The following is a 113787-nucleotide window of genomic DNA, read 5'->3' as shown; positions in this document are numbered from 1 at the left end:
TCGGAACGGACAGCGGCGATGAAATCGCAGGGCACCAGACGACCGCCCTGATGAAGCAGCTGGAAGAAGGCGTGCTGGCCATTGTTGCCGAGTTCTCCCCAGACAATGGGGTTCGAGGCACAGGCGAGCGGCTGTCCGTCGATGCCGACCGACTTGCCGTTGCTTTCCATTTCGAGCTGTTGCAGGAACGCCGGAAAATATTTCAGCGACTCGTTGTAGGGCAGCACCGCGTTGCTCGTCGCACCCAGGAAATTGGTATTCCAGATACCGACCAGGGCCATCACCAGTGGCAGATTGCGCTCGTAGGGCGCGCTGCGGAAGTGTTCGTCCATCCGTTCAGCACCGGCCAGGAGATCGGCGAAAGCGTGTGGACCGATGGCAATCATCAGCGCCAATCCAACCGCCGACCACAGCGAGAAACGTCCACCCACCCAGTCCCAGAGCGGAAAGATGGCATCGTCCCGAATGCCGAACGTCCGCGCGCGCTCGGGCTTGGCGGTCAAGGCGGCGAAATGCCTGGAAACCGCCGCGGCGTCACCCAGATTGGCGACCAGCCAGGCACGGGCGGTCTGCGCATTGAGCATGGTTTCCTGCGTGGTAAAGGTCTTGCTGGCGACGAGGAACAGGGTCGTGCGCGGGTCAAGGGTCTGCAGAAGTGGCGCAAGCTGCGCCCCATCGAGATTGGACACGTAGTGCACGGCCAGCGCCGGGTGTGAGATGGAACGCAAGGCGCAGCCCAACATCTTGGGTCCGAGGTCGGAGCCACCGATGCCGATGTTGACCACGCTGCGGATCGGCAGGCCGGTGAAGCCAAGCATCTGCCCGGAGCGAATGGCGTCGGCAAAGGCCTCCATTCTCCGGCGCGTGGACAGCACCTCCGGCATGACATCGAGATGTTCGCCGGGGAAGGGGCCAGTCGATCGGCGCAGGGCCACATGCAGCACCGATCGATCCTCGCTGGCATTGATCCTCTCACCGCCGAACATCCGGGCGGTCCACTCGTCAAGCCGGGCCTCGCGGGCGAGTGCGACCAGCAGGTCAAGCGTCGTCGAGTTCATGCGCTGCTTGGAGAAGTCGAAAAGGATACCTTCGAAGCTTAGCGAGAGAGAAGCTACGCGACCCGGATCGCGAGCAAAAAAATCTCTGAGATGCACAGGCGAAAGCGACTGCCGATGCGCTTCAATAGCCTTCCAGGCGGCTGAGGCGGTAATGGTCATGGTCGGAAAAAACTCATTGAAGGGTGATCAGGCCATCCGTAGACGGCCCTGGGAGAGAGGGGCGAGATGAAATATGACAAGATATGCTGTTCCGGTTATCAGCTTGCCAGAATGCTCGGAAGAACGCAAAAAAGAATGAGCGGCCGCCCTTTCGGTAATCCTGGGGGGAATTTCCCTGGGTCAGGGCCTTTACCTCGATCACGGCTGCAGCGCATTCGTAGCCACGGCTGTCAGACGTTCGAAGCGAGCGGGAGGACCTGGCCGGAGAAAGTTCAGAGGCGTACCGCGGAAAATTCGCTGGCTGCGGATTGCGATCTGGCAGAAGCCGTCAGCCTGCGCTCAAGCACCCTGACGGCAAAAGGCTTGTCTTCCTCGGCGATGTGGCGCTCGAACCAATACTCGGCATACCGCAGGTAGGAATGAACATCACGCGCACCGTCGCGCACCTCGTCGAACGCCCTTTGCAGCGCCTGCAGATTTTCCCGGTGAACCGCGGCATGATCTGCGAAGTCCGCACCATTCTCGGTGGCAACGCGTTCTTCGGTGGCGAAATGGCACTTGAGATAAGCGAGAAGCTGGTCGAAGTCTTCGAAAGGAAGCGGTCCGCTGCCGAAGCATACCGCCTTGAGCATCTCGATACGCCGGAAGATTTCTTCGTGCTGCGCATCAATTTCTGGCAGATCGATCAGCAAGGCCTCCGGCAACATACCGGCACGATTGATCTCCATCACCAGGCTCCGCAGGAAAAGGTCAGACTTTCTGATGGACACAGTATAAAAAAAGGGCCCGCCGAATTCCAGTAAAAGAGCAGGGGTTCAGGCAAATAAACCTTGCGGGAGGGTATCCCGCCGCCGCATATCGGGCAATCAAGGGAATGCAGAAATATCGTCGATGAAGACCTGCCGCAGCACGGAGCGCACTCACATCGCCTCGCCGCCGCGGATCAGACCGACGGCAATGCCTTCGATAGCCAGGGCCCGGGATCCCGTATCGACGATGATCGGTGCAAAATCCGGATTCTCGGCGATCAGTTCGACAATTTGACCCTGCTGGCGGAAGCGCTTGACCGTCACCTCGTCATCGAGCCTGGCGACGACAATCTGGCCGTTACGTGCTTCGCTGCTGCGGTGTACGGCAAGCAGGTCCCCGTCCAGAATGCCGGCATTGATCATCGACAGGCCACGCACCCGCACCAGGAAGTCGGCACGTGGTTTGAACAGGCTGGCGTCGAGCATGTAACGGCGCTGGACATTTTCCACCGCCAGTATCGGGCTGCCGGCAGCCACGCTGCCGACCAGCGGCAGGCCGAGCTGCTCGACCAGCCGGATGCCGCGCGCCGACCCCGGTTCGAGAACGATGATGCCTTTCCTGGCGAGTGCCTTGAGGTGTTCTTCCGCAGCATTGTGCGAGGCAAAGCCGAAAGCATGGGCAATTTCGGCCCGCGTCGGCGGTGCGCCAAACTTCTCCAGCGTGTCGCGAATGAAGTCGAGGATTTCCCGTTGCCGGGGCGTAAGTGAAGCAGGCTTGCTCATGATCGTGGCCTTTCGTCCTGATACTGTATTTTTTTACAGTTTACCGCAAAAGGCAAGCCCAACCTGCCGTTGGTGGGGAGCCCGGTACGAATCCAGGGCCGGCTGCGAAGGCAACGCTTCCCGTCAGGCCCGGAAACTCCCCGACACCGCCTGGGAGCATCGCCATGCCGATCGATACCGACACTCGCCATTCCGGCAGCAGAGAGGCGAGCACACGATTAGTGAGAACGAAATGAATCGCTACGGAGGCAAAGACCAGAGTCTCCAGGGCAGCAGCAACGAAAATCGCGATGCGCGCTGAGCGGTTGGGAGCGAACAGGCCAGAGATCAAGAATGCCGCTGCAAGCAGCGGCGCGATGAGCACTCGGATTGGCCAGAGGGTTACCACGAGATAAAGCACCGAATCCGCAATTGCCGATGGCCTCGCGAAGCAGGCATACAGCGCGACGAGGCCAGTGCTGGCGATTGAAAGCGCAACGAAGGAAAGTGCAGACCAGTAGCGTTGCACCTGGCGGAGAAAGCATAGCGCCGCACAGGAAGCTGGAATGGAGGCAAATCCAAACACCGCAAGGAACAGCAGGCCATCCGCAAAGGAATACATTCCGGAAGATGCTTGCCGATCCGGCCCGTCTGTCGCCACGTAATGGATCGACACGACCAAGAAAGCCGCCAGAATCGCAAGCAGATATCCGGCAACCACCAGGACAGCCTTGTTGAGGGGTCTCAATGCACTGAGGCCTTGTGCAAGCATTGATGAGCCATCCAACGTTCAAATTCAGCGGTGAGCGAAACGAGTCCGCGGCAATGCCGGGTTGGCTGGCGGATCAGGCGGCTCCGCCGAGCATGGATGCCTGGAGATTTTCCCTTGCGCTTCAAAATGGCCGGGCCGGCCCGATCTGCGGTGCACGCACCGGCTTGGCCATGCCGAAGAAGATCACCACGCCCTGCCCGCCGCAGCGCGTGGACAGCGCCTCCGTCGCGCCGGGATAGCAGCTGTCGATGTCCTGCCAGTTGTTCATGGCCCAGACGTCACCGGCCGGGCCGATGGCGATGTCCGTCTGCAACTGCAAGCCCCCACCCACGTAACCGCCCGGCGGCGCGATCTGATCACCGGTCTTGAACCCTGGCGGGCAATGCTCGGTACGCACGCCGCACAGTTGCACGATCGGGCTGGCCGGCATGGCGAAATTGCTGACCCACAGGTTGTCGTTGCCGTCCACCACCACCGCCCACGGCCCCGGCAGGCCGCCACCCTTGAAGGGCGAGCCGCGCAGCGGCGTGCCATCGGGCCGCAGCACGGTGATGCTGCCGCTGCCGCCCTTCTGCTCGGACATGGTCTTGGTCAGGTAGTCGGAGGCCGACAGCACCCCGCCGGTCTTCAGGTGCACCGCCATGTCGACCATGTGCGCCATGCCAAGCAGGCCGGAGCCGAAGCGGTTGGTGACCCAGACGTTGCCCTGGCTGTCGATATTCAGGCCGCTGTTGTTGGAGTGCACGTCGAGCTTCAGCGCCTGGCCCGGGTCGGCCGCCGGGAAGCGAATCACGTGTAGCGAACTGTCCGACACCCAGATGCGGTTCTGCTGGTCGATGGCCAGATGGAACGGCGCGGTGAAGGACTTGCAGGGTTCGGCGCTGTCGCCTTCGCAGACGATGCGGCCGTTGTTCCAGTCGCCCTTCGGGAAGTGCAGCAGCTGCCGCCTGGACACGCCCAGCGCCCACACATCGCCGTCAGGCGCGGTGATGATGCCCTGCATCAGGCCGAGGCGCCCGCCGAAGTTGATGCCGTCGGGTGGCGTCAGCGGCTTGCCGTCCTTGTCGAACACGGTGATGGACTTGCTGCCGTAGCTGGCCAGCCAGACGTTGCCCTTCAGGTCGATGGCTGCGCCGAAGGTGCCGCCCTGCATGCCGCCGCCGGTGAAGCCGGTGGTGATCGGTGACAGCGGCTTGCCGTTGGGGTCGAACTTGGTGGCGTTGCCCTGCCACAGCGCGTCGTTGGCCTGCCAGCCGACGGTGAAGTTGTTGCCGACCCAGAGGTTGCCTTCGGCATCGAACATCGCCTTGCCGCCGGCCCGGTAGCCACCGCCGTCGAACTTCAGCGGCAGAACCCAGGCACTGGGCGCGACCTGCAGATAAGGCATATAGGGCACCGCGCGCATCGTCTTGCCCTGCGGCACCGGATACAAGGCTTCGAGCGCCTTGAACACGCGCTCTGGCTGATACCACGGCGCCTGTGCGATGGCGTGGGCCGCCCGCAGCGTGTCGGTGGGCACGCCACCTCGAGGGCCCTGTGCGGCCAGGAAGACGGTCTCGCAGGCCTCGGGCCGCACGCGCGTGACGCAACCGCCCAGCACGCTGGCCAGCGTGGCGAAATTGGCCATCGTCGGCGTCTGGCCGCTGTTCAGCGGATCCTGGATCGTGCCGCCCCAGCCGCCGGTTTGCAGGTCGACGAAGCTGGGCACGTTGCCGGCGGCAATCTTCAGCTGCAGCGGCTGGCCCTTGATGGCCTCGCCATCGATGAACTGGTTGTGCGTCCACACCGAGGCGATGGTGGTCATCTCGTTGATCGTCACCTTGGCCGGCGCCTTGGCACCCAGCACCGTCAGCAGCGAAATCGCCGGGTTGTCGCCGCCGCCCTTGCCGGCTGCGGGCGTGCCGCCGCGGGCCACCAGGTACAGCGAACCTTCGGCCAGCGGCGCACCGGGCGCGGCCACCGCAAAGCGGCCATCGGCGCCGCTGCGCGCTTGCGCCAGTGGCCGCGGCGTGCCGCTGCCAGCCTGCCATAGCGTCACGGATGCGTTGGCGATTGGCGCGCCGCCGCCGAGCACCTGGCCGTCGAGATTGGCCGCAGCGGCTGGCAGCGCCAGCCCGAAACCTGCCGTGGCCAGCGTGCCAATGAGCACCGCGGCGAGGAGGTCTTGTTTACGTGTGACTTCCATCGGAGTTTCCTTTCTGGCTTCTTGGGGTAAGGCATGTTTCCTGGCCCGCCAACGCCCCGGTTCAGAGGCGGCGCGTCAGCGCCGTCCGCTGGAAACGGTGCTGGGCGGCTTGCTGAGCGCTGCGACACATGCACACCGCTGGGGAGTTACGGCTGAAGCTCGATCTCCCCCGGTCGCCAGGTCTTGTCGAACCACGGTTCCAGCGGCCCGTAGAGGCGCAGGATCATGAACCATCCTTTGCCGGGAATCGTCTGCACCCAGTTGTTCTCAAGCCCTTTCGGCGCGCGCGGGCCGAAATAGACATCCACTGACCCGTCTGCGTTCGTCTTCAGCGCTTGGTTCTGACTGCTCACGCTCGGAGACTTCTGATCCGTCTGGACCATTGAGCGCGTCTGATTGTCATACACGATGACCGACCAGAAATCCTTCACCGGCACGTTGGGCGGCAAGCGCATCCTGTAGGTCTTTCCGCCGTCGAACGGGTTGCCCTTCGAGTCCTGAACCGCCCATGGATATTGCGACCCCCTGCCGACCATCTTCATCTCCATGGCGGGGGTAACGCCGGTGGCAAAGTAGTAGTAAAAGATGTAGCCGTCCATGTTCGTCACGCCGGGCGCGCTCTCGAACTTGTAGCCGCCAAAGAACGGTAGACGCCACGCGCTGTTCGGGAAAAAGTACGCGTCTTTCGACCGCACCTTGAAGGCGATGGTACGCGCCGTGACGGCGCCGATATTGGCCGCGTCGGTGAGGATCTTCTTCATCCGATCGTCGGGCGAGAAAGTTTGCCCTTTGACAATGCCGATGGAGGCAAACAGGCCAAGCGTCGTCGGATCGCTGCCTTCCGAGGGCTCTTCCTGGATAACCTTGTTCAAGAGTTCCCAGAACCCGTAGTCGCCGGGAGCGACGAAAGTCGAGGGAACGCCCGAGGCATTGATGAACTTGACCGATGGAGGATTCGCGGCCTCCGAAAGCTGATAGATCTTCAGGTGCTTCTTGACCGACTCGACGCCGGGCTTCGTGGAGCCATCGACGAGGAAAGCGCGAAAGAAAAGCCAGTTGCCGAACGTGCTGGGATGCAGGACCACATAACCCGCTGGTACCTCACCCTTGTAGCCGGGCGGTAGAACGAGGTACTTGCCGCCTTTACCACGATCCTCGCCGGTAATGCCCACGTCGGCGACCCAGCGATACCAGAAATCGTTTACGCCGCCCAGGACCTCGGGCGGAATCTCCACAACCAGCGGACCTTTCTTCGTGTCGAGCCAGATGAAGTTGTAGATGGTGTTGTCGTTCGCCGTGAGTTCCACCGTACGAGCATCGACGAGGTCTTCCCAGATGACATCGGTCTGGTTGTCCGGCCCGAACTTGCGCAGCGAGTCGCGCATGCCCGCCTGATTCACGATCGGGATCGCCATGAGGTAAGCCTGCAGGGCACGCGAACGATCAAGATTGTCGTAGATCTTCTCGACGGTGTCTGCCTTCGGATAGCCGTATCTCAGATTCAGGGTGCCGATGGAGCTTTCGATCTTGTCAGGCACGGCGATGCCCGGGCCCATGGGCGTCGAGAACTTGAACCGGGAATCCGCTGGCGCTCCAACAGGCTCCACCGCGAAGGTCTGACCTGACGCAGACAGAACCATTCCAGCCAGCACTGCGCATAGGCTAATCCGATTAACTGACTCCACTGCTTTTCTCCTTATTAAGTGTGAATCCGAGTTTAACTACTGTGCGGCCGAGTGCCGGCCCGGGAGGCTCAACGTCAAAGCACAGGGACGCGCCGATTACGGAGCGTCCCTTGAAAAAGGAGTAAAATAAAGGACAGACCACGGTTATCTTGTTTCTTCTGCTCTGAAAACCAGGAAATCGAGGTCTGTCCTCCATTTACCCTTATAGCGCAGCGCCCCCTGCACCGAAGGGTTACGCCTCGCTGGGCAGGATGCCATTTGGCAGTTAGTCATAGGTTGAATGCGTGAATGGCTTGTGGAAGAGCGAAGGCGTTTTATCGTGCTTTAGATAGAACTTCGGAAACTGATCTTCATCAATCCATGCCCAGCTATTGAGCTTGTTCTTAATTGCTCCGAGTTGCGCTGGGATTGTGAGTTCCTCCATCACGCTTCGGACGAGGGCCCTGTAGCGGCGCCCAACGAAGTACTGCTTGTAGAGCAGGGAAGGTATCCGCATTCCCAGTGACGAATCGTCTCCTTCGAGCTTTATTCCGGTGATGCTTGTCGGCGGTGACAGTTTGATGATCCGGTCTTCAAGGCCTCTTTGCCGCAAGATGTTGACTCCGACAAGCTCTATGTCACGCACCAGCTTCGCCAGTGGTGTGAAATTGCCATGATCAGCAGAGTTCTGCGCAGCATTAAGCATCTCCCGAAGTTCGATCACTTTTTGATCACCGCGAAGCTGCCCGAGAACGGTTAAGAAATCATCCTTTGAAGTACATTCGCGGACAACTACCGGAAGAAGACCCGGCAAGTTGAGGGTTATTGATGTTCTCTGTGCCCCAAGCCGGGCTAAGCTGTCGCTCACCTTGCCTTGGAATTTTGCTAGGCCATCGGTGAACGCCTTAGCGAACGATGCAGAAGAGGTGGCACCCAAATGGACGCGCTCAAGAAAGTCGTAGGCGAAAAAATCGCGCAACGGGTGCGGCATATAGGCAAGGTCATGTTGAGCCGCGAAGACCTGATGCCATATGTATTGATGACCAAGCCACCCCATGACGGACATCATTCTTTGAACATGGCCGGAGAGCTTTTCCCATGGAACAGGAGCACCATCGATTCCAACGATCTGGAGTTCCTTTCCCATCGAGTCATCGGTTTGGGTAGCTAGTACTGCCTCAATTAGTGGACTCTCTTTGTCGATGCCGTTCGCTCGAAATACCAGATAGAAGGCCGAACCAGAATGTTCCCAGATGAACTTGGCGAATGCGTCTACTTGCGTGAAGTACAGATCGAATAGGGCTCGTTGGTTGCCCGCGTTGTAGGCATCTTTCCAGGTTAGAGCAAGGCCGCGAGCTATCTCGCCCAGGGAAACCTCTTCTGGCTCAGGAACGTTCATGAACGTTACGCCACTTGCCTTGAGAAGTGCTTTTCGGGCCGGTGTGAATTGAGCTTTGTAGTTATCGGGGACGCTTACAGAATCAGCCAATAGCAATGCTTCACAGAATCTACTGAGAGTGACGTGTTCAACGTCAAGGAGTGACGGCTCTCGAATAGCAGCTTTGCCGAGGGCACGCTGAACGCCGGAGACAGTTGCGTTATCTATAAGTACGTGTGTCATGGGCGATTAGAGGAATAACGAATAGCGTTTATCTGCCGCCCAGAATGCGTGCGGACCAAGCGCAGGCGGCGCGCGGCAGATAAACCTTGTTGGACGGAACCGCCACCAAGGCGGTGCTTATGGGGTAAAATAGGGGACAGACCACGGTTATCTTGTTTCTTCTGCTCTAAAAACTAGGTAACCGTGGTCTGTCCCCTATTTCCAATTTCCGCACTTTGGCATAGATATTAATTACACCTAGATGGTTAGGGCTCACGCGTGTCTACCTAGCGGCTTACTTTATCTCGAATGAAACTCCATCTTTCATCAGTCCAGCCAAAGTCGCTGAGATAGAACATTATCGCGTTCATATGATCAAGTTTATTCCGTGCTTCAGATGTGAAATCGTGAGCGACTGCGATGATCTGATTCATGCTTTCAATTTGTCCTAAGGCTTTCGTTATAGCAGTCGTGTCCACGATTGAGTTTGAATCGCCACGCCGTCCTGGAAAAGCGATTACAGTAAATGGGCCGCCGTGGCTTAAGCGGCATGGATCAATGCATTTGGCGAACTCGCGCGAGACTTTCGACGCGACCTTTGAGGCCGCGACGTTGGTGCTAATGCGAGCCTTCAGCGGCACAGTCTTGATGACACCTAACGTTGCGGTAACCGGCGCTGCGCGGCTTTATCGCGCAGCGTCCAGCGACCGAACGGAGCGAGGTTGACCGCGGGGTTGGGCATCACAGGCGGCGCAGAACGCTTTCGTAGAAGGAATCATTGAGTGGTCTGCGAAGCGCAACGGGACTGGATTCGAACAATACTCGTAAGGCTTCGACTATTTGGTCGTTCCTCGTCTTCTGCTCGGATATTGTCTCCATGGCCTGCCTCTCTACCAACGTAGCGTGGGTTGGGCTACAGAGAATGGCCCACGGAGAGTCGGCGAACCAAACAGCGGCAAATAGTGCTTGGCCTCTCTCTGGGTGATTTCGCGCGTTGTAGTTCGATTCGACCGCTTGAAGAAGCAATGTGAGCCGATGGCTGCTGGTAGAGAAAGCAGACTTCAAACCCAGGAATTTGCTCTGTGGCGTCTTGTGTCGCCGCCATGCTAGGTTCACGTGGCACGCACCGAATTCGAGCCGTTCAGTCGGACGATCGACTACTTGAAGCCAATTTAGTGTGGGCATTGAGTTCTCCTTTTGAGGCTGGCGTGGACTGTTTTCTGTGATGCCCAACGTTTGACTTAAGCGGCTGGCCGAAGGCCAGTCCGCTTGAAGGAATGGTTAGGCCTCACCGCTGGCACGCTACAGTTCATCTAGGTGACGGCCAACAAACTCGGCAGAACTTCCCCAAGCTTGCTTACCCGTACCCGTCTCGGGATCTCGATACCAAGCGGGGCCAAGCACCAGTGCCATGTTCCATTCCCACGAAACCTGCTTGCCTTTCTTGAAGTGAGTCTGCGAAGAAGGATAGATGCGGAACGACTTTGAAACTCCGCCAGGCGAGTGGGTTTCAAGGAGAACCCCGTGAACACCTGCGATGGGGTCCGTAAGCTTTTCATCGGAGAAGATTGCAACTGCGGGATCGTAGACAACGTTGACCTCTCTTGGCATGGCCTGCAATGCGCGAAGAATTGACAACCCTGAGTCAACAGCACGAAGGATATCTTCATTACTTCCTTCGCCGCGATGTATCAATCGATTGCGGACATCCCAAAAGTGTTGCAGGGAGCTTGGCACGTGCGCAGCGAGCCCAAATGTCTGGTGCAGTTCAGCGATCGCTTGCTGAATTGGGACAAAGCGACGCCCTTTTAGGTGTCCGGTTGTGGCCAGAACCTCTTGTGCCAGCCTCTCAAGCTCAGCAGCCAGGCTGATCAGCGCGGCCTTGGGTGACTGTGCTGCCTCACCAATGATTCTTTGCGCAACATCTTGTTCGCGAGCCTGCTCTGCATCCGACTTCGGTGACGGCGCTGGCTCCGGCAACGCGGCAACTTCGGTCTGCACGGACTCTGCCGCGAGCTGAAGCTTCTGAAGCGACTCGTTCAACTCAATCTCTTGGCCAAGGAGCTTTCCCTTCTTCAGTCGAGCGAGAAGATCAGCGATTTGGGATCGGAATGTGAAGAGTGCAGTAAACGCGAAGGCTGGCCAAAGGATGGCAGCAAAAGCTTGGACTAGCGATGCGAACTCTTGCATAGGTGACTTCGTGAGGCCTAACTTTGTTTTCGGGAGACAGGTTTGCGCCACAACTTCGGCGCCGGCTCCCTGATGCGGCGTCATGGATCGCGCTGAAGACATCACCACAGCATGCTTGGAGTCGTGTGTGTGCGTTGCCACACTGTACTAAAATTTCGCGTAAAGCGGCACTGCGACATGGCGTTTTTGAGCCCACCGAGAACGTTCTGACCCTTCGCGGTGACATCGCCACCACTCGGTGTGGGACCTGGTGTATCCGGACTCCCGGCAAGCCAGCCACCGCTGCCGACCGATCAACCCTCGATATCCCAGCGCGCGTCGACGGGAACCACCGCGCATGGCCGCAAACCCTTGCAGCTTGCGGCCAGAATGCATTTCGCCAGCGACGCGGCCTGCCGGCCGGGCCGGCGCGTGCGTTTCCGAGGCTTATGCTGCCGGCGCAGAGCCTTGGCATTGCCGTCCGAAACCCGGCAATTGAAGCGCCGCGACGGCAGCGCCGGAAGTTCTGCCCGGCGCCGGCGCGCGGCGACGGCGATCAGCCGCCTGAGGCAGCTTCCGATAGCGCTTTCGTGACGTCAGGGCCTTGACTCGCGGGGCTCGCCGCGCTGGTTGACGGTGACGGTCGCTCCGGGACGTGACTTCAACTGGACGCGGTGTTCCTCGCCCCGGAAGTCGTAGGTGACGTCCCAGTATGCGGGCGGTCCCTGGCTGGGCACCGTCGAGCAACGCTCCACATCCTGGGTGCGCACCTGCTGTCCGCCACTGCTGCGCCCGACGTTGGCGCCGACCGCGGCACCGGCGACGGCGCCACCGGCGGTGGCCAGGTCCTTGCCTCGGCCACCGCCGACCTGATGCCCAAGAATGCCGCCAATCAGGGCCCCGGCAATCGCGCCCGGAACGTTGGCGCCGCCATGATCGTCGTCAAGCACCTGTTCATGCTCGATCCAGCATCGGCGTTCGGGTGGTCCGAGCACCGCGTGCACCGAGGTGACACTGGCCTCGTACAGGCGCTCGTTGCCACGCCAGCGGTAGTCTTCGGCGACCACCGGCAGGGGCGCATAACGGCTGTCGTCGATCCGCGAGTTCCTGCCCAGCACCCGCGCCGACGATACGCGGTCGTTCAGGCCCATCGCCGCCAGCGACGGATAGCGGCCGGGACGCAAGACGACACAGCGACCGCTGAAGCGCGCGTCCTCGCAGACTTCCCAGGGGGCACGGAAGACCACCACCGAAGAGGCGCGATCATTGAAGCCGCGGTTCTCGAAGTTGCGGATCGGTTCCCGGGTGGTAAACGAGCGTCCTTCAAAACCTTCACGCTCGTAGAAGGTAAGCTGTGCGGCGGCCTGGGTGGCGAAGGCCACGCCCGCCAGCGCCAGGGCGTTTCTCAAGATTGCATTCATGGCTGCCTCGTGGAAAGCGTTGTGCGTTGCAGAACCAACTCTCCACCTCGGCGATGCATGGGCCGGGACGCAGCGAGTTGACGACGCGCAGGGAGTCGCAAGCGCCCGGCGCGATTGACGACGCGACCGGCGCTGGCGCAGCAATCCCTGGCGCCATCGCCATTGTTGCCCCTCGACTGTGGCGATTCTGTGCGCGTGCGTACATACGGCCCAGGAGGCTTCACCTAAGCTCGCGCTCATCTATGGACCTCCTGTTGGTGACGCCCGCCACAATCACGCAGTCGACGCCCGCCAAGCTGTCGCTTGCGGGCGCCTGGACGACGCGCGGGCTCGACGCGATCGGGCCGCAGATCGCTGCGCTGGGCCGCGCTCCGGGATCGGCAATGGTCGTCGACAGCGCGCGAATCGAAGCGCTCGATACCGCCGGCGCGTGGGTCCTGCAGAAGCTTCTGCAGCGCTTGCGCGGCGAAGGCGAAGCCGGCGTCGGCGTGCAACTGCTGGACCTGCGTCCCGAGTTCGCCAGGCTGCTCGAAGTCGTCGGGCAGGCGGCCGTGCTGCCCGCCGCGCCCGCCGCCCGCCGCTCCACATCGAAGCTGGAGGATCTCGGCCGCAGCACCGTCGCCGTCCTCGAACAGGCCCTGGCGCTGCTCGGCTTCGTCGGCGAGGTCGCGGTCGCGTTGGCCGGCTGCGTCGCACACCCGGCGCGCTGCAGGTGGCGCCCCCTGCTGTACAACCTGCGCAGCGCCGGCTTCGACGCCCTGCCGATCGTCGGGCTGCTGTCGTTCCTGCTGGGAATCGTCATTGCCTATCAGGGCGCCGGCCAGCTCCGGCAATACGGAGCCAACATCTTCGTCGCCGATCTGGTCGGCCTGTCGATGTTGCGCGAGTTCGCGCCGCTGATCACGGCGATCATCATCGCCGGGCGCTCGGGATCGGCCTATGCGGCGCAAATTGGCACCATGTCGGTGACCGAGGAGATCGACGCGCTGCGCACGCTCGGAATCTCGCCGCTGGAGCTGCTGGTGCTCCCGAAAATCTTCGCCCTGGCCGTCGCCCTGCCCCTGCTGACGGTATTCTCCGACGTCCTCGGCGTTTTTGGCGGCATGCTCATGGCGCGCGCGCAACTCGGCGTCAGCTTCGGCGAGTTCATCGACCGCTTCGTCAAGGCGGTGAGTGTGACCTCGTATCTGGTGGGCATCTGCAAGGCGCCGGTCTTCGCCATGATCATCGCCGTGATCGGCTGCTTCCAGGGTTTTCGCACCCGCGGCGGCGCCGACAGCGTCGGCCGCCAGACCACGCGCAGCGTCGTGCAGTCGACTTTTCTGGTGATCCTGGCCGACGCCCTGTTCTCGGTCGCCTTCAGCGCACTGGACCTCTGAGGTGCAGAGCGCAACGCCACCCGCCGAAGTGGTCATCGAACTGCGCAAGGTGTCGACGCGCTTCGGCGAGCATGTGGTGCATACGGAAGTCGACCTGCAGGTGCGCCGTGCCGAGGTCTTCGCGCTGATCGGCGGCAGCGGCTCGGGCAAGTCGACGCTGCTGCGCGAAATGATCCTGCTGCAGCGCCCGAACGCGGGCAGTATCCGGGTGCTCGGCGTGGACCTGCAGGACATCGCCGACGATCAGGCGCTGGCGCTGCGCCGGCGCTGGGGGGTGATGTTCCAGCACGGGGGCCTGTTCGGTTCGCTGACGGTGAAGGAAAACGTCGGCCTGCCGCTGCGCGAGCATACCCGGCTCGACGACTCGCTGATCGACGAGATCGCCGACTGGAAACTGGCCATCACCGGACTCAAGCCGGAGGTGGGGGCACAGTATCCCGCCGAACTCAGCGGCGGCATGATGAAACGAGCCTCGCTCGCGCGCGCGCTGGCACTCGACCCGGAACTGCTGTTTCTCGACGAACCGACCGCCGGCCTCGACCCGGCCAGCGCCGGCGGCGTCGACGAGCTGGTGCGCAAGCTGCGCGACACCTTCGGTCTGACCATCGTCATGATCACCCACGACCTCGACCTGCTCTGGCAGGTCGCCGACCGTGTCGCGGTTCTCGGCGCGGGCAAGGTGCAGGGCATCGGGTCGATGTCCGAGCTCTCGCAAATCGACCATCCCGCCATCAGCATGTTCTTCGCCGGGCCGCGCGGGCGGGCCGCGCAGGCGCAGGCAATACAACAGACCGCGCCGGCAGCCGGCAGAAAATCGTGAGGCCACCATCGAAACCAAAGTGAACTATCCACTCGTCGGCGCATTCGTTCTCGTCCTCGGCGCCGTGCTCGTCGCCGGGGCCCTCTGGCTCGCCTCGGGCGGCGCTTCCCGGAAGGCGCATGACCTGTACCTGGCGATCGTCGACGAGTCGGTGGCCGGTCTCAATCTCAATGCGCCGGTCAAGTACAACGGTGTCGACGTCGGCAAGGTCCGGCAAATTCAACTTGACCCGGGCAATCCGGAACAGGTGAACCTGCTTTTCGCCATCGAGCGCGGCACGCCGATCCGCGAGGACACCGTCGCGGTGCTGAAGACGCAGGGCCTGACCGGCATTGCCTACGTCGAACTCAGCGGCGGCACGCGCGCTGCGCCGCCGCTGCTCGCCCGCGCGGGCAGCGATTACCCGCTGATTCGCACCAAGCCGTCGCTCGGCGCACGCGTCGAGAACCTGCTGGGCACGGTGCTGAGCAAGCTCGACAGCCTGTCGAACAACGTCAACGCCATCCTCAGCGACGCCAACCGGACGGCATTCGCCGGCGCGCTCGCCGATTTCGCCACCGTGGCGCACACCATCGCCGCGCGCAAGGACGCGCTCGACGCGGGCATCACGCATGCCGCGCGGACTTTCGAAAACACCTCGCGGGCAACGGCGCAACTCGGGCCGGTGGTCGAGCGCGTCGGCCGCAGCGCCGACGCCGTCGCCAGGATGGGCAGCGAAGTCGCCCGCACGAGTGCCGGCGCCGCGAGGACTTTCGATGCGGTCGGCGCCGACGTGCAGCGCTTCGGCACCGAGACGCTACCGGAACTCGAAGGTCTGCTCGAAGAACTCACGGTCCTGTCGGCGTCGCTGCGGCGCCTGTCCGAGCAGACCGAACGCAATCCGGCAAGCCTTCTGTTCGGACGCCGACCGGTACCGGAAGGTCCCGGCGAATCCTCATCAACCGCAGCAGGACAGCCATGACCAGTCCCTCCCCCGCAGTACTCGCCCGCCTGTGCGCCTTCGGTCTGTCGTTGACCCTGCTCGGCGGCTGCAGCGCCCTGCGGTCGACGACCGCGGCACTGCCGTCGTTCTACGCGCTCGACAGCGCGCGCATCGAAGGTGACGCCACGGGGCGGCTCCCGGCCACAGCGCCGCCGACGGCACCGACGCTGATCGTCAGTCCACCGCATGCCGCGGCGGGTTTCGACAGCGCGCGCATCATCTACGTGCGTACGGCGCACAAGCTCGACTATTTCGCTCACGGCGAATGGGTCGACACGCCGGCACGCATGCTGGCACCGCTGATCGTCGATGCGCTCGGGAGCGGCGGAACCTTCCGTTCGGTGATCCTGGCGCCGACCGCGGTCGCCGGCGACCTGCGTCTGGATACTGAAATCCTGCGCCTGCAGCAGGATTTCGCCAGCCAACCCAGTCGCGTGCGTTTCACGCTACGCGCCTGGGTTGTGGACAACACGACGCGACGGGTGCTGGCGTGGCGCGTTTTCGACGAGTCCGTCACGGCCGCGAGTGACGATCCCTACGGCGGCGTCGTTGCCGCCAATCGCGCGGTGCAGAGCGTGCTGGGACAGCTTGCCGGATTCTGCGCCACGGCGACGGCACATTGGCAGCCAACCGCAGTAGCCGTCCCGCAACGCCAGCCGTAATCCGCGCCATGACGGTCAGCGGATGATCTGGCGAAGGTGACCGGGATCCCTGGCCGCGGCACTGACGCGGTGGTCAGGCCATCAGCAGCCCGGGCCGCTTCGGCAAGGCGGTCAGCGCCGAACCGGGAAAACCCGCGGGCGAGTGGTTCGCGAAGGACGCGCGCAGGTGATCGACGGCGGACTTCCAGTATTCGGGCGACTCGATCACCGCACTTTCGGCGGTCGCTGCACGCAGCGCTCTGATCCACAAGTCCTCGGCGACATCGCCAGACGTTCCGTGCTTTCCAGCCAGCCAGGACAGTATCTGCGGGTACCTCGGCTTCATTGCATTCTCCTGCTTGCGGCATGCTTGAGCACCTTGCCATCACCGCTTCACCGGCATGTCCCGAGGGACCCAGTCGTACGAGCTTGTGAATCGTGCGCTCCAACAGCCAACCTGGAGGATAGGCGTATCGACCGAAAGCTTCGGTGCGCCGGCACACATGGAAAACCGCATCGGAAACGCCTGCCGGGTTCAGTTGCCTGCGCGCTGCCGGGCTACTCCGGCCGGACGCCAACACCGGTCCGCCCGATGCGCCAGCCAGATGCACGCGGCAAAAAAATGCCCGGAACGGGGGTGACGTTCCGGGCCAAGTCCAGCGGGTATTCGTCAACCAAGGAGAATAAAATCCGAACACCTGTATGCAGGATACGGGAGTTCTCGTCTGCGCTCCGTCTGCTCCCGCACACAAGCTGAAATTCGCGCACGCGCTGCCCCCCCGATGGCTCTTGCCGACCGGACTGTTGCGGCGGCAGCGGGGTCGGGAGAACGTGCACCTTCGGATGCTCAGCGCGCGGGCGCCGGGGCGGCCGGAACGACGACCACCGTGCCCCCACCTGTCTTGCCACGGTCACCTGTCGCTCCGGTATCGCCGGTACTGCCGACGGCGCCGGTGGCACCAGTCGAACCCGTCGAGCCGGTTGAACCCGTCGAGCCGGTGGCACCCTGCGGACCCGCCGGGCCAGGCACTGCAATCACGGCCGCCGGTGTCACCACCGTCGGTCGATCACAGGCGCTCAAAGCCAGCGCCGCCAATACTGCCGAGAAAACGATCGCGTATTTCATGAGAATTCCTTGTAATGGTTTGATGAACAGGACTCGCCGGCAGCCCATGTCCCGCTGACGCGGGCGTTGTGCGCACGGCCAGCGGGTGCCGTCCGGACGAATGTCCTGGTTGCGGCGTACCGCTTGCAGCGCCTGACGCAGCGTTCGCCGCGCAGGCGCTACTTCTTGTCGCCCCTGGCTGCGTCCTGAATGCTGTTGCCGGCCTTTTCGACCTGTTGGCCGACCTTCTCGGTCGCTTTGTCGACTTCCTTGCCGGCCTTCTCCGCCGGACCTTCCTGCTTCTGACAGCCGGACAGTCCGATCAGCAAGGCACCGAAGAGCAGCGCTACGCTGCCGGCCTTTCCTGATTTCCACATGCTGTTGCCTCCTGTTTGTCACTCACCCGGCGGCGCGACCGCTTATGCCGCCGACGGTCGCCGAAGGTGAGGCCACACCGGCAGGGCGCTGGCCGCGAAGCGCAGGCGCCGCACCGGCATGACACCTACGGCCGGCTGACTTCGTGACCGATGATGCCGCCGACAGCCGCGCCGCCGACGGTGCCGACCGCGCTGCCGCCGGTCAGAACGGCGCCTCCGACGGCGCCGACGCCGGCACCGACAACGGTGTTCTTGTCCTGCGACGACATCCCTGCGCAACCTCCCAGGCCGAGCAGCATGGCTGCGACAACTGCACCGATGGTCAATCCTTGCTTCGTTTTCATGGTATTACCTCATTGTCAAACAGGCTTCCGGGACGTGCTGCGGGGTGTCTGGTCGGATGTCGCGGCCTACTTGCCGGCGTGCGCCTTGGCCTGGGCCAGGCAATCGTCCTTGGCGGTCCCGGCCTTGCTGTCGCACTTCTCCTTGGCCACCGCGTACTGCGCGTCAACCTTGTCTGCCGTCGCGTCCTTGCGGGCGTCGGTAGTCTGGCTGCTCGCCTTGCTGCGCGCATCGGCGGTCTTGGTGCTGGCCGTGGCGTTCGCCTCGGTGGTCTTCATCTGCGCCTTGGCGTCCGCCTTGGCAGTGGTCCTGGCCGCCTTGGCTTCCTTCACGCACACGTCCTTGGCATTTCCCGTCGAGTCATCGCATTTTTCATTGGCCACCCCGTAGTCGGCTTCAGCCTTGGCAACGCGTACTTCGTAGCGGTTTTCCACGGTTGGCTTGTAGCTGGCTTCGAGTTCGGCCTTGGCGACCTTCTCGGTACCCTTGGCTTCGGCTACGCAGATGTCTTTCGCGTTGGCGGCCAACGCGGCGCAGGCGGCCTTGGCCGCCTTGTACTCGGCGCTGATCTTGTCCTTGCCGGCGGTGTAATCGGTCTTGGTCATGCTTTGTGCCATCGCACCGGCACTGAAACCGAGGCTGAGCGCAATGGCCAGTACGTTCATGTTGAATCTGTTCATGGTTGTTCCTTCGTCTGATGAGCTTCTGAGAGGGGCATTGGCAAGCCGTGCCACGCATACTGTTTTCTTCGCCAGGAGCGCGCTTGCCGGTCTTGCGCATTCGCGGGGACGGTGGATCTACGTCACCGCTTGGCTTGGAGGCTTCACCTTAAGGAGGGACGCCGCCGCGGTCTGTCCGCTGCCGCACACAAGTGGCCCTGAAGATCGATCTGTGCGCTGTGGTACAGACCGCCGCAGGGGCGGCAGCGCAGCATGCGCTCGACCGCACGCTGCGCCATTCCACGCTGCGTCATTCCTCTCCACGCCCCGCCGAATCATGAATCCCGCATCCCTTGAGCCCCATACGACCATTGCCAGCGCCTTGCGCAGCCGCAGCGTCGCCGGCGCACTGATCCTGCTGCTGTGCGCCTGCACGTCGCTACCGCAGCAGGACGCTGACCAGGTGCCGTTCGTGATCCCCTCGACCTGGTCTGCCAGCGACGCCGCCGTTGCCAGCGACGCGTCGTCGCTGGCAACCTGGTGGCTGCGTTTCGACGATCCGCTGCTGAGCCGCCTGATCGTCGAGGCGCTGACGACGAACCACAGCGTCAGAGGCGCACAGGCGGCATTGCTGCAGGCGCGGGCGCTGCGCGATGTCACGGCGGCCGCCTTGTGGCCAAGGCTCGACAGCCTGGCCCTGGCACAGCGCAGCAAGTCCGGCGGCAACCCGGCGGTGAACAATTTCAGGGCCGGTTTCGATGCCGCCTGGGAACTCGACATCTTCGGTGCCAACCGCAGCGCACTCGACGCCGGCGATGCAACCGTCCGGGCAAGCAGCGCGAGTCTGGGCGACGTACAGGTTTCGATCGCCGCCGAGGTGGCGCTGGACTACATCACCCTGCGCGGTGCGCAGGCACAGTTGGCGATCGCTGCCGACAATCTGGCCAGCCAGCTGGCGACCCTGCAGATGGCGCAGTGGCGCCTGCAGGCTGGCTTGATCGACGGCCTGGAAAGCGAGCAGGCGCGGACCCTGGCGGAACAGACCCGCGCCCGCCTGCCGGCCCTGCAGAGCGGCGTCGAGCAAATCGCGCATGCGCTCGCGGTGCTGACCGGCCAGCCGCCGGCGGACCTGGCGAGCGTTCTCGCCACGCCGGCGCCGGTGCCGCAGGCGGCCGGCGACCTGCTCCTGGCCATCCCCGCCGAGACGCTGCGCCAGCGACCCGACGTGCGTGCCGCGGAATATCAGGTGAGCGCGGCGGCGGCGCGCGTGGGACAGGCCGAAGCCGCGCGCCTGCCGAACTTCCAGCTCGGCGGTTCGCTGGGGCTGAGCGCGCTGACGCTGGGCGCACTCGGCAACAGCGCCGCGGTCGCCAGTGCGCTGCTGGCCAGCGTGTCGCTACCGGTGTTCGACGGCGGCGCCCTGCGCGCGCAGGTACGCGCCCAGCAGGCCGCGCTCGATGCGGCGCGCGTCGCCTACCAGGCGACGGTGCTGACCGCGCTCAAGGACGTCGAAGACGCGCTGGTCGCGCTGCATGGCAACCGCGAACGCCTGTCGTACCTGCAACGCGCCGCGGTCGCTGCCGCCAGCGCGGCGCGTCTGGCGCGCCAGCGCTACGGCAGTGGCCTGATCGATTTTCAGACCGTGCTCGACACCCAGCGCAGCCAGCTTGCTGCCCAGGACAGCGTCGCCAGTGCCGGCGCCGAGCTTGCCGCCAATCATGTGCGCCTTTACAAGGCCCTGGGCGGCGGCTGGCGTTCAGACGGCGGCGAAGCGCTCCCCTCCCCCACTCCAGCGTCACCCTGAGCCTCCCGATCATGAACACGCCCGACCCTGACCCCACCGTCACGCCGCCCCCGGCCGCGAACAACGATCCGGATCTCGCCACCTTGCTCGCCGAGCCGGCTTCGCCCATCTGGTACCGCCGCCCAGCCCTCTGGGCCACTGCCCTGGCGCTGACGCTGGCGGCACTTGTCCTGTGGTGGTGGCTGGCACAGCGGACCGCCAACGCCGCGCCGAGCTACAGCACGCAGACGGTGGCGCGCGGCAACCTGACGCTGACCGTCACCGCCAACGGCACCTTGCAGCCGACGCGTTCGACCAGCATCGGCAGCGAACTCTCGGGAACGGTGCTGAAGGTCAACGTCGACGTCAATGATCGGATCCGCAAGGGGCAGGTGCTGGTCGAGCTCGACACCGCCAAGCTGCGCGACCAGATCCTGCGTTCGCGCGCCGTGCTGTCCGCCGCGACGGCGAAGGTCGCGCAGACCGTGGCGACGGTGAAGGAGGCCAGGGCCAACCTGGCACGCCTCGAAGAAGTGGCGCGCCTCTCGGCGGGCCAGTTGCCCGCCGGCACCGAGCTCGATGCCGGGCACGCCACAGTCGAGCGCGCCGTCGCCGACGCGGCCAGCGCCCGCGCCGGCGTGAACGACGCGCAGGCGGCACTGGCCCTCGACGAGATCAATCTGTCGAAAGCCTCGATCCGCGCGCCGTCGGACGGCGTCGTGCTGACGCGCAGCGTCGACCCCGGCAATGCGGTAGCCGCTTCGCTGCAGGCGGTGACCTTGTTTACCGTGGCCGAGGATCTGCTCAAGCTGCGTCTGTGGGTGTACGTCGACGAAGCCGATGTCGGCTCGGTGGCCAAGGGTCAGGACGCCCATTTCACGGTCAGCGCCTATCCCAGCCGCCAATACCCGGCACGCATCACCCGCGTCGGCTTCGGCTCGACCATCACCGACAATGTGGTCACCTATCTCACCTATCTCGACGTGGACAACAGCGACCTCAGTCTGCGTCCGGGCATGACGGCGACGGCGACCATCACCGCGACGCAGCGCAGCGATGTGCTGCTGGTGCCCAACAGCGCGCTGCGCTTCACGCCGACCACGGTCGGCGACGCCAGGGCGGCAGCCACCGGCGGCATCGTCGCCAGTCTGATCCCCGGCCGGCCGCGCACCAGCAACCGCAAGTCGGCCGCGGCCGGCGCCAGCACCGCGGCGGCGCGTCAGGTGTGGGTGCTGCGTGACGAGTTGCCGGTACCCCTGGCCGTTACACCCGGGATCAGCGACGGCCGCATGACCGAAATCAACGGCGGCGAACTGGAAATCGGCATGCAGGTGATCACCGACCAGAAAAAGGCGACCGACAAATGAACGCGCCGCTCTCGGGATCCCTGCTGGCCTCCGCGGCACCGCCGCTGGCCGTCGGCACGCCGCTGATCCGCCTGCGCGCAGTGGCCAAGGTCTATGGCAGCGGCGCAGCCGAGCTGATGGCCCTGAAGGGCATCGATCTCGACATCAGCGCCGGCGAATTCGTGGCCATCATGGGCCCTAGCGGGTCTGGCAAGTCGACCGCGATGAACATCCTCGGCTGCCTGGACACGCCCAGCAGCGGGCAGTACCTGTTCCACGGCGCGCATGTCGAAGCACTGTCGCGCGACCAGCGGGCGCGGCTGCGCCGCCGCTACCTGGGGTTCGTCTTCCAGGGCTTCAATCTGCTGGCGCGCACCTCGGCGCAGGAGAACGTCGAACTGCCGCTGCTCTACCGCGGCGAGACGGCGCTGGTGCGGCACGCCGCCGCGGCCCGCGCACTGCAATCGGTGGGCCTCGGCGGCTGGGAGCAGCACACCCCGGCGGAACTGTCCGGCGGGCAGCAGCAGCGGGTGGCCATCGCCCGCGCCATCGTCAGCGAGCCAGCCGTTCTGCTCGCCGACGAGCCCACCGGCAACCTCGACACCCAGCGCAGCCAGGAGATCATGGAATTGCTGCGCGGCCTGAACGCGCAGCACGGCATCACCGTGCTGATGGTCACCCACGAGCCCGACATGGCGGCCTACGCGCACCGCCTGGTGCGCTTCGTCGATGGCCATATCGCCAGCGATGCCGCCAACCCGCACCCGCTCGAAGCGGCCCCTGCTGCTGCGGAGAACCCCTGATGCTGTTGAACACCTTGTTCCTTGCCTTGCGTTCGATCCGCCGCAACCTGCTGCGCTCGTTCCTGACCATCCTCGGTATCGTCATCGGCGTCAGTGCGGTGATCACCATGGTGACCCTCGGCAACGGCGCGACGCAGGCGGTGCAGACACAGATCGCCAGCCTCGGCAGCAACCTGCTGATGGTGCGTGTCGGGCAACGCCAGGGGCCCGGCGGCGCGGCGGGCGCACCGCAGTTCAAGGAAGCCGACGCCGCGGCGATCCAGTCACAGATCGGCGGCGTCGCCGCCGCCGCGCCGGAAGGCCGCGCCGCGGTCACCGTCGTCGGCAACGGCCGCAACTGGGCCACCAACGTCACCGGCAGCAGCAATGCCTGGTTTGTCACCGGCAACTGGAAGCTCGCCTCCGGGCGCCTGTTCGAGGACGATGAACAGCGCGCCGGCGCCGCCGTATGCATCATCGGCGAAACGGTACGCCGCGAGATCTTCGGCGGCGCGCTCGGTCTGGGCGGCCTCGGCGAGTCCTTGCGCATCAAGCAGTTCTCGTGCACGGTGATCGGCGTGCTCGCCTCGAAAGGTCAGGCCGCGATGGGCAACGATCAGGACGACACGGTGCTGGTGCCGCTGCGCACGCTGCAGCGCCGCGTCACCGGCAGCCTGAAGGTGGGCACGCTGTTGATCTCGATGGAAGACGGCAGCGACAATACCCGGCTGAAGGCCAGCCTGCGGCAACTGCTGCGCGAGCGGCGCAAGCTCGCCGACGCCGACGACGACAACTTCAACATCCTCGATACCCAGCAACTCGCCGACACCCTGTCAGGAACGACGCAGGTGATGACCACCCTGCTCGGTGCCGTGGCCGCGGTCAGCCTGCTGGCGGCGGCATCGGCATCATGAACATCATGCTGGTCAGCGTCACCGAACGTACCCGCGAAATCGGCCTGCGCCTGGCCATCGGTGCGCTCGAGCGCGAGGTGCTGCTGCAATTCCTGATCGAGTCGGTGGTCCTGGCGGCGCTCGGCGGGGTGATCGGCATCGTCATCGCCACGGCCGCCTCCTACGCGCTCGCCGGGGTGATGGGGGTACCCTACCTGTTCGATCCGGCAATCAACCTGCTGTCGTTCGTCTTCTCGGCCGGCATCGGCGTGCTCTTCGGCTATTTCCCGGCCCGGCGTGCCGCGCAGATGGACCCGATCGAAGCGCTGCGACACGAATAGGTTCCCGGTTACGACCGTCGAGCACCTCGACCGCGGCCGGCCAGCCGTGTATCCAGCGGTGCCGCCGCACGGCGGGGCATCGTCTGGATCCTGCCTCGACGCACGCATGGCGCGGCGCTGGCGATGGCGACAAGCGGCCCCTTGTTCGCCCCGCTGCGCCGCGAGCGCCGATCAGGCAGTGTGCCGCTTCACCCAGCCCACGTAGTGCTCCATCCAGGTCTGCAGGAATTTCCTGCTGCCGGCACCGAAATTGTCGGCGTCATCGAACAGCCCGTCCTTGGCCTGGATGAACGTCTCCGGCTGACCCAGCGTCGGCACGTCAAGATAGGCCAGAATGTTGCGCAGGTGCTGTTGCGCCAGCGCCGTGCCGATGGCACCGACCGATACGCCGAGCACGCCGGCCGGCTTGCCGGCCCATGCACTTTCGCCATACGGCCGTGAAGCATGATCGATCGCGTTCTTGAGCACGCCGGGGATGGAGCGATTGTATTCGGGGGTGACGAAGAGCAGACCCTGCGCGGCGGCGATGTCGGCCTTCAACCTTTTGACCGAGTCGGCCTGCTGGGCATCGTCGTCCTGGTTGTACAGCGGCAGGTCGCCGATTTCCACCGCTTTGAAGGAAAAATCCGACGGCGCCAGGCGGGCGATGGCGGTGGCGAAGCGGCGGTTCAATGAATCGCGACGAAGGCTGCCGATGATGACTGCGATCTGGTATTCGGTCATGGGGATCTCCCGTTGGGGTGAAGGAAAGAGGTCAGTACCCCGACCTGATCACTCGGGTGGTGGTCGGGCGGGGGGGGGGGGCGCTGGCGAGGCGATCGAGTCTACGGAGAGATTCGAACCGCCAGGGTACGCGTTGTTCCCGCCACGTTCTGTGCGCTGGAGAACGTGGCATCACCGGCGCGTCCCGGCCTGGATGTTCGCTGGCGTACAGAACGCCCCGGCCAGCATCGGCTAGTCTGACCGGAGACCCATCGCGTGATGCCCGGCAAGGGAGTCGATTCCTGCTGGCGACATGCTGCGATCCATTGACCGAATCGAAGGAGCACGAATGCGTTATCGACTGTTGTTGCTGTGGATGCTGTTCTGCTCGGTGCCTCTGGCCACGGCGCAGGTGAGCATCGGCGTTGCGCTTCCCGGCGTCAGCATCGGGATCAACGTGCCGTTGTTCCCGGAACTCGTCCGGGTGCCCGGCTACCCGGTCTACTATGCGCCCCGCGAGGAATCGAACTTCTTCTTTTACGACGGCCGGTACTGGGTCTACCAGAGCGATGACTGGTACGCCAGTTCCTGGTACAACGGGCCCTGGCAACGCGTGGCGCCGACGGTGGTGCCGCTGTATCTCCTGCGAGTGCCGGTGCGCTACTACCGCAATCCGCCCGCGTACTTCCGCGGCTGGCAGCCGAATGCGCCACCGCGCTGGGGCCAGCACTGGGGTAATGAATGGGAGCAGCAGCGCAGTGGCTGGGACCGACGCAATCGCAGTGCTGCGCCGGCGCCCGCTCCGCTACCGGTTTACCAGCGCCGCTATGCGGGCGATCGCTACCCGCAGTCGGAAGAGCAGCAAGCACTGCACAACCGGAACTACCGCTACCAGCCGCGTGATGCCATGCTGCGAGAGCACGCACCGCAACAGCAACCACACCCGGCAGCGCCGCCCCGGAACGCGCAGCATCCGGCGCCACAGGTGAGAGAGCATGTGCAGCGGGACACCCCGCGCGTCAACCCAACGCCGCCGCCGCGCGCCAGCGCGCCGTTGCCGCCACCCGCACAACCACCGCAAAGAGGCGGCGAAGACGCTCAGCGGCGAGATTCACCACCAGCCCCTCCGCAGCAGCAGCGAAGGCCCGCCGATCAGCAACACCTTCAGCAGCCGCAGCAAAGCGCTGCCCCGCATGAACGGCAGGCGCCAAGGCCTGACCGGGACAACAACCCGCATGCCGGGCGCACAGCGCAGGAACCGGGGCGTGAGCAGGGACAGGACAACGGGCACGAGAAAGGGGACGACCGAGGGCAGGGCCACAAGAAATAGGTGACCCTGCGCGTGCATCCGCAACAGGGGTTGTGGATGATGACCAGCACCAGCCAACACTCAACAACAAGGAAGACCACCATGACCAGCTATCGCACTTTTGTTTCTTCCCTACTCCTGGTTTCGAGTCTGGGAGTACTTGCCGCTCCGGTCGTAGCCGCGCCGCCGGACTGCAGCCGCATGGGGATGCGCGGCGACGCCTGGGAGTATCGAGTCGAGCGCATGGCGCAGCATCACCAGCGGCTGCACGACGCTCTGAAACTGACTCCGGAACAGGACATCGCCTGGAAGAAGCTGATGGACCCGCAGCATCCGATGGCCCGAATGGAACCGGCCAAGGCCGACGACTGGGCGAAACTCTCCACCCCGGAACGGGCGGACAAGATGCTGGAGCGCATGCAGGAGCATCAGTCGCGCATGACCGCGCACGTGACTGCCCTCAAGGACTTCTATGCCCTGCTCACGCCTGAGCAGAAGAAGACCTTCGACGATTTCCATGCCGGTCCACGCGGCGGGATGCGCGGCAAACCGGGGCCTCGCCCGATGGACATGGCGCCGCCAAAACCGTGAGCTGGCTTTCCGGGAAAGCCGCGACCGGGTGCTCTCCGTACCGGCTTCTCCCGGAGCCGGAAGCGCTGGGGAGGAGTCGGAGATCCCCGCAAATGATGCCGGCCCTGGCTTTACCTGCGACCGCAGCGGTCGGCAGCATCGATGCCTACATCGTCGCGGCGAGACAGTTCTCGATGTTGACGCGGGACGAGGAATCGCGCCTGGCCAGTCGCTATCAGGACAAGAACGATCTCGACGCGGCGCGACAGTTGATCGTCTCGCACCTCCGTCTGGTGGTTTCGATCGCCCGTGGCTACCTGGGGTATGGCTTGCCGCACGCCGATCTGATCCAGGAGGGCAATATCGGGCTGATGAAGGCGGTGAAGCGCTTCGACCCGACGCGTGGTGTGCGCCTGGTTTCCTTCGCCATCTACCTGATCAAGGCCGAGATTCAGGAGTACGTCGTGAAGAACTGGCGGATGCTCAAGGTGGCAACCACCAAAGGGCAGCGCAAGCTGTTTTTCAACCTGCGCAGCATGAAAGACAACAGCAGCAGTCTCGGTTGCCAGCAGACGGCACGAATCGCCGCCATCCTGAACGTCCGGCCTGAAGAGGTCACCGAGATGGATACGCGCCTGTCCGGCCACGACCTGGCGCTGGATGGCGACAGTGAGGATGACGAGGCGTTTGCCCCCAGCGCCTATCTGTGCGACAACTCGCGCGAACCGGTGCATGTGCTCGAAGGCCGTGTCCGCGAACGACTGCAGACCGAAGGCCTGCAGAGGGCTCTGGCTCTCCTCGATCCACGCAGCCGCCGGATTATCGAAGCGCGCTGGTTGATGGACGAAAAACCGGCCACCCTGCACGATCTGGCAGCGGAATTCGGTGTCTCCGCCGAACGCATTCGCCAGGTTGAAGTGAAGGCCATGCGGAACATGCGCACCAGCCTGGAATCACTCCCGGCCTGAGTGTGAGCGCCACACCCCTGCCGGCGGCATGGGCCGGTACATGCATCGGATGACCATTTTCGACTCCTGGCCGCAAGCAAGACGCAGTGCGCCTTCGGAATTCGTCTCCGGGAGGACGGCCAGGAATTCCTCCCCACCGTAGCGGGCGAGGAAATCCGTAGCGGGCGGCGATTCTCCGGCCCGCCAGCCCTGCCAAACCCAGCCCAACGACGAGAAAAATCGCCAATACTGCTGCTAGGGCGCACGTCCCGCAGCCAGCAGGCATTGAGGCAGCCACTGTATACGCGTACAGTTGCAACAGAATAGGGTACAGACCACGGTTTCTAGCTTTCGGAGCAGAAAAAACAAGATAACCGTGGTCTGTCCGTTCGCAGCAACAGCAGTAAGTCTAGCGGGTTGAAGTCCCGTCTGGGGAGTTGTCCGTACGCCCCGGTAGCCTGAGGAAGCGGCGCTGTGGCGACACGGGGTCGTGAGTTTCCCAACAGCAAGAGAGCAGGCCGTAACGCAAGTGAACCTATGTGTAGCCTCGTAAACGAACTGGAGAAGCCGACCTTGTGGACAGAAGGGGAAGGCCGTTGGAAGGGTGCTGGAATAACGGAAGTGGCACTCATCGACTCCCGGGGTAGCAGGGATGGCATGTTCTGGAAGATTGACTGCCCAGTGCTGGAGACCCGTCTGTGGGGGTGGGGAGACCACCGCCCACTGCGTATAAGGCAACGAAATCGTAGTGGCCGCAGAGGGGAGTCGGAGGGGTTCATAGTACCGCTTGAGTTCAAGGGACATCATAACCCCGGACGAGGGAAGGAACCCTACTTTGTTCGTGCAACCGAAGAGCTGAGGATCGAGGGATTGCCATGTCGCTAACCACCCCGGATACGATCAGGACGCTACAGAGGAAGCTGTATGCCAAGACCAAGCAAGAACCGGCCTACCGCTTTTACGCGCTCTACGACAAGATCAGCCGGGAAGACATCCTCAGTCACGCCTGGCGGCTTGTCCGGTCGAACCGAGGCAGTCCCGGGATTGATGGGATCAGTTTCGAGGCCATAGAAAACGGCATTGGGGTAAAAACGTTTCTGCGGGACCTGGCCCGTGATCTGAAAGACAAGACCTACCGCGCCCAGCCGGTCAGGCGCGTCATGATTCCCAAAGCGGATGGCAGTCAGCGCCCGCTGGGGATACCGACGCTCCGCGATCGTGTCGCACAAATGGCGGTGAAACTCATCATTGAACCGATCTTTGAAGCCGATTTCTGCGAACACTCGTACGGATTCCGGCCGAAGAAATCGGCCCACGATGCCGTGGATGACATCGCCAATACGCTATGGGCCGGCTACACCCAAGTCATAGACGCCGATCTGTCGAAGTACTTTGACAGCATTCCGCATGCCAAGCTACTGGCCGTGGTGGCCGAGCGAATCGTCGATGGGGGGATTCTGCACCTCATCAAGCAATGGCTCAAAGCCCCGGTCATCGGCGAAGACGATCGCGGTGTGAAGAAGACCGTAGGTGGTGGAAAAGGCAATGGCAAAGGCACGCCGCAAGGCGGCGTGATTTCCCCGCTGCTGGCCAACTGCTACCTGCATATTCTCGACCGAATATGGCAACGGCGGCACCTGAAGGGCAAGCTGTCCGCACATCTCGTACGCTACGCGGATGACTTTGTCGTCATGTGTTAAGGCTTGTCCGACGCCTGCCCTCCGCTCTCAGGCATGCGACCGCCGTCTCACTTCAGGGCAGGCATCAGACAACCCTTAACAGGAGCGGACGGTGAGGTGATCGAGAACGTCATTGCTTGGGCGACTGCTGTTCGGCCGAAAGCGGACCTGTGGTCGCAGTGGCGTGTTGGTTGCCAGCACCTCGTGACGCCGGTGCGGTGGACCTTGGCCTGCACGTCATCGAGTGACTTCTGCTCGGGGGCACGGCTTTTGTGAAACGTCGCAGTTCCCGAGGCGTCAGCCTCGAAAACGCCCTCGATGACAATGCGGTGGAAGTGCTCATGCGGATTGAGCAGCGCGCCAAAGCGGTGAATGAAGGCCACCGCACCGATCGGGGAATCGAGACCCGCAGCCGGTCAGGCGCGGCGGAAGACTTGTTCCACGACGCTCAGAAAAATGGACAGCGGCAGCGCCAGCGTCTCTAATGCCCGATCCTCTTCGAGGTGATAACGCAGCCGCTTGGGAACCGACACCACCCGCTGACAGATCTGCAGTCGCGGAAAAACGTGGTCGGCCAGGTGGGCGGCAGTTTCGACCATCCGCCGGGTGTTGCAAGCGGGACAGACACCGTGGCCCTTGCACGAATGCACGCGTAGGCAATGAGAAAATCGTGACCGCACTCGGCGCATCGAGCGCGGGCAAAGCCATGCGCGAGAATGCCGCATTCGAGATACCGGCGGAACTCACGTTCGACATGGGCTGGGCCGGAAGCGCCCTGGCGGCTATCGCAGGAGAGTTCGAGCCAAGTGGCGAGGTGCGTCTGCACGGTGCGATAGAGCACGGTACGTTCGGGCCGGCGACGGCGATAGACGGCAGTGCGAGCAGGGGCACAGGCGGCAGACATGGGGATACGAGTCGGGCAATCGAGAGGCCACAACTGTACGCCCATACAGTTGTGGCCTCAATGCCTGCTGGCTGCGGGACGCGCGCCCTAGTCATGGGCGCAACCCTTTACCCCGAGCCTTCTGAAGGATAAAGGATAAGAACCAGGGCAGCCAGTACGCCAGTCACGTCTTTCAGGAGAAGCTCAGGGCCTACGGCATGACCTGCTCGATGAGCCGGAATGGCAATTGCTGGGAAAACGAGCGAAGCGACGTTTCGCGAGTCGATAGACGAGAGGGCGAAGCCCGGCGCAACGCGCCGACGGAGGGCTGGTTCAATAGCTTCAAGAACGAACGGGCGCATGGCGTCCGCTACGAAACCCACGCCGACATAAAGGCCGCTAGCTTAGAGTACATCGAGGACTTCTACAACCGGAAGCGGCGGCATTCCACCCTCGGCGACAAATCGCCAGTTCAGTTCCTGCCGACAAAACCAAGACCAGCCTGCGCCTAAAGCGCAAATGCGCCGCTTGGGACGACGACGTTCGGCTCAGGATTCTTGGTCTCAAACCACTATGACAACCGAGTGCGGAGGCCCTGCGCCTCCCTCCCACGTTCGTGGCGGACCAACGCCTCCGAAGGAATGTTGGAATGGTGAACCCGACCCTGCCGGTTCTGCCAGTTTGACCTCGGTCAGCGCTGGACGATCGATGGGGTCACGCCATCCTCACCTTTCGCGCTTTGGCGCAGAGTGACCGCTTCGATGCCGCCTGGACGCTTGTCGTTGCCGACTACCGAAAGGATGTTTCCTTTCCCGTGGTACATTTTCCTCCTCGCCAGACATCAGTGCGAGAGATACACCCTAGAGTCTTTCTGACTGGCTCGTGATATTGGAATATGCTGTAATACTGTAATCATGCCACTCGACGCCTTGGCCGCGTAGAACCCCGTCCAATTGTGCTGCAAGCGTGTCGGTTGCGCTTGACCCATCTGTGATCAGCCAGTATCCGAACATCACACCGCCTGTAGACTTTCTCTTTTCTAGCAAGCCATTTATGCGACCTTTGAAGCAGTCATAGGCTCTATCAAGATCTGACCGACTGGCGTAACATCTGCATTTTACTTCACTCATTTTCGTTTATCCTTGTTCTCGTAGGACTCGGTAGGTAGCACTCTCCAAAGAAATTTGGAAATCATATCCCCGACAAATGACAACTCCTGGCCTCACGACCCGAATAATATACTCCCATTTGTCAGGACCATGCCGCGTAGGCATCAAGACAAGATCGTTAGCGCGGACATCGTACTTGCTCACTCTCATTCCAGGAGGCAATTTCTGTTTGGCCACCTTGCGGACGTTGTCGTCTCTGCTCTCGATGACAATCTTCTCGAGTAAATCCTGGTCGGTAAGCTGCTCTACAGCCGCCTTGCGGACACTGGCGTCCTTGTAGTTGGTGGCAATCCTCGCGAGCAGGGTCTGATCGGTAAGCTTTTCAATGGCGGCAATTCGGACCTCTCTGTCTGTGTGCACGGTGACAATGTTGGCGAGCAAATCCTGGTCGGTAAGCTGCTCTAAGGCCGCCTTGCGGACACTGGCGTCCCTGTCCTTGGTGGCAATCCTCGCGAGCAGGGTCTGATCGGTAAGGTTTTCCGTGGCGATCTGGCGGACTTCGCTGTCTGTGTCCTCGGTGGCGATCTTGGCGAGGAGGGCCTGGTCGGTAAGCTTCCCCATGGCCGCCTTGGAGACACTGTGGTCGCTGTCCTTGGTGGCAATCGTCGCGAGAAGGGTCTGGTCGGTAAGCTTTTCCGTGGCGATCTGGCGGACTTCGCTGTCTGTGTCCTCGACGGCAATCTTGGCGAGGAGTGCCTGGTCGGTAAGCTTCCCCATGGCCGCCTTGGAGACACTGTGGTCGCTGTCCTTGGTGGCAATCGTCGCGAGAAGGGTCTGGTCGGTAAGCTTTTCCGTGGCGATCTGGCGGACTTCGCTGTCTGTGTCCTCGACGGCAATCTTGGCGAGGAGTGCCTGGTCGGTAAGCTTATTCGTGGCGGCTGTTCGGACATGGCCGTCTGTGTCCTCGGTGGCTATCTTGGCCAGGAGGGTCTGATCCGTAAGGCGATCCGTGGCGTATATTCGGGGATAGTCGTTTTTGGCTTCGATGGCGACCTTGGAGAGAAGGGTCGGGTCCGTAAGCTTCTCCACGGCAGCCTTGCTGACTTCGCTGTCTGTGTCCTCGACGGCAACCTTGGCGAGGAGTGCCTGGTCGGTAAGCTTCTTCGTGGCGGCTGTTCGGACATGGCCGTCTGTGTCCTTGATGGCAACCTTGGCGAGGAGTGCCTGGTCGGTAAGCTTCTTCGTGGCGACTGTTCGGACATGGCTGTCTGTGTCCTCGGTGGCGATCTTGGCGAGGAGGATCTGATCGGTGAGCTTATCCGCGGCAGCCTTGCGGACCTCGCTGTTATTGTCCTCGACGGCTAACTTGGCAAGTGTAAGATTAGTGAGTTTTTCAACGACGGGACTGCTGCGAAAACCAGGCGCTGCGCTGTGGGCGGCGAACACCTTGGCAAGCAAGATTTGACCGGTGAGCTTCTCCACGGCCGCCTTGCGGACATAGCTGTCTGTGTCCTCGATGGCGATCTTGGCGAGGAGTGCCTGGTCGGTAAGCTTGTTCGTGGCGGTTGTGCGGACATTGCTGTCTGTGTCCTCGGTGGCTATCTTGGCGAGGAGGGTCTGATCGGTAAGCCTCTTCGTGGCGGCTGTTCGGGGAAGGCTGTCTGTGTCCTCGGTGGCGATCTTGGCGAGGAGTGCCTGATCGGTAAGCTTCTCCGTGGCGGCTGTTCGGGGAAGGCTGTATGTGTCCTCGGTGGCGATCTTGGCGAGGAGTGCCTGATCGGTAAGCTTCTCCGTGGCGACTGTTCGGATATACCTGCCTGTGTCCTCGGTGGCGATCTTGGCGAGGAGGGCCTGGTCGGTAAGCTTCCCCATGGCCGCCTTGGAGACACTGTCGTTGCTGTCCTTGGTGGCAATCGTCGCGAGGAGGGTCTGATCGGTAAGCTTCTCCGTGGCGGCTGTTCTGACATAGCTGTCTGTGTCCTCGATGGCTATCTTGGCGAGGAGGGTCTGATCGGTAAGCTTCTCCGTGGCGGCTTTTCGGACAATGTCATCTGTGTCCTCGATGGCAATCTTGGCGAGGAGTGCCTGGTCGGTAAGCTTCTTCGTGGCGACTTTTCGGACATAGAAGTATGTGTCCTCGGTGGCGATCTTGGCGAGGAGTGCCTGATCGGTAAGCTTCTCCATGGCGGCTGTTCGGACACCGCTGTCTGCATCCTCGGTGGCGAGCTTGGCGAGGAGGGTCTGGTCGGTAAGCTTCTCCGTGGCGGCTGTTCGGACATACTTGCATGTGTGCTCGATGGCAATCTTGGCGAGGAGTGCCTGATCGGTAAGCTTCTTCGTGGCGGCTGTTCGGACATACTCGCATGTGTGCTCGATGGCAATCTTGGCGAGGAGTGCCTGGTCGGTAAGCTTTTCCGTGGCGATCTGGCGGACACCGCTGTCTGTGTCCTCGATGGCAATCTTGGCGAGCAGTGCGTGGTCGGTGAGCTTTTTCGTGGCGACCCTTCGGACATCGCCGGATCCGCCCGCGGTGGCGATCTTGGCGAGGAGGGTCTGATCGGTAAGCTTCTCCATGGCGGCTGTTCGGACACCGCTGTCTGCATCCTCGGTGGCGAGCTTGGCGAGGAGTGCCTGGTCGGTAAGCTTTTCCGTGGCGATCTGGCGGACACCGCTGTCTGTGTCCTCGATGGCAATCTTGGCGAGCAGTGCGTGGTCGGTGAGCTTTTTCGTGGCGACCCTTCGGACATCGCCGGATCCGCCCGCGGTGGCGATCTTGGCGAGGAGTGCCTGGTCGGTAAGCCTTTCCATAGCGCTGGTGCGAACCGACGCTGGTCTGCCATCGACGGCGATTTTGCCAAGAAGCTCTTGATTGGTAAGCTTCTCTACAGCAGCCTGGCGGACACAGACGTCATCGTCCTCGACGGCGAGTTTGTTGAGGAGCGCCTGATCGTTGAGCTTTCTCACCGCGCAGCTGCGAACTGATGGGCTGTTATCCTCGATGGCGACCTTGGCGAGGAGCGGCTGATCGTTGAGCTTTCTCACGGCACAGCTGCGAACTGATGGACTGTTATCCTCGACGGCGACCTTGGTTAAGAGCGTCTGGTCCGTAATCTTGTCCACAGCATTGCTGCGAACAGATGCCTTCTTGGCTTCGGCAACGACCTTGGCCAGGATGGTCGTATCGGTAAGCTTCTCTACGGCCGCTAAACATAGCGCTTCCTTTTCGACTTCAAGGACAAGCTTGGCCAATAGGGTTTGGTCCACAAGTATCGGAAGAGTCTCTTCCAAAAAAGCGTAATCCATGCTCTTGATTGCGCGCGAGATACGGAAGCTTGCAAAAAGAAACATACGCACTCCCCAACCAGGATAAAGGATAAGAAATCCAACGGCACAGACGAGAGTATATGAGCCTTCATCAAGCAGGGTCAATGTCGAATTGGGACCCGGAAGCCCCTGAAAAGCATACCTTTACACACAACTCATTGAGCATGTTTCGCCGATTTCGTGACTGTAGTGGAGCGATGATTGCGCAACCGTTTTCGATCTCGCGCGCAGCCATCTGTGCGGGATGCTGTATGGTGTGCGCCCTTTGAGTGGGGCGATGTGCATGGACAAGTGGGCTGCAGAAGAATTTGGCGGAGCAGAACTTGGAGACGGTCGTCTGACCAATCGACTGATCAAGATCGCGAGCGATTTTGCCGACAAACCCACGGCGAGTATCCCGGGCGCCTGTTCGGGCTGGGCCGAAACGCAGGCGGTCTACCGCTTTTTCGATCAGGCCAGCGAGAAGAAGCAGGATCTCGGATGGGAAGACATCCTGACACCGCACATGGACCGCACCATCGTCCGAATGCGCCAGCATCCTGTGGTCCTGTGTCTGCAGGACACCACCGAACTTGACTTCAATGGCCAGTCCATCGAGGGACTGGGGCCACTCAGTTACGAGGCTCAGCGCGGCTTGTATCTGCATCCCACCTATGTCGTGACCCCGGACCGGGAACCGCTGGGGGTCATTGACGCCTGGCTCTGGGCACGGGAATTCAAGGATGCAGACGGAAACCGTCCGGGAATTCTCGAGAGCACCCGCTGGATAGAAGGCTACGAACGGGTGACCGAAGCCGCCGTCACGATGCCCGGCACCCGTCTTGTCTACGTGGCCGACCGGGAAGCCGATATTCTTGGGCTGATGCAACGGGCGCAGGCTCTGGAAACGCCGGCCGATTGGCTGGTCCGTTCCCAACACAATCGCTGTCTTCCTGCGGGCGGCAAACTGTGGGCAAAAGTCCGCGCGGGCGAAGCGCTGGGCGAGATCGAATTCCTCCTGCCCGCGCGTGGCGGGCAAGCCGCCCGTCTCGTGCGCCAGAGGCTCTTTGCCTGTCGCGCCGAGTTGCCCAACGGCCAAGGCGGACTGCTCACCGTGACCTGCGTGATTGCTCAGGAAATCGGGGCACCCAAAGGCGTCAAGCCCATCGAATGGCGCTTGGCTACCAATCGCGAGGCCGACGGCTTCGAAGCTGTTGTGACGTTGATCGACTGGTATCGCGCGCGGTGGGAAATCGACATTTACCAGACATACAACCTCCATAAGAGTGAAGTTCATCATGACTTTGAACTCGCTCGCAGCGCGCCTAGCCTGGCCAGTTCTGCTTCGTCGGCCTGAATGAGCCAGAGGGGATGGTCGGCATGAATCACCTGCCGGCCTTGCAGTAGACCTCGGCGTAGCCAGCTATACAGCGTTGGCTGAGGGACATTCAGACGGCGGGCAAGTTCATTCAGCGTCAATTCTTCCTGCGCCTCTTCGATCATGCCCGCGTAAGCGGACTGGCGGCTGCGCAGACCCTGGCGCAAGAGCAACGTGAGCACCATGGGCGCGTTGAAGGTGTCGCAGCGCTTGGCCGGGCGCCAATCTTCGGCGTTCAGCCGACGGGCAATGGCGGCGGCATTTTCACCCTGGGCGTGCAACTCGGCCACGCGCGCCATCAACTGCGGGTAATAGCTCAGTTGGTCGAGACGGGCCACCGGCCGGGTGAGGGTCGCCTGCGTGTCGTGGCCGCCGATCCAATGCACCTGGACATCGACCTGTTCGCTCTCGCCCTGGACGGTGACCACTACCCGCGTCACGAGTTGCCGAATGATGGCCTGCCGATCGGCAGCCATCGTCGTGGGCGCGTGCCACAGGGCGGGAATGTCGCAGGCGAGTCGGCGGATGGCCTCACGTTCGGCCGCGCTGAGCGTGGCCGGTTGTTCGGCGGCAAAGCGCGCATACTCGGCCTGCAGTTCGCCTTCGACGGTCAGTGCGGCTTCCCACTGCTGCTCCAGGGTGCGGGCCACCAAACGGTTCTCGGGTTCGACTGCATTGAACTGCCGGTATGCCCGCTCGGCCTGGTAATGGGCACGTTCCAGGCGCTGCTGCCAGTGCCGGTGCAATTGTTGCCGCTCGCTCTCGAGATCTTCGAGCGCCTTCAGGCTGATCTCCAGCGCGGCCGGTTGCAGGGCTGCCAGGACCTGCTCAGTGATGAAGTCATCGAGCGCCTGGCCAGCCAGCGATTGGCAAAGGGCCTGGCCGTAGCTGGCCGCCATCGTATCGCAGGCGTAGCGCAGCCCGGTGCCACTGCTGTTATAGCGGGTCATCATGCGATGTCCGCATCGCCCGCACACGAGCAGCCCCGAGAGGAGCGAAGGGCCATGCCGGATGGCGCCCTGAGCTTTGATGCCATTGGCTTCCAGCTGACGCAGGTGGCGCTCGTATTGTTCCCAGCTGATGTAGGCCGGCAGGTGATCCTTGAGCAGGACGGCCCATTGCTCCCGTGGCGCCACCCGCCGGCCCGTCGCCGGCCGTCCGGGTTGCTTGCGCCGGATATCCGTTGGCCGACGACCATAGGCGTAGGCGCCGGCGTAGAGCGGGTTGTGCAGCAGATTCGAGAGCGTCACCCGGTTCGGCGCATGCCATTCCAGCTCGCCTCGATTCACCCCGGTACGCACGCGACAGGGAAGCTGGATCTGGTGGCGGACCAGATACTGGAGCATCCCGTTGAGAGTGCCGCAACGCTCGAATTGATCGAAGATCAGCCCGATCACCGTCTGCGCCTGCTCATCGGGATCCTTGATCACTTCACCCGACGGCCGGCGCACATAGCCGATCGGCACCTGCATTCCGAGTTCACCCCGGGTGGCCTTGGCGCGCTTGCCGGCCAGCAGGCGCTGCTTCAACACGTGCAACTCCGCTTCCGACATCGTCCCCTTCAAGCCCAGTAGCAGTCGGTCGTTGTAATCGCTCGGATCATAAATGCCATCCAGATCGCCGATCAAGGTCCCGAACAGTCCGCAGACTTCCAGCAGTTGATACCAGTCCCGGCATGAGCGCGCCAGGCGGGACATCTCGAGGCCCAGCACAATGCCGACATGGTTGAGGCTGACCTCGCTCACCAGTCGCTGAAAGCCTACCCGACCTTCCGCAGTGGCCCCCGATTTGCCCTGATCATCGTCAATCACTTCGACTCGCGAGCGCGGCCAGCCCAGTTCCACTGCCCGCTCTACCAGTCCGTACTGCAAGCGGGTCGACTCCTGATGTCGAACCAGTTGCTGCAAGGTGGACTGGCGAACGTACACCACCGCGAGACGGTCCCGATGATCGTTCCGGATCTTCTCGCTCAGCAACGGCCACATGGCGCTCTTGCTGTCCATCACTTTGGGCTTCCGTACCGTGGACTGAAGGCCACTGGCGTAGCACCAAGGAACTCAGCAGACGGATCATACGGCGCCGATCTGCAGGCATCATCAGTCCCTACAGCATTTCGAGTCGGGATTTCAGGGCGAGTTCGCCTCTCCAGCCACCGCACCAATCCCAATAGAGCGGCTCGACTTAATTTCGGCGCCGCACTCGTTCCATCCACATTTATAGCGGCATCCGTGATGGTATATAGAGATTTTCTTCCATGTCCTGAAGAATGGTTGTCGGGTGGAAGCCCTGCAACTGGGACATATCGACAAGATCGAGCTGGCCTTGGCGGTTTAAGCGCCTAGCAAAAAGTCATTCGATAATGAGAGCCGAAACCGTCCAGAATTTTGTCGACGTCAGCCTCAAGCCCGGCAGAGTTCCGTGCTTTGAAGGCCATCCACTCGTACTTCATTTTGTGCCAGAGCTTCTCGATGCGGTTCAGTTCCGGACTGTAGGGTGGCAGGAAGTAAAGCGTGAGGCCCTTCTCTTTCAGCAGGGCCAACAGGGGCTGGATTTCCTTCGCTTTGTGGATGGAAGCATTGTCCAGAATCACCGTCAGGGGTCTGCCGACGCTTTCCAGGAGGAGACCGAGGAAGCCGCCAAAAAGAGCTGCGGTCGTTGTCTCCCAGAACTTGGCCGTGAACAATTCACCCGTCGAGATCAACGCGGCCATCACATTCAGACGCTTTCCCCGCGCGGCCGTGATGAGGTGCACCTCTCCTGTCTCGGTCCAGGCGCTCCGATTGGGCTGGGTCTGCACAAAGCCGGCTTCATCCATATACGATAAAGTGAGTTCGCCAAGCTTTGTTTTTTCAAGCAATTCATCTATTTCTACCTGGGCTGCTCGAAATTTCGCCTCATCCCGTTTTTTTAGACTGTGCCGGGTCCTTTTCCAGACATAGTTCTTCTCTTTCAAGGCCGCCTGAACCACTCCCACCGACACCTGTACGCCATGTTCCTCTGACAGGCGGTCCCTCAACTGGGGGGCCGTACAGGCATCAGCCGTCGCCCAGGCGCAGAGTACCTGCTGATACGTTTCCGATAGTTTGCGAGGGGCACCACTGCGCGGCAGGTCGCGCAGCCCGATGAACCCCCTGGCCAGCCAGGCATCCCTGTGGTTGGCTACGGTTTCCTTGTGGAGCTTCTGCTGTTTCGCCACTCCGTCAAGGGACCCTCCTTCAGCCAGGAGAAGTACGGTCCGGGCTCGCCGGCGTTCGCGCCAGTCACTGCCTCGCTCCTCTACCTGCGTCAGTTGCTGGCGCTCTTGTGCTGTAAGGGTGAACTTTTTGGCTCTGCGGGACATGGCGAGGCATTCCGGAGGTTGGAGCGGACAGTATGCAGGCATACTGGCTTAACTCGAAAAATTTATCTGGAAGCGCTTACGCCGCTGATTCTCGGGTTCCTGGACAGCGTCTCAGCAACCGCGAACCGCATTGCGTCCGTCCGCCTTGGCTTGATAGAGTGCGGTGTCTGCCCGGCGTACCGCGACTTCTTCGTTCTTGTCCTGGTCCGTCGCCATGGCGACGCCGATGCTTACCGTCACCCGCTCTGCCACTGGGAAGGCATGCCTGGAAACCGTTTGTCTGACAGTCTCGGCAAGACGCAATGCGCCTTCGGCATTCGTCTCCGGGAGGACGGCGAGGAATTCCTCCCCACCGTAGCGGGCGACGAAATCACTCTCCCGCAAGGTGTCCTTGAGCACGGTCGCCACATGTCGCAGCACCTGATCTCCAGTGTCGTGGCCATAGGTATCATTGATCGCCTTGAAGTAATCGATATCCATGAACAGGACGACATAAAGATGGCCCGATCGCTTCAAGCGCAGAAATTCCTGGCGCAGTCGCTCATTGGCAGAGTTACGGTTCTGCAGGCCGGTGAGTGCGTCCACCCGGGCAAGTTGTTCGAGTTCCTGATTGGCGGCCACCAAAGAGGTGGTACGTGCTGCCAACAGTTCCCCGGCCTGGCGGAGTGCGACAGCGACCTCGGCCGATTCCTCGATGGATACCTCGGGAACCGGCACCGACAGCCCTTTCCCCAAGGCGATCGCCGGCTCGGTCAGGGCGCGCACCGATCCGGCTATTCTCCGGCCCGCCAGCCATGCCAAAGCCAGCCCAACGACGAGCAAAATCGCCAAGCCTGCAGCTAGCCAGGTCATGGTGCGGATCAAATCCTTTTCCAGAATTTCTCGCGGAATGCCGATGCCGACGCTCCAACCGGTGACCGATGAACGGCTCCAGACCGACTGGGTCGGAATTCCTTCGCGGGTGACGGTTTGCATCGAGCCTTCCAGTGACTCGCTGATACGCTGGATATACTCGACCGTTCCCTTCTGGCCGACGAACGCTTCGGGCGCGTGCGTGCTGGCGGCGATGGTGCCGGTGTTGTCGAATATTGCCGAGACCCAACCCGGCGGAAAGTGTTGCGCGGCGAGAATGGCGTTGAAGTCATCCAGCGACACCCCAACGCTCAGGACATACCTTACCCGGTCGTTGTCCATCACCGGCACGTCAATGCTTATCACGGGCTTGCGCAGCACCCCGCCAATGTAGATTTCCGAAATCTCCGGCAGTCCGGTGGCGAAGACACGCCGGGGAATCTCCGGATTGCCGTGACGCGGCAGGGGTTCACCAAACTCCCGCAACGTGTTCACCAGTTGCTGGCCACTCTCGTTGGTCAGCACGAAATTCATACCCACCCGGGTCGTTGCGATGACCTCGCGTGCCCGTCGATGGAATCCTTCCAGATCATTCCGGGAAAGCGCAGCGGATGTGGAGAGGACCTGGCCCGTGATCCTGGCCTTGAACAATTGCGTGTCGACGGACTGAACCATCGCACGCGCCGTGGCTATCATGTCCCTTTCGAGTTGGGCACGGCCGTTCAGGTACTCACGCGCGAACAACACCGCGACACCGAGTATTCCCGGCAGCAGACAGGCGAGAATCAGCAACAACAGCACCGTGCCGATTCGCCAGCGGGAAGGGAGACCGTAGGCCCGAACGCTTTTCCTGCGTTTCAAGAGCTTATCCCGATCATGGGAAAGAACCCGAATCCCGGCATCCATCTGCGCGGAATCCGCTGATTTGAAACCAGATGGAGCGGGCGAAGGGAATCGAACCCTCGGCTCTAGCTTGGGAAGCTAGGGTATTGCCATTATACGACGCCCGCGCAGCCGACATTTTACGACGGTTTTGGCGGTCTTCACAACGACACTGTGTATAGCCCTTTGGCAAACCACAGGCTCTCGGCCCCGTTACGCTCCGGCCTGCAAGCCGAAAACTTGGCCTGCTCTCAAGCCAGATCGACGACCATACGAAAAAGCCGATGGCCGGAAGCCAGGTACTTGCGCTCGAAGGGCGTCATCGCGGCATCCGGCGCATACGATTCGGCAACTGCCGGGCGCTGCGTCATTCGCCGCACTGCGAAACAGAACTCCGCCAGGTAGATCGCCCAGTTGCTGCGGCACTCCAGCACCCCGCCCAGGTCGAGCAGGGACGGAAAGACCGGGTGCCCGTGCCAGCGGCGACTCACCTGGCTGGCCTTCGGCCAGGGGTTCGGGTAAAGCAGATAATGTCGATCGAGCCGGATGCCCGCCTCGCGCAGCAGACGCCAGTAGTCGACCATATCGGCGCGCACCAGATCGAGATTCGGCGGCCACTGCGCAGCGCTACGCCTGCCGCGCGCCAGGCGCGATGCCGACTGATCGACGCCGATCACGTAGTGGTCGGGGAAGTTCCTGGCCAAATACAGGCTGCTCTCCCCCACGCCACAGCCCGAATCGAGAATGACCGGTGATCCGGCAGCCGTGCGCTGCCAACGTTCGAGGCTGCCCGCAAACGCCGCACGATTGTAGTCGGCATAGGGCTTGCGGAAAGGTGCGCCGGCATGCCGGTCGAGCAGGGTCGCCAGATGCGGGTGGATGTCGCCCTGCACGCTCTCGGGAACGCGCGAGTTGCCGAACATCGAGCGCGGCTTAGCCAGCCGCCGGCACGACGGGAACGCCATGCCTCCGGAGTACGCGCGAGACTTCTTCGACCCCGCGCAGCGCACGCACGGCGATGAACAGCGCTTCGGCTTCGACAAAGTTGCGCCGCAGCGATCCCAGCCACAATTTGAGGCGACCCGGCGCCTGTCGCGGCGAAACCTTGCCACAGACCTGTTGCCAGTAAGACGCCAGCAAGGGCTGCAACAGCAACCAATCCAGCGAGCGATCACTGTCGATCGCCTGACCCGCCGCCAGCGCGCGAATACGCCGTGCAAGAAACGGATCGGCGACCGCCCCGCGCCCGAGCATCACATCCGGAGTGCCACTGACCGCGCAGCAACGGGCATGGTCCGCCGTCGTCCAGACTTCACCGTTGGCAGTCACCGGTTGCTGCACGACATCCTTGATGCGCGCCACCCATTCCCAGTGAGCCGGCGGCCGGTAGCCTTCGTCCCGAGTACGCGCATGCACGACCAGCGACACGATTCCTCCGGCGGCCAGAGCCCGCGCACAGTCGAGGGTCCTCGCCGTGTCGCGCACGCCGAGTCGCATCTTGGCGGTGAATGGGATTACGGTGGGCACCACGCGCCGTACCGCAGCGACGATACGGAACAGTTGCTCCGGATCGGCGAGCAACGTCGCACCACCGCCGTGGCGATTCACCGTCGGCGCCGGGCACCCGAAGTTCAGGTCGATCCCGGCCGGAGAGAGTTCGACCAACTGCGCCGCATTGTCGGCCAGACAGGCCGGGTCACTGCCGAGAAGCTGGACGACCACCGGTGTGCCGGCGTCGGTGCGGCTGCCGCGGCCGAGTTCGGGGCAGATTCGGCGAAAGCTTCGTACCGGCAGCACGCTGCCCGAAACACGCAGAAACTCGCTCACCGCCAGATCGTAGGCGCCCAGACGCGTCAACACGTCGCGCAAGACGTCATCGACCAGCCCCTCCATCGGTGCCAACAGCAGTCTGCCCATGTTCAACCCGAATCTTTCGCCCTATTCTACCGGAGCAGGCCGGCTCAAATCCCGCGGCCTTGAGTCCTGCCGGGCGCCGGGCTGTAGATTTACCACACGGCACGCTCCCATGGCAGTACACTGATGTCGCCTCGACTGCAAGAATGGAGTCAGTGATGAGTCCGGCGCGGCCTTCTCCAACGTGAGGATAAACGTTTTCCTGACTCTCAATGCTGCTCCGATGATCGAAACCAGCAACCCCACCGACATTGCCCGCGAAGCGCTCAAGCAACTGACGCTTCGCAAACTGTCGCCCACTCCGGCAAACTACCAGGCCTGCTACAACGAAGTCGCCAAGCTGCCCAATGTGGCGGGCTTCCCGGAAGCACAGTTGCGTCAGATCGCAATGGCGCTGCGGGTCAATTACCCGGCTCTGACGCAGCATCTGGAGCGCTTTGAAACCGCCATCGGCAACCGCAGTTGGCTGGCTGTCCAGGAGACTTTGCTCGTTCTAGCCAGCACGGCCAACGGCACTTCTGCGGCGAAGGCTCAACCCGATAACAAGGCCAGCGAACTGACCACCGAGCTGCTGGCCAGGATCCGGCGCCTGATCGAGGATCTGCTGCCTGCGCTGGGCAGCGAAGACGAGTGGTTGTTCGGCCAGGCGCGTACGCTGCTGCAAACGTTGCAGGGCCCGGCAGTGGACATCCAGGCGCTGCTGGGCCTGCTCACCGGTTTCAGCCAAAGGGCCTCGCTGGCCGCCGAAGAGCAGGTGGAAATCAAGGAACTGCTGCTCAAGCTGCTGCATCTGATCATCGAAAACATCGGCGAACTGACCCTGGACCAGCAATGCATCCAGGGGCAGATCGACTCGCTGGTCCGGGCGGTGGCCCCGCCTCTGAGTTTGCGTCGACTGGACGACGCCGAGCGACGCCTGCAGGAGGTCATCGACAGGCAGCACGACGCGAAGACCCGCACCCTGGAAGCCCAGGAAGCAATGCGCCAAATGCTGTCAGCATTCATTGATCAACTGACAGCGATGAATCACTCCAGCACCGACTTCCAGAACAACCTCGAACAGAGCGCCAGCGAGATTTCCGAAGTGCACACGCTCGAAGACCTGACGCCACTGCTGCAACGGGTGATCGATGCCACCCGCGCAATGGCCCAGGACACCGCGTCCGCCCGTGATCAACTGGAAGAACTCCAGGAAAAGGTCCTCACCACTGACGCCGAACTCGCCAAGCTGCACGAGGAACTGCACCACGCGAGCGCTTCTGCCCGCCACGACCCCTTGACCGACGCGCTGAACCGCAGGGGGCTAGCCGAAGCGCTGGCGCGCGAAATCGCCAGCATGCAACGCAAGGATTCCCCCCTGTGCATTTCCCTGCTCGACGTCGACAATTTCAAGAAGATCAACGACCGGCTGGGCCACGCAACGGGCGACGAGGCGCTTGTCCACCTGGTCAATGTCGTCCGCCACTACATGCGTCCGATCGACACCCTGGCACGCTACGGTGGCGAGGAATTCGTCATACTGATGCCGGATACCCGCCAGCAAGAGGGCATCGAGACGATGAAGCGCCTGCAGCGAGAACTCACCAAGAACTTCTTCCTGACCGGCAATGAAAGGATCCTGATTACCTTCAGCGCCGGGGTCACCCAGTTGACGTCGGACGAGTCTGGCGAAGATGCCATCGGACGGGCGGATCAGGCCATGTACCTGGCCAAACGAACCGGAAAGAACCGCGTCCTGGGCGGCTAGGATTTGCCGATGCAGGTCTCACCGCCTGCGCCCCAGACCCCCGGTCAGCGATCGAGAACGATCTGGCGAGGCCCGCGGCCACCATCCCAGGCCCAAAGCTTGCCGTCGGCAGAGAGTGCCATCGTCGAGCCATTGCCCGCCGCTACGGTGACGACCTGTTCGGCGATCTTCGTCGGCTCGACGGCGAAACCGCTACCCCAGGCCCACAAGGTGCCGTCCTCGCGAATCGCCACCGAATGCGCGGCGCCGGTGGCAACCCCCTTGGCGCCGGTGAAGATGCGGCCCCAACTGGTCGCCTTGTCACCCAGTCCATGCCTTGACAGCGGGCCATTGACGTTGCCGCCGGTCCCGAACACTTCGCCGCTGCTCGCCAGGTACAGCGCGTGACCGGTATGCGCCCTGACGGCAACAACCTGCGACGCGGTCTTGACGAACTCGCCGGCCGCCAGCAGACGACCATCGCCATACTGACCCCGATTGGCCAGGCCGCGCACATAGAGTTCGCCAGCCTGTGTAATGTAGTAGTCGGTTCCGTCGCCGACCGCGGCGGCGATCACTCTTTCGGCAATCTTGCGCGGCGGCTCCCTGCCGCTGCCCTGCCATAGGCTGCGGGTCCGGTTGATCGCCAGCCAACCCGAATTGCCGGCGGCGAAGCTGAGCACGTCGCGCATCAGCAGGGTGGCGCTGGCCGGCGATGCCGTCCAGGTCAGCAGGCTGCCGTCCCGGCGCAGGGCATAGTAGGCGTCCTTGCTCACTCCCACCTGAAGCACGTCGGAAATCATCGGCGTCGGCCGATCGCTGCCGATCCAGCCATAGGCGATACCACCCCTGATCGCCATCTGCCGGTCGTAGTAGGCCGCCAGTTGATCGCCGGAACTGTCCGCCAGAACTGCCGAGCCTGGCAGGAAGGCCGCCAGGATCACGACCAGGATCGCCCGCCAGGACCTGGCCGTGCGAAGTACACCGCACCTCCTGGTCAAAGTAAGCTGCCTATCCTCTCCACCATCACTAGGCACCGCGTTCTCCTCACTTGCTACAGGCTTGCGCACAATTCCCTGGCGGCTTTTTCGTGCCGCGGCAAGGGCAATCGCTCCATCAGGTAGCACAGGCAGTCCTGGCGCACCACGCGCGCATCGAGAGTCAGCATCGCCGGCGTTGCCGCGCGCCGCAGGCGGATGGTACCCCCGCCGCAGGCAAAGAACTCGTGCGCTATGTCACACCCGCTTTCATCGCGGACGTCGATCGGCAGTTCCAGTTGCGTCCGTCCGAATACCGTGCCGGGATCGAGTTGCCGGAAGTTCATGTGGTCGAGCTGCGGATCGAAATCGACGTCTGCGCGCGCATCGCCAAAGCCGAACGAGACCGCGGTCGGTACGCGCACCGTCGCTACCGTATGGTAGAGGTCGATGTCGTCGCCACGCACAGCGTGTACGGGGAACGTTGCCAGATGCAGACAGGCCTCGATGAAACGCGCCGCGTGCTCCTCGTTGGTCGATTTTCCGGGCTTGCCGCATTCCACGGTCAGAGAAGGGCAAAACGGCGAAAACGCCGTCGTCTGCGTGCCCGCCAGGCCGCGAAACCAGACGACGGTGCGGGAAAACAGGAGCGCCAGGTGCAACACGGCCTGATCAAGACGATTCACCACGCAGTAATGCGGATTGATGCCGGTGTTGTTGTGCACGTCGATGCTGGCAAAGACACCGCGCGCCTGCATCATGCGATGCACCTCGCCCATCGCGGCACATTCCCGCGAACCGGCGTACGCCTCGCCACCCGGCCAGACCCGGTTGTAGTCGGGCTGATTGTCAAGACGGCGCAGCCCCTCTGCCGCCGCTGCTACATTGCCGACCAGGATCGACAGGGCTCGCGGCAGCGGGCGACCGGCGTATGTCCGCAACACGCTCTGCAGGGCCACCACGCCGCTGTCTTCGTTGCCGTGCAGCAGCACCGAGACGAACAGCGGCGGCTGGCGACGTCCAGGCAGGTGAATCAGCGTCGGACCGGGCAGCAGGCGATGGAGTTCGCGGGCAGGGGTATCGAGAAAGTGTGCCGGCAGGGTGTCGAGTACGGTCAGCATGAAGGGAAAACGCTCATAAGGTCCACTCATGCACGGGCACGAGACGGCGCTGATGCTCAAGATAGTCGGCGGTGAGCCGGAAGAAGTCGCGGTGTTTCGCGTAGTGCGCCAGTTGCCAGGCCGCCCCGTTCTGACGGCTACGCAAACGTCCGGCGATCACCTGCAGGTACCGCGCGACGTCGGCAGCGTCGAGTTCGAGCCGCATCAAGCCTTCGCGCGCCAGCGGCAACAACTGGCGTTCAAGCAGGTCGACGGCGCTTACCTCCCGACCGTCGAACCAGACCAGGCGCGCACCGAGACCCGCCCGCGCGGCGCGGTAGAAATTCTCGCGCGCGACCGCGAAGGGCAACTGCGACTCCGGCGCCACCTGCTGCCGGGCCAGCATGCACACCGCGCCGTAATAAAACGCCGCATTGGCGATCATGTCGACGATGCTGGGTCCGGCGGGCATCACCCGCTGCTCGACGCGCAAGTGCGGCTGATCCTTGTCGTCGAAGCCGATCAGCATGCGATTCCAGCGCCAGATGGTTCCGTTGTGCAGGCGCAGATGGGCGTAGGACTGTATCGGGCTGGGCACGGCAAAGGGCAGCAACACCGTATAGGACGACAGGTTCTCGGCAAAACAGGCGGTCGGGTCGGCATCCAGGTAACCCGACCCAAAAGTGACGCGCAGGTGCTCGGGATGCTCCGGATCACAGCAATCGACGGCCTGTTCGAAGAGCGGGATGCGCGTCTCGTGCCAGAGCGCCCGTTCGAACAGGAAAGGTGAATTGGCAGCCAGCGCGACCAGCGGGGCAGCCAGCAGCAGCGAGGCATTGTAGGTGCGCGCCGCCTCGCCGGCGGGGGTCTGCAAATGGACCTGAAAGGACGTTGTCGCCGCCTCCAGCATCACGTCGGCATGCGTCGTGCACAAGCTGTCGATACCGGAGATATCCAGAGTCAGGGGCCGACCGCCACGCAGCACCAGAATCTGCTCGTTGAGCATGGCGTAACGCTTCGACGGAGACATGCTGGCCAATGAGAGATCGGTCTCGCGGACTGTCGGCAGCGTGCCGATGGCGATCAACGCCGACTCTTCGTCACGCGCGACACGCAGGCACTGCTGCCAGGTCGCGGTCAGTTCGCTTTCGAGCCTCGACAGCGCCCGGTCCCGCAAGGGTTGCGGGGTGCCATTGAGTTCGACGTTGAAACGCGATAGTTCGGGCACCACCAGCGGACTGGCCAGGCGCTCCAGGAACGACACATTGCGCGGTACCGGCGACAACTGGTCGTCGATCAGCCAGGCCTCAAGCTCGAAGCCGGCGACCAGTCCGGCGTCGGCGAAGTCCCCGCGCGCGTAAGCCGCGTGGGCATGCCGCGTCTCGAGCGCCAGCCGCTGGTGGAAACGTGCGAAGTCGTCCGCCGTGAAGCCGCTGCTGCCAATCTCCCTTCCCATCGGCCATTTCCCTCTGTGTGCTGCATGGACACCGCTTCACCGGCACAGTGCCCTTGCGCGCGACCATTATCGCCCATTGCCGCGGATCAGGCTCCAACACGACAGCTTAGCAAAAGAACGGGCAACACTGGCACCGATGTCACCCGCAGGCTCAGGGTGCACTGTGGTTGGCCGCGACGCCGGCGGCCGCCAGTCTCACCCAGAACCGGACCGTGCCGGCCGCACAGGTCACGCCGGCCTCCCCGCCGTGACGCTCGGCAACGGTGCGTACGAAATACAGCCCAAGGCCGGTGCCCGATGGATTTTCGGCCATTTGGTCGCCCCGGCTGAAGCGCTGAAAGAGCCTGTCGACCTGCTCGCCCGATAGCGGCGGCCCGGCATTGGCCACCCAGAAGGTGACTTCGCCGGCTGCCGGCAAATCGATCCCGATACTGACCTGCGTTCCCGTCGGCGCATAGGTCAGCGCGTTGTGCAAGAGGTTGATGGCGCAGCGTTCGAGTGACTGGAAGTCGCCGGTGATCCACACCGGTGCCTCCGGCAGTTGCCGCACGAGTGACACCTGCCGCTGCCTGGCCAGCGCGTACAGCTCGTCTGCCGCCTGTTCAAGTACCGCCGTCAGTTCGAGTTCCTTCATCTGACGGCGTTCCAGGGCCTCGGCGCGCGCCAGCCACAGGAAAGCCTGCGCCATGCCCAACGCCCGGCGCAACGATGGCAGCAGGTTTTCCGGAGCGCACCCGTCGGGACTTTCGAGCTGGCTGACCGCGCTGGCCAGGGGCGTGCGCAGATCGTGGGAGATAAATGCCAGCGCCTCGTTGCGCTGCGCTTCGAGAGCCTGCATGCTGCGCTGCGCCGCCTGTACCCAGGCAATCCGCTGCTCGAAATCCAGTCGTCGGATTTCGGCCGGGAAGGCTTGCGTCGCCTGACTTTCGGGAAGAATGGCCCGCAACTGCCGCAGCTCCTGGTCCAGGTGGCGACGCGCCGCTTCGAGTCTTCGCCAACTCCACAGCGGAAAGGCGAACAGGGCGGCGAACAGGGCACCCGCTGGTGCAAACCAGAGTTGGGCAACGCCGGGCAGCAGGGCACAGGCAGCGCCCAGGACGAGAACCCAGGCCGAGCTCGCCAGCAATCCGGGAAGCGGCATCAGGCGCCGCAGCCAGAGCATGGGAACACCGGCCAGCAGCGCCGCCAGCAGCAACGTCGGCGCCATCGGCAAAATGCTGATCAGACGCCCGTCACGCATGGAAATGAGAATGTTGGCCAGCACTTCGACGCCGGGCATCGGCTGCCCGAGGGCCGACACCGGTGTCGGCAGGAAATCGCCCAGGCCGATGGCGGTGGCCCCGACGAGAACGATCTTGTCGGCGAACACCGCCGATGCGATTTGTCCTTCGAGCAGGTTGACGTACGAAAGGCGCGGCACCGTGCCGGGTGGACCGACGAACTCGATGCGTCTACTCTGGTCGCGCAGCAGCTCATGCCTCGCCACCAGCGGCGTGACCGGCGCCGCAATAGCGTTGGCTTGTGCCGGCAACTGGCGAGCGACGCGCAAGGCCTCCTCGGCCAGCAAAGGCCAGGTCGCTGCTCCGACGCCCTCGCGCAGATCAACGGCTCGGGCGATGCCATCCTCGTCGAGACGCACCGCGGTCCGCCCGATGCCGACGGCAACCGCGGCCAGTCGCGGAATGGGTGGCGACTCGAGCAACTGCCCGCCGACGCGAGTCGCTTCAATGACCAGCGGCAGCACCACATTGCCGCAATCCGCCAGGGCCTTGGCAAGCACGGCGTCGGCCAGGGGATCGCTACTCGGTTCGCTGAACGCAATGTCCACGGCAATCGCGGCCGGCCTGCTCGCGCAGAGCGCCTGCAGCAGGCGGGCGTGCTGGTCGCGCGGCCACGGCCAGCGGCCGATCCGGTCGAGACTGTCTTCGTCGATGGCGATGATCAGCACATCGCCGGGCACTGCACGCCGGTTCAGGCGCTGCCCGACATCGAAAATCAGATGATCGATCCTGACCAGCAGACCACTGCCGCTGATCGACACGGCGATCAACGCCAGCAACAAGGCAACGCGCAGCGCTTCGCTGCGCAGGTAGCGGGTGACGGCCAGCGAACCGAACACGCGCAGCAGCCGATGCCGGACGCAGCGGCTTACAAGGCGACCACAGGCAGCAGCAACAACAACAGCCACAAGCGGCTATACGGAACCTCAGTCTTCTGCACCGCGAGCGGCCCGGGCGTGTTGTCGCTGCGATCGAGCAGGCGGATCCCGAGGTAATAGCTGCCGGCGTCCGGGCGTGGCAGAAGTAGCGCCCCGTCACTCGCTTGCGCCTGCGCCACCACCTCGCGCAATTCCGGGTCGGGCGACAGCAGCGCCTCGTATACCAGCCCTTCCGGCGCCGGCGGCAGGTTGAGGCGGAGGACCTCGGATTGAAACTCGACTGCCGCCCGCCCGAGATCCACCGGACCCGGGCCCGGCTTGTAGGTAAATTCGGCAGCGAGGCTCCACGGCCCCTGCTGCCCTTGCTCGTCAACGCTGGCTGCCCGCCAGTAGAGTTTGCCGGGCGGTAAATCGGCGGGCACTTCCCAAGAGTTCAGGGTCGTGCTCGCAACGTGCAGGGGCATGGCAAAGTCGGGCGCAGCCGCAACCTGCAGGCGATAGCCGCCGACGCCCTGCTGGCTGGTCCAGGCAAACGGCGGACGGGCGCTGCGGACGGTCGCCGAATCGCCGGGGCTGTTCAGGCCGGGCGGAAAGGGGCGGGCGAAGACAACGAAGCGGTGCAGGGCGTCGATCCCTTGCAGGCCGTTCAAGTCGATGGCCCGCAAACGCAACACATGCTCGCCGTTGGGCAGATCGGGAAAAGTCAGTGCGTCGCCTCGCCCGCTCCTGCTGAGCACGATGCGAGTAAACGACGGGTCGGGTGCGACCTCAGCGATCCATGCTGCCGCCCCCGGCAGGCGCGGCATCGGAAAACGCAACGGCAGGTACTCGAAACGTGTCGGCAAGGCGGACACATCCGGCGCACCCAGCAAGGGCACGGGCTTGATCGGCGATTCGCCGACGCGAGCGATCGTCCCACGTCCCCGAGGCACACTCACGCCCCGACCCGCACCACTGACGCCGACCAGCCCGAACAGGGTTTCTTCCCGGGTCACGTTGCTCTCGACACCAACGCGGAAGTGCGTACCGCGCACCACCACCTGCGCTGCCGGGGTCTGGATTTGCAGGTGCTGGTTGGCACGCCGCGCCGGATTGGCGGTGATGTCGCCCTGCCCTCGCTGCAGACGCAGGCGCGTGTCGACCATCAGTCCGCCGGCAAAAGCACCGAGGGCATCGAAGACGATCTGCGAATTGGCCGACAGCAGCAACCTGCTGCCATCCGCCAGGCGCAGCAAGGCGCTGGCGTTGTCCAGTGTTTCCAGCGTACTGCCCGCAGCCAGCCGCTGCCCCTCGGACGCCTCCTGCCAGTCGCCGGTTGCCGTGCGCCAACGCACCGCGCCGTTGCGGGTTTCCACCGTCACCGCCGCCGGTACCCGGCGCAGCATCGATGCCGGAATGCGCAACACCGTTCCCGGCAGCAACCGGTAGGGGTCATCGACCTGGTTGGCCTTCTGGACCGCCGGCCAATACCCGACATCGGTCAAGTGGCGCTCGGCAATGTTGATCAGCGTGTCGCCCGGCCTGACCGTATAGCGCCAGGCCGGCATGTTGTCACGACCGAGCGGTGGCGCGGCGGCAACCGGCAACGCAACGCTGAGGAGCACGACGAGCAGCAGCTTGTACAAGGCAATGACTTTCACGCAGGACTTCTTTCTCGCTCAAGGCGGTAACCGTGGCCGTAAATCGAGACCAGTCGCCAGCCGTATTCCGGATTCAGCCGCAACTTGCGCCGCAGGCTGCTGGCATGCACGTCGACGGTGCGCGTATCGACGTCCGGGGTCAGCGACCACACCACCTGGATCAGATGCTCCCGACCCAGCGCGCGACCGACATTCTGAAACAGGTACAGGGCCAGGTCGGTTTCGCGCTCGGTGAGCGCGACCAACTGCTCGTCGAGGACGATCTGCCGCCGGGCATGATCGACGCGCAGTCGGCCGAAATCCTGTCTGAGCGAGCCGCCAGCGACCCCTCGCTGGCGCCGCGTTACGGCTTCCAGACGAGCCAGCAGCAGCGCGCGCGACAGGGGCTTGACGATGTAGTCATCGGCACCGGCGTTGAGAACCGCGACCACATCCTCTTCGGCGTCGCGACCGGTCGTAAAGATCACCGCCGGCATGGCACGGCGCAGTTTGATCTGCAAGCGTGCAAGCACTTCCCGACCCGACAGGTCGGGCACGATCCAGTCGAAAAGGCAGACATCGAAACACCGGCTTTCGACGGCATGCGCGCATTCTGCGCCGCTGACAAAGCACTCGACGTCGTAGCCGGCGGCCCGCAACCAGCCACTGACGGTTGCCGCAACATCGCCGTCGTCTTCCAGATAAGCAATTCTCATGACCAGCAACCGGGCAGCCCGGCGTCGAATCACGAGCCGGCATGGAACAACATGGAAACCACACCTGAGCGCCACGCTGAACGCCTGGCGACGCCGCGGATTCTAACGCAGCGCGACCCTGGACGGAAAAGGGTTTTGGCTCGCGCGCGCCACTCCGGTCAAACCAGTCCGGCTGACGAGCCGGGCATTCGCGGTTTCAGACCGGAGCGCGCAGGTCGTGGTGCTTGAGTGGCAACGAGCGGATACGCTGGCCGGTCGCGGCGAACAGCGCGTTGCACACGGCCGGGGCCAGCGGCAGGATGGCCGGTTCGCCATGCCCACCCCAAAACCCGCCGCTCGGCACCAGCACCGTTTCCACCCGCGGCATCTCGGAAAGCCGCGGCAGCCGAAAGTCGTGGAAGTTTGATTCCACGATGCGGCCAGCCTTGACGTTGTTCTCCTGGTAAAGAATGCTGCCGAGGCCAAAGACGACGTTGCTCTCGGCCTGTGCGCGACAGGTATCCGGATTCACCACATGGCCAGAGTCAATGGCCACGACGATGCGCAGCACCCGGGGTTGCCCGCCCGGCCCTACCGAGACTTCGGCCACCATCGCCGTAAAGCTGCCGAAACCGTCGGCGACCGCGAGACCACGATGAACGCCTGCTGGCAGCGGGCTCCCCCAGGCCGCCGCCGTGGCCACTGCATCAAGTACCAGGCGGTTCTTGTCGCCGGGCTTCAACATCGCCAGACGATACTCCAACGCATCCCTGCCGACGGCGGTCGCCAACTCATCGATGAAGCTCTCGCGGTAAAAGGCATTCTGTTGCCCTGGCGCACGCCAGAAACCAACCGGGACATGACCATTGCGCATGGCATAGTCGACCTGCTGGTTCGGCACCGCATAGGGCATGTCGGTGAAAGAACGTACGGCCGTGAAGTCGATGCCGTCCTTGCTCAGCACCCCCGGCATCAGAACCTTGAGGATCGATGGGCAGGCGATCGTGGTGTGCATGGCGACGAGATTACCCTGCGCGTCCAGCCCGGCCCGCATGCGCACCATGCTGGCCGGGCGATAGAAACCATGCTGCATATCCTCGGCGCGCGACCACATCATCTTCACCGGAATGCCAGGCATCGCCCTGGCAATCGCCACGCCCTGTCTGACGAAATCCTGGGGTCCACCACGGCGGCCGAACCCGCCACCCAGCATCATCTTGTGTACTTCGACCTTTTCCAGCGGCAAGCCGGCAGCCTCTGCAGCGGCTGCCATGGACGCCTCACCGTTCTGCGTGGACGTCCACACCTCCAGAAAGCCCTCGGGTTTGAGCCACGCCGTACAGGTCTGTGGCTCCAGCGTGGCATGGTTGAGGTAAGGGGAGCGGTACTCCGCCTCGACCACCTTCGCCGCAGTAGCCATTGCCGCTGGCGCGTCTCCCAGTTTACGGGCCTGCGGCAGCTGCCGGTCAGCGAGGCCCTCGCGCAACATGGCTGCAATGGTCTCGTTGCTGGCATGGCCGTTGCCGCCCAGGTCCCATTCGACGGCGACCCGCCGCAATGCCTCGTCGGCACGCCACCAACTGTCGGCAACGACGGCAACGAAGCTTTCCTCACGCACAATCTTCCTGACGCCACGCATCTTCGCGGCGGCGCCGGCGTCCACGCTCAGAACCTTGCCGCCAAAAACCGGACATTGCGCGATCGACGCGTGCAGCATTCCGGGCAGCATCACATCGACGCCAAAGACGGGTTTGCCGAGCACCTTGTCCGGGATGTCGAGGCGCTGCACGGACTTTCCGGCAATCTTCCAGGCAGCGGGATCACGCAACGTCACTTCCTTCGGTGGCGTCAGCCTCGCCGCGTCGGCGGCCAGCTGCCCGTACCGCAACTTCCGGCCGCTGGGCGCGTGCGCGACGACCCCGTCCGCTGCCGTGCATTCCGCTACGGGCACCTGCCAGCGCGCCGCCGCAGCGGCGACCAGCATCTCGCGGGCACTCGCGCCTGCCCGGCGCACGTAGTCCTGTGACGAACGCACGCCCATGCTGCCGCCGGTGGACATCGAGCCCCACACGCGATCTCTCCTGATGTGCTCGTTGGGTGAGGCAAACTCGGCGCTGACCCTGGCCCAGTCGCAGTCGAGTTCTTCGGCGACCAGTTGCGCGAGCGCCGTAAAGGTGCCCTGCCCCATTTCCGAGCGCGCGATGCGAATGACGACGCGATCATCAGGATGGATCACAATCCAGGCGTTCACTTCACTGGCGGCGGCACCACCAGCCGCCGTCGAGGTGACGGGCAGACAGAACTCAAGGACCATGCCACCTCCCAACATGGCGGAAGCCTTGAGGAAATCGCGACGGGATACCAGCACGCTCATGGCGGTACTCCTCAGGTCTTGCCGGTGTCGGGTGCGCTGGAACCTGCGGCCAGGGCATGCATGGCTGCCCTTACCCGTGAGTAGGTGCCGCAGCGACACAGGTTGGTCATCGTTCTGTCGATGTCGTCGTCGGTCGGCTGCGCGGTCTTCGCGAGCAAGGCTGTGGCTGCCATGATCATCCCGGTCTGGCAGTAGCCACACTGCGGAACCTGATGGTCGATCCAGGCCTGCTGGACGCGATGGAGGCCGGCCATCGACAGACCCTCGATGGTCACGATCTGCTTGCCAAGCACCGCCGACACAGGCAAGGTGCAGGAACGCACCGCTTCCCCGTCGAGATGCACGGTGCACGCGCCACAGATCGAGACTCCACAGCCGTATTTTGTGCCGGGAAGTCCGAGATGGTCACGCAGGACCCAGAGCAGCGGCATCTCGGGCTCGACATCGACCGGGTAGGTGCGCCCGTTAACCATCAGTTCCAGCATTCCGGTTCTCCTCGGAAATGGCAGCATGCCTTGAAAACGGGCGCTCTTCCGCCACATCGCGCCAGAAGGGCAAAGCCAGGTGCCGCGATGCGCGGCAGACCAGACAGGCCCTGGACGGTAGCGACTCGCACGCACCACTCGCTCCTGAACAGCGTAGCAGCAGGACCGACCGCTTGCCACCCTTTTTCGACGCACGCGGCCGGTGTAACTCAACCGATCACGGCAACGGCCTTGATCTGGGCCCAGACCGACATGCCGGGGACCAGTCCGAGCCTGGCTGCCGAACGTCTGGTGATACGCGCGACCAGCGGCGAGCCGCCGATATCGAGGCGCACCAGGGCCAGGGCAGGATGTATCTCGTCGGCAAGCTGAGCAACACTGGCGGGCAGGCAATTGAGAACGCTCGTGCCGTCGACCTTGTCGAGGGCAATACTGACATCCCTGGCCAGGATGCGAACGCGCAGGGAATGGCCGGTGTGGTGCCCGCAATCCCGGACCCAGAGCGTACCACCCGCAAACCTGACACGCGCCAGGTGCCATGCCTGGTCTCGTTCGACGACCACCGCATCGAGGACGACACCGACATCTTCGCCCAGGCGTATCGGCAGGTCGAGGCGGGCAAGGATTTCGCCCAATGCGCCGCTGGCGACGACCTTGCCCGCATCCAGCACGACCAGATGGTCGGCGAGTCGAGCCACTTCATCGGATGCGTGACTGACGTAGATGACGGGAATCTCGAGTTCGTCATGCAGACGTTCCAGGTAGGGCAGAAATTCACTCTTGCGTGCCGCATCGAGAGCCGCCAGCGGCTCGTCCATCAGCAACAGTCGCGGACTGGTCAGTAACGCGCGCGCAATGGCCACCCGCTGACGTTCTCCCCCCGACAGCCCGGCGGGCCGGCGTTCAAGCAGATGCGCAATGCCGAGCAACTCGACGATATGATCAAACGCTGCCTGATGACCGCCCCTAGTCACCCGCTTTCTACCGTAGTCGAGGTTTTGCCGCACCGACAGGTGGGCAAACAGGTTGGCCTCCTGGAACACGTAGCCCAGAGGGCGCTGGTGAGTCGGCAGAAAATGGCCTTCGTCCTGCCAGATTTGGTCGTTGACCAGCAAACGCCCGCGCGCGGCACGGGTCAGGCCGGCCATGCAACGCAAGACCGTCGTCTTGCCGCAACCGGAAGGCCCGAAAAGGGCAGTGACGCCGCGCCCGGGCAGCCTGACATCCAGGCACAACGAAAAGCCCGGGAAGGCCAGTTCGAAGCGGGCTTCGATGGTCATTGCCGCCGGTTCCAGCCACGGGCATACAGGACCAGCAGGACCAGGAACGAGAAGCACAACATGCCGCCCGCAAGCCAATGGGCGTGCGCATACTCCATCGCCTCGACATGGTTGTAGATGGCCATCGACAAGACCTGCGTCTTGCCGGGAATGTTGCCGCCAATCATCAGGACCACCCCAAACTCACCCACCGTATGGGCAAAACCGAGCACCGCCGCGGTGATGAAACCCGGCTTCGCCAGCGGCAGCGCAACGGAAAAGAAGGCGTCAACCGGCGAGGCTCCAAGGGTCGCCGCGGCTTCCAGGGGCTGCTCGCCAATGCCGGCGAAGGCCTGCTCGATGGGTTGTACCACGAACGGCATCGAATAGATGGTCGAAGCCACGACCAGCCCAGGAAAGGTGAAAGGCAACAGCCCCAGTCCGACGGCCTCGGTCAGCCGCCCAACGGGACCTTCCGGTCCCAGCAAGACCAGCAGGTAGAAGCCGAGAACGGCGGGCGGCAAGACCAGGGGTAAGGTCACCACGGCGCCGACAACGCTCTTCAACGGTGAGCGGGTACGTGCCAGCCACCAGGCGACAGGCGTCCCAATGATCAGCAACAGCAGCGTAGTCAGGCCGGCCAGCCTGATCGTCAGGGTGATGGCGGCGAGATCGGCGGATTCGAGCATCGAGGTGCTACTCCTCTGGCGCAAAGCACGCCTTGTAGTCCAGGCATTCGCCGCACGAGGGTGCCGGACAGACGTAGATGCCCTCTCTGGCGCAGTACTGGCGGTAGATGAACTTCTTCCACTTCATGTCGTGGGTATTCAGGGCCGCCAGAGGCGGAAACGCGATCTCCATCAGCGCCGACAGTTCGGCGCGATTGGCCAGGCCCAGATCCTGCCAGAGATGGTCACGGCCAGCACAGCCAAAAGCCACGATCCGTGCCAACCAGAGTTCGGATTCCTGTTGCCCGCCGCGGTACTCCAGGAGCAGTTCGATCAGGTCGGCAAGTTCCGGGATATCTTCCCCGCCGCCCCCCTGCAGACGCAGGGCAGCCCCTGGAAAATAATCGTCCCAAAGCCTGCGAAAGACATCCGCAGGAAGCCCCAGGTTGGCGGGAAGCACGCCTTCATTGAGCGAACGCCCGGCCAGGAGGCTCGACAGGATGGGGCGCAAAGGATCGGCCGCGGCCGCGGCTGTCGCTGGTCGGTTCAGCAGCTCTGCCATCAGGTTGGACCGACATTCAGCGGGTGGTCTCATGTCGTACTCCGGAAATTTACCTGTACGTCCTTCGCCGGCGCCGCATAGGGTGCCGATGTCACCAGAAGGTCTGCGCCGGCGGCGACATAGGCCGCGGCGTTGTCGGCACGAATGCCGCCTGCAGCCGCAATCAGCGGGCGCACCAGGCGCTCCCGCTGCGCCAGAGCAGTGATGCAGGCGGCCAGTGCGTCGGGCGTGAACTTCTCCAGTTGCAGCACGTCCGCACCCGCTTCCGCCCAGACTAGCGCCTCGTCCATTCCGCCCACTTCGACGACAATTTTCTTCTCCGGCTGTGTACGACGTAGACGCTGGATCGTCAGGGCCGGCGCTTCGTCGAGAAACAGTCGGTGCTCGGGAAACACCAGGAGCGTTTCGGACAGCCCAAGCCGATGCATCAGGCCACCGCCCGACCTGACCGCCTTCGCCGACAGCGCCTTCGTTCCCGGAACGTTCTTGCGCGTACAGGCAACGGGAATCCCCCCCGCATTGGCAACGATGGCCGCCGTCGCCGAGGCAATCCCGCTGGCCCACTCCACCAGTGTCTGGGCAGTCTTCCAGGCGCGATGCAGGCTGCCGGCCTGCCCTTCGGCGCTGAGAATCAAGTCGGATGGGCCGATTCCAGCGCCCGATGGACTTTCGAGGTGAACGTGCGCACCCGACAACTCGATGATTCGGGCGGCCTCCTCGCTGGCGCACACGACCATCGCCTGGCGCGCCGAGAAGGTCATGCGGGCAGTCCTGTTGCCAATACGCAGGGCGTCGGTGGTCAGATCACCGCAAGGCACATCTTCCGCCAACAGCGCTTCCAGGACGTGGTCCGGCGCAGTCGCCGACGGCAGGCTGGAAGGCGGAAAACACCACCGCGCAGCTGGCAGCGTCGGATCGCACGCGGCTTGATCCACTCCTGCCCCGACGATCACAGCTCATACCCACAGGACTTGATCACCGCTTGGGCCTTGTCTCCCTTCAGATACTTCAGCATTGCCGCGGCGGCAGGCTTCCCTTTGCCTCGTTCAAGAATCACCGCGTCCTGACGAATCGTCTGGTACAGCCTGGCGGGTACCATCCAGGCCGAGCCTTCGATCTTGCCGTCCTTCAATACCTGTGACAACGCCAGGAAGCCGAGCGACGCGTTGCCACTGCTGACGAACTGCTGGGCTTGTGCAATGTTCTCGGCGATGACCAGCCTGGGTTGCAGCCGGTCATAGACACCGAGCGCCTGCATGGCCTCGACGGCGGCGGCGCCGTAAGGCGCAAGCTTCGGGTTGGCCAGGGCAAGATGGTCAAACGTGCCATTCTTGAGGATTTCACCTGCGCCGTCGACGAAGCCAGGTCTGGCTGACCACAGCACCAGTTTGCCGATGGCGTAAGTAAACTGGCTACCGGCGACGGCAGCGTTTTCCTTCACTAGCCGGGCAGGTGTCTCGTCATCGGCGGCCAGGAGAATCTCGAAAGGGGCACCATTCTTGATCTGTGCGTAGAATTTTCCGGTCGATCCGTAGGAGGCGAGCACCTTGTGACCGGTCTCCTTTTCAAACTCCACGGCAATTTTCTGCATCGGCGCCGTAAAGTTGGCCGCGACCGCCAGCGACACCTCGTCGGCCCGAGCCGGGGACGCAACTGCGAAGGCAGCGATGAGCAGAACGAACAACGGCTGAGGGGACTTCATGACAGGCTCCTTTGACGAGAACGGTGACTGGAAAGTGGGGCGCAACCCGGGGCTCAATCAATGGCGACGAGAAATACGCTGGACGCCTTGAAGGCCGCCGTTACCGGCTGCCCAACGGCCAAACCGAGGCGTTTGACGCTTTCCTCGGTGATTACCGCGGTGATGACATGCCGTCCACCCGGCAGGTTGAGGGTCACTTCGGCGTTGACCGGCCCCTCGTGGATATTGACGACGATGCCTGTAAACCGGTTACGTGCCGAAATACGTCCTTCCTCCTCGACCAGCAGCAGGATCGACGAAGCCTTGACGAAGGCCAGAACGTCGCGCCCGCGAGCGAGACCAAGGTTTTCGGCGGACTCGCGGGTCACGATCGCCGTCAGTTCAAGTTCCGGATCGAGCCGGATGCTCACCTCGGAATCGACAATCCCCTCCTTGATGGCCACGATGGGCCCCGCAAACTGATTGCGGGCACTCGTCCGCAGCGACATCCGCTTCAATACCTTGCGGAATCCCGCCGTATCGAGAACGCCGTTCTGATCGAGGTCGCCGGTCAATTTATCGAGCGCGCCCTGGGACTCCTGTTCCAGGGCACGGTAGAAAGCGATCAGGCGCCGCCCAAAGGCAGTCAACTCGGTACCGCCGCCATGCCGCCCGCCTGCCGACCTGAGCACCACCGGTTCAGGCGCGAGGTTGTTCATGTCGTCAACGGCTTCCCAGGCGGCCTTGTACGACAACGGCACCGTCCTGGCCGCCTGGGAGATCGAACCGTGCTGGTCGATGGCTTCGAGCAGGCGAATGCGTTTGTCGCCCAGAAAGCTGCCGACGGCCGTTTCGATCAGCAGTTTGCCCAGCAGTCTCGGTGGTGTTGAGGTCATATTCGAAGCCTCCGCTGCCCGTCACCTTCGATGACGGGTCTGAAAAGTGTCGGTCGCTGTGCTTGCAAAGATGCAGCGGTTTCCTTGATCATCCGGTCTTCACCCGGTATCGGAAGAGAAAAAGAGAAAGCTGGATCGCAAGCCGATGTGCGGCCTGCTCTGGCCATTGCCATACGAATCAACGGCTGCGGGTTTCACCCAGGAGAATGAAAGATGACGATCAGTGCGCGAAACGTGTTCAAGGGCAAGGTCACTGCCCTCAAGGAAGGCCCGATCCATGCCGAGGTCGAAATCAGCACCGCGGGTGGCGATACCATCGTCGCCACGGTGACGGACGCCAGCGTCAGGTCTCTCGGGCTTGCGGTCGGCAGGGATGCCGTGGTCGTCGTCAAGGCACCATGGATAACCCTCCTGGCGGGTACACCCGAGTACCGGTTCAGTGCCCGCAATCAGATCAAGGGCGAAGTCAGCGGCTTCGTCAGGGGGGGCGCCATCAGCGAGGTCAGGGTTGCCCTGCCGGGCGGTTGCACGCTGTCGTCCTTGATTACCAATGACGCCGTCGCCGACCTGGGCCTTCAGGAAGGCACTCCGGTTGTCGCGATGTTCAAGGCAAGCCACGTCGTGGTCGGCGTTCCCGCCTGACCGTGAACAGGAGGATCGTGACTGGCTGGCGCCTTGCCGGACAACCCTCACGTCCGCTTGCTGCCTGAACAATGTGCGCAGCGCCGGCCCCCCGACCGGTCCGGGAATGCGTGTCTGGCAAACGCGATGATGCTGGTGTGTCATCAGGGATTTCTTCGGTTTGTCCGGTTATCGGGGCATCGACTCGCTCAGCGAGAAGAAGCTGTACGCGGCACCGAGGGGGTAGTTGCCAACGACCTTCCGGTAGATCAGCCAACGCTCATCGCGCAGGCGCCACGCGGTCAGCGTTTCAGCGTGCACGGTTTCCTCGTAGAACACGTCGTCTTCATCCGATCGCAGCTCCGTCAGCACATAACGGAACGTGCAATAGCAGGGTTCGCTGTCTTCGTCATGGCCCTGCGTACGGTCAGCCGCGATTTCGTACTCCCGCGAAACCTCGAAGCTGACCGGAACGACCACGAGGTCTCGCCAGGCGGCGGGCAGGTCTTGCCACCAGCGAACGTCCGGGACTTGCGAGAACGCGCGCCGACGCCGACCAGCAGCAGGCGTTTGCGCAGACAGTGATGGATGCATAGCTTTCCTTCCCGCTCCAACCGAAAGACCATTTACCGCCCCGTCATGTCGCCTGACCGACAGACGTTGTTGCGTAAAGCACATAACGCCGATCAAACAGGGATGCGCGGTGAAATCGATGCTCCGTGCAGTTTCCTCCGACGGCATTCCGCCCTTCCAGGCCCCGGCAACTGCTTTCTACACGTGATCAAGCAAATTGCGTGCCATAGCTTTTGAGTGCGACGCAGAGTGTTTGTGGCGCGCGGCGAGAACCCCCAACAACGCAGCACGAAGGGCAGCGGCGCCATCGATTGACGGGCACGGCGGAATTCGCGCAACCCATCCCCAAACCTCGACCCCAGACTGCTTTCGGCTGAATCAGTTGGCACGAATGCGACAAATCGTTGTAGCCATCACGACATAACGCCAGTTCCGGCAACGGCTTGGGCCGCACAAACCCCGGAGCGGCTTGTATCAAGGCACTTGGCACGCTTCTTGATTGCCGTTGCCGGTGTGTGTACGGCATACGCTATAGCATAAAAAATATAACGCATGCCGAACCGGAACCAACATCAGAGGCAGCAACACGTTCAGCGGCATTCAGTCCGGCCTGCTCGGCGGTTCGCGGATCGGCTTCCGGGGTCAGGAAGCGCTGGGTAACGGGCTGAAGGCGGTCTTCACCCTGGAGTATGCTCTGGACATAGACGGCAATTTTGGTCTCGGGGCCAGCAGCAATGGCCTTGCCGCTCGCCAGCAGTTCGTCGGTCTCTCCTCCGAGACGTTTGGAACCGTAGCCATCGGCCGCCAGTACGCTCCGGGCTATGTCGCCTCAGGCAACAATGACGCCTTTCGTGGCCCGACGTTCGCGCCGCAGTCGTTCCTGACCGCCGAGGCCGGTAACACCATTACGCCAAACAACAACGCCCGCTGGAACAACGCCATCACCTATACGTCGCCGAACTGGGGCGGTTTTACCGGCAAGGCGATCTACGCGTTCGGCGAACGCAGCGCCGGCGACGGCAGCTATAACAACAAGCTGACCAGCGTCTCGGACAACGGCCGCTATGGCATCGGCTTCAACTTCACCAGCGGTCCGGTCAATGCCGACCTGCTTTACCAGGTTCGTCAGGATGTGCAACCGACGACCATCAGCCTTGCCGGGAACAACAGCACCCTGCCCGCTGCCGTTTATGCGGCTTCCAATTTCCCCGTCAATGAAAGGGTGGCATTGAATGGGGTGCTTCCGGGACGCAGCAATCCGAACGGCAAGGACATCAACGAATGGTACGTTGGCGGCAGTTACGACCTGCAGGTGGTCAGACTGATGGCCAGCTATCAGGGGCAGAACGACAAGAACGCTGCCAACCTCGATAATCAGACTTGGTCCGTGGGTGCCGTCATCCCGGTGATGGCATCAAGCAACATCCATCTGAGCTATGCCCAGTTGATGTGGGACCAGGGCAGGAACACCCTCGGCCAGAGCCTGCTCAACGGCAACTCGGACGCTGCCGCGATAGGCTGGACGACCCAGACATCGAAGCGGACCACGCTGTATGCGACCTATGTCTGGACCAACAATGACAGGAACAGCATCGCCGCAGGCCCCAATGGGGGTGCACCCCTTACGGGCGCCCGGGACGAGCAAAACCAGACCTTCATCGCGGGTGTCAACCACACCTTCTGAGAGGGTTCGCTCGCCAGGAATTCGACGGTCGCCCTGGCGCCTGTCGACGTGCACCAGCGACCCGCACGTGAACAGGGGAACAGGGCAGGCGCAGCGCCGCCCCCGCGGGTACTCAGTCGTCGATTTCTTCGACGCTGACGTTCCCCTTGGAAGAGCGCTTGATCCGGTATTTGGTGCCGTCCTTGCCGGTCCAGCGCGTCGCCGTCGCCGGCACCTTCACTCCGTCGATCTTCACATTGCCATTGACCACGCTGATGCCACTCGCGTCATCGTCGTCATCCTTGCCGGTGCTTACCGTGGTTCCCGGAGAATGGGTGATCGAGGACGAACTCTTGCCGGGATCGACATAGGCCGCGTTGCCCTTGCTGCTGGTCGCTGTCTTGCCGGACTTGGTGCCGCCAATGTTACCGGTGTCCACGCTCACCCCGCCGGCACCACCGGTATTCACGTTGACGCCGCCAGGACCACCAACCGAAACCGAAACCTGAGCCGACGCCGACGCGGCGGCAAAGACAAGCAAACTGGCAATACGTGTCATTTTCATTCGAAGGCCTTTCTGTTCAACCAACGGCCACGGGAAAAGGATAGCTGATTCAATGCTTCTACCGGCCTCGACGCGAGTATCCCGGATCCCGGCGGCGGTCGTCAATCGAAAGATTCGTGTCGATCCACCCACCCGGTGTTGCCGCGAGCGCGTTGCGAATGCGGAAAGGCAGCCGCTGAATCAGAGAACCTGATTCAGCAGGCGATCGGCACGGGTGCGTGCGAGGCGCTTGAGAATCCGCTGGACCGGGACTGGGTAGGTGCCTGTGTCATCGAGGGCGGTGTGGTGATCGAGACGACGCGTCCGCGCCAGGATTCGTCCCAGTTCCGCCTGATGCTGGCCGTGCAGGCACCCCTGAGGATCATGGATCAATAGCCCGTTTTCGAGGTCCAGCCGCCAGGCCCTGGGATTGAGGTTGCTGCCGGTGAGCAGGGCATAGTCGTCGTCGGACAACAAGCCCTTGAGATGAAAACTGTGACGCTCATGGCTCCACAGATGTACGTCGAGCAGCCCTTCGTCGATGTCGCCCTGGTGAGTCTTGCAGAAGCGGCGCAGATTGCTTTCGTAGAGGTAAGGGAGGGCGCCAATGGTCTTGAAAGGATCTTCAGGGGAAATGTAAAAGTCATTGGCGGTCTTGTCACCGACGATGATCGTGACTCGACATCGCCTTCTCAGCCTTCCCTCAAGAGCGCGACGGATGGGGCCGGGCAGGTTGAAATATGGCGTGAACACGACCAGCCTGCGCTCGGTGCGCTTGATCAGTTGCAGAATCACGGCATTGAGTTGGTTGTCACGATGTCCAAAGCCCAGCAACGGCGTGATTCCCACCTCGCCGTTGCCGACCGGCCCGGCGGTGATCGCGTAGCGACTCTTTGCAAGTACCCGACGCAACCCGACGATTGCGCCGCGTAGCGAACCGGTTTTCGCCTGCGGCTCGACATCCAGGCGACGAACAGCCGTGTTCGTCTGCAGGATCCGGGTCATCAGACCGGCGATGCTGTCGGCCAATGCGCGATTCTCGATCAGGTGATAGCGATCGAGGCGGTAGCGATCGAAGCGTTGCAGATAGACGTCATTGAGACTGGCACCGCTATAGAGAAGGGCGTCGTCGATGACGAAGCCCTTCAGGTGCATCACCCCCATCCACTCCCGACTCTGCACCGGTACACCATAGATGGGGACGCCTGGACCAAGGCGGCGGGCCATTTCGACGTAGAGCGCGGCATTGCCAGGGCTCGCAGCCTTGCCGACCAGACCTCTCTGCGCACGGTGCCAGTCGACGAAGATCGCGATCTGCAGATCTGGCCGGACGGCACTGGCGGCGTAGATGGCCGCCAGCACCTCTCTGCCGGCGGTATCATCCTGGAGATAAAGTGCGCTGATCAGGATCCGCTCTCTGGCGTTGGCGATGCGTTCGAGCAGAGTCGCGCGGAACTCGCCGGGGCCCTCCAGGTTCACGACAGACTCGACCGTTACCGGGATGCACGTCAAACCTTCCAGGCGCGTCGCCGTCTGCCGTCGCCCACGCAGGCGTTGCACCGCCGCAGCCAGAATGGATCGCATGCGCAGATGCGCCATCACCACAGACCATCAGCGGCCATCAGTCGCGCGGCCTGCGGTCGGTGGTCCCCGGTGTCAGAAACATCCCGATGCCGAGGAGGATCAGCAGCAGCGGCCACCAGGTCCGCAGCAACTGCGCAAAGTCGACTTCGATGAGCCCCAGATTGATGGCCAGCGCCAGAACGCCGATCACGATCAGCGCCATGGCGCCAAGATTCCCGCGCATTTTCATCTCCTCCTCTCCTGCCGGGTCGGCAAGGCCAGCACAGCTCCGTGCGGCGCCGGCAATCCCACCGCAACCGGCGTATCCGGCAATTCTGCATCAAGGGACATATTGATCGATGTATTCGTTGACCGCCAGCGTTCCCAGATGCTGCACATCGCGCGACGATTGCTCGATGGCAGCCTGCTGTGCTGCGGAAAACCTGCGCGCGAGATTGGTCCTGAATTTCTCCACCAGCACAGGGATCCCCTCGGCACGTCGACGACAGTGCCCGAGAGGGTATTCCGCGACCAGTTCCGCCGTCCGGCTGCCATCGGTAAAGAATACCTGTACGGCGTTGGCGATCGAGCGTTTGGCCGGGTCCAGATAGTCGGCCGAGAAACGGGGTTCCTCGCTGACTTCCATCTGCGCCCGCAAGGCGTCGATGCGCGGGTCTGCCGCGGCGCTGTCCTCGTAGTCCTCGCAGGTCAGCCGACCTTCGATCAGACCAACGGCGACCATGTATTGCAGGCAGTGATCGCGGTCGGCAGGATTGTGCAACGGACCCTTCTTGTCGATGATCCGCAATGCTGATTCGTGGGTGCGAATGACTATTCGGGCGATCTCGTCGAGCCGTCCGACGACCTGCGGGTGCAGTTTCACCGCACACTCGACGGCCGTCTGGGCGTGGAACTCGGCCGGAAAGCTGATCTTGAACAGCACATTCTCCATCACGTAGCTGCCATAGGGCCGCGACAGGCGGAACGCCTGCCCCTTGAAGAGCACATCGTAGAAGCCCCAGGTGCATGCGCTCAGCACCGTGGGATAGCCCATCTCACCCTTGAGTGAAAACAGCGCCAGCAGCACGCCCCGGGCGGTGGCGTCGCCAGCCGCCCAGGACTTGCGCGAACCGGTGTTCGGGGCGTGTCGATAGGTGCGCAAGGGTTGTCCATCGACGAACGCCTGTGACACGGCGTTGATGATCTCCTGGCGACCACCGCCCATCAGCCAGGTGCAAACGGCAGCGGTGGCGACCTTGACCAGCACGACATGGTCCAGCCCGACACGATTGAAACTGTTTTCGAGCGCCAGGACACCCTGGATCTCGTAGGCCTTGATCATCGCTTCGAGAACCCGGCGCATCTCCAGTGGTGCCTGACCGTGAGCCATACGGGTGCGCGACAACCAGTCGGCAGTGGCGAGAATGCCGCCAAGGTTGTCGGACGGATGACCCCATTCGGCCGCCAGCCAGGTATCGTTGAAATCCAGCCAGCGAATCAGCGTGCCGATGTTGAAAGCGGCCTGCACCGGGTCGAGTTGAAAATCGGTCCCTGGCACTCTGGCGCCCTCAGGCACCACCGTGCCGGGAACGATCGGCCCGAGCAGCTTGCTGCATGCCGGATAACCGAGCGCTTCGAGCCCGCAACCCAGGGCGTCGATCAGACAGTAGCGCGCGGTCTCGAAGGCCCCTCGCGACGTGACCTTGAAGTCGAGGACATAGTCGGCGATATCGACCAGGACCTGGTCGGGGTCGGGACGAGTGGCTGGAATTCGTGTGCTCATAGGGTCTCTCTTCGTGCTCCGCCGCGTTGAATGGGGAATTGAACCGGCGTCTTCAACACGCGAGCCAGTGTATCGCTAGCAATTCACGTTCGTTGCGCGAGCGCGACAAACGCCTGCGGATCCGGTCCGACATAATTTGCCGAGGGGCGGATGATCTTTCCATCAATGCGCTGCTCGATGACATGTGCTGCCCAACCGCTGGTACGCGCTATGACAAACAATGGGGTAAACATCGGTGTCGGCACGGCCAGCATGTGATAGGCGACGCCCGAGAACCAATCGACGTTGGGAAACATGCGTTTCTGCTCCCACATCACGGCCTCGATGCGGCTGGCGATCTCGAACAGCACCAGATTATCGCCATCGGTGCATAGTTGTTGAGCCACAGCGCGGATCACCTTGTTACGCGGGTCGGAGAGGGTGTACAGCGGATGCCCGAAACCGATGATGATCTCCCTGTTTTCGAGGCGGCGGCGAATGTCCAGTTCGGCGTGGTCGGCGTCGTTGTATCGGCTCTGGATCTCGAAAGCCACCTCGTTGGCTCCACCGTGTCGACGGCCACTCAGCGCACCGATGGCGCCACTGATCGCCGCATAGAGATCGGCGCCCGTCCCGGTGATCGTGCGTGCCGCAAAAGTCGAGGCATTGAACTCATGCTCGGCATAGAGAACCAGCGACTTGTCGAGACAACTGGCCTGCAGTGCCGACGGGGCCTTGCCCCGCAGGAGGTGCAGGAAGTGTGCGGCGATCGAGTCGTCATCGGTCTCGGTTTCGATGCGCCGGCCGTTGTGCGACCAGTGATACCAGTAGAGCAACATCGACCCGAAGCTGGCGATCAGCCGATCCGCAATCTCGCGCGCGGCACCAGGGTTATGGTCCTGCGCTTCGGGAAGAATCGTGCCGAGAGCCGAGCAGCCGCTGCGCAGGACGTCCATGGGATGAGCGGAGGCGGGCAGGTTCTCGAGCATCGGTCTGAGCATCACCGGCAAACCACGCAAGGTCTTGAGTTTCTTCTTGTACTGATTGAGCTGCGTCGGACTCGGCAAGCGCCCGTAAAGCAGCAGGTACGCCACCTCCTCGAAGGTGGCATCCTCGGCCAGAGCCGTCACATCGTACCCACGGTAGTACAGATCGTTGCCCGCACGCCCGACCGAACAGATCGCCGTATCGCCGGCAACCACACCGGACAGCGCAACCCATTTCTTGGCCCTGGGTAGTTCTCCTTCCCGCAACTCGTCCATCTTCGTCTCCCCCTTTCGTGCAGCCACTCAACATGCGACACGCACAGCATGCGCGCCGGCTCTCCCCGGTGGCGTTGCTTGCCTGCCACTCGATTTCCCCGGATGGCGCAGGCGATGCCTTGAACAGGCGCCATTGACCGTCAGCATTCTTGGCACCGGGAACTTCACTTCTTCACCGGGCTGGCCAACCCCGACCCCTCGGCAGCGTGCAGGTGCACCGGAGGCTGGAACGCCAGCGTGCACGCATGTTCGTGATAGATCAGCGATTTCGGCAGCGGGACGACTTCCACCTCGGTCACCCCCGCGTCGATCATTCCCAAGCGTACAGCCGCCTCACGCGACAGGTCGATGACCCGACTGCGGTGCCCCATCCGGTCATTGATCATGACCACCACGCACCGGGCGGACAACACCCGGCGAACCGCGACCAGGGTGCCCAGGGGAAAGCGATTGCTGGCCCCCGAGATCGTCTGATGATGAAAGCTGTCGCCAGAGGCTGTCCTTCGACCGGCAAACGCGGCACCGTAAAAGCTGGCTTTGCCGGAAATGATTGGCGGCGTGTCGGGCCATTCTCCCAAGGCCCCGAGAGCAGGAGCGCGTTCGCCGAAGGCGAAACCCGAGAGTAATGAAGCCAGCACCAGAAAAACAAGTTTCACAGGGTATGGCTCCTCATGGCGGCCACAAGAGAGAGAGGTAGTGCACGCTACGCTTGCCGGGAAGTTTCCGCATGCCCTCCCGGCAAATCGCTTGATCCTGCCGGATGGACATCAGGAAGCGAGCGCATTGTTCGACACTTCGCCCCGCACCAGCATCGGGACCTGCGCACTGATGAGGAGTACGCTTACAATTCGGGTTATTTGAGCGAACTGGCGCATGGCAAGAAAACTCCACGGAGACGGGTGGCAAGGGTCAAGAGTCGACTCCGTAAGCATATCGTGCGCGCTGTCCGACACACAAGCTGCGCGACGATCACGCTGCAGCGCCATTGTGCGCAGCCATCGCCACACGACAAACCAAAGGTGTCCGCTCAAGTTGTCTCGACAATGAAAACTCATGTTCTTCCCGATTGCTTGCGACGCCTGCTGATACGCTGTGTCGCCCACCGCTATTACTCGCTCGTCGTGACGGCGATCGCCTTCTGGTCGACGATGACCTTCACCTTCCCCTTCGTCGCCGTCCTGATCCCGGCGGTTCTGCTCTCCCCCAGACGTTGGCGGTCGCTCGGTCTGCTGTGCGGCATCGCCAGTGGCTGCGGTGCCGCCGCACTGGTCGAAATCTTCCAGTACCTCGGCTCGGAGTTCGTTTTCTCGCGCTACCCCGAGTTGCTGCAGACCCAGGCCTGGCAGACCGCCAGCGCATGGCTGCAACACTGGGGCCTGCTGGCCCTGCTGATCATCGCCGGCTCGCCGATACCGCAAACCCCGGCACTCCTCTTTTGTGCCTTCGCCAACGTGTCGACACCGGGCATCCTGGTCGCGGTGGCCATCGGCAAGACCGTCAAGTATCTTTTTCTCGCCTGGGCCACGGCCCACTATCCGGGACGCTTCATCCGCTACAACTGAGGATGGTTGGCCAAACCACCGATCAGGCAACGCCGGCACTATGCGCCTGCACATCCGCCCAGTAGCTCGAGCGCACCATCGGCCCACAGGCCGCGCCAGTGAAACCCATGGCCAGGGCCTGTTGCTCGTACATCCTGAAGATCTCCGGGTGAACGTAACGGGCCACCGGCAGATGATGGCCGGACGGTGCGAGGTACTGACCAATGGTGAGCATTTCGACATCATTTGCACGCAGGTCACGCAGCACTTCGAGGATCTCGTCATCGGTTTCACCGAGACCGACCATCAGCCCAGACTTGGTGGGAACCTGCGGGTAACGTGCCTTGAAAGCCTTCATGAAAGCCAGCGAATGAGCGTAGTCGGCGCCGGGGCGTGCCTGCCGGTAAAGGCGTGGCACCGTCTCCAGGTTGTGATTGAGAATGTCCGGCAGCGACTGCCCCAGCAGATCGAGGGCGATCACCATGCGGCCCCGGAAGTCTGGAACCAGCGTCTCGATGATCGTGCCGGGCGAGCACCGGCGTACCGCGGCAATGACCTCGACAAAATGTTGCGCGCCGCCATCGCGCAGATCGTCGCGGTCGACGCTGGTGATCACCACGTAGCGGAGCTTGAGTCGGGCAACACTGTCGGCAAGATGCGCCGGTTCGTGGACATCCGGTGGCAACGGCTTGCCATGCCCGACGTCGCAAAACGGACAGCGGCGCGTGCAGATGTCGCCGAGGATCATGAAGGTCGCGGTACCGCGCCCGAAGCATTCGCCGATATTGGGGCAGGCCGCTTCTTCGCAGACCGTGTGCAGCTGCTGTTCACGCAACAACTTCTTGATCTCACCGAAGCGACCGGCATCGTTGCCGGCTTTCACGCGGATCCAGTCGGGCTTGCGCTGCGGGGTCTGCGGGACGATCTTGATCGGAATACGTGCGGTCTTCAATTCACCCTTTTCCTTCACCCCGGCGATCTTGCCCGTCGCGGTCGTCCGGGATGGCTCCTCACTCTGACTGCTCATGGCTTGCGCTCCAGTTGTGCGCCGAGATGCGCGGCCAGTGCCGTCGCCGCTCGCGCGGGGGTCAGTGAAATGCCGAGGTCGCTAGTCTGTGTCACTGGCATGCCGGCATAGCCGCAGGGGTTGATAGCGGCAAAAGGCGCCAGATCCATGTCGACGTTCAAGCTGACGCCATGGTAACAGCAGCCCTTGCGGACCCGCAGGCCAAGCGCCGCAACCTTGGCTGCGCCCACATAGACACCGGGTGCGCCGGCATGTCGCTCGGCTGCCACCCCATGCTCGGCCAGCAGATCGATGACCGCCTGCTCGATGGCGACAACCAGTTCACGCACTTTGAGCTTCCTCCGGGTCAGGTCGAGGAGCAGGTAGACCACCACCTGGCCTGGTCCATGGTAGGTGATCTGCCCACCCCGATCGCTCTTCACCAGCGGTATGCCGAGGTCGGACAGCAGGTGCTCGGGCTTGCCGGCCTGACCGAGAGTAAACACCGGCGCGTGCTCGCAACACCAGAACTCGTCGAGCGTGCCCTCGGTACGCGTGGCAGTGAAGTCGCGCATCGCTTGCCAGGTCTGGGAATAGTCGCGCCTGCCGAGGCGGCGAACGAACACAGGCACCTGCCCCGGCGCGGAAAGCAGAACACTCGCACAGTCCGGGCTATCCCTGTCACCGGCAGGCCCTTGCTCAGCCCACTTCACAATACGAACTTGACGAGTGGGTGGCTGCTGAGTTCCCGGTAGAGCGCGTCCAGTTGCGCTCTGCTGGTGGCATTGATGGTACACGTAAGGCTCAGGTACTTGCCTGCCGACGAGGAACGGATGACCATCGTCGCCGCATTGAAGTCTGGTGCGTGCCGGCGCACCACATCGATTACCGTCCTGGACAAGGTGTCGGCAGCCAGTCCCATGACCTTGATCGGGAATGCACAAGGGAATTCAAACAGGCTATCGCTCTCTTCTGCCATCGCCACCACCGTTGTTTGCCTCCCGATAGTCAATCAGCCAAGCCTGCATCTGCCTAGTTGAACCACAAGCGGACAGTATCGACCATCCGGCCAACAATCCCTGCCGCCGGCACCGCTTCCAGTGCCAGCACCGGGTATTCGCCGTACGGCTTGTCATCGATGCTCACTTTCAGGGTGGCAAGCACCTGCCCCAGCGTCACCGGAGCGATCAACGGCTGCTGCGAGACGAGTTCCGTTCGTATCTTCGGGCCAAAACCCTTGGGCACGGCAATCACGAGTGCGTTCGAAAACCCGATCTTGACCGCGCTTTCCTTGCCCTTCCAGACCTTGAGGCTGGACACTGCCTCGTTCTTCGCATAGAGCTGCACCGCGTCGTAGAACTGAAAACCATAGTTGAGCAGTTTGAGCGATTCCTGAGCGCGTGCATTGTCCGATGCCGCGCCGAGTACCACCGACAGCAGGCGGCGCGAACCGCGCTTCGCCGACGACACCAGGCAGTAACCTGCCGCCTCGGTGTGACCAGTCTTCAGACCATCGACGGTTGGATCGATGTACAACAAGCGGTTGCGATTCGGCTGGGTAATGTTGTTATACCGGAATTCCTTCATCGAGTAGTATTTGGCATACTCCTCGGGAAAATCACGAATCAGGGCGCCAGCCAGTATCGCAAGGTCTCTCGCCGTCGTGTAGTGCTGCGGGTCGGGCAAGCCGCTGGCATTGCGGAAGCTCGATCCCTGCATGCCCAACCGCTGCGCCTCCCGATTCATCATCTGCGCGAAGTTTTCCTCGTCTCCGGCAATGGCTTCGGCCAGCGCGACGCAGGCGTCATTGCCTGACTGGACAATCATGCCTTTCAGCAGATCCTCGACCTTGACCTGCGTACCGACCTGGATGAACATCCGCGAGCCGCCGGTCTTCCATGCCTTCTGGGAGACCGGCACGGTCTGATCCAGTTTGATCGTACCCTGCCGGATTGCCGCGAAGCTCAGATAGGCGGTCATCAACTTGGTCAGGGAGGCCGGTTCAAGGCGTTGTTCGGGCGCCTGGGCCGCCAGATCCTGGCCCGAAGCGGCTTCGACCAGCAACCATGACTTGGCGGCCAGTGTGGGTGGGGTGGGCAGTTGTTGGGCGACGGACAGAACCGGCAGGCAGAGCAGAACAAGTAGCAGGGATCGAAGCTTGAGCATGGCAGAATTTTGCGCAAAGGGTGAATTATAGCAAGCCACCTGTGCCCGGCCTGTGGGCGTTTTGTGACCACCCGGCACCGGGAATCGACCGCTTCGTGACTTACCACACAGCCCAGCGGAGAGCCGAACACGTACCATAGGGCAACTTTTTGGCACCCCGGCCCACCTGCCAGTGGGCAAAGCGTCCTTCCCATGTTGCCACCGTTTCGACCCTTATCGAGTTCGCTTGACCTGCAGAGCGCATTTGCGCAACTGTCAAGGCGTGGATTCGCCAGCAACCGCCTGGACGAGAGCTTGCGTCAGATCACCGCCACAACGAGTCAGATCCTCAACATTGAGCGCGTCAGTCTGTGGGGGTTGTCCGCCGGGCGGAAAAATCTGGAGTGCATCGACCTCTACGAGTTGTCGCGCAACCGACATAGCCGCGGCGCTACGCTACAAGCGGCACGCTATCCGGAGTACTTCCGGGCCCTCGAAACGGGCGAGCCGATTGTCGCCGACGATGCAATGAAACATCCATCCACGCAGGAATTCACCAACGATCACCTGCTGATGAATGGTATCAGCGCGCTCATCAATTCGCCGATTCATGCCGATGGCGAATTGCAGGGAGTGCTCTGCATCGAGCGGGTCGGGCCCCACTCGCCCTGGACTTCCGTACAGCGGCTGTTCTCGCATGCTGTCGCCAATCTGGTCAGCGTCGCCCTGCTACAGCACCAGTTGCTTTCGAAGGAAGCCGAACTGCGCGACGCGAACAGCCTGCGACGCGCCTTGTTCGATGGTGCGCGTGATGCCATCCTGATCTCCGACGCCAGAACGGGGCATATCCTCGATGCCAATCCCCAGGCAGAAAGACTCTTCGGACGACGCCTGGAAGAACTTCTCGGCATCCTGCAAAGCGAGTTGTATGCCAGCCGCGACGCACTCGAAGTGCGTGACCTCTGCAAATCGCTGGCCAGGACCGAGGGTAGCGAGGCCGTCTGTAAAGAGGTACTCGCTTGTGACGGCAAGCTGATCCCCGTCGAGATCACCGGCCAGGTGATCCATCTCGAAAAAGGCAAGAAGATTGTCCAGGGCGTGTTTCGCCCGCTTGACGACGAGGTGTCGGAGTCGACCAACGCCTGATCAACGCGCCACAAAGGTTGGCTTGTAGCCCAAGGCCAGGCGAATCCTCTCGGCGACCCTTTCGGCATCGGCACGGCTGGCATAGGGCCCCAGGTGGACTCGGTGCATGCCGCCACCGGCATTGATCTGGACGCCCTCGCTCAGCCAGTCGAGTTCCCGAAGCAGATGTGAGCGCAAACTCTCGGCGTTTTCAGCGCTGGCAAAAGCGCCAAGTTGCAGGAACACGCTGCGCATGCTCGCCGAAGAGGCGCTGGCGGCAGCCGATGAAAGTGCCGGCGACGGCCCGCCCGTGGCCATCGATGAAACGGGTGGCTTGTCGAGGCTCAACTTTGCCGCCAGCAGCTCAATCTCGTCGCGCTCGACCGAACCGCCGACAGGTCGCTGCGGACGCGCCACGGGCATTACTTGCGCGTAGGTCATCGTCGTTGCACCCTCCGGCAGGATCGACTCGACGTTGACCAGGGTACTGCCGTTGTCCACATAGCCGAGCCGGTAAGCGGCCAGGTAAGAAAGGTCGATAACACGATCAGCGTGGAAGGGACCGCGATCGGTGACGCGAACGACCACCGACTTTCCGTTGCTGACGTTGGTCACCCGGACGTAGGAGGGAATCGCCAGGGTCGGGTGGGCGGCGGTCATCGCGAACATGTCGTAGGGCTCGCCGATCGACGTCTTCTGACCATGAAACTTCTTGCCATACCAACTCGCAATGCCGCGCTCCTGGTGCGGCCTGAGGCTGGCATGCGGCTCATAGGCCTTGCCGAGAACGACGTATGGTCGGTTGGCAAAGCGATGCAGTGGCTCGAGTCGCGGTTGCGCGTCGGGAACGTCGTCGAGATTGTCCGGGATCTCGTCGCCCGGGCCATCGTCCTTGTAGTATGCCCCGCCCCGCTTCTGCACCACATTCGACTTCCGTGGCGCTTTCGCGGCCGCTCTTGCCGGCTCCAGCGAAGATCCCGCCGTCTCGGGGGGCCGCGTCTGTTGCCCTCCGCAGGCCGCGAGGAATGATAGTGACAGCACCAATGGCCACCAAGCAACTGGATTGGGCGACCGACCGACCAGCCCCGGCTTCCGAGTCTTCATTTCCTGACCAGCATGCGGTGGGTCTGGATGCTCATCAGGATGCCGATCCCGATCGACAGCGTCACCAGCGCCGTCCCGCCGTAGCTCATGAACGGCAACGGCACCCCGACTACCGGCAGAATCCCGCTGACCATGCCCATGTTGACGAAGACGTAGGTAAATAGACTCAGGGTCACCGACCCGGCCATGATCCGCGCGAAGAGCGTGGACGCATTGGCGGCGATCATCAGCCCGCGTGCGATCAACAGCAGGTAGAGCAACACCAGGATGGTGTTGCCCAGCAGCCCGCGCTCTTCGGAAAACACGGCAAAGATGAAGTCGGTGTGGCGTTCCGGAATGAATTCGAGGTGCGTCTGCGTGCCCTCCAGCCAGCCCTTGCCAAAGCTGCCACCAGATCCGATGGCGATGGTCGACTGGATAATGTGATAGCCCGCCCCAAGCGGATCGCTGCTGGGATCGATCAAGGTCAGGATGCGCTTGCGCTGATAATCATGCAGCATGGTCCACGCAAAGGGCGCCGCCGCCGCAGCTGCAGCACCCAATCCAGCAATCACCTGCCATGGTAGGCCGGCAAAAAATATGACGTAAAAGCCGGCGGCACCGACGAGAATGGCCGTTCCGAGATCAGGTTGCTTGGCGATCAGCACGAAAGGCACGAGCAACAGCAGACAGGCGACAGCATAGTGGCGGAATCTGAGCATCGCTTCGTGTTTGTGGAAGTACCAGGCCAGCATCAGCGGCACGGCAATTTTCAGCACCTCGGACGGCTGAATACGCGTAAACCCCAGCGACAACCACCGCCGAGCCCCGTTGACCTTGACCCCGAAGAGAAAGACAAGGACCAGCAGAATCACGCCGAGAATGTAGAGCGGAACACCGAAGCGCATCAATTTCTGCGGCGGGAACTGTGCCACCACCCACATCGCACAGAGCCCGACCGCCATGTTCAGGCTCTGCGCCAGCGCGCGGTTGTTGGCGTCGTAGGTGGCACTGTAAACAGTGGACAGGCCGATGGCCATGATCAAACCGGTGACCAGCAGTAGAGGCCCATCGACATGTTCGACCAGACGCACCCATGCGCGCTGCAGGAACTGCTGCAACATCCGCTAATCACCCTCCACTTCGTCTTCATGAGCAGCCCCTTTGGGCAGCTTGCCGAGCAGATAATAGTCGAAAACCATGCGCGCGATCGGTGCCGCCGACTGGGCACCAAAGCCACCGTTTTCGACTAGCACGGCGAGCGCGATCCTGGGCTGATCGGCCGGGGCAAAGGCGATGAACAGCGCATGATCGCGCAGTTCCTTCTTCACGCTGGACGACCGGTACTCCGCCCCTTTCAGGCTGAAGACCTGTGCCGTACCGGTCTTGCCGGCCGAGACGTAGCCGGCACCTGCGAAAGCGCGCGCGCCCGTACCCTGAGTGTTGACGCCGATCATCGCATTCTTGATCGTCTCGACATTCTGCCGCTTCCACGGCAGAATGCGCAGCGGCTCGGGCTCGATCATGGTCTGCTCGCCGGTACGGCTGTCGGTGATATATTTTACGAGGTGGGGACGGAACATCACGCCATTGTTGGCCACGGCGGCCGTCGCCTGCGCCAGCTGGATCGGCGTATAGGCATTGTAGCCCTGGCCGATGCCAATCGAGATGGTTTCTCCGGCAAACCATTTTTGCTGCTCCGGCCGCCTGAACCGACGTTTCTTCCACTCCGGCGACGGCAATACCCCTTCCGACTCACCGTCGATATCCACACCGGTTCGCTGGCCGAAACCCAATTGCCCCATGAAGCGGGCGATGCTGTCGATACCCATGTCATTGGCAAGCATATAGTAGTAGGTGTCACAGGAGTGCACGATCGACTTGTACATGTCGACGCTGCCGTGGCCACCCTTCTTGTCATCGCGGAACTGGTGGCCGCCGAAGTTGAAGAAACCCGGATCGGAAATCGCCTGGCCGGGCGTGCGCTTACCGGTTTCGAGGGCGGCCAGAGCCATGAACGGCTTGAACGTCGAACCCGGCGGATAAGCGCCGTTGAGCGCCCGGTTGAGCAACGGCTTGTCCGGCGAATTGTTGAGCAGATCCCAGTCGTCGGTGCGGATGCCGTCGATGAACAGGTTGGGGTCGAAAGTCGGGGTGGAGACCAGCGCCAGGATCCCGCCAGTAGATGGTTCGATAGCCACGAGCGCGCCGCGACGATCGCCGAAGGCCTTTTCGGCCATCTCCTGCAACCTGGTGTCGAGGGTCAGGGTCAGGTTATTGCCCTGTACCGGAGCAGTCCGCGAGAGGTTGCGGATCGCTCTGCCGCCGGCGTCGATCTCGACCTGCTCATAGCCCGTCTCACCATGCAACTGGAATTCGTACCGCTGCTCCAGCCCGGTCTTGCCGATATGGTCGGTACCCTTGTAGTTGGCTGTCGCCTCGCTTTCCTCGATCACCTCCAGGTCGCGCTTGTTGATGCGACTGATGTAGCCGATGGCATGCGAAGCGATCGGACCCAGCGGATACTGACGAAACAGGCGCGCCTTGACCTCGACACCGGGAAAACGGTAGCGGTTGGCAGCAAATCTGGCGACTTCTTCCTCGCTCAGTCGACTGCGAATCGGCAGGCTCTCGAAGGTCTTGCTCTCCTCCAGCAACCTGCGAAAACGCTTGCGGTCCTTGGGCAGGACCTCGATCACCGTGCCCAGACCCTCGATCGTTGCATCGAGATCGTCGACCTTCGACGGCGTGATTTCCAGCGTGAATGCCGAATAATTGCGGGCCAGGACCGTGCCTTGGCGATCGACGATGACGCCTCGGTTGGGGACGATCGGCACCAGGGAGATACGATTATCTTCGGCGCGGGTCGTATAGTAGTCGTGCTGAACGACCTGCAAATGCACGAAGCGAGCAATCAACAGAACAAAGGCCGCGGTGACCGCAAAACCGGCCAGGGCCACACGAAAGCGAAAGCGGTGCAGTTCGCGATCGGGTGCGTTCAGCGGCGACTGACGAGCAAGCACGGCAAACCTCTCAGGCGCGGCGTTTAGCCGACACCGTGTTGCGCGCGTTTCGGACAACGCGCCGATCGCCGCGCGTAACGGCCTCGCCGTAGCGTTCAGAGCGGCCGATTGGCATCACGGTCGACCGGTTGATGTTGCGGCAACAAGAGAACGAATGTCAGCAGCGGCCAAAGCAGCGTCCCGAAACATGGCCCGATGAAATACCCCATGCCCGGCGAGTCGGCGCCAACCAGCATGCGCACGCTGAACTGCACCACCTGCACCAGCAGCAGCAGCGGAAAGACCTGCAAGGCCTGTTGCCCCAGAGGAAACCAGAGGATACGGCGCGACAGCGATGACCCGCCATAGGCCGCCAAGACGTACGCCAGCGCGTGTTGTCCGAGCAAGCTCGCATCGGCAACGTCCATCGCCAGTCCGAAAAGAAAAGCCAGGCCCATGCCGACCCGGCGGGGTTCGCGAACGCTCCAGAAAACGACCAGCAAGGCCAGCCAGTCGGGCACCCCGGGCCAGACCGACGTCGGCAGCAGGTTGAGGAGCAGCGCCAGCAGCAAACTGAAACCGATGAACCATGGACGAACCGGCAACAGAATGCGCGATGAAGAGTAACTGGTCTGCATCGTTCAATCCCTCTTCAGGCGTTTCTTCTTGGCCGACCCCGACCTCACCGCAGGCTTGGCCTCCCGACCCGCGGCCTCCTTCGCCAATTGCTCCGGCAAGGCAATCGCCGGACGTGGGTCGAGAATCATCACCTCGCTGAAATTCTCGACGCCTGCCAGCGGCGCGCAGAAGATTCTGGCAAAGGAGTACGAGGTATCACGCTCGATGTGCACCACCTTGGCCACCGGAAAGCCCGGCAGGAAGATCCCGTCGAGACCCGAGGTCACCAGCAAATCACCATTCTGTACGTCGGCGTTGGCCGGTAGAAATCGCAGTTCAAGCTGTCCGTTGCCGAGACCGAAGACCACCGAACGCAAACCGGTCCTCACGATCTGCACCGGCACCGCCTGCTCCTTGTCGGTAATCAGCGTGATTTCGGCAACGAACGGGAACACCCTGGTCACCTGACCGACGATTCCTGCGTCGTCAATGACCGGTTGACCGGCAACCACCTTGTCCTGTTGCCCTTTGTCGACGACGATTCGGCGTGAATAGGGATCCCGCGCCGAATAGAGGATTTGCGCAAGCTGTCCGCCAGCCTGTTGCCGTTCCTTGACGCCGAGGAGCTTGCGCAGGCGCTCATTCTCGGCCTCGAGTTGCTGCGTACGCAGCAGCGTGGTGACGTTTTCCAGGCGTGCTCTTTTCAATTGCGCGTTTTCATCCTGCAAACGCGCAACGCTGACGAAATAATTGCCGGCGTTATCGAGGAACTGTGCCGGAAGGTGCGCAAGTTGCTGCACCGGGTGGGTAAACATCGACAGCGCCTGACGCAGCACCTCCAGTGTCTGCAGACGTGCATCCACGACCAGGAGCGCAACCGAAAGCGCCACATAGAACGAAAGCAGCGCAACGGGTGCCGGCCCGCGTTTGAAAAACGGTGGCGGCTGGTGGTCCATCAATCAAGCCTGACAGTGGGCGACGCGCGGCAACCACACCGCAGCGCCTCAATCGGAAGCGAATATGCTCCCGAGATTATCCATCTTCTCGAGCGCCATGCCACAGCCGCGGGCGACGCAGGTCAAGGGCTCCTCGGCAACGATCACCGGCAAACCGGTTTCCTCCATCAGCAGGCGATCGAGATCCCGCAGCAGCGCGCCCCCACCGGTCAGCACCATACCTTTGTCGGCAATGTCGGCACCGAGTTCGGGTGGGGTCTTTTCGAGCGCCGACTTGACTGCCGAAACGACGCTGTTGAGCGGTTCGGTGAGCGCTTCCAGGATTTCATTAGACGAAATGGTGAACTTGCGGGGAATGCCTTCCGCCTTGTTGATCCCCGAAACCTCCATTTCGCGCACTTCGGCGCCTGGGAAAGCCGAACCAATGCGCTTCTTGATGTTCTCGGCGGTGTTCTCCCCGATCAGCATGCCGTAATTGCGGCTGATGTAGTTCATGATCGCCTCGTCGAGCTTGTCACCACCGACGCGAACCGAACCGGCATAGACCATGCCCCCGAGCGAAATGACGCCGACTTCAGTCGTTCCGCCGCCAATATCGACAACCATCGAACCGGTCGGTTCCGATACCGGCAGTCCGGCGCCAATCGCCGCCGCCATCGGCTCCTCGATCAGAAACACCTGGCTCGCTCCGGCACCGATTGCCGACTCGCGAATCGCCCGGCGTTCAACCTGTGTCGAACCCGAAGGCACACAGATGATGATCCGCGGCGACGGAGACAGGAGTCTCGAATCGTGCACTTTCTTGATGAACTGCTTGAGCATCTGCTCGGTCACGGTGAAGTCGGCGATCACGCCGTCTTTCATCGGGCGAATGACGGTGATGGCCCCCGGTGCCTTGCCGAGCATCTCCTTGGCCGACTTGCCAACCGCCTGGATCGTCTTCTTGGAGTTCGGCCCACCTTCGGTACGGATGGCCACCACCGACGGCTCATCGAGAACGATTCCCTTCGAGCGCACATAGATCAGCGTGTTGGCGGTGCCTAGGTCGATCGCGAGATCGTTGGAGAAATAACTGCGCAGAAAACTGAACATGCTTGCGAAATCCGTGATGGCCCGCAGCGAGTGCTGCGGTTGGAAAAACTTTTATGATACCTTATATGGCTCCCCGTTTAACACCTTAGTGATTTCGTAACCATGTCGCTTACCCTAGAACAGGTCCACCGCGTCGCTCACCTCGCCCGGATAGAAATCAGCGACGCCGAGGCGCGCAGCACTCTCGGCCACCTGAACGAGATTTTTACCCTGATCGAAGAGATGCAGGCGGTTGATACGCAAGGCGTCGAGCCTATGGCACACGCCCAGGATGTGGCTCAGCGCCTGCGTCCGGACCGTATCAGCGAAACCAATCCAGTCGAACAACGCGCAGCTTTCCAGGCCATCGCTCCGGAAACCGAGGCGGGTCTCTACCTCGTGCCAAAGGTCATCGAATGATTGAGCACAGCCTCCAGGCAATCGCACGTGCCTTGGCCAACAGGGAGATTTCGAGCGTCGAACTGACACAACACTACCTCGACCGCATCGACCGCCACAACCCCCGGCTCAATGCCTACCTGAGCGTGGACGCAGCCAGCAGCCTTGCGCAGGCAAGCGCGGCCGACGCACAATTGGCAAAAGGCGAAGGTGGTCCGCTGACCGGCATCCCGATCGCACACAAGGATATCTTCTGCGCCAAGGGTTGGCTCACCACCTGCGGTTCGAGAATGCTCAGCAATTTCGTCAGCCCCTACGATGCGGCAGTAATCAGCCGCTTCAAGGCCGCCGGAGCAGTCATGCTGGGCAAGACCAACATGGACGAATTCGCCATGGGTTCGTCGAACGAAACCTCGTTCTACGGGCCGGTGAACAACCCCTGGGATACCAGCCGTGTCCCCGGCGGCTCTTCCGGCGGCTCCGCTGCCGCAGTCGCCGCACGCCTGACACCGGCTGCAACCGGCACCGACACCGGCGGATCGATTCGTCAGCCAGCGGCCCTGTGCAACCTGACCGGGTTGAAACCCACCTACGGCGTCGTCTCGCGCTACGGTATGATCGCCTTCGCGTCTTCACTCGACCAGGCCGGTCCGCTGGGGCGATCGGCGGCTGACTGCGCCACCCTGCTCAATGTCATGGCCGGCTTTGACGAACGCGACTCGACCAGTCTCGACCGCACACCCGAAGACTACAGCCGCGAGCTCGCTGTGACGACCAACGCAAAGCCTCTGGCCGGATTGCGAATCGGCCTGCCGGAACAGTTTTTTGGCGAAGGCTGCAGCCCCGAAGTCATGCAACTCGTCGAATCGGCAATCACCGAGTACCGGAAACTCGGCGCCGAGACAGTTACCATCAGCCTGCCCAGCATGACCCTTTCGGTAGCCGCGTATTACGTGATCGCACCGGCAGAAGCCAGTTCGAACCTCGCCCGCTTCGATGGCGTACGCTACGGCTATCGCGCTCCGGAGTATCAGGACCTCAACGAACTTTATTGCCGGAGCCGTGCGCAGGGCTTCGGTGCCGAGGTCAAGCGCCGCATCCTGATCGGCACCTATGTGCTGTCCCACGGCTATTACGACGCTTATTATCTGCAGGCGCAACGCATCCGCCGCCTGATCGCCAACGACTTTACCAGCGCCTTCCAGCAATGCGACGTCATCGTCGGACCGACCAGTCCGAGCACCGCCTTCAAGCTCGGCGAGAAGGCCTCCGATCCGGTGCAGATGTACCTTTCTGACATCTACACGATTGCCGTTAACCTCGCTGGCCTGCCGGGAATTTCGATCCCCTGCGGCTTTGCCGGCGGGCTGCCGGCCGGTCTGCAATTGATCGGCGATTATTTCACCGAGGCCAGATTGCTCAATGTCGCCCACCGCTACCAGCAGTCCAACCCCTGGCATCTCCAGCGCCCAACGGGCTTTGATGACTGATATGCGGCGTCGTCGGGGAATGTTCATGCAGCCGGCCGGCATGGCTCCGATGGGCACCGGCCAGTAGCTCGCCGACACCCGTTGTTCTTGAAGAGTGAGTACAGAGTGATGAAAGAATGGGAAGTCGTCATCGGCATCGAGACACACGCACAGCTGTCTACCCAGTCGAAGATTTTTTCTGGCAGCTCGACCGCATTTGGCGCCGCACCCAATCTCCAGGCGAACGCGGTCGATATCGCCCTGCCCGGGGTACTCCCGGTACTGAACAGGGTTGCCGTAGACTGCGCGATCAGATTCGGCCTCGCTGTGGACGCCGAGATCGCACCGCGATCGGTTTTTGCGCGCAAGAACTACTTTTACCCGGATCTCCCCAAGGGCTATCAGATCAGCCAGTACGAACTGCCGGTGGTGCTTGGCGGCGAGTTGAAGATACACGTCGGTGATATCGAGAAAACGGTCCACCTCACCCGCGCCCACCTTGAAGAAGACGCAGGAAAATCCCTGCATGAGCAATCCGGCCATCATTTCCAGGGCCGCTCAGGAATCGACCTCAACCGCGCTGGAACGCCGCTACTGGAAATTGTTACCGAACCGGATATGCGATCGGCAGCCGAGGCCGTTGCTTACGCCCGCGCGCTGCACGCTCTGCTGCGCTGGATCGGCATCTGCGATGGCAACATGCAGGAAGGCTCGTTCCGCTGTGATGCCAACGTCTCGGTACGCCGTGTCGGGCAGGCGCAACTGGGTACTCGCCGCGAAATCAAGAACCTGAATTCCTTCCGGTTCATGCAGCAGGCCATCGAATACGAGGTGCAGTGGCAGATCGCCACGCTTGAAGATGGCGGCTGCATCGAGCAGGCGACGGTACTGTTCGATCCCGGCAGTGGCGAAACACGGGCCATGCGCACCAAGGAAGACGCACACGATTACCGCTACTTTCCCGACCCGGATCTTCTCCCGCTGCTGATCGACCGTCAGTGGGTGGAGCAGATTCGTACGCAGATGCCGGAACTGCCCACTGCCCGACGCGAGCGCCTGGTCGCCGAATATGGACTTTCCCCTTACGACGCAAAGGTGCTGACGGCTTCACTCGAACTGGCGACTTACTACGAGGCGACGGTAGCCACTGCCGGTCGGTCGAACGCCAAGGCCTGTGCCAACTGGGTCACGGTTGAACTCGCCGCACGACTCAACAAGGAAGATCACGAAGTCGGCGGCTCACCAGTCTCGGCTCGGCAACTCGGTGAACTGGTCGCGCGCATTGCTGACGGGACGATCTCGACCAATATCGCCAGGAAGGTGTTCGATGCCTTATGGAACGGCGATGCTGACTCGGCGGACGAAATCATCGCCAAGCAGGGGTGGCATCAGATTACTGACCATGATGCTCTGGAAACGCTGATTGACGAGGTACTCGCTGGCAACCCGGGCATGGTCACCGAATTCAGGGCCGGCAAGGAAAAGGCGTTCAATGCCCTGGTCGGCCAGGCAATGAAGGCGACACGGGGTCAGGCTAACCCGCAACGAGTCAGCGATTTGCTGCGCAAGAAACTTGCCTGATGCTGGAAGTCTGGCAGGCATCCGAATCTCCCCTCGCGCGGCATCCGGGTAAACCTCCGGACGAGCAAGAACGGTGATGGCTCGCTTTCCATGTGCGGTGCAACGCCATGCCCGCCGCGGCTCACCACCGGCGAACAGGATGCTCATGGTCGCGCAGGCGCTCTTTGCGAGAGTTCCAGGAAGCGGCGCAGATCCTCGTCGTATTTCAGCCGAATGGCTTCCTGATCCTTCTTCTTGGACTCGATCACCGACTCCTGCGACTTGATCTCGTTGTCGGCGTCGCGCAGGCCTTTTACCACCTCGACCGGTAACGGTCGATTCCTGTAGAACTCGGCCTCGTCCTCGAACCTCTTGCGTTGCTTGAGGATCTCACCAATCTTTTCTTCCGACGCCCTGATCGCCGCCGCCAGATCCCGCTCGGCACGGCTACGCATGACCTCGATATCCTTTGGACTGCCATAGGTGTTGAGCAGTGCCTGATCCTTCCGTTTCTGCTCATTGAGTGCGCGTTCCTGCTCCTTGCGCCGCTGCTCGTCAGCAGCGCGCTGGGCTCGCTGCTCGGCAGTCAACGGTGCCGCTACAGCACGCGCTGTCCGCCCTGAATCACCCAACTCGCGATAGGCGCGCGCATAACAGGCGGGCGGCAGGATGTCGCCACACACCTGCCTGCCCGACTGATCATGGCAACAGAAGATGGTTTGGGCAGCGAAACTGGACGGGCCAGCCGCCACCGCCAGCAGCAAGAGTCCGAAGTTAGCCGCTATGCGCAACGCCGTATTCCTGACGATAGCGGAGCACGGCCGCCTCGTTGTCCCTGAAATCAGGGCGCTGTTGAAGGAAGCGCATGAGATCGTCGAGAGTGGCGACAGCCACCACCGGAATACCATAGTCCCGCTCGACCTCCTGTACTGCAGACAACTTGCCAAGACCACGCTCCATACGATCGAGAGCGATCACCACACCACAGGGCAACGCACCGGCGATACGAATCAGATCTACCGACTCGCGAACCGAGGTACCCGCGCTGATCACGTCGTCGACGATCAGCACCCGCCCTGCCAAGGGTGCGCCGACGATGCTGCCACCTTCACCATGGTCCTTGGCCTCCTTTCGATTGAAGGCGAACGGCAGGCTGTGCCCTGCCCGCGCCAGAGCAACGGCGGTCACCGCCACCAGTGGAATCCCCTTGTAGGCCGGGCCAAAGAGCACGTCAACGGCAATGCCACTGGCGGAGATCGCCTTGGCGTAGAATTCCGCCAGCTGGTCCAACGCCGCGCCGTCATTGAACAGGCCGGCATTGAAAAAATACGGCGATAAGCGTCCGGCCTTGGTCTTGAACTCGCCAAAACGCAAGACATCGCGCGCGAGGGCAAACTCAAGAAATTCCTGGCGAAAGTCCATCATACTTGTCTGCGATAAAGCCTTTTCCGGCATGGAAGCTGTATGTTACGCATCATTACCCTGAACCTCAACGGCATTCGCTCGGCATGGCGCAAAGGCCTGCTGCCCTGGTTAGCCGCCCAGAATGCGGACATCATTTGCGTGCAGGAAATTAAAGCGCATTATGTCGATCTTGGCGAAGAGATGAAAACACCGGCGGGTCTGCATACCTACTACTGCTGCGCCGAGAAGAAGGGCTACAGTGGCGTCGGGCTGTGGTCGCGCAGAAAGCCAGACCGCGTCTTGGATCTTCTGGGAAGCGCCGAATTTGACCGCGAAGGGCGCTATCTCTGTGCGGATTTTGGTCACCTGTCGGTCGTTTCCCTCTACCAGCCCTCAGGTTCGAGTTCAGAGCAACGGCAGGAAGCGAAATTCCGATTCATGGACTTCATCTACCCGCGTCTCGTCGAACTCGCTGCGAGTGGGCGTGACGTCATCGTCTGCGGCGACTGGAACATCGCCCACCAGGAGATCGATCTCAGGAACTGGCGAGGCAACCGCAGGAATTCCGGGTTCCTGCCCGAAGAACGCGCCTGGATAAGCCGCCTGCTCAACGACGCGGGCTGGTGCGATGTCTACCGTAAGTTGCATCCGGACACCACCGGCGAAGCCTACACCTGGTGGTCAAATCGCGGCCAGGCGTGGGCCAACAATGTCGGTTGGCGACTCGACTATCAATTGGCAACGGCGGCCATCGCCGACCGGGCAAGACGCGCCGCAGTGTACAAGGAACAACGATTCAGCGACCACGCACCGCTGAGTATCGATTACGACTACGAACTGCAAGCCTCGCCGCCGGTGCGCCACCACGACGCGGTGCCGCCATAACAGCCACGTGTCCGCTTGCGGTGCGCTCAGCGGTGCCGCATGCCGCCACTTCCCCGGGCCATGGCTTCATTCACCCGCAACGGTTTACCGTGCAGGTCCTTGCCGTCAAGCGCGGCGATTGCCGCAAGTGAATGTGCCTTGCCAGGCATCTCGACAAAGCCAAAACCTTTTGATGCGCCGCTGAACAATTCGCGCATCACCTGTACCGACTTTACCTGTCCGAAGGCCTTGAACAGATCGGTGAGTTCTGTTTCGTCCGTCTCAAGCGCAAGATTACCTACGAAGATGTTCATTGCCGACTCCTCTGATCAGACGTTTCGATACATGGGGTGAAGCGAGACCTGCGCTCATCCGCCGCGCCGCGCCGGGCTACGGAACAGCGCTGGCAACGGCGCGCCGGCATCCGCCCTGGAACGCTGCGGCGGCGGACTGCTGCGCGACGGTGTAGACGCCGGCGTGCCTGGCCGCGCCAAAGTTGCTGCGCTCGGGCTACGAACCAAACTATCCTTAGCGTGGCCAACACTGTGCCGGTTATGGTCACGACCGCCGCGGCCCGTGGGTTGTGCCGCCGCCGCGGCCAGCACCTGCGGCGGCGGCGCCTGACCAGGCTCGAATCCCGCGACCACCTGGCGTTCGATGCGGCGGGTAAGCAGCTTCTCGATGTCGGCCAGCAAGGCGTTCTCCTCCACTGCAACGAGGGAAATCGCTTCGCCGGTACTCCCCGCCCGTCCCGTGCGTCCGATCCGATGCACATAGTCTTCGGGAACGTGCGGCAGTTCGAAGTTGACGACGTGAGGCAACTCTTCGATGTCCAGACCACGTGCGGCAATGTCCGTCGCCACCAGCACACGTACCGTGCCCGCCTTGAAGCCAGCCAATGCGCGAGTGCGCGCCGGCTGGCTCTTGTTGCCGTGAATCGCCGTAGCCTCAATGCCGGCCTTGCACAGTTGCTCCGCGAGACGATTGGCACCGCTCTTCATGCGCGTGAACACCAGCACCTGGCGCCAGTCACCCGCCGACACCAGGTGCGTCAGCAGTTCACGCTTGCGCCAGCCGTCAACCGGGTGTACCCGCTGCACGACCAGTTCGGACTCGGCGTTGCGACGTGCAACCTCCACATGCGCGGGGGCGTGCAGCAGGCCATCGGCAAGCTTGCGAATCTCGTTGGAAAAAGTCGCCGAGAACAGCAGGTTCTGGCGCCGCGCCGGCAGCAGCGCGAGAATGCGTCGGATATCACGGATGAAACCCATGTCGAGCATGCGGTCGGCTTCGTCAAGCACCAGGATCTCGACATACGCGAGGTTCGCTGTCTTCTGTTGCAAGTGATCGAGGAGCCGGCCGGGAGTGGCCACCAGGATGTCCACCCCGCGCCGCAGAGCGTCGATCTGCGGGTTGATGTTGACCCCACCGTAGACCAGGGTTGATTTGAGCGGCAGATATTTCCCGTAGGTACGCACACTTTCTTCGACCTGGGCCGCCAGTTCGCGTGTTGGCGTAAGGATCAGCGCCCGCACGCGGCGCGGGGTATGCGCCGCGGCAGTTCCCGATCCAGCCAGGCGCTGCAGCAACGGTAGTGCAAAGCCGGCGGTCTTGCCGGTACCGGTCTGAGCCCCGGCGAGGACATCACGTCCTTCGAGGATGACCGGAATGGCCTGCGCCTGTACGGGGGTTGGTTCGCTGTAGCCCTGTTCGGCAACGACGCGAATGAGGTCAGCCGACAGGCCGAGCATGGCAAACGATTGGGACAAGAATACCTCCTGCGAACGAGCGGCTGTGGCACGACACCATCAGAGCCGGCTCGGGCGGATACGACGACTATTGGGATTGGACGGTTCGGGGCGCTCGGCCACTGCCGGGGGAAAACAGTCGGGAAGGAAACGAACCGCTGGCCGGTCGACGCGCAAACTGCTTCCTGCAAAGACTATACACGGTTTCGAGACACGGGGCAGGAATATCCTGCTGCAGGTTCTGGTATGGTCTGGCGCCAGCCTGAGCCTGCCTGACCCCGCCGCGATCGCCAACTATCCGCGACGCGTCGATTGGTCACTGCACCGGCTGGCCTGCGGCGGCACACCACCAGGGATACTTGCCTGAATTAACTTCGATTTCACTGGAATTCCGCAATTCTTCTTTCTATACTCCGAAGACAAGAAGAAATTTGATCTTTGCAAAGGAGACTTGCCATGAAGATCCATTTTGCCGGCTTGCTGCCGGAAGCGCTGCTGGTCGATTTGCCGGAAATCGACCAGCAGCATGAGGAAATATTTAGACGCATCGAGTCGCTCAAGACGACTTGTTTCGCAGACAATTTCATCCCCATCGACGATTTGACCGATCTCCTCGATTATTTCGCTCTCCATTTCGCGACCGAAGAACGGATCGCCGATACGGCGGGACTCGACTTCACCGATCATCTCAGGATCCACGAGGACACCCTTCGCCTGCTGCGCAAGGCCTTGCGCGACGTCATCAACGGCGAACATGACGCGCATTCGTTCCTGCGCTATGCCGAATACTGGTTTGAGCGTCATATCAGCGAGGACGACCGCCTGTTCGTCGCCACCCTGCAGGCCGGAATCCGCAGTCGGTCCGGCGTGCACCGGCAGCCTGCCAGTGCCTGCTTTGCGGCGCAAGCCTGATTTGACGATGCCGGGCAAGAATCGGCGGTACGGTCAGGCGTCTGTGTAGCTGGACGGCGTTCGTGCCTGAACTATCGACCTCCAGAAGGAGGTCGATCCTGTGTACCGTCCCCACTCGTCGGCTACTTCGTTGACGAAACTGCCAGTCTGTCGAGATAGGCCTGGTGAATTGCCAGACTCAACGCATTCGGCCGCAGAGCTTTGACGGTCGCTACGGCAGCCTCTTTCGAGCAACCGCGTTCGACGAGAATTTGCGCCGCCATCAAGCCGGTACGGCCTGAGCCGCCCTTGCAGTGGATGGCAATCCTTTTCCCCGTATCGAGCAAGTGATGCACGGCCTGGCGCTGCGCCTGCCAGGCCGTGGCGAAATCGTCATCGGGAGCGCGCTCGTCCTCGATTGGCAGATGAAACCATTGCAAACCGCGCTGCGCACAAAGCTCGGCGAGGTCGCTGACAGCATTGCTCGCCATTTCAGCGTGGGGCATCAGGGTGATCAGCGCGTCCGCACCGCTTGCCTGAAGTTGTTCGAGCGCCACAGCCGCTTCAACGCCCTTGGTCCCTGGACAGGGAGTCAGAATCAGACCTGCACCTTCCTGGTTCAATGCCAATAGGTCAGAGGGGTGGCTATTCATCGTCTTGCCTGCCTTTAACGAGTGATTTATGGTTTATTGGAAAACGGGTCGAATCCGCATGCATTACAGCCGGCTGACGCAGAAGCGATCAGCCCCTGAAAGGCCTTCGACCACCTCCAGTAGTGTCGAATGTCGTCAATGTGGAGCCTGCTGCGCCACTTTTCGGGTTTCTTTCTACTGGGCAGAAGCTGATGCAATGGGCCTGCCAGTGGCGCTCGTCGAACCGATGGGGCGCTGGTACGCTTGCCTGACAGGAACGAATACGAAGTCGCCACGCTGCACGGCCCTGCAAGGCACGGTGGGACAACGCGCGGCATGCACCGCATATCCGCATCGCCCTTCTCCATGCCGCGAGTTGCAATTCGGAGATGCAAAATGCACCCTGGCACGCCGCCGCCACGGCCTGCCGGCGATTGTTGCGACGGCCATGGCAGAAGCCCCGGGGGTTGTGGAAACACCGTCATCAAACCATTAGCAGGGTGCACACAGCAACTACCACACGCAGTCGACAGGCTTTTCCGGTGCGTGGCGTGTCCACGAAACTCGCGTCCGGGCGGACGCGAGTTTCTACAGCGGTCAGGCGCCGCGTTCGCGCATCCAGTTGCCAACCGTCGGAGCCAGAACCTTTTGTGCCAGACCACCGGTGTAGATGCCAATGTGCCCGGTGGCAATCGCAAACTCGGTGTAGTCCTTGCTACCAACATGCTTGCCCAGGGCAACCGTGCATGGCGGCGGCACGATGTGGTCCTTTTCGGCAAAAATGTTGAGGATCGGAATGGTCAGTTCCTTCAGGTCGACCTTGCGGCCGCCAACTTCGAGGGTCCCCTTGACGAGTTTGTTCCCCTTCAGGAAGTCGCGAATGAACTCCTTGAACATCTGGCCAACGGCATCGGGACCGCCAAACAACCACTTCTCCATACGCAGGAAGTTCTGCAGCGCCGCCCGATCGTCGAGAATATCGATCACATCGGCATACTTGCCGTAGTTCAGAATAAATGGCGAAGCCATCATGAACGACTCGTTGAGTACGGTGGCCGGCACGTTGCCATGCACGGCAACCATCTTTTCGACATCGGCGTCGGCACCCATGGTGAACATCAAGCCTTCATGCGGCTTGTGGTTCGCCTTGTAGGCGTCGAAATCGATTGGCGAAACGGTCAGGACAAGGTGGCTGATCTTGTCGGGATTAAGCGTCGCGTAGGTGGTCGACATGGCTCCACCCTGGCAGATACCAAACAGGGCGATCTTGTCGACACCCTGCTGTTTGCGGATGAAATCCACGGTATCGTCAAGGTAACCATTGAGGTAGTCGTCCATGTTCCGGTACTTGTCCACCTGGCGCGGATAACCCCAGTCGTTGAGGAAGACGTCGATCCCCTGGTTCAACAGGTTACGGACCAGCGAACGGTCCGGTTGCAGGTCGGCCACCTCGTAACCATTGATCAGCGGCGGTACGATGAGCAACGGCGTCTTCATGATCTTCGACGGCTCGACCAGCGCATGGTAGTGGTAGACCTTGATCCCGTCCTGTTCGAAAATCACATCCTTCGGCGTGCTGCCAATGTCGATATCGTCGTCGGTCAGGTTGGTGAGATTGTTGATGCCCTTGGCAAGCTTCGCGTTGAGCGCTGCGGTTTCGGCCGCGATGTCGGCGGGAAGAATCTGGATTGGAAAAGAAAACATGGGTAGCACCCTCCTAAAGGTCTATTAGCTTATCAGCCGGATCAGCAAGGTTGAGGCTTCTCGGCTCATTCGCTCTTGGCACGCGCTGGCCCGGCCTTGCGAGGCACGCCTCCGTTCTTCGCAGGTGCGGTCGAATGCAGTTCCTGCCGGAGCGCCCGGACCTCTTTCTTTAGTTCGTGGATGACTTGATAGGTCTCGTCCAGTTCACTGCGAGTGGGCATATCCAGGCCACGGAAGATGTCCTCCACGACAGAGCGTTGCGCGAGCTTGAATTGCTGCTGTGCCTTGGTGAAAGCGTTCTGCTTGTCGAGGAACTCTTGCTTATTGAACGTGACCAACAGCGACTTGTCGGCCGTGCGATACCAGAGACCCATCAGTTGTCGCACCGCGGTGATTTTTTCACCCTTGGCCGCGACCTTGCCAAGCTCTTCGACGGTCGCCTCGACAGCCTTGGCCAGCGCCTCGGCAAAAGCCGTGTGAAACGACAGGCTGTTCTTGCGCAGATCGACCACCGCGTCGACCAGGCGCAACAACTTCGCGTTCTTCTCACGCGACGCACCAAAGAGAGGAATTTCTCCGATGCCTGCCAATGCACTGGCATCGCCCTCCATCGACAACAGGCGATTGATTCCGGCCGTACCGCCCAGCATCGCCTCGCCGACGTGACCGGACGAAGCCGCCTGCATCAGGAAAGACAACCAGGGGCCCATGGCTTCGGGCAAGTCCTTGCTCAGCGTGCCGCTGAGGCTACCCAGATGCGAGCCCATACCAAAACTCCGCTCGAGCATGGCCGTTGACTCCTTGGCCCACTGTTCGGCAAAACCCTTGAGATCGGGACGCCAGTCCTTGTTGGCCTCCAGATTCGGCGCCACGATTTTCATCGACTTGAAGAAGAAGTCCATGACGCGGTTCATTGCGCCCTGACTACTGGTGATGCGGTCCATCAGCACGCGCGCAGCTTCGTTGGTACCTTGTGTAGCGGCTTCAACACCTTTTTTTGCCGCCTCAATGGGGCTTTCCTTGCCGCCTGGGAGATTCTGCAGCAGCGCGGACCAGTCGCCCCACATGCGCTTCTGTGTTTCAGCCCAAGCGTTGACGATGCCGCCCAGTTGCTCATTCGGATTCTTGTTTTCCACTCCTGTGATCTCCTTTCAGTGTGTCGGACACGCCTACCGCCACGGTAGGCGGATGCCCTGCGGTAGACTGAGTGCACTCTTCAATCAAACTGCGGCCGTCTGTCGACGGCCGCGATCATGCAGCTTTTCTGGCTTCCGACTGCTGTCAGGCCAGGGCCACCACTGCATCTGCCTTGTGCTTTGCCTCGCCCTGCTCGTTGGAGCAGGTCAACTCGAGACGCACACATTTCTCCCCGCCTTGCTCCAGCTTTTCGACCACCTTGCCGGTACACACCAGACGCTCACCAACGTGGGTAATCGCCGTGAAGCGCACTCCAAAACTGCGGATCGCTTCCTGCGGCACCCATTGGGTCAGTACGCGTCCGAGGTAGGCCATACCCAGCATGCCGTGAGCAAAGACGTCGTCAATCCCTTTCGAGCGAACGTAGTCCTGGTCCAGATGCAGGGGATGGTGGTCGCCGGAACCCGTAGCATACAGGGCGAGAGTCAGACGCGATACCGGGTCCGTAGTCAACGAAGGAATCTCGTCGCCCACGCTGAGCGCAGCAAAATTCGGTAGTGTCATCATCGTCCCCCTATGCCCGAATGACCATCACGGAGTGCACATCGCACACCAGTTCGCCCTGCCGGCTGACTTTGACATCCTTGACGACGAACTGCAACGCACCGTTCTTCTTGTCGTAAATGTCGGTCACCTGTCCATCGAAGTCCAGCGTGTCACCAGAATAGACGGGTTTGTGATAGGTAAAGGATTGCTCACCGTGCAGCATTTTCCCAAGGTCACAGCCCATGGTTTCGAGATAATCGAAGGGGTGCTCCTTGTCCATGTCCATACAGAAGAAGAAGGTCGGTGGTGCCAGCACGCCCGGCAGCCCCGCCTTGAGTGCTGCCGCCTCGTCAAAGTAGATGGGGTTGGTTTCTCCCGTCGCTTTGGCGAACCACTTCAATTGCCACGCCGTCAAATTTACGGAATGTGGCGGCACCTTCATGCCAATGTGCTTCTTGTCAATCAACATCCGATTCACTCCTCGTCCACCCTGGAGACCGGGGTGGACATGCTCGTTAGCGATTTGATCAGAGAATTTCGATGGCAATCGCCGTCGCCTCGCCACCACCGGCACAGAGGCCGGCGATGCCGCGCTTGAGGCCACGCGCCTTGAGTGCATAGAGCAGCGTCACCAGAATCCGCGAACCCGTCGCGCCGATCGGATGCCCCAGCGCGCAAGCGCCGCCATTGACGTTTACCTTGTCGTGCGGCAGATCGAGGTCACGCATCGAGGCCATCGTCACCGCCGCAAAGGCCTCATTGATTTCCCAAAGGTCAACGTCCTTCGTTTCCCAACCGACCTTTTTCAACAGCTTCTGGAAGGCAAACACCGGCGCCGTCGTAAACCAGGCAGGATCATGGGCAAAAGTGGCATGCCCGACAATCCGCGCCAACGGTGCCAGACCGGCGGTCTTCGCGTCGGATTCGCGCATCAGTACAAAGGCTGCGGCGCCATCCGAAATCGACGAGGAATTCGCGGGCGTCACCGCACCATCCTTCTTGAAAGCAGGCTTGAGTTTGGCGATCTTCGACACGTCGCATTTCATCGGCGTCTCGTCGAGCGAAATCACTTCCGCACCCCTGCGGGTGGTCACCGTCACCGGCGCGATCTCGGCGCTGAAAACCCCGGCGGTCACTGCGCTTTGCGCACGCGTCACCGACTCGATGGCAAAGGCATCCATTTCCTCGCGCGAAAAGCTGTACTTGTCTACACACAGTTCCGCGAAAGCGCCCATCAGCTTGCCTTGCTCATAGGCATCCTCAAGGCCATCCAGAAACATGTGATCGAACACCTGTCCGTTGCCAAGCCGATAGCCCGCGCGTGCGCTGGTCAATACGTACGGCGCATTGGTCATCGACTCCATACCCCCGGCAACAGCGATATTGACCGTACCGGCCAGCAGTTCGTCGTGCGCGATCATCACCGTTTTTTGCGCAGAACTACACATCTTGGTCAAGGTGGTGCACGGCACCGACTTCGGCAAACCGGCCCCCAACACCGCCTGGCGCGCGGGCGCCTGGCGCAAACCGGCCATGAGACAGCAACCCATCAACGCTTCATCGACATCGTCGCCCTTGACGCCCGCCTGTTCGACCGCGGCCTTGATGGCGACGCTGGCCAGTTGCGGGGCTGTCAAGCCCGCAAACTGCCCCTGAAAGGCACCCACTGGCGTGCGCTTGGCGCCCACTATTACCACTGATTCACTCATAAGACACTCCTTGATTGCAACGGAAATTGCCAGATTGAAGTCTGCTGCGGTCCGCTGGTTACTTCGGTGCCATCCGGATCGAGCCGTCAAGACGAATCACTTCGCCGTTCAGATAGCCGTTCTCGCAGATGTGCCGGACCAGTGCCGCGTATTCGGCGGGCTTGCCCAGCCGCGACGGGAACGGCACCATCTTGCCCAGCGAATCCTGTGCGGCTTGCGGCAGGCCCTTGAGCATCGGCGTCTCGAAAATACCCGGAGCAATCGTCGCCACGCGAATTCCATGCGCAGCGAGTTCTCGTGCGACAGGTAGCGTCAGACCAATGACCCCGGCCTTGGAGGAAGCATAGGCAGCCTGGCCGATCTGACCATCGTAGCCGGCAACCGAAGCAGTGTTGACAATCACGCCGCGCTCGCCGCCCTCGTTCGGCTCGTTCTTGCTCATGGCCTCGGCTGCCAGGCGGATCATGTTGAAGGTGCCAACCAGATTGATGCTGACCACGCGCGCGAAGGTCGCCAGATCATGTGGGCCATCGCGGCCAAGCACCTTCTTGGGTGGTGCAACACCGGCGCAGTTGACCAGTCCGTGCAGTGCGCCGAACTCGTTCACTGCCATTTCGATGGCGGCACGTGCACTCGCCTCATCGGTCACGTCGGTCTTCGCGAAGCGGGCATTGGGCCCCAGTTGCGCCGCCTGCGCCTCACCGGCACCAGCGTCGACATCCACAATGACCACTTTCGCACCGGCGTTGACCAGGCTGCTCGCCGTTTCCGCTCCGAGTCCGGACCCTGCTCCGGTTACCACAAACACACTGCCATTGATTTGCATTTTTACCCCCAAAAAAATATCGCGACATCACACAATGCCGCGCTACTGGCCTGTACCGACGGCGCTCCTTGAGAACGCTGGTCGTCACAGAAAAACCCGACTCTCTTGGCGATACGAGACTCCCTGGGATCGCGCGTGTCGGCGCCAAGGAATGCCACCCCGCAACAGACCTCATCGAGTAACCTCAGCCCGGCAAGCACCGTCGCGCTTCGCGCTTGTAGACTTGCCTGGGACCGGCGGCGAGCAATCCCGCCATTGTCGAGCGCAGACTACTACCGAGTCAAGCACCGAGCGCCGGCACGCCACTTGCAGCAACGCCGGCACGATGCCTGGTGTCGTTACAGGTGCCTGGAGAAGCATTCAGCCAGCCAAGGGAGTGTGGTCTACGTGCTGATCTGGCATCCTGCCGGCACGCTGTTCCCGCCTGGCGGGTCTGCAGAAATAATGCCTCTGCTGGCCGGGCAGCGAATATTTTGGCTACTGGTAATACCTTCGTTGTTGCCCAATGTTGACCTGGATCAGGCCGTGCTCCGCGGTATCCTTTAGCATCCCGATTGCTTGGGCGCGTTGCTGCCCCGGGCTGAAGGTTGTTTCAGCAGTCAACGGAGAATACTCATGGTCGAAACGCTTAAAGAACCCCTTGATCCGGCCGCCACCCCCGCCGCGACCACATCCGATTCTGGTGCCGCCGCAAAGCGGCCCGCCCGGCCCAGAGCTACGCGCCGGAAGAAAACTGCGGAACTCCCGGCGAGCACGTCGGCCGAAACTGTCGCTGCCGTAACGGCAGTGCCGTCAAGCCCTGGAGCGGCCATGCCGCCGCCGATTGCCGCCGCGGCGGCGACTGCGGCTACGCCCACCACGCCCTCTGAGTCGCCGCCGCGAGCAGACCACTCTCGACGTCTGGGTGATCGCCACCTGCTGGATTCCGACGCCCTGGAAAACATCGACCGGATGACCAATGTCGCGCTCGGTCAGTTAAGCGGTGGTATCTCGCCGGCTTCACTGGCTATGGCCTATCTGGATTGGACCGTGCATCTGGCGTCCTCTCCCGGCAAACAGTTCCAACTCGCCGCCAAGGCCGCCCGCAAGGCTATGCGCCTCGGCGCGTACGCGCTTTCCTCGGCGGTCACCGGCAATGCCGAAGACTGCATCAAGCCTCTCCCCGGCGACCATCGCTTTGACCATCCGGGCTGGCAGCGCTTTCCGTACAACGTGATCTACCAGGGCTTCCTGCTCAACCAGCAATGGTGGCATAACGCCACCACTGGCATTCGCGGTGTTTCGAAGCACGGCGAGGCAGCAGTCTGGTTTACCGCCAAGCAGATCCTGGACATGACTGCCCCCTGCAATGTGCCATTCATGAACCCCGAGATCGTGGAAGCGACCGGCAACGAACGCGGCGCCAATCTGGCGCGCGGAGCCAAGTACTATGGCGAGGACATCCGCCGCTCCTTCCGCGACGAGAAGCCAGCCGGGGTCGACGCCTTCAAGGTCGGGGAAAACCTCGCCGTCACACCTGGCAAGGTCGTCTATCGTAACCTGTTGATGGAACTGATCCAGTACTCGCCAAGCACGGACACTGTCCAGCGCGAACCGGTTCTGATGCAATCCGCATGGATGATGAAGTACTACATCCTGGACTTGTCGCCGCACAATTCGCTGGTCAAGTACCTCGTCGATCGGGGCCACACGGTATTCATGGTCTCGTGGCTGAACCCGGGTGCGGAACACCGGAATCTGGGCATGGAGGATTACCGCAAGCTGGGAACACTGGCCGCGATCAACGCCATCTCGGACATCCTGCCGGGCCGCAAGATCCACACCGTCGGCTACTGCCTGGGCGGCATTCTGTTGACCATTGCCGCAGCCGCGATGGCCCGCGACGGCGACGACCGCCTGGCCAGCGTCACCCTGTTCACCACCATGACCGACTTCACCGAGGTCGGTGAAATCAACGTCTTCATGGACGCCAGCGAGGTGACCCTGCTTGAGGACATGATGTGGCAGAAGGGTTACCTGGACCACAAACAGGTCTCCGGAGGATTCCAGTTGCTCAAGTCGGCCGACCTGATCTGGTCGAAGATGGTGCGCGAGTACTACCTTGGCCACCGCGAACCCATGTTCGACCTGATGGCCTGGAATGCCGACGGCACGCGCATGCCCTACCGCCAACACTCGGAGGTCCTGCGCCGGCTGTATGTAGATAATCAATTGTTCCAGGGCAAGTACATGGTCGATGGACGCGCCATTTCGATCAGCAACATCCATGCGCCGATCTTTGCCGTCGCCGCCGGCGCCGACCACGTCGCGCCCTGGCGTTCTGTGTACAAGTTACACCTGCAGAGCGACGCCACCGAACTGACGTTCGTTCTGACCAGTGGTGGGCACAACGTTGGTATCGTCAATGAACCGGGCCGCCCACGTCGATCCTACCAACTCAGCGTTTGCCACGTGGGAGAACGCTGCCTGGATGCCGACACCTGGAAAGAAAGGGCCCCGGTGTATCAGGGATCGTGGTGGCCGGTATGGCAGGAGTGGCTCACACGGCATTCCTCTGGCGCTGAACCGGCACCGCCGATGGGCGCGCCAGAGAAAGGCTACGCGCCGCTCTGTGACGCCCCGGGAACCTACATTCTGCAGCAGTAGGCAACCGTATTCGGCCGCCAACAGGCGGCCGAATTTTCTTACGAAGGCGCCTCGTCGCTGACGGTCAGTCGGCGGCCGAAGGCCCCGACTGGTAGGCATCGCGCATGGTACGTTTGAGCGTCTTGCCAGCGGCGTTGCGCGGGAACTCGTCCATGATCTGCACCGCGTGCAGGCGCTGATAACGTGCCCCGACCCGCTCGTTGATCCAGTCACACAACTCGGAGGCGCTGAGCACCGCATCGGGCCGGAGAATCACCGCTGCCACCGGCGTCTCCCCCCATTTTTCATGTACGACGCCAAAAACGGCGACCTCCCTTACCGCTGGGTGACGAGCGGCAACCTCTTCGATGTCGCGCGGGTAAACCTTGACACCACCGCTGTCGATCATGTCCTTCTTGCGGTCGACCAGGTAAAGGTAACCATCGCCGTCGGTGTAGCCAAGATCACCGGTAAACAACCAGCCACCACGGATCGCCTGGTCAGTGAGGTCGGGACGACCGTAGTAGCCGGACATCAGCGACGGCCCACGACCAACGATTTCACCGATTTCCCCTGGAGGAGCGTCACTGCCGTCCTCACGCACGATACGCATCGTGTAGAAGGACGGCGGCGCACCCACCGAACCGGCCTTGCGCAGCGATTGCGTCTTGTCGAGAATGGTCCAGAACCCTTCCGTGAGCCCGTAGAGCTCGTAGAAGCGGTTGGGCAGCAAGCGATTGAGCAAGTCCTTGTGCTCCTGGTGAAGTGGTGCACCGAGCGACAGGATCATCTCCAGCGACGCCAACTTGTCGACCGAGAAGCGCGGTGAATTGAGCAGGGCGATGATCTGCGCGGGCACCATCATGGTGTGCGTGACACGCTCCCGGGCGATGATTTCAATCGCCTCGTCAGGATCGAACTGGCGCTGCAGGACATAGCGTGCACCAAGATAGAAGCAGGGCATCAGCGTCACGAAGGCGCCGTTGAAGACGATCGCACCGGTGTGCAACACCACCGATTCCGGACTCATCCGCCATGCCGATGCAAACAGCGTGCAATACATCGCGCGCACAAAATGGCTGTGCATTATCCCCTTCGGCAGGCCGGTCGTCCCACTGGTGTACATGACATTGAACAGATCGTCGCGGCTCACCGACGTCGGCTCGGGCCACTCCTCCGGAAGGGTCTTGAGCAGAGCCGCGTAGTCGGCATAATCACCGATCGAACCATCGATCATCAACACACGCTCGACCGGCAGTTCGTCGCGGACCTGGCTGAGCACCGGCGCCATCGTGCGCTGCGTGATCAGGCAAACAGCACCCGAATCCCGCAACAGGCTGGCCAGACCGGAAGCCATCAACAGCGGACTCAGCGGCACCAGCACCGCGCCGATCGAAGGAACCGCCCAATATATTTCGAGTAGCTCGCGACAGTTGCTCAACACGGTCGCTACCCGGTCGCCTTTGCGCACCCCAAGCCATTGCAGCAGGCGCGCGCACCGGCCAACGCGCATGGCAAACTGACACCAGGTCAGGCGCTCCTGCTCGAAGACAACAGCCACCTGATGCGGCCGATACTGCGAGTGATGCCTGACCAACGTTGCAAGTTGCAGCATTTTTTCCTCCCATCCAAGAATCCCTGCGGGCGCACACCGACTCGGCCCGGCGGCATCGCAGCGCAACAATGCGCTACTATACAACCCAATTTCGCCGTGTAGCGGCGGAGCATTGCCAAGAGTATCGGGCGGTTCCGCGAAGCTCGCCACCATACCCTCCAGATCACCATTTAAGGCCATTACCCACGGCTCGATGGAGGTGCCAAATAAACCTTTCGAGAACCACACCGCAGAGTAAACAATTCCCGCGCGGAGGAGTAGAATGCATTGTGCGGTGCGGAATCGTGCTCGATCGGGTTGGTTGAGCGACCATTCCATGCCAGCCAGGACCGGCAGAGCAAAGGGCTCGCGCCGGCCTTCCCGGGTCCGGGATTTCTGCCGCGGTTTCTTCGTGACGCTTCCACCAGCATGACTCCAGGTACACAGCAGCCACTTCCAGCGGGGGCGCAAAGTCACGGCTATCGCCAGACCTGTGGCGTGGTGCCGGGCACCGGCTGCGCGCTCCGGGACTGGCGCATGTCAACTGGGAACGGGCCAAGGCAAGCCGAATTGTTGTCTCCGATGGAAACTCCCATATCCGTTCCTATGGCGGGCCCAAGGTAATCGTGGGCCGGCCTCCGCGGGCCGGCCCGTTCTAAGTGACGTAAATTGTTGGAGGTTGGAAGATGTTTGCACTGCTAAGGGAAATGCCTGATTTCACCACGAGTTGGTGGAGGTACATGCTGGCGATGATGCGCGCCTCGAACCGCGAAGTCAGCGAATTCAACGACAACCTCTTCATTGCCGCACACATTGCCATGACCGCGGCGCGCGACAACCCGCTGAGCATGCTGGAAGCTTTCGAGATCGTCGAACACAACGTCGGCATGGCCCGCAAGGGAATGGCCGGCATGCAGGGCAAGATGGCCGACTACGCTTTCGATCAGGTCGAGGAAGGTACACGCGCGTTCCTGAACACCGTCCTGAAGGCGGATGGCGAGAAACTGGGTGGCTACATGCGTCGCGAAGCCGAAATCATGGAATCGGTTTCGAACTTCAACGAGCAGATCGAGGCCATTGCCGACGAGTTCGGCTTCCAGTTCAACACCCCGAACTACAAGCTGGTCCATGAAACCGACGCCTTCGAGCTTTACCAGGTGCTGCCGCTGAAGGCCGGTGTCGAAGTGCGCAAGGATCTGAAGCCTGTCATCCTCATTCCGCCGTACATGCTGGGCGTACACATCCTGTCGTTCCTGCCGTTCGAGGGCAAGAGCTACAGCCACGCGTTCGCCAACGAAGGCATCCCCACCTACGTCCGCGTCGTCAAGGACATCATGACGAACGAGAAGGTCCAGACGCTGACGCCGGAGCAGGACTGCGAACAGACCCGCCAACTGTGCGCCAAGGCAATGGAACTCAACGACGGCAAGAAAGTCACCCTGAACGGCACCTGCCAGGGCGGTTACATCTCGCTGATGAACATTCTGTCGGGCAAACTGAAGGATGTCTGCGACGCCCTGATCACCAACGTGACCCCGGTTGACGGCACCTACAGCGACGCCATCAGCGGCATGCCGACGATGCACCACGATTTCATCACCACGACGCTGCCGAGCGGTAACAAGGTCGCCAACGGCTACCTGCTGAGCCTGGGAATGCGCTTCGTCGCCATTGACAGGGAAACCCCGCTGGTGAAAGTGCTCGATCAGGTTTCGCTGCATCGGGCCACCGATCTGAACCCCGGCAAGACGCCGGCAGCGCTGTTCCGCTGGTTGCTCAAGGAACGCGTGCACCTGCCGCTGGCAATTGCCAACATGAGTTCGCACACCTTCCAGGATCCGATCGCCAACGACGGGACCCTGCCGGTGAAACTGTTCGATCAGCCGTTGAACATCAAAAACCTGATCGAGCTGAACGTGCCGTGGTACCAGAACTACGCGATCAAGGACGACCTTGTCACGCCACCGTGCGCCACCGCCGGCAACAAGTTCCTCGAAGGTTGGGACCGTCTCGAGTCGGTCGCCTTCTTCGGCGGACACGTGGCCATCCTGACCAGTCCGCACGGCAAGAAGGCCCCGGTCACCGGCTCCTTTACCGACGCCAACGGCAAAGCGTCGCGCGGACCGGTCAAATTCCAGATCGACATTTCCTGATTGACACACGAGTCCCTCGGGAACTGAAGACGCGGCACCACTGACCCCTGCACCCCTGCCTTGAGCAAACGACGCGCCGGCCTGACAGCAAACCTGTTCAGGCCGGCGCGTCGGCTTGTCACCCAGCCCCGGCGCAACAAGCGCAGCAGCATGTCCAGCACCGATTCCGATCACCGCAGCAAGGAAATCCCGCGACAATTGGCGGGATTTCGACACCATCCACTCTGAACCTGGAGATTTCCCTTATGAGCTATGTCAACATCAACGCCGAAGTGCGCGGAAAAGTCGGCCTGATCACTCTCAACCGCCCCAAGCAACTGAATGCCTTGAACGATGACCTGATGGACGAACTGGGCAGCGCTCTGGCCGCCTTCGAGGCCGATGAAAACATCGGCGCGATCGTCATCACCGGCTCGGACAAGGCCTTTGCTGCCGGCGCCGACATTACCGTCATGCAGTCCCTGACTTACATGGAAGCCTACAAGGGCGACTTCATCACCCGCAACTGGGACAGCCTCAAGAGCTGCCGCAAACCGGTGATTGCTGCTGTTGCCGGCTACGCGCTCGGCGGCGGATGCGAACTGGCGATGATGTGCGACATCATTCTGGCCGCCGACAACGCGCAATTTGGCCAGCCCGAAGTTCGCCTGGGAATTCTCCCCGGCGCCGGTGGCACGCAGCGTCTGCCGCGGGCGATTTCCAAGGCCAAGGCCATGGAGATGTGCCTCGCCTCGCGCAACATCGACGCCACGGAAGCCGAGCGTGCAGGTCTGGTTTCACGGGTCGTCCCGGCCGACAAGCTCCTTGATGAGGCGATGTCCACCGCCACCCGCATCGCCAGCTTCTCGCTGCCGGTCGTGATGATGATCAAGGAGTGTATCAACCGCTCCTACGAGAGCTCGCTTTCCGAAGGTCTGCTCTTCGAACGCCGCACGTTCCACTCGGCTTTTGCTCTGGAAGATCAGAAGGAAGGCATGGCGGCATTCGTCGAAAAGCGCAAACCCTCGTTCTCCAACCGCTGACCTGCTTGCCGTACATAACCCACCGGAGCCCCGAATACATTGGCAGGGGATCCGGTGGAGCCGTCAGACCTCAGCAGTGAGCCAGATCGATGGCATTGTGGATCGTGATCTGGTCCACCCACGCCTTGGCGTAAACCGTACTGTAGATGTTCGCGCAAGCCGCCACTTCGAGCGTCAGCGTGACGCTGCGATCGGCAAACTGCTTCAGGTCGATCGCCGCCTGGCGCAGCCATTCGGTCTCCTGGTGCACCATGCCGATCGCCGTGACTTCATCGACGACAATGCCGTCGATCAGGACGCGGAAACTCGCGCTGGTGTAGTCATTGACGCCGGCACTGAGATCGAGGCGTCGCACGTAGCTCAGTTCCGGCTGCGGACCGAGTTTGATCCGCCGTGAGATCGACTGGACGCGTGCGCCGAGGGCACCGTGATCACCCGATGCGGCGTGACCATAGAGCATCGGCCCACCGCGAAATGCACGCGAGTCTTCGAGCAGCAGTTCCCATCCCGCACCTTCCCAGCCGGCGGTCTTGAGTGCAGCTTCGGGATGCGCCGAAGCAGAACGCTGCGCGACACCCTTCAGCACGCCTGCCGCTTCCAGTGCCGTCGAAATGATCCCGGGAACGTCGATCCCCAGCGGCGCCGAACTGTCCGGGCGCCGGTTCGTGGTGCCCGCCTTGAGCAGGCCAGCCGCTTCCAGCGACGCGGAGATGATGCCATGGACATCGAGCCCAAAGGATCGGCCGGCCGCGGCACGCTGCCCCGGTGCCGCTGAACCACGGGGCGGCTCGGTGTCGCGCGTGGCATGTTCCTTGAACCCCGGCTCGCCGCGGTCGAGTGCGCGGGCACCACGGCCTCCTTGCTCAGCCGCCGCTGCCGTTTCGGCCTGGGCGGGAGCGGTCGCTCTGACCGGTCGATCGGCGAGCAATCCCCAGAAATCGGCGATCCGGTGCGTGGACGAAATCCCTACCGCGTTGAAGAACGGCGCCGCCGTACCGCACTGATGGGGCCCGGCGCCCGGATCGAGGGCGGCACCGTGGCCCATGCCGAGTACCGTGTAGGACTCGATCAGTTCTTCACCGCTTGGCCCCTGCCAGGCCCGGCGCGAATGGCCGTCGACCGTCATCTGGATCGTCGGCTGCGCATCGAGGCCGTGCACGTCGGCCCATTGCTTGACGATTTCTTCGGCATTGACCGGCTTGACGGCGGTATCGGCGTCACCATGCCAGACCGAGATCTTCGGCCATGGCCCCTGGTGGGACGAGGCCGCGCGCACCAGTTGTCCCCACTCCCCGGCTGATCGGGAACGTCCCTGAAAGATGCTCTCGAGCCCTTCCTGCAAGCCCTTGGCCGTACGGTAGGGAACCCCGGCAAGCACGGCGCCGCCGGCGAACACCTCCGGATAGGTCGCCAGCATGACGGTGGTCATGGCGCCGCCCGACGAAGTACCGGTCACGTAGACCTGCCGGCGATCGAGACCATGATCGTGCAACATCCGGTCGACCATCTGCCGGATCGACAACGGCTCGCCCTTGTCGCGCTCGTTGTCTTCCGGCTTGAACCAGTTGAAGCAGCGCAACGGGTTGTTGTTCCACTGCTGCTGCGGCAGCAGGAGCGCAAAACCGTAGCGATCGGCGAGCGTCGACCAGCCGCTGCCCTTGTTATACGAGGCTGCGCTTTGCGTACAGCCGTGCAGCACGACAACCAGTGGCGCGTTGGCCGGCAACCGTTCGGGGACGTAGCTATACATGCGCAGTTCGCCGGGATTGGAGCCGAAACCCGTCACTTCCAGCAGGCGGCCCTTCTCCTGCGAATCCACCTGCTCCGACCAGGCCTGGACCGCGGTCAGGGCGGAAAGGAGTTTCTCCCAGCGACTTCCGTGCGGCGTCTTGGCCGCGAGTTTTGCCATGTTGGCGATGGCGGCCACTTTATGGCCCAGTTTGTTCATCATTGGACGATTCCTGTCATCGGACAAGGTGGTGAGCAGACCGATCTCGATCAGCTTGCGGACCGGCAAGAAAACGGAGTGGAACAGGCCGGGATCGACCGTGCCACCACGTTGGGAGTCAAGCCAGGCCGGCGGAGCTGCGTCCGGGGCCAGGCCATAGGTATGACTGACGAGCGCACGCCGGCCCTGCCAGCAGGCGCTGAACTGCAGCGAGGCAACCGGGCAGCCACGGTTGATCCACACGCCAAACACCTCGCTGGCGACAATCGCGCGCGTCTCTTCGGCACACGCCAGTTCCAGCAGGCCGGCCAGCGCCTCACCGAACGGCAGGCCGTCCAGAGATATCGACGATTCAGATGGATTCTCGTCGTCCGCTGCCAGCGCCGGGCCGAACAGTACTCGCGGGGTGTTGCCGCCGGCTGCCACCGCTGTCGGCCGCAAGTCTGCATAGCATCGAATGGCCTCCACCGTCTGCGCCTGTTGTGGCGCAGCCATGGCCCCGATCAGCAAATGCGCCGCGTAATGCGGCGTTGCCGGCGGTGAGCCCCGCCCACGCGGCCCAGGCGCTACCAGGCCGCCAGAGACCATCAGCGTGACGCGAAAGCGCAGGTCGCGACGCGATTCCCCGAGGATATCGGCAAGCCGCTCGCTGAATTCATAACGTGCAAGTCCATTTAACATGCGGCAACGATAGCGCGCCGTTCAGCGATTTGCAAGCAGTTTTTTAGTAAGTGACAACTTTTAATTTTATCGTCACGGGGCCGAGAACTTTCCCGCAGTTTGCCAAGGACCGTTAAGCCTTGCCCCTTGGGCGTTACGAGGATCTTTCGAAGAAGTAGTCGTTGCCGATATGATGCAGGTACGAGAAGCCGATCTGATCCCGTACCCAACACACCATCTCCTGCGGATTGCTCAGGATTTCCATCTGCACGAAGCAGCGGTTCCGCTCAAGAAATGATCGCCCTCCGGTGATTACCGACTCCTCGTGTCCCTCGACATCGATCTTGAGGAAGACCACCTGCCCCCGAATGCTCGCCAGTTGAGCATCCAGCGTGTCGACTTCGATGATCGTCTCCTCGAACATCTCGGCTTTGGTTCCCGCAGGCGCCGTTTCGGCAATTCGCGACATGCCCGTACTGTTGCCCTTGTTGACCAGAAAGGACACCGATCGTCTAGCGTGGCTCAAGCCCACGCGGCGTGCGTCTATCCGCAGGTCGAGGCTGTTCAGGTAGATGTTCGCGCAAAGGTGATTGAAATTTCGGCGGTCCGGCTCAAAGGCGACAACGGTGCTCAAGGCCGGCTGGCTAGCCGCGAGGGTCACCGAGTAGAGCCCGAAATTGGCGCCTGCATCGATGAAACAGGAAACACCCCGCTCCTTGATGAGTTGCGCGCAGTACGCGAGCTGAGAATCCTCATAGCGCTCACCAAGAATCAGCTTGCGATCAATGTAGTTTCGATATCGCAGCAACCACAGCGCGCCAAAGCGCCGGTAGGTGCGCGGATGATCGGTCACGTAGTCGCGCAGAGCAAGTTTCTTGACTTTCCTTATCAGAGACATGGCATACACCCCCTCGGCCCGCCGCCAGGATCCCGCCCTTGGGCACCCTAGTTCCCTCGCCTTCCACCAGGAAAGCGCCAGGCCGCCATTCTCCTCTGATGCTGAATCGCGATCCAGTAAGGCATGTGATATCAACGCAGACGCACCCTTGGCGTCAGAGGCAGCCGCCCATCTCGGGCTAAACCCGTTAACGATCGACAAGGTCGCCGACGATCCCGATGCTGATAGTTCACCGCGCAGGTGCTCTGGCCAGTGTGATCCGCAGGTTGCCACGTCTCGGCCGAATCAAGCAACAGAGCCGCGGCGCCAGCCAACATGACCGGGGCAATCTGTTCACCGAAGATACCGGCAAGACGGTGACCGCGATCACCAGGCAGAGGGCTGCCGGTCACCGGTAGATAGAGGCCACGCAACCGGCGTCCATCGCCTGCGTACCAACGGACTTGCCTGGGAGGAAGAAAACCTCTAGCCGCACCTAGTCCATGTTAAACAAGAACCGCGAAACATTTTTCTGAATCAATTGCTTGCGCGCAAGAGGAATATCGAGTGACGCTACAAGCCCGAACTAAACAACCACCGGCTAAAGCCGGTGGGTTTATATTGCGGACTGAAAGTCCGGATACGCGTCGCCTAATCGACGCTTCCTAGTTGGGTTCGGCTTTGAAATCGTCATTCGGGTTGCGCTCAAAGTGATGTTCCAAATATTGCTTGATCATCTCGTCCGTCATTTGCCCTACCGTGGCACAGAAGTACCCCCTGGCCCAGAAGTGCCGTCCCCAGCATCTCTTCCTCAGGCGCGGATACTCTTCCAACAGCTTGCTCGATGTCCGCCCCTTGATCCGCCTCATGATCTCGCTCGGCGCCAGGGTCGGCGGGCAACTCGTCAGGATGTGCACGTGGTCCTGCTCACCACACCCTTAACTATCCGAATCTCAAACGCCTCACACGTCTCCCACACCAACTCTGGTACTCGCTCCGCGATCTCTCCCGTCAGCACCTGGTAACGGTACTTCGTCACCCATACAAAGTGGTACTCGATTTGAATTACCGTCGTCGATCACCGAGTATTGCTGCCAGCCCCCCATTCCGAGCACCGTGTCGCCAACCTCAAAACGTGCATTGCACGAATCGACAAACTCACCGACCGTGCCGCCGATCATCACCTCGTTCAAGGGTTGCGGTGGTGCGTAACTCGCGCCTTCGTTCATCCGGGCGCGCAACAGGGATCGAGACTGAGGTAATGATGACGCACCAGCACTTGGCCGTTTACAGGCCGAGGAACCGGTGTTTCGTCCAGCCTGAAATGCTCCACCCTGGGCTCGCCACCTGGACGAGCTGCCAGGAGGATCTGTTTGTTTAATGACCAGCGGATTCACGTAGCCCGCGAATCCTCTCCGGTGTTCTTGCGGCGCAGCGAAACGAAACCCAGACCAAGCCCCAGAGTGAGCAGACTGATCATCGCCGGCTCCGGTACCAGGAAGCCGCGGATCTCGCCTCCCGGACGGAAAGTCGTATGAATGTTCAGGTAACTCCTGCCCGAGGTCATGCCGGCCAAGAGGAACGCTTCGGCTGCCGCCGTCCCGCCGTGCGCCGTGAGAAAACTCGGGTTATAGGAAGAGGCCAGTTCCAGGTCGAAGTCGTGTTCGTACAACCCGCTGGTGACGCCGAGCGGAAAGCCGATGAAGTTCGGCACCGTCGTCGCCACACCCGCAGTCGCCGTCAAAGGCAAGGGTGTGCAACAGTGAATGTGTGCAGCCGTCGTGGTGCCCAGCAGATCCTTGAAATCGACGTGCACGTGCATGATATGGGTTGCCGTATCGACGCTGACGCTGGCAAATCCGGATCCCGGCGAGGCGTTCGGTGGAGCCTCGTTGGCGCCGTTGAGATCGGCGTAAAGACTGATGATGGCCGCGTGACCTACCGGGGCCGCGAGGAGCATGGCTGCAGCCATAGCCAAGACAAGGACTGGACGTTTCATGGAGCCTCCTGATTGGTGAAGGTGAAAGGCCAGATTGCGCCGCCGCGCGAGCACGCCTTACAGCGCTCAATCCCACGCCTCCAGGCTGCATGCAAAGATCATGCCGATCATTTATATAGCCATTGCAACAATGCCTTGCATGACATCCATGGTGACCATGGCGGTCAAGTGTAAAGATTTTCGACACCTGTTACGCGGCTTCTCCACTGGATACGATGGCAGGTCAGCTTGCTGCATCGCTGCGGCTGTGCGGGTGACCTTGAGGGATCAGCTGATCAAGGTGTGTCCCACAGCGCGTGCCAGGATTCCGACAGCGGCCCCCAGTGCCGCCGGCTTCCAGACGTCGGCCACCCGACGACCGGCGCTGATCAGGATCGCCGCGCCGGGAATGTCCAGCGGGTGGATCAACAACCCAGCGCTGTGGTTGATGAAGGTAGCCGAAACCTGCCCGGCGCGGGTCAGTTCGTCCATCACGCCCATCATCGCCGTGCCGCCGGCGAGTACTTTGGTCAGCGCCGGGAGCACGATGATCGGGTCGACCGCCAGGATGCCGAGCAGCGGCGCCAGGGCGCGCGTCAGCGCGTCGACAGCGCCAACGGAGCGCAGCCCGTGTACCACCACCAGCGACAGCACCAGCATGGGAATGGCGCCGACCGAGATGCGGAAGGCCTCGGCACCAGCGCGGTTGATGACGTCGAGCACCCCTTTGGCACCTTCCGCCAAAGGGTGCTTCAGCGATTCGTCGACCGCCTCCTCGCACACATCCAGCCGCCGCGCGAAACCGTACCAGGTCACCGCGGCGGCAATCAGGCCACCACCCAGAGAGAGCAGGATCAACGGTCCAAACGACAGTCCCATCGCCGCCATCGGCAGGGATACATTGGCCTGCGCCATCGCCAGCACCATCGCCAGCGTGGCCGCCAGATGACGCTTGGAGACGCCGCGCTGATCCATCATCGCCAGGGTCGCCACCGGCGCGGCAAAGCTGACAAAACTGATCTGCAGGGCGGCAAAGACACCCAGGCCGTTGAGCCCGAACGGGCGCAGCAAAGGGGCCAGACGCGTCACCAGCCAGTCGAGGACCCCACGTGCCTCCAGCAGGCGCATGCACGACAGCATCACGACGGTGATCGGCAACAGGATGAACAGGGCCAATTCGACGCCCGAGCGACCCGCCTTGAGAATCACTTCGATCAAAATTTCCATGACCTGAAGGGTATCACTGCAGCAGTGGCAAGAACATCGGCAACAGCAGCGCCGTGACCAGGCCATTCATGCCCATGGCCAGTGCCGCGAAGGCTCCTGCCTGCTCGCTCTCCTGAAACGCACGCGCCGTGCCAATGCCGTGCGCGGTGACTCCCGTGGCGAAGCCCCGGATCGCGGCGTCGTCGATGCGCAGGGCATCGAACAGGTAGCGCCCGAGGACAGCGCCGAGAATGCCGGTACTGATCACCAGCACCGCCGTCAGCGAAGGAATGCCGCCGATGCGTTCGGCGACCCCCATGGCAATCGGCGTGGTCACCGATTTTGGCGCCAGCGAAAGCTGCGTCACCAGGCTGGCGCCGAACAGCCGCGCCACCAGGACCGCGGAAACTGCCGCCGTGAAGCTGCCGACCAGCAGGCCAACGATAACCGGCAGCATCATTGCGCGCACGCGCCGAAACTGTGTGTACAGCGGCACGGCCAGGGCTACCGTTGCCGGGCCGAGCAGAAAGTGCACGAACTGGGCACCGTCAAAATAGGTCTGGTACGATGTTCCGGAGATTGCCAGCAAGGCGACCAGGGCCGCGACGGCGATCATGACCGGGTTGGCGAGCGGGCTGCTGCCGCTGCGACGATGAATCCACCACGCAGCCTGATAGGCCAGCAGGGTCACCGTCAGGCCAAGCAACGGCGTCGTCGACAGGTATACCCAGAGATCGTTGATCTGTGGCGCCACCACGTTCATTCTCCGGTCGCCGCACGGCGTGTGCACAACCGCATCACCAGGGCGGTCACTGCCAGGGTCAACAGCGTGCTGAGCAGCAGCGAAAGCAGCAGTGGCAGCCATTCGTCGGCGACGCGATGCAGATGCAGAATGATCCCCGTTCCGGCCGGCACAAACAGCAGCGAGAGATGCTGCAGCAGCCCCTGACTGGTCGACTGCAGTTCGGGGCTGGGACCGCGCCGCAGGGCCAGCAGCAGGAACAGCAGCAACATGCCGATCACCGGACCGGGAATCGGCAGCTTCAACCCACGTGCGATCACCTCGCCGACCAGTTGCAATACCAGCAGTTGAGTCAATGCAACAATCATGGTCTTCTCCTCGAACGAAGGATGGCACAATGGTAACGTCGTGTCTTGCCAGGGCGCCCACCCTGCAGGAAGCAGGGAGTCGCGCTGGCCGTCAGTATGCATCACTATCCCGACGCCGATCGTCGATGTCGCTCTCCATCGCGCCGGCCACCACACCCGCCCAAGAGGGCCTGGATGGCCGCTGCTGCGATTTTCGGCTTAAACTCGGCGCGACAGTCAGAGGAGGTCGGCATGAACAGGAACGATTTCGAGATTCTCGACAGCGAGGTCTGCTACCAGGGGTTCTACCGACTTGAGCGCCTGCGACTGCGTCATCGCCTGTTCGCCGGCGGCATGAGTCCAGCGATCGTGCGCGAGGTCATCGAGAAGAGCGATGTCGCCGCCGTCCTGCTCTATGACCCGCAGCGCGACGAGGTGGTGATGATCGAGCAGTTCCGGATTGGCGCCCGCGACAGCCCCCGCGGCCCCTGGCTGCTCGAGATCGTCGCCGGCCTCGTCGAAGCCGGCGAAACCCCGGCGGATGTGGCACGACGCGAGGCAATGGAAGAGGCGGGTTGCGCACTGATCGACCTGCTCCCGATCAGCACTTTTTACACCAGCCCGGCGAAGACCTCCCAGCGCACCCACCTCTACCTGGGTCGCGTCGACTGCTCCAGCACCGGCGGCATCCACGGCCTGGCCCACGAGGGAGAGGATATCCGTGTCGTGTGCCTGCCGGCCACGCAGGCGATCGCCCTGGCCGAGTCGGGAGATATCGACTCGGCCTGGCCACTGATTGCCCTCTTCTGGTTTGCGCGCCACCGCGAAGGGTTGCGCGTGCGTTGGTCGGCCGGCGAGTAGGTGGCGCAGGGCGCCACCACGCTATTCACTGCCCGGGATTTTGCATCCTCTCGCCGAACATCCGGACAATCACGTCGTGGTGGCTCAGGAGGGTCTTCTCGAAGGGTTCCGCCTGAACACGACACTCGTACTCGCTGGTCGAGGCGAAGCCGCCGGTGTAGCCGGTCCGCATGCCGCCGATGCGGGCGGCAAAACTTGCCACGTTGAGCGCCACCAGCGCCACGTTCTTCGCCGTATCGACGGTCTTGGTACCGCCGCTGGTGGTATTCACCAGTTCGCCGATTTCATCGGTAGACACCGTCTCCTGGAGCGATACCCGCGCCTTGTTGCCTTCCACATCAATGAAGGCATAGCGGGTCACGAAGTTTACGAAACTCGCAGCGGCTCGCGTCGTGACCTTGCCACTGGTCCAGAAACCCGGGTCAGGGGTGAGTTGGCCACCCAGCACGGTCAAGCGCACCTTCAGGATCGTCGCGTCGAGCTTCCTGGCAATCCTGCTTTCGATCTGCTGCGCCTGCGCTGCCGCAAAGCCGCCGGAGAAACGCGCACCAAAGGTCAGGAAATCGTCCTCCTGCTTCTTGCCGAAAGAAATCCTGCTGATGAACTGGGTTTCGTCGATCAGGTGCAGCGGCAGTCCGTGCGCGCTGAAGAACAGACCCTTGCCGGCCTTGGCGTCCTGCTCGCTAGGCAACGGCGTGACCCCCGAGGCAGCGAGTTCGGCAAACTCGGGCAAGACGGTCAAGTCATCCTGGCTGACGACCTCGATGCCACGCGCCTTGAGCAATTCCACGGTCTGGTCGTAAAAACGGTCGGCGATCGACTGGAACTGCTCGTTACTGCTGCCAACGAGCTTGATCGACACATCGGAATCCGCACCGATCATGGCTTCGAGACCATTCAGCGACTTGCTGTACTTCAACTCGCTGACGAAATCGACCATGAAGCTGGTAATGACCACACGCTTGATCGTCGGCAGGACTTCCGGGTTTTCGACCTTGACGAGTTTTGCCGCTTGCGCCTTGATGTCGCCGGCAAGATCGAGATCGGCTGCAGCAACAGGCCCAAGGCTCAGGCAAAAGGCAGCGGTGATGAACAGCTTCGCGATGGATGGTTTCATGTCGTGCATCTCGTCAGGGTTGAAAAAAGCGTGATTCTAGCAATCCGGAGTTTGATACATCGGCAATGCCGCACGGTGGCCCGGTGAAAGTCGATCAAAAGACATACCTGTCACCACATCCATCGGGCGACCGCCAGGCTTAACTCAGCCGTTGAGCGTTATCCCTCACCTGACGAAGAATCGGTCGCATGCCCTGCTCCGCCACCGCAGCAGCCCGTCCGTAGAGTTGATACCAACACAACGCGACATTCGCCAGTGCCTGGCCCAGTGCCAACTGACGGGCGCCAAACTCGTCGGCACTGCGACTGCCAAACAGGGCCATCGCGCTGCCAGCAACGGCCACTGACGCCTCGGCGGTCTGGGTCACGAACTGCTGCGCTTCGTTTTGCAGCGCTGTGGCCATGGCCACAGCCGACTCCAGCGGAACAGTGACCTTCTCGTGGGTCATGGTACCCATTTCGGCCCAGTCGTGCGCTTCGCGCAGGGTTGCGCCACGCAGCAAGCGGTTGCTCCGCTGATGGATGACCGCCAGGGAACCGGTCATCAACTCGCTGCTCTGTCGGCCCAGCGCCGTCCATTGCAGGACCGGTGCCAGCAACTGGTCACGGAGTTCTTCTCGATTCATGCCTGATTCTCCTTGGGAATGTGACGGACATGCGAACACATGTCCGTTTGGTGTGTATTGCCGCTGACGACTGCTCGCCCGACAGCCATCCTCGA

General features: G+C 62.2%; 103 protein-coding genes, 1 tRNA gene and 6 pseudogenes (1 of these 110 only partly in view). 31 read left to right on the top strand and 79 right to left on the bottom strand.

The window, feature by feature from the left end:
• The 9 genes from pgi to AC15MQ_RS14180 form a co-directional block, all read right to left on the bottom strand.
• Positions 1-1217, bottom strand: partial view of a glucose-6-phosphate isomerase gene (gene pgi, locus AC15MQ_RS14220; RefSeq protein ID WP_483080450.1) — the 5' portion only. 418 nt of this gene lie to the left of the window's left edge; only the first 1217 of its 1635 coding nucleotides appear in the window; it begins with the start codon at positions 1215-1217; its stop codon lies beyond the left edge, outside the window.
• A 272-nt stretch (positions 1218-1489) separates the two neighbouring features.
• Positions 1490-1945, bottom strand: a complete 456-nt coding sequence (locus AC15MQ_RS14215; protein WP_483080449.1) for a bacteriohemerythrin — start codon at positions 1943-1945, stop codon at positions 1490-1492.
• A gap of 192 nt (positions 1946-2137) precedes the next feature.
• The gene (gene lexA, locus AC15MQ_RS14210) at positions 2138-2749 is read right to left on the bottom strand and encodes a transcriptional repressor LexA (protein ID WP_332336557.1); all 612 of its coding nucleotides are present in this window, start codon (positions 2747-2749) and stop codon (positions 2138-2140) included.
• Positions 2750-2789: 40 nt separating this feature from the next.
• Complete coding sequence (locus AC15MQ_RS14205) at positions 2790-3500, bottom strand: hypothetical protein (RefSeq protein WP_483080448.1); 711 nt, start codon at positions 3498-3500, stop codon at positions 2790-2792.
• 121 nt (positions 3501-3621) lie between these two features.
• On the bottom strand, positions 3622-5685 hold the full coding sequence (locus tag AC15MQ_RS14200) for an NHL repeat-containing protein (protein WP_483080447.1): 2064 nt from the start codon (positions 5683-5685) through the stop codon (positions 3622-3624).
• Between the two features lie 146 nt (positions 5686-5831).
• Positions 5832-7325 carry a DUF1254 domain-containing protein gene (locus AC15MQ_RS14195; RefSeq protein WP_483080446.1) on the bottom strand — a complete coding sequence of 498 codons (1494 nt, stop codon included), beginning with the start codon at positions 7323-7325 and terminating at the stop codon, positions 5832-5834.
• Positions 7326-7635: 310 nt separating this feature from the next.
• Entirely contained in the window at positions 7636-8748 is a 1113-nt protein-coding gene (locus AC15MQ_RS14190) for a hypothetical protein (protein WP_287651975.1), read from the bottom strand.
• A 1503-nt stretch (positions 8749-10251) separates the two neighbouring features.
• Entirely contained in the window at positions 10252-11139 is an 888-nt protein-coding gene (locus tag AC15MQ_RS14185) for a hypothetical protein (protein WP_332336565.1), read from the bottom strand.
• 575 nt (positions 11140-11714) lie between these two features.
• Positions 11715-12539, bottom strand: coding sequence for a beta/gamma crystallin-related protein (locus AC15MQ_RS14180; protein WP_350495139.1), 825 nt, complete (start codon positions 12537-12539; stop codon positions 11715-11717).
• 257 nt (positions 12540-12796) lie between these two features.
• Here AC15MQ_RS14180 and AC15MQ_RS14175 point away from each other — a divergent pair, with 257 nt between their 5' ends.
• The 4 genes from AC15MQ_RS14175 to AC15MQ_RS14160 are packed head-to-tail and all read left to right on the top strand — an operon-like array spanning position 12797 to position 16382.
• Entirely contained in the window at positions 12797-13918 is a 1122-nt protein-coding gene (locus AC15MQ_RS14175) for an ABC transporter permease (protein WP_350495175.1), read from the top strand.
• Between the two features lie 28 nt (positions 13919-13946).
• Positions 13947-14738: an ABC transporter ATP-binding protein gene (locus AC15MQ_RS14170; RefSeq protein ID WP_483080445.1), complete on the top strand. Its 792-nt coding sequence runs from the start codon at positions 13947-13949 to the stop codon at positions 14736-14738.
• A gap of 19 nt (positions 14739-14757) precedes the next feature.
• Positions 14758-15699, top strand: a complete 942-nt coding sequence (locus tag AC15MQ_RS14165) for an MlaD family protein (RefSeq protein WP_287669805.1) — start codon at positions 14758-14760, stop codon at positions 15697-15699.
• Entirely contained in the window at positions 15696-16382 is a 687-nt protein-coding gene (locus AC15MQ_RS14160; protein ID WP_483080444.1) for an ABC-type transport auxiliary lipoprotein family protein, read from the top strand. Before AC15MQ_RS14165 ends, AC15MQ_RS14160 begins: the two co-directional genes overlap by 4 nt.
• 73 nt (positions 16383-16455) lie before the next feature.
• On the opposite strand, the gene AC15MQ_RS14155 is transcribed toward AC15MQ_RS14160, so the two are convergent.
• The 5 genes from AC15MQ_RS14155 to AC15MQ_RS14135 all read right to left on the bottom strand — a co-directional run bounded on the left by AC15MQ_RS14155 (position 16456) and on the right by AC15MQ_RS14135 (position 18865).
• Positions 16456-16707, bottom strand: a complete 252-nt coding sequence (locus AC15MQ_RS14155) for a hypothetical protein (protein WP_287652790.1) — start codon at positions 16705-16707, stop codon at positions 16456-16458.
• 501 nt (positions 16708-17208) lie between these two features.
• Positions 17209-17487, bottom strand: a complete 279-nt coding sequence (locus AC15MQ_RS14150) for a hypothetical protein (RefSeq protein WP_483080443.1) — start codon at positions 17485-17487, stop codon at positions 17209-17211.
• Between the two features lie 158 nt (positions 17488-17645).
• Positions 17646-17843, bottom strand: coding sequence for a hypothetical protein (locus AC15MQ_RS14145; protein WP_287652788.1), 198 nt, complete (start codon positions 17841-17843; stop codon positions 17646-17648).
• Positions 17844-17968: 125 nt separating this feature from the next.
• Complete coding sequence (locus tag AC15MQ_RS14140) at positions 17969-18187, bottom strand: glycine zipper 2TM domain-containing protein (RefSeq protein ID WP_287652786.1); 219 nt, start codon at positions 18185-18187, stop codon at positions 17969-17971.
• A 66-nt stretch (positions 18188-18253) separates the two neighbouring features.
• On the bottom strand, positions 18254-18865 hold the full coding sequence (locus tag AC15MQ_RS14135) for a hypothetical protein (RefSeq protein WP_287652785.1): 612 nt from the start codon (positions 18863-18865) through the stop codon (positions 18254-18256).
• Between the two features lie 316 nt (positions 18866-19181).
• Between AC15MQ_RS14135 and AC15MQ_RS14130 the strand changes: the two genes are divergently transcribed.
• The 4 genes and pseudogenes from AC15MQ_RS14130 (at position 19182) to AC15MQ_RS14115 (ending at position 23989) form a co-directional block, all read left to right on the top strand.
• Positions 19182-20648, top strand: coding sequence for an efflux transporter outer membrane subunit (locus AC15MQ_RS14130; RefSeq protein WP_483080442.1), 1467 nt, complete (start codon positions 19182-19184; stop codon positions 20646-20648).
• Between the two features lie 11 nt (positions 20649-20659).
• Positions 20660-21994 (top strand): efflux RND transporter periplasmic adaptor subunit, encoded by a 1335-nt coding sequence (locus AC15MQ_RS14125; RefSeq protein WP_483080441.1) that lies wholly within the window; start codon positions 20660-20662, stop codon positions 21992-21994.
• The gene (locus tag AC15MQ_RS14120) at positions 21991-22776 is read left to right on the top strand and encodes an ABC transporter ATP-binding protein (protein WP_483080440.1); all 786 of its coding nucleotides are present in this window, start codon (positions 21991-21993) and stop codon (positions 22774-22776) included. The genes AC15MQ_RS14125 and AC15MQ_RS14120 overlap by 4 nt, the downstream gene beginning before the upstream one ends.
• Positions 22776-23989: pseudogene (locus tag AC15MQ_RS14115) on the top strand (ABC transporter permease). Before AC15MQ_RS14120 ends, AC15MQ_RS14115 begins: the two are co-directional and overlap by 1 nt.
• A gap of 171 nt (positions 23990-24160) precedes the next feature.
• Here AC15MQ_RS14115 and AC15MQ_RS14110 read toward each other — a convergent pair.
• Positions 24161-24712: an NADPH-dependent FMN reductase gene (locus AC15MQ_RS14110; protein WP_287652780.1), complete on the bottom strand. Its 552-nt coding sequence runs from the start codon at positions 24710-24712 to the stop codon at positions 24161-24163.
• A 328-nt stretch (positions 24713-25040) separates the two neighbouring features.
• Here AC15MQ_RS14110 and AC15MQ_RS14105 point away from each other — a divergent pair, with 328 nt between their 5' ends.
• From AC15MQ_RS14105 to rpoH, 3 genes are all read left to right on the top strand, one after another.
• On the top strand, positions 25041-26021 hold the full coding sequence (locus AC15MQ_RS14105) for a hypothetical protein (protein ID WP_287652778.1): 981 nt from the start codon (positions 25041-25043) through the stop codon (positions 26019-26021).
• Positions 26022-26102: 81 nt separating this feature from the next.
• A complete protein-coding gene (locus tag AC15MQ_RS14100) occupies positions 26103-26591 on the top strand; it encodes a Spy/CpxP family protein refolding chaperone (protein WP_287652776.1) in 489 nt (162 codons plus the stop codon).
• A 92-nt stretch (positions 26592-26683) separates the two neighbouring features.
• On the top strand, positions 26684-27538 hold the full coding sequence (gene rpoH / locus AC15MQ_RS14095) for an RNA polymerase sigma factor RpoH (protein WP_287652774.1): 855 nt from the start codon (positions 26684-26686) through the stop codon (positions 27536-27538).
• Here rpoH and AC15MQ_RS14090 read toward each other — a convergent pair.
• Positions 27524-27745 carry a diguanylate cyclase domain-containing protein gene (locus tag AC15MQ_RS14090; RefSeq protein ID WP_483080439.1) on the bottom strand — a complete coding sequence of 74 codons (222 nt, stop codon included), beginning with the start codon at positions 27743-27745 and terminating at the stop codon, positions 27524-27526. The two genes, rpoH and AC15MQ_RS14090, sit on opposite strands and share 15 nt — an antisense overlap.
• Positions 27746-28392: 647 nt before the next feature.
• Here AC15MQ_RS14090 and AC15MQ_RS14085 point away from each other — a divergent pair.
• Positions 28393-29217, top strand: coding sequence for a reverse transcriptase domain-containing protein (locus AC15MQ_RS14085; protein WP_483080438.1), 825 nt, complete (start codon positions 28393-28395; stop codon positions 29215-29217).
• Between the two features lie 47 nt (positions 29218-29264).
• Here AC15MQ_RS14085 and AC15MQ_RS14080 read toward each other — a convergent pair whose 3' ends face one another.
• Both AC15MQ_RS14080 and AC15MQ_RS14075 read right to left on the bottom strand, forming a co-directional pair.
• Positions 29265-29579 (bottom strand): transposase, encoded by a 315-nt coding sequence (locus AC15MQ_RS14080; RefSeq protein WP_483080437.1) that lies wholly within the window; start codon positions 29577-29579, stop codon positions 29265-29267.
• A gap of 33 nt (positions 29580-29612) precedes the next feature.
• On the bottom strand, positions 29613-29795 hold the full coding sequence (locus AC15MQ_RS14075) for a hypothetical protein (protein ID WP_483080436.1): 183 nt from the start codon (positions 29793-29795) through the stop codon (positions 29613-29615).
• 445 nt (positions 29796-30240) lie between these two features.
• Here AC15MQ_RS14075 and AC15MQ_RS14070 point away from each other — a divergent pair.
• A pseudogene (locus AC15MQ_RS14070) lies at positions 30241-30591 on the top strand (IS3 family transposase); the annotation flags it as partial.
• Positions 30537-30656: pseudogene (locus AC15MQ_RS14065) on the top strand (ISAs1 family transposase); the annotation flags it as partial. The pseudogenes AC15MQ_RS14070 and AC15MQ_RS14065, both read left to right, overlap by 55 nt.
• A gap of 114 nt (positions 30657-30770) precedes the next feature.
• Here the strand turns inward: AC15MQ_RS14065 and AC15MQ_RS14060 are convergent.
• Complete coding sequence (locus AC15MQ_RS14060) at positions 30771-30902, bottom strand: hypothetical protein (protein ID WP_483080435.1); 132 nt, start codon at positions 30900-30902, stop codon at positions 30771-30773.
• A 313-nt stretch (positions 30903-31215) separates the two neighbouring features.
• A complete protein-coding gene (locus AC15MQ_RS14055) occupies positions 31216-34536 on the bottom strand; it encodes a hypothetical protein (protein WP_483080434.1) in 3321 nt (1106 codons plus the stop codon).
• Between the two features lie 241 nt (positions 34537-34777).
• Between AC15MQ_RS14055 and AC15MQ_RS14050 the strand changes: the two are divergent.
• Positions 34778-35755, top strand: a pseudogene (locus AC15MQ_RS14050) (IS4 family transposase); the annotation flags it as partial.
• A 32-nt stretch (positions 35756-35787) separates the two neighbouring features.
• On the opposite strand, the gene AC15MQ_RS14045 reads toward AC15MQ_RS14050, so the two are convergent.
• The 6 genes from AC15MQ_RS14045 to AC15MQ_RS14020 all read right to left on the bottom strand — a co-directional run bounded on the left by AC15MQ_RS14045 (position 35788) and on the right by AC15MQ_RS14020 (position 42860).
• Positions 35788-37872 (bottom strand): recombinase family protein, encoded by a 2085-nt coding sequence (locus AC15MQ_RS14045; protein ID WP_483080433.1) that lies wholly within the window; start codon positions 37870-37872, stop codon positions 35788-35790.
• A gap of 335 nt (positions 37873-38207) precedes the next feature.
• On the bottom strand, positions 38208-39209 hold the full coding sequence (locus AC15MQ_RS14040; RefSeq protein WP_483080432.1) for an IS630 family transposase: 1002 nt from the start codon (positions 39207-39209) through the stop codon (positions 38208-38210).
• Positions 39210-39320: 111 nt separating this feature from the next.
• On the bottom strand, positions 39321-40922 hold the full coding sequence (locus AC15MQ_RS14035) for a sensor domain-containing diguanylate cyclase (RefSeq protein WP_483080431.1): 1602 nt from the start codon (positions 40920-40922) through the stop codon (positions 39321-39323).
• Between the two features lie 75 nt (positions 40923-40997).
• Positions 40998-41071: transfer RNA gene (locus AC15MQ_RS14030), tRNA-Gly, on the bottom strand.
• A 123-nt stretch (positions 41072-41194) separates the two neighbouring features.
• The gene (gene trmB / locus AC15MQ_RS14025; RefSeq protein WP_287669824.1) at positions 41195-41866 is read right to left on the bottom strand and encodes a tRNA (guanine(46)-N(7))-methyltransferase TrmB; all 672 of its coding nucleotides are present in this window, start codon (positions 41864-41866) and stop codon (positions 41195-41197) included.
• Between the two features lie 10 nt (positions 41867-41876).
• On the bottom strand, positions 41877-42860 hold the full coding sequence (locus tag AC15MQ_RS14020; RefSeq protein ID WP_287652737.1) for a tRNA dihydrouridine synthase: 984 nt from the start codon (positions 42858-42860) through the stop codon (positions 41877-41879).
• A 220-nt stretch (positions 42861-43080) separates the two neighbouring features.
• On the opposite strand from AC15MQ_RS14020, the gene AC15MQ_RS14015 reads away from it, so the two are divergent.
• Positions 43081-44604 carry a GGDEF domain-containing protein gene (locus AC15MQ_RS14015; protein WP_287652736.1) on the top strand — a complete coding sequence of 508 codons (1524 nt, stop codon included), beginning with the start codon at positions 43081-43083 and terminating at the stop codon, positions 44602-44604.
• Between the two features lie 44 nt (positions 44605-44648).
• On the opposite strand, the gene AC15MQ_RS14010 is transcribed toward AC15MQ_RS14015, so the two are convergent.
• The 14 genes from AC15MQ_RS14010 to AC15MQ_RS13945 all read right to left on the bottom strand — a co-directional run bounded on the left by AC15MQ_RS14010 (position 44649) and on the right by AC15MQ_RS13945 (position 60513).
• Complete coding sequence (locus AC15MQ_RS14010; RefSeq protein WP_483080430.1) at positions 44649-45584, bottom strand: RCC1 domain-containing protein; 936 nt, start codon at positions 45582-45584, stop codon at positions 44649-44651.
• Positions 45585-45637: 53 nt separating this feature from the next.
• A complete protein-coding gene (locus AC15MQ_RS14005) occupies positions 45638-46711 on the bottom strand; it encodes a M14 family metallopeptidase (RefSeq protein WP_353849979.1) in 1074 nt (357 codons plus the stop codon).
• Complete coding sequence (locus AC15MQ_RS14000) at positions 46695-48116, bottom strand: glutamate-cysteine ligase family protein (protein WP_287652734.1); 1422 nt, start codon at positions 48114-48116, stop codon at positions 46695-46697. The genes AC15MQ_RS14005 and AC15MQ_RS14000 overlap by 17 nt, the downstream gene beginning before the upstream one ends.
• 151 nt (positions 48117-48267) lie before the next feature.
• The gene (locus AC15MQ_RS13995) at positions 48268-50235 is read right to left on the bottom strand and encodes a CHASE2 domain-containing protein (RefSeq protein WP_483080429.1); all 1968 of its coding nucleotides are present in this window, start codon (positions 50233-50235) and stop codon (positions 48268-48270) included.
• A 29-nt stretch (positions 50236-50264) separates the two neighbouring features.
• A complete protein-coding gene (locus AC15MQ_RS13990) occupies positions 50265-51914 on the bottom strand; it encodes a FecR family protein (protein ID WP_483080428.1) in 1650 nt (549 codons plus the stop codon).
• A complete protein-coding gene (locus tag AC15MQ_RS13985) occupies positions 51911-52609 on the bottom strand; it encodes a response regulator transcription factor (protein WP_483080427.1) in 699 nt (232 codons plus the stop codon). Before AC15MQ_RS13985 ends, AC15MQ_RS13990 begins: the two co-directional genes overlap by 4 nt.
• A gap of 196 nt (positions 52610-52805) precedes the next feature.
• Positions 52806-54962 (bottom strand): xanthine dehydrogenase family protein molybdopterin-binding subunit, encoded by a 2157-nt coding sequence (locus AC15MQ_RS13980; RefSeq protein WP_483080426.1) that lies wholly within the window; start codon positions 54960-54962, stop codon positions 52806-52808.
• A gap of 11 nt (positions 54963-54973) precedes the next feature.
• Positions 54974-55447 carry a (2Fe-2S)-binding protein gene (locus AC15MQ_RS13975; protein WP_287652729.1) on the bottom strand — a complete coding sequence of 158 codons (474 nt, stop codon included), beginning with the start codon at positions 55445-55447 and terminating at the stop codon, positions 54974-54976.
• A gap of 209 nt (positions 55448-55656) precedes the next feature.
• A complete protein-coding gene (gene modC, locus AC15MQ_RS13970; RefSeq protein ID WP_483080425.1) occupies positions 55657-56727 on the bottom strand; it encodes a molybdenum ABC transporter ATP-binding protein in 1071 nt (356 codons plus the stop codon).
• Positions 56724-57395, bottom strand: a complete 672-nt coding sequence (modB, locus tag AC15MQ_RS13965; RefSeq protein ID WP_287669840.1) for a molybdate ABC transporter permease subunit — start codon at positions 57393-57395, stop codon at positions 56724-56726. Before modB ends, modC begins: the two co-directional genes overlap by 4 nt.
• Positions 57396-57402: 7 nt before the next feature.
• Positions 57403-57969, bottom strand: a complete 567-nt coding sequence (locus AC15MQ_RS13960; protein ID WP_483080424.1) for a nitrogen fixation protein NifQ — start codon at positions 57967-57969, stop codon at positions 57403-57405.
• A complete protein-coding gene (gene modD / locus AC15MQ_RS13955; protein ID WP_483080653.1) occupies positions 57966-58808 on the bottom strand; it encodes a ModD protein in 843 nt (280 codons plus the stop codon). Before modD ends, AC15MQ_RS13960 begins: the two co-directional genes overlap by 4 nt.
• Positions 58809-58885: 77 nt before the next feature.
• Positions 58886-59638, bottom strand: a complete 753-nt coding sequence (gene modA / locus AC15MQ_RS13950) for a molybdate ABC transporter substrate-binding protein (protein WP_287669844.1) — start codon at positions 59636-59638, stop codon at positions 58886-58888.
• Positions 59639-59691: 53 nt separating this feature from the next.
• Positions 59692-60513 carry a TOBE domain-containing protein gene (locus AC15MQ_RS13945; RefSeq protein WP_483080423.1) on the bottom strand — a complete coding sequence of 274 codons (822 nt, stop codon included), beginning with the start codon at positions 60511-60513 and terminating at the stop codon, positions 59692-59694.
• Positions 60514-60726: 213 nt separating this feature from the next.
• Here AC15MQ_RS13945 and AC15MQ_RS13940 point away from each other — a divergent pair, with 213 nt between their 5' ends.
• Entirely contained in the window at positions 60727-61155 is a 429-nt protein-coding gene (locus tag AC15MQ_RS13940) for a TOBE domain-containing protein (protein WP_483080422.1), read from the top strand.
• 168 nt (positions 61156-61323) lie between these two features.
• On the opposite strand, the gene AC15MQ_RS13935 is transcribed toward AC15MQ_RS13940, so the two are convergent.
• Positions 61324-61728 carry a hypothetical protein gene (locus AC15MQ_RS13935; protein WP_483080421.1) on the bottom strand — a complete coding sequence of 135 codons (405 nt, stop codon included), beginning with the start codon at positions 61726-61728 and terminating at the stop codon, positions 61324-61326.
• A gap of 550 nt (positions 61729-62278) precedes the next feature.
• Between AC15MQ_RS13935 and AC15MQ_RS13930 the strand changes: the two genes are divergently transcribed.
• Positions 62279-63391: a porin gene (locus AC15MQ_RS13930; protein ID WP_483080652.1), complete on the top strand. Its 1113-nt coding sequence runs from the start codon at positions 62279-62281 to the stop codon at positions 63389-63391.
• Between the two features lie 112 nt (positions 63392-63503).
• Here the strand turns inward: AC15MQ_RS13930 and AC15MQ_RS13925 are convergent, their stop codons facing one another.
• From AC15MQ_RS13925 to AC15MQ_RS13900, 6 genes are all read right to left on the bottom strand, one after another.
• Positions 63504-63935 carry a hypothetical protein gene (locus AC15MQ_RS13925; protein ID WP_483080420.1) on the bottom strand — a complete coding sequence of 144 codons (432 nt, stop codon included), beginning with the start codon at positions 63933-63935 and terminating at the stop codon, positions 63504-63506.
• Positions 63936-64115: 180 nt separating this feature from the next.
• Positions 64116-65498, bottom strand: coding sequence for a CDP-diacylglycerol--serine O-phosphatidyltransferase (gene pssA / locus AC15MQ_RS13920; protein WP_483080419.1), 1383 nt, complete (start codon positions 65496-65498; stop codon positions 64116-64118).
• A 37-nt stretch (positions 65499-65535) separates the two neighbouring features.
• Positions 65536-65721, bottom strand: a complete 186-nt coding sequence (locus AC15MQ_RS13915) for a LiaI-LiaF-like domain-containing protein (RefSeq protein WP_483080418.1) — start codon at positions 65719-65721, stop codon at positions 65536-65538.
• A gap of 96 nt (positions 65722-65817) precedes the next feature.
• Entirely contained in the window at positions 65818-67260 is a 1443-nt protein-coding gene (locus tag AC15MQ_RS13910; RefSeq protein WP_350496017.1) for a bifunctional 2-methylcitrate dehydratase/aconitate hydratase, read from the bottom strand.
• 83 nt (positions 67261-67343) lie between these two features.
• A complete protein-coding gene (gene prpC, locus AC15MQ_RS13905) occupies positions 67344-68501 on the bottom strand; it encodes a bifunctional 2-methylcitrate synthase/citrate synthase (RefSeq protein WP_350496016.1) in 1158 nt (385 codons plus the stop codon).
• A gap of 164 nt (positions 68502-68665) precedes the next feature.
• Positions 68666-69157 carry a septal ring lytic transglycosylase RlpA family protein gene (locus tag AC15MQ_RS13900; RefSeq protein WP_287652714.1) on the bottom strand — a complete coding sequence of 164 codons (492 nt, stop codon included), beginning with the start codon at positions 69155-69157 and terminating at the stop codon, positions 68666-68668.
• A gap of 387 nt (positions 69158-69544) precedes the next feature.
• Here AC15MQ_RS13900 and AC15MQ_RS13895 point away from each other — a divergent pair, with 387 nt between their 5' ends.
• Positions 69545-70063, top strand: a complete 519-nt coding sequence (locus AC15MQ_RS13895; protein ID WP_287669858.1) for a YqaA family protein — start codon at positions 69545-69547, stop codon at positions 70061-70063.
• Positions 70064-70085: 22 nt separating this feature from the next.
• Here AC15MQ_RS13895 and lipA read toward each other — a convergent pair whose 3' ends face one another.
• The 4 genes from lipA to AC15MQ_RS13875 all read right to left on the bottom strand — a co-directional run bounded on the left by lipA (position 70086) and on the right by AC15MQ_RS13875 (position 73214).
• Positions 70086-71069, bottom strand: coding sequence for a lipoyl synthase (lipA, locus tag AC15MQ_RS13890; RefSeq protein WP_287652712.1), 984 nt, complete (start codon positions 71067-71069; stop codon positions 70086-70088).
• Complete coding sequence (lipB, locus tag AC15MQ_RS13885; RefSeq protein WP_287652711.1) at positions 71066-71680, bottom strand: lipoyl(octanoyl) transferase LipB; 615 nt, start codon at positions 71678-71680, stop codon at positions 71066-71068. The genes lipA and lipB overlap by 4 nt, the downstream gene beginning before the upstream one ends.
• A gap of 77 nt (positions 71681-71757) precedes the next feature.
• Positions 71758-72027: an HP0495 family protein gene (locus tag AC15MQ_RS13880; RefSeq protein WP_483080417.1), complete on the bottom strand. Its 270-nt coding sequence runs from the start codon at positions 72025-72027 to the stop codon at positions 71758-71760.
• Between the two features lie 53 nt (positions 72028-72080).
• Positions 72081-73214, bottom strand: coding sequence for a D-alanyl-D-alanine carboxypeptidase family protein (locus tag AC15MQ_RS13875; protein ID WP_287669862.1), 1134 nt, complete (start codon positions 73212-73214; stop codon positions 72081-72083).
• Between the two features lie 294 nt (positions 73215-73508).
• Here AC15MQ_RS13875 and AC15MQ_RS13870 point away from each other — a divergent pair, with 294 nt between their 5' ends.
• Positions 73509-74339 (top strand): GAF domain-containing protein, encoded by an 831-nt coding sequence (locus AC15MQ_RS13870; protein WP_332336603.1) that lies wholly within the window; start codon positions 73509-73511, stop codon positions 74337-74339.
• Here AC15MQ_RS13870 and AC15MQ_RS13865 read toward each other — a convergent pair whose 3' ends face one another.
• The 6 genes from AC15MQ_RS13865 to AC15MQ_RS13840 form a co-directional block, all read right to left on the bottom strand.
• Positions 74340-75242, bottom strand: a complete 903-nt coding sequence (locus AC15MQ_RS13865; protein ID WP_287669865.1) for a septal ring lytic transglycosylase RlpA family protein — start codon at positions 75240-75242, stop codon at positions 74340-74342.
• A 176-nt stretch (positions 75243-75418) separates the two neighbouring features.
• Entirely contained in the window at positions 75419-76525 is a 1107-nt protein-coding gene (rodA, locus tag AC15MQ_RS13860) for a rod shape-determining protein RodA (RefSeq protein ID WP_287669867.1), read from the bottom strand.
• 3 nt (positions 76526-76528) lie between these two features.
• Positions 76529-78424: a penicillin-binding protein 2 gene (mrdA, locus tag AC15MQ_RS13855; RefSeq protein ID WP_483080416.1), complete on the bottom strand. Its 1896-nt coding sequence runs from the start codon at positions 78422-78424 to the stop codon at positions 76529-76531.
• A gap of 95 nt (positions 78425-78519) precedes the next feature.
• The gene (gene mreD, locus AC15MQ_RS13850; protein WP_287669870.1) at positions 78520-79041 is read right to left on the bottom strand and encodes a rod shape-determining protein MreD; all 522 of its coding nucleotides are present in this window, start codon (positions 79039-79041) and stop codon (positions 78520-78522) included.
• A gap of 3 nt (positions 79042-79044) precedes the next feature.
• Entirely contained in the window at positions 79045-79977 is a 933-nt protein-coding gene (mreC, locus tag AC15MQ_RS13845) for a rod shape-determining protein MreC (protein WP_483080415.1), read from the bottom strand.
• 48 nt (positions 79978-80025) lie between these two features.
• On the bottom strand, positions 80026-81069 hold the full coding sequence (locus tag AC15MQ_RS13840) for a rod shape-determining protein (protein WP_287652699.1): 1044 nt from the start codon (positions 81067-81069) through the stop codon (positions 80026-80028).
• 102 nt (positions 81070-81171) lie between these two features.
• Here AC15MQ_RS13840 and gatC point away from each other — a divergent pair, with 102 nt between their 5' ends.
• The 3 genes from gatC to gatB all read left to right on the top strand — a co-directional run bounded on the left by gatC (position 81172) and on the right by gatB (position 84497).
• Positions 81172-81468 (top strand): Asp-tRNA(Asn)/Glu-tRNA(Gln) amidotransferase subunit GatC, encoded by a 297-nt coding sequence (gene gatC / locus AC15MQ_RS13835; RefSeq protein WP_287652697.1) that lies wholly within the window; start codon positions 81172-81174, stop codon positions 81466-81468.
• A complete protein-coding gene (gatA, locus tag AC15MQ_RS13830) occupies positions 81465-82937 on the top strand; it encodes an Asp-tRNA(Asn)/Glu-tRNA(Gln) amidotransferase subunit GatA (RefSeq protein WP_483080414.1) in 1473 nt (490 codons plus the stop codon). Before gatC ends, gatA begins: the two co-directional genes overlap by 4 nt.
• Before the next feature lie 108 nt (positions 82938-83045).
• Positions 83046-84497: an Asp-tRNA(Asn)/Glu-tRNA(Gln) amidotransferase subunit GatB gene (gene gatB, locus AC15MQ_RS13825; RefSeq protein ID WP_483080413.1), complete on the top strand. Its 1452-nt coding sequence runs from the start codon at positions 83046-83048 to the stop codon at positions 84495-84497.
• A gap of 143 nt (positions 84498-84640) precedes the next feature.
• Here the strand turns inward: gatB and AC15MQ_RS13820 are convergent, their stop codons facing one another.
• Both AC15MQ_RS13820 and pyrE read right to left on the bottom strand, forming a co-directional pair.
• Positions 84641-85267 carry a hypothetical protein gene (locus AC15MQ_RS13820; protein ID WP_287669876.1) on the bottom strand — a complete coding sequence of 209 codons (627 nt, stop codon included), beginning with the start codon at positions 85265-85267 and terminating at the stop codon, positions 84641-84643.
• Positions 85251-85901, bottom strand: coding sequence for an orotate phosphoribosyltransferase (pyrE, locus tag AC15MQ_RS13815; RefSeq protein WP_483080412.1), 651 nt, complete (start codon positions 85899-85901; stop codon positions 85251-85253). The genes AC15MQ_RS13820 and pyrE overlap by 17 nt, the downstream gene beginning before the upstream one ends.
• A gap of 39 nt (positions 85902-85940) precedes the next feature.
• Between pyrE and AC15MQ_RS13810 the strand changes: the two genes are divergently transcribed.
• Positions 85941-86765, top strand: a complete 825-nt coding sequence (locus AC15MQ_RS13810; protein ID WP_287669877.1) for an exodeoxyribonuclease III — start codon at positions 85941-85943, stop codon at positions 86763-86765.
• A gap of 26 nt (positions 86766-86791) precedes the next feature.
• Here AC15MQ_RS13810 and AC15MQ_RS13805 read toward each other — a convergent pair whose 3' ends face one another.
• Positions 86792-87058 (bottom strand): RNA recognition motif domain-containing protein, encoded by a 267-nt coding sequence (locus AC15MQ_RS13805; RefSeq protein WP_287652689.1) that lies wholly within the window; start codon positions 87056-87058, stop codon positions 86792-86794.
• 54 nt (positions 87059-87112) lie between these two features.
• Complete coding sequence (locus AC15MQ_RS13800; protein WP_287670168.1) at positions 87113-88495, bottom strand: DEAD/DEAH box helicase; 1383 nt, start codon at positions 88493-88495, stop codon at positions 87113-87115.
• 453 nt (positions 88496-88948) lie between these two features.
• Here AC15MQ_RS13800 and AC15MQ_RS13795 point away from each other — a divergent pair, with 453 nt between their 5' ends.
• Positions 88949-89404: a bacteriohemerythrin gene (locus AC15MQ_RS13795; protein ID WP_483080411.1), complete on the top strand. Its 456-nt coding sequence runs from the start codon at positions 88949-88951 to the stop codon at positions 89402-89404.
• Positions 89405-89526: 122 nt separating this feature from the next.
• Here AC15MQ_RS13795 and AC15MQ_RS13790 read toward each other — a convergent pair whose 3' ends face one another.
• A complete protein-coding gene (locus AC15MQ_RS13790) occupies positions 89527-90036 on the bottom strand; it encodes a phosphatase domain-containing putative toxin (protein WP_287652687.1) in 510 nt (169 codons plus the stop codon).
• Positions 90037-90064: 28 nt separating this feature from the next.
• Between AC15MQ_RS13790 and AC15MQ_RS13785 the strand changes: the two genes are divergently transcribed.
• Complete coding sequence (locus tag AC15MQ_RS13785; protein WP_483080410.1) at positions 90065-90511, top strand: YkgJ family cysteine cluster protein; 447 nt, start codon at positions 90065-90067, stop codon at positions 90509-90511.
• A 101-nt stretch (positions 90512-90612) separates the two neighbouring features.
• Here AC15MQ_RS13785 and phaC read toward each other — a convergent pair whose 3' ends face one another.
• The 6 genes from phaC to AC15MQ_RS13755 all read right to left on the bottom strand — a co-directional run bounded on the left by phaC (position 90613) and on the right by AC15MQ_RS13755 (position 95937).
• A complete protein-coding gene (gene phaC / locus AC15MQ_RS13780) occupies positions 90613-91719 on the bottom strand; it encodes a class III poly(R)-hydroxyalkanoic acid synthase subunit PhaC (RefSeq protein WP_287652686.1) in 1107 nt (368 codons plus the stop codon).
• Between the two features lie 65 nt (positions 91720-91784).
• Positions 91785-92855 (bottom strand): poly(R)-hydroxyalkanoic acid synthase subunit PhaE, encoded by a 1071-nt coding sequence (locus AC15MQ_RS13775; RefSeq protein ID WP_287669879.1) that lies wholly within the window; start codon positions 92853-92855, stop codon positions 91785-91787.
• A 145-nt stretch (positions 92856-93000) separates the two neighbouring features.
• A complete protein-coding gene (locus AC15MQ_RS13770; protein ID WP_483080651.1) occupies positions 93001-93420 on the bottom strand; it encodes a MaoC/PaaZ C-terminal domain-containing protein in 420 nt (139 codons plus the stop codon).
• Positions 93421-93430: 10 nt separating this feature from the next.
• Positions 93431-93871, bottom strand: a complete 441-nt coding sequence (locus tag AC15MQ_RS13765; protein WP_287652682.1) for a MaoC family dehydratase N-terminal domain-containing protein — start codon at positions 93869-93871, stop codon at positions 93431-93433.
• A 58-nt stretch (positions 93872-93929) separates the two neighbouring features.
• A complete protein-coding gene (locus AC15MQ_RS13760; RefSeq protein WP_287652680.1) occupies positions 93930-95111 on the bottom strand; it encodes an acetyl-CoA C-acyltransferase in 1182 nt (393 codons plus the stop codon).
• Positions 95112-95169: 58 nt separating this feature from the next.
• Positions 95170-95937 carry a 3-hydroxyacyl-CoA dehydrogenase gene (locus tag AC15MQ_RS13755; protein WP_287652678.1) on the bottom strand — a complete coding sequence of 256 codons (768 nt, stop codon included), beginning with the start codon at positions 95935-95937 and terminating at the stop codon, positions 95170-95172.
• An 810-nt stretch (positions 95938-96747) separates the two neighbouring features.
• Here AC15MQ_RS13755 and AC15MQ_RS13750 point away from each other — a divergent pair.
• On the top strand, positions 96748-98583 hold the full coding sequence (locus tag AC15MQ_RS13750; protein WP_483080409.1) for a PHA/PHB synthase family protein: 1836 nt from the start codon (positions 96748-96750) through the stop codon (positions 98581-98583).
• A gap of 64 nt (positions 98584-98647) precedes the next feature.
• Here AC15MQ_RS13750 and AC15MQ_RS13745 read toward each other — a convergent pair whose 3' ends face one another.
• A complete protein-coding gene (locus AC15MQ_RS13745; RefSeq protein ID WP_483080408.1) occupies positions 98648-100177 on the bottom strand; it encodes a class I adenylate-forming enzyme family protein in 1530 nt (509 codons plus the stop codon).
• A 665-nt stretch (positions 100178-100842) separates the two neighbouring features.
• Here AC15MQ_RS13745 and AC15MQ_RS13740 point away from each other — a divergent pair.
• Both AC15MQ_RS13740 and AC15MQ_RS13735 read left to right on the top strand, forming a co-directional pair.
• Positions 100843-102309: a hypothetical protein gene (locus AC15MQ_RS13740; RefSeq protein ID WP_483080407.1), complete on the top strand. Its 1467-nt coding sequence runs from the start codon at positions 100843-100845 to the stop codon at positions 102307-102309.
• Between the two features lie 245 nt (positions 102310-102554).
• On the top strand, positions 102555-103331 hold the full coding sequence (locus AC15MQ_RS13735) for an enoyl-CoA hydratase (protein WP_287652671.1): 777 nt from the start codon (positions 102555-102557) through the stop codon (positions 103329-103331).
• 70 nt (positions 103332-103401) lie between these two features.
• Here AC15MQ_RS13735 and AC15MQ_RS13730 read toward each other — a convergent pair whose 3' ends face one another.
• The gene (locus AC15MQ_RS13730) at positions 103402-105960 is read right to left on the bottom strand and encodes an extracellular catalytic domain type 1 short-chain-length polyhydroxyalkanoate depolymerase (RefSeq protein ID WP_483080406.1); all 2559 of its coding nucleotides are present in this window, start codon (positions 105958-105960) and stop codon (positions 103402-103404) included.
• A gap of 133 nt (positions 105961-106093) precedes the next feature.
• Positions 106094-106837, bottom strand: coding sequence for an FkbM family methyltransferase (locus tag AC15MQ_RS13725; RefSeq protein WP_287669884.1), 744 nt, complete (start codon positions 106835-106837; stop codon positions 106094-106096).
• 218 nt (positions 106838-107055) lie between these two features.
• Here AC15MQ_RS13725 and AC15MQ_RS13720 point away from each other — a divergent pair, with 218 nt between their 5' ends.
• Positions 107056-107235, top strand: coding sequence for a hypothetical protein (locus tag AC15MQ_RS13720; protein ID WP_483080405.1), 180 nt, complete (start codon positions 107056-107058; stop codon positions 107233-107235).
• Positions 107236-107481: 246 nt separating this feature from the next.
• On the opposite strand, the pseudogene tnpA reads toward AC15MQ_RS13720, so the two are convergent.
• From tnpA to AC15MQ_RS13690, 6 genes and pseudogenes are all read right to left on the bottom strand, one after another.
• Positions 107482-107882, bottom strand: a pseudogene (gene tnpA, locus AC15MQ_RS13715) (IS200/IS605 family transposase).
• A 1-nt stretch (position 107883) separates the two neighbouring features.
• Positions 107884-108209: pseudogene (locus AC15MQ_RS13710) on the bottom strand (NADP-dependent oxidoreductase); the annotation flags it as partial.
• Positions 108210-108815: a CHRD domain-containing protein gene (locus AC15MQ_RS13705; RefSeq protein WP_483080404.1), complete on the bottom strand. Its 606-nt coding sequence runs from the start codon at positions 108813-108815 to the stop codon at positions 108210-108212.
• Positions 108816-109082: 267 nt separating this feature from the next.
• A complete protein-coding gene (locus AC15MQ_RS13700; protein ID WP_483080403.1) occupies positions 109083-110021 on the bottom strand; it encodes a nucleoside recognition family protein in 939 nt (312 codons plus the stop codon).
• Positions 110022-110034: 13 nt separating this feature from the next.
• Positions 110035-110754, bottom strand: a complete 720-nt coding sequence (locus tag AC15MQ_RS13695; RefSeq protein ID WP_483080650.1) for an LrgB family protein — start codon at positions 110752-110754, stop codon at positions 110035-110037.
• 5 nt (positions 110755-110759) lie between these two features.
• Positions 110760-111110: a CidA/LrgA family protein gene (locus AC15MQ_RS13690; RefSeq protein ID WP_287670074.1), complete on the bottom strand. Its 351-nt coding sequence runs from the start codon at positions 111108-111110 to the stop codon at positions 110760-110762.
• Between the two features lie 231 nt (positions 111111-111341).
• On the opposite strand from AC15MQ_RS13690, the gene AC15MQ_RS13685 reads away from it, so the two are divergent.
• Positions 111342-111950 carry an NUDIX domain-containing protein gene (locus tag AC15MQ_RS13685; RefSeq protein ID WP_483080402.1) on the top strand — a complete coding sequence of 203 codons (609 nt, stop codon included), beginning with the start codon at positions 111342-111344 and terminating at the stop codon, positions 111948-111950.
• 25 nt (positions 111951-111975) lie between these two features.
• On the opposite strand, the gene AC15MQ_RS13680 is transcribed toward AC15MQ_RS13685, so the two are convergent.
• Complete coding sequence (locus AC15MQ_RS13680) at positions 111976-113067, bottom strand: hypothetical protein (RefSeq protein ID WP_287652662.1); 1092 nt, start codon at positions 113065-113067, stop codon at positions 111976-111978.
• Positions 113068-113206: 139 nt separating this feature from the next.
• Positions 113207-113692 carry a hypothetical protein gene (locus tag AC15MQ_RS13675; protein WP_483080401.1) on the bottom strand — a complete coding sequence of 162 codons (486 nt, stop codon included), beginning with the start codon at positions 113690-113692 and terminating at the stop codon, positions 113207-113209.
• Positions 113693-113787 lie beyond the last annotated feature (95 nt).

The organism is Candidatus Accumulibacter propinquus (assembly GCF_056856495.1).
This window is presented reverse-complemented; position numbering and strand designations above follow the sequence as displayed.

Excerpts from the sequence above, each read along its gene's own strand:
- AC15MQ_RS14215 (WP_483080449.1), bottom strand. The coding sequence starts at position 1,945 with ATGGAGATCAATCGTGCCGGTATGTTGCCGGAGGCCTTGCTGATCGAT.
- lexA (WP_332336557.1), bottom strand. The coding sequence starts at position 2,749 with ATGAGCAAGCCTGCTTCACTTACGCCCCGGCAACGGGAAATCCTCGAC.
- AC15MQ_RS14205 (WP_483080448.1), bottom strand. The coding sequence starts at position 3,500 with ATGCTTGCACAAGGCCTCAGTGCATTGAGACCCCTCAACAAGGCTGTC.
- AC15MQ_RS14200 (WP_483080447.1), bottom strand. The coding sequence starts at position 5,685 with ATGGAAGTCACACGTAAACAAGACCTCCTCGCCGCGGTGCTCATTGGC.
- AC15MQ_RS14195 (WP_483080446.1), bottom strand. The coding sequence starts at position 7,325 with ATGGTTCTGTCTGCGTCAGGTCAGACCTTCGCGGTGGAGCCTGTTGGA.
- AC15MQ_RS14190 (WP_287651975.1), bottom strand. The coding sequence starts at position 8,748 with ATGAACGTTCCTGAGCCAGAAGAGGTTTCCCTGGGCGAGATAGCTCGC.
- AC15MQ_RS14185 (WP_332336565.1), bottom strand. The coding sequence starts at position 11,139 with ATGCAAGAGTTCGCATCGCTAGTCCAAGCTTTTGCTGCCATCCTTTGG.
- AC15MQ_RS14180 (WP_350495139.1), bottom strand. The coding sequence starts at position 12,539 with ATGAATGCAATCTTGAGAAACGCCCTGGCGCTGGCGGGCGTGGCCTTC.
- AC15MQ_RS14160 (WP_483080444.1), top strand. The coding sequence starts at position 15,696 with ATGACCAGTCCCTCCCCCGCAGTACTCGCCCGCCTGTGCGCCTTCGGT.
- AC15MQ_RS14155 (WP_287652790.1), bottom strand. The coding sequence starts at position 16,707 with ATGAAGCCGAGGTACCCGCAGATACTGTCCTGGCTGGCTGGAAAGCAC.
- AC15MQ_RS14150 (WP_483080443.1), bottom strand. The coding sequence starts at position 17,487 with ATGAAATACGCGATCGTTTTCTCGGCAGTATTGGCGGCGCTGGCTTTG.
- AC15MQ_RS14145 (WP_287652788.1), bottom strand. The coding sequence starts at position 17,843 with ATGTGGAAATCAGGAAAGGCCGGCAGCGTAGCGCTGCTCTTCGGTGCC.
- AC15MQ_RS14140 (WP_287652786.1), bottom strand. The coding sequence starts at position 18,187 with ATGAAAACGAAGCAAGGATTGACCATCGGTGCAGTTGTCGCAGCCATG.
- AC15MQ_RS14135 (WP_287652785.1), bottom strand. The coding sequence starts at position 18,865 with ATGAACAGATTCAACATGAACGTACTGGCCATTGCGCTCAGCCTCGGT.
- AC15MQ_RS14130 (WP_483080442.1), top strand. The coding sequence starts at position 19,182 with ATGAATCCCGCATCCCTTGAGCCCCATACGACCATTGCCAGCGCCTTG.
- AC15MQ_RS14125 (WP_483080441.1), top strand. The coding sequence starts at position 20,660 with ATGAACACGCCCGACCCTGACCCCACCGTCACGCCGCCCCCGGCCGCG.
- AC15MQ_RS14120 (WP_483080440.1), top strand. The coding sequence starts at position 21,991 with ATGAACGCGCCGCTCTCGGGATCCCTGCTGGCCTCCGCGGCACCGCCG.
- AC15MQ_RS14110 (WP_287652780.1), bottom strand. The coding sequence starts at position 24,712 with ATGACCGAATACCAGATCGCAGTCATCATCGGCAGCCTTCGTCGCGAT.
- AC15MQ_RS14105 (WP_287652778.1), top strand. The coding sequence starts at position 25,041 with ATGCGTTATCGACTGTTGTTGCTGTGGATGCTGTTCTGCTCGGTGCCT.
- AC15MQ_RS14100 (WP_287652776.1), top strand. The coding sequence starts at position 26,103 with ATGACCAGCTATCGCACTTTTGTTTCTTCCCTACTCCTGGTTTCGAGT.
- rpoH (WP_287652774.1), top strand. The coding sequence starts at position 26,684 with ATGATGCCGGCCCTGGCTTTACCTGCGACCGCAGCGGTCGGCAGCATC.
- AC15MQ_RS14085 (WP_483080438.1), top strand. The coding sequence starts at position 28,393 with ATGTCGCTAACCACCCCGGATACGATCAGGACGCTACAGAGGAAGCTG.
- AC15MQ_RS14075 (WP_483080436.1), bottom strand. The coding sequence starts at position 29,795 with ATGGTCGAAACTGCCGCCCACCTGGCCGACCACGTTTTTCCGCGACTG.
- AC15MQ_RS14060 (WP_483080435.1), bottom strand. The coding sequence starts at position 30,902 with ATGTACCACGGGAAAGGAAACATCCTTTCGGTAGTCGGCAACGACAAG.
- AC15MQ_RS14055 (WP_483080434.1), bottom strand. The coding sequence starts at position 34,536 with ATGTTTCTTTTTGCAAGCTTCCGTATCTCGCGCGCAATCAAGAGCATG.
- AC15MQ_RS14045 (WP_483080433.1), bottom strand. The coding sequence starts at position 37,872 with ATGGACAGCAAGAGCGCCATGTGGCCGTTGCTGAGCGAGAAGATCCGG.
- AC15MQ_RS14040 (WP_483080432.1), bottom strand. The coding sequence starts at position 39,209 with ATGTCCCGCAGAGCCAAAAAGTTCACCCTTACAGCACAAGAGCGCCAG.
- trmB (WP_287669824.1), bottom strand. The coding sequence starts at position 41,866 with ATGTTCGGCAACTCGCGCGTTCCCGAGAGCGTGCAGGGCGACATCCAC.
- AC15MQ_RS14020 (WP_287652737.1), bottom strand. The coding sequence starts at position 42,860 with ATGGGCAGACTGCTGTTGGCACCGATGGAGGGGCTGGTCGATGACGTC.
- AC15MQ_RS14015 (WP_287652736.1), top strand. The coding sequence starts at position 43,081 with ATGATCGAAACCAGCAACCCCACCGACATTGCCCGCGAAGCGCTCAAG.
- AC15MQ_RS14005 (WP_353849979.1), bottom strand. The coding sequence starts at position 46,711 with ATGAGTGGACCTTATGAGCGTTTTCCCTTCATGCTGACCGTACTCGAC.
- AC15MQ_RS14000 (WP_287652734.1), bottom strand. The coding sequence starts at position 48,116 with ATGGGAAGGGAGATTGGCAGCAGCGGCTTCACGGCGGACGACTTCGCA.
- AC15MQ_RS13985 (WP_483080427.1), bottom strand. The coding sequence starts at position 52,609 with ATGAGAATTGCTTATCTGGAAGACGACGGCGATGTTGCGGCAACCGTC.
- AC15MQ_RS13980 (WP_483080426.1), bottom strand. The coding sequence starts at position 54,962 with ATGAGCGTGCTGGTATCCCGTCGCGATTTCCTCAAGGCTTCCGCCATG.
- AC15MQ_RS13975 (WP_287652729.1), bottom strand. The coding sequence starts at position 55,447 with ATGCTGGAACTGATGGTTAACGGGCGCACCTACCCGGTCGATGTCGAG.
- modC (WP_483080425.1), bottom strand. The coding sequence starts at position 56,727 with ATGACCATCGAAGCCCGCTTCGAACTGGCCTTCCCGGGCTTTTCGTTG.
- modB (WP_287669840.1), bottom strand. The coding sequence starts at position 57,395 with ATGCTCGAATCCGCCGATCTCGCCGCCATCACCCTGACGATCAGGCTG.
- AC15MQ_RS13960 (WP_483080424.1), bottom strand. The coding sequence starts at position 57,969 with ATGAGACCACCCGCTGAATGTCGGTCCAACCTGATGGCAGAGCTGCTG.
- modA (WP_287669844.1), bottom strand. The coding sequence starts at position 59,638 with ATGAAGTCCCCTCAGCCGTTGTTCGTTCTGCTCATCGCTGCCTTCGCA.
- AC15MQ_RS13945 (WP_483080423.1), bottom strand. The coding sequence starts at position 60,513 with ATGACCTCAACACCACCGAGACTGCTGGGCAAACTGCTGATCGAAACG.
- AC15MQ_RS13940 (WP_483080422.1), top strand. The coding sequence starts at position 60,727 with ATGACGATCAGTGCGCGAAACGTGTTCAAGGGCAAGGTCACTGCCCTC.
- AC15MQ_RS13935 (WP_483080421.1), bottom strand. The coding sequence starts at position 61,728 with ATGCATCCATCACTGTCTGCGCAAACGCCTGCTGCTGGTCGGCGTCGG.
- AC15MQ_RS13925 (WP_483080420.1), bottom strand. The coding sequence starts at position 63,935 with ATGAAAATGACACGTATTGCCAGTTTGCTTGTCTTTGCCGCCGCGTCG.
- pssA (WP_483080419.1), bottom strand. The coding sequence starts at position 65,498 with ATGCGATCCATTCTGGCTGCGGCGGTGCAACGCCTGCGTGGGCGACGG.
- AC15MQ_RS13915 (WP_483080418.1), bottom strand. The coding sequence starts at position 65,721 with ATGCGCGGGAATCTTGGCGCCATGGCGCTGATCGTGATCGGCGTTCTG.
- AC15MQ_RS13910 (WP_350496017.1), bottom strand. The coding sequence starts at position 67,260 with ATGAGCACACGAATTCCAGCCACTCGTCCCGACCCCGACCAGGTCCTG.
- prpC (WP_350496016.1), bottom strand. The coding sequence starts at position 68,501 with ATGGACGAGTTGCGGGAAGGAGAACTACCCAGGGCCAAGAAATGGGTT.
- AC15MQ_RS13895 (WP_287669858.1), top strand. The coding sequence starts at position 69,545 with ATGAAAACTCATGTTCTTCCCGATTGCTTGCGACGCCTGCTGATACGC.
- lipA (WP_287652712.1), bottom strand. The coding sequence starts at position 71,069 with ATGAGCAGTCAGAGTGAGGAGCCATCCCGGACGACCGCGACGGGCAAG.
- AC15MQ_RS13880 (WP_483080417.1), bottom strand. The coding sequence starts at position 72,027 with ATGGCAGAAGAGAGCGATAGCCTGTTTGAATTCCCTTGTGCATTCCCG.
- AC15MQ_RS13875 (WP_287669862.1), bottom strand. The coding sequence starts at position 73,214 with ATGCTCAAGCTTCGATCCCTGCTACTTGTTCTGCTCTGCCTGCCGGTT.
- rodA (WP_287669867.1), bottom strand. The coding sequence starts at position 76,525 with ATGTTGCAGCAGTTCCTGCAGCGCGCATGGGTGCGTCTGGTCGAACAT.
- mreD (WP_287669870.1), bottom strand. The coding sequence starts at position 79,041 with ATGCAGACCAGTTACTCTTCATCGCGCATTCTGTTGCCGGTTCGTCCA.
- mreC (WP_483080415.1), bottom strand. The coding sequence starts at position 79,977 with ATGGACCACCAGCCGCCACCGTTTTTCAAACGCGGGCCGGCACCCGTT.
- AC15MQ_RS13840 (WP_287652699.1), bottom strand. The coding sequence starts at position 81,069 with ATGTTCAGTTTTCTGCGCAGTTATTTCTCCAACGATCTCGCGATCGAC.
- gatC (WP_287652697.1), top strand. The coding sequence starts at position 81,172 with ATGTCGCTTACCCTAGAACAGGTCCACCGCGTCGCTCACCTCGCCCGG.
- gatA (WP_483080414.1), top strand. The coding sequence starts at position 81,465 with ATGATTGAGCACAGCCTCCAGGCAATCGCACGTGCCTTGGCCAACAGG.
- gatB (WP_483080413.1), top strand. The coding sequence starts at position 83,046 with ATGAAAGAATGGGAAGTCGTCATCGGCATCGAGACACACGCACAGCTG.
- pyrE (WP_483080412.1), bottom strand. The coding sequence starts at position 85,901 with ATGATGGACTTTCGCCAGGAATTTCTTGAGTTTGCCCTCGCGCGCGAT.
- AC15MQ_RS13810 (WP_287669877.1), top strand. The coding sequence starts at position 85,941 with ATGTTACGCATCATTACCCTGAACCTCAACGGCATTCGCTCGGCATGG.
- AC15MQ_RS13805 (WP_287652689.1), bottom strand. The coding sequence starts at position 87,058 with ATGAACATCTTCGTAGGTAATCTTGCGCTTGAGACGGACGAAACAGAA.
- AC15MQ_RS13800 (WP_287670168.1), bottom strand. The coding sequence starts at position 88,495 with ATGCTCGGCCTGTCGGCTGACCTCATTCGCGTCGTTGCCGAACAGGGC.
- AC15MQ_RS13795 (WP_483080411.1), top strand. The coding sequence starts at position 88,949 with ATGAAGATCCATTTTGCCGGCTTGCTGCCGGAAGCGCTGCTGGTCGAT.
- AC15MQ_RS13790 (WP_287652687.1), bottom strand. The coding sequence starts at position 90,036 with ATGAATAGCCACCCCTCTGACCTATTGGCATTGAACCAGGAAGGTGCA.
- AC15MQ_RS13785 (WP_483080410.1), top strand. The coding sequence starts at position 90,065 with ATGGTTTATTGGAAAACGGGTCGAATCCGCATGCATTACAGCCGGCTG.
- phaC (WP_287652686.1), bottom strand. The coding sequence starts at position 91,719 with ATGTTTTCTTTTCCAATCCAGATTCTTCCCGCCGACATCGCGGCCGAA.
- AC15MQ_RS13770 (WP_483080651.1), bottom strand. The coding sequence starts at position 93,420 with ATGACACTACCGAATTTTGCTGCGCTCAGCGTGGGCGACGAGATTCCT.
- AC15MQ_RS13765 (WP_287652682.1), bottom strand. The coding sequence starts at position 93,871 with ATGTTGATTGACAAGAAGCACATTGGCATGAAGGTGCCGCCACATTCC.
- AC15MQ_RS13760 (WP_287652680.1), bottom strand. The coding sequence starts at position 95,111 with ATGAGTGAATCAGTGGTAATAGTGGGCGCCAAGCGCACGCCAGTGGGT.
- AC15MQ_RS13755 (WP_287652678.1), bottom strand. The coding sequence starts at position 95,937 with ATGCAAATCAATGGCAGTGTGTTTGTGGTAACCGGAGCAGGGTCCGGA.
- AC15MQ_RS13750 (WP_483080409.1), top strand. The coding sequence starts at position 96,748 with ATGCCGCCGCCGATTGCCGCCGCGGCGGCGACTGCGGCTACGCCCACC.
- AC15MQ_RS13745 (WP_483080408.1), bottom strand. The coding sequence starts at position 100,177 with ATGCTGCAACTTGCAACGTTGGTCAGGCATCACTCGCAGTATCGGCCG.
- AC15MQ_RS13740 (WP_483080407.1), top strand. The coding sequence starts at position 100,843 with ATGTTTGCACTGCTAAGGGAAATGCCTGATTTCACCACGAGTTGGTGG.
- AC15MQ_RS13735 (WP_287652671.1), top strand. The coding sequence starts at position 102,555 with ATGAGCTATGTCAACATCAACGCCGAAGTGCGCGGAAAAGTCGGCCTG.
- AC15MQ_RS13730 (WP_483080406.1), bottom strand. The coding sequence starts at position 105,960 with ATGTTAAATGGACTTGCACGTTATGAATTCAGCGAGCGGCTTGCCGAT.
- AC15MQ_RS13725 (WP_287669884.1), bottom strand. The coding sequence starts at position 106,837 with ATGTCTCTGATAAGGAAAGTCAAGAAACTTGCTCTGCGCGACTACGTG.
- AC15MQ_RS13720 (WP_483080405.1), top strand. The coding sequence starts at position 107,056 with ATGCTGATAGTTCACCGCGCAGGTGCTCTGGCCAGTGTGATCCGCAGG.
- AC15MQ_RS13705 (WP_483080404.1), bottom strand. The coding sequence starts at position 108,815 with ATGAAACGTCCAGTCCTTGTCTTGGCTATGGCTGCAGCCATGCTCCTC.
- AC15MQ_RS13700 (WP_483080403.1), bottom strand. The coding sequence starts at position 110,021 with ATGGAAATTTTGATCGAAGTGATTCTCAAGGCGGGTCGCTCGGGCGTC.
- AC15MQ_RS13690 (WP_287670074.1), bottom strand. The coding sequence starts at position 111,110 with ATGATTGTTGCATTGACTCAACTGCTGGTATTGCAACTGGTCGGCGAG.
- AC15MQ_RS13685 (WP_483080402.1), top strand. The coding sequence starts at position 111,342 with ATGAACAGGAACGATTTCGAGATTCTCGACAGCGAGGTCTGCTACCAG.
- AC15MQ_RS13680 (WP_287652662.1), bottom strand. The coding sequence starts at position 113,067 with ATGAAACCATCCATCGCGAAGCTGTTCATCACCGCTGCCTTTTGCCTG.
- AC15MQ_RS13675 (WP_483080401.1), bottom strand. The coding sequence starts at position 113,692 with ATGAATCGAGAAGAACTCCGTGACCAGTTGCTGGCACCGGTCCTGCAA.